The sequence below is a fragment of the Tsukamurella sp. M9C genome (assembly GCF_020169415.1).
Classification (GTDB): domain Bacteria; phylum Actinomycetota; class Actinomycetes; order Mycobacteriales; family Mycobacteriaceae; genus Tsukamurella.
In genome coordinates this window covers 57,672-169,720 of record NZ_JAIULG010000001.1, presented here as the reverse complement: position 1 = coordinate 169,720, position 112,049 = coordinate 57,672, and the positions used below count along the sequence as shown (strand labels likewise).

113 protein-coding genes and 4 tRNA genes (2 of these 117 cut by a window edge) are annotated in these 112,049 nt (G+C 71.1%); 54 read left to right on the top strand and 63 right to left on the bottom strand.

Features of this window, described 5'->3' with window-relative positions; all coding sequences use genetic code 11:
- The 4 genes in view from LB823_RS00825 to LB823_RS00810 are tightly spaced (each overlapping or abutting the next) and all read left to right on the top strand, a layout consistent with a single transcriptional unit that may run on beyond the window.
- Positions 1–694 carry the 3' portion of an MBL fold metallo-hydrolase gene (locus LB823_RS00825; protein ID WP_224644863.1) on the top strand. It extends 86 nt beyond the left edge of the window, so the window shows 694 of its 780 coding nt (coding positions 87–780); the start codon falls outside the window, past its left edge; its stop codon occupies positions 692–694.
- Positions 691–1,416 (top strand): dienelactone hydrolase family protein, encoded by a 726-nt coding sequence (locus tag LB823_RS00820; protein ID WP_224644862.1) that lies wholly within the window; start codon positions 691–693, stop codon positions 1,414–1,416. Before LB823_RS00825 ends, LB823_RS00820 begins: the two co-directional genes overlap by 4 nt.
- Positions 1,413–2,213, top strand: coding sequence for an MBL fold metallo-hydrolase (locus tag LB823_RS00815; protein WP_224644861.1), 801 nt, complete (start codon positions 1,413–1,415; stop codon positions 2,211–2,213). The genes LB823_RS00820 and LB823_RS00815 overlap by 4 nt, the downstream gene beginning before the upstream one ends.
- The gene (locus tag LB823_RS00810) at positions 2,210–2,839 is read left to right on the top strand and encodes a TetR/AcrR family transcriptional regulator (protein WP_224644860.1); all 630 of its coding nucleotides are present in this window, start codon (positions 2,210–2,212) and stop codon (positions 2,837–2,839) included. The genes LB823_RS00815 and LB823_RS00810 overlap by 4 nt, the downstream gene beginning before the upstream one ends.
- Here LB823_RS00810 and LB823_RS00805 read toward each other — a convergent pair.
- Genes LB823_RS00805 through LB823_RS00795 form a run of 3 tightly spaced genes read right to left on the bottom strand, consistent with a single transcriptional unit; the run spans position 2,836 to position 5,616 of the window.
- The gene (locus LB823_RS00805) at positions 2,836–3,579 is read right to left on the bottom strand and encodes a sulfite exporter TauE/SafE family protein (RefSeq protein ID WP_224644859.1); all 744 of its coding nucleotides are present in this window, start codon (positions 3,577–3,579) and stop codon (positions 2,836–2,838) included. The genes LB823_RS00810 and LB823_RS00805 overlap by 4 nt on opposite strands.
- Positions 3,580–3,622: 43 nt before the next feature.
- Positions 3,623–4,642 carry an agmatine/peptidylarginine deiminase gene (locus tag LB823_RS00800; protein ID WP_224644858.1) on the bottom strand — a complete coding sequence of 340 codons (1,020 nt, stop codon included), beginning with the start codon at positions 4,640–4,642 and terminating at the stop codon, positions 3,623–3,625.
- Positions 4,639–5,616, bottom strand: coding sequence for a nitrilase-related carbon-nitrogen hydrolase (locus LB823_RS00795; protein WP_224644857.1), 978 nt, complete (start codon positions 5,614–5,616; stop codon positions 4,639–4,641). The genes LB823_RS00800 and LB823_RS00795 overlap by 4 nt, the downstream gene beginning before the upstream one ends.
- Before the next feature lie 120 nt (positions 5,617–5,736).
- Between LB823_RS00795 and LB823_RS00790 the strand changes: the two genes are divergently transcribed.
- Positions 5,737–6,378, top strand: coding sequence for a TetR/AcrR family transcriptional regulator C-terminal domain-containing protein (locus LB823_RS00790; protein WP_224644856.1), 642 nt, complete (start codon positions 5,737–5,739; stop codon positions 6,376–6,378).
- Here the strand turns inward: LB823_RS00790 and LB823_RS00785 are convergent.
- Entirely contained in the window at positions 6,349–7,875 is a 1,527-nt protein-coding gene (locus LB823_RS00785; RefSeq protein WP_224644855.1) for a PucR family transcriptional regulator, read from the bottom strand. The two genes, LB823_RS00790 and LB823_RS00785, sit on opposite strands and share 30 nt — an antisense overlap.
- A 114-nt stretch (positions 7,876–7,989) precedes the next feature.
- Here LB823_RS00785 and LB823_RS00780 point away from each other — a divergent pair, with 114 nt between their 5' ends.
- The 10 genes from LB823_RS00780 to LB823_RS00735 all read left to right on the top strand — a co-directional run bounded on the left by LB823_RS00780 (position 7,990) and on the right by LB823_RS00735 (position 21,479).
- Positions 7,990–9,417 (top strand): aminobutyraldehyde dehydrogenase, encoded by a 1,428-nt coding sequence (locus LB823_RS00780; RefSeq protein ID WP_224644854.1) that lies wholly within the window; start codon positions 7,990–7,992, stop codon positions 9,415–9,417.
- A gap of 57 nt (positions 9,418–9,474) precedes the next feature.
- Complete coding sequence (locus LB823_RS00775) at positions 9,475–11,463, top strand: primary-amine oxidase (RefSeq protein ID WP_224644853.1); 1,989 nt, start codon at positions 9,475–9,477, stop codon at positions 11,461–11,463.
- Positions 11,460–12,326 carry a universal stress protein gene (locus LB823_RS00770; protein ID WP_224644852.1) on the top strand — a complete coding sequence of 289 codons (867 nt, stop codon included), beginning with the start codon at positions 11,460–11,462 and terminating at the stop codon, positions 12,324–12,326. Before LB823_RS00775 ends, LB823_RS00770 begins: the two co-directional genes overlap by 4 nt.
- Positions 12,327–12,370: 44 nt before the next feature.
- On the top strand, positions 12,371–13,897 hold the full coding sequence (locus LB823_RS00765; RefSeq protein ID WP_224644949.1) for an APC family permease: 1,527 nt from the start codon (positions 12,371–12,373) through the stop codon (positions 13,895–13,897).
- Positions 13,894–15,258: a 4-aminobutyrate--2-oxoglutarate transaminase gene (gabT, locus tag LB823_RS00760; protein ID WP_224644851.1), complete on the top strand. Its 1,365-nt coding sequence runs from the start codon at positions 13,894–13,896 to the stop codon at positions 15,256–15,258. Before LB823_RS00765 ends, gabT begins: the two co-directional genes overlap by 4 nt.
- A gap of 176 nt (positions 15,259–15,434) precedes the next feature.
- Positions 15,435–16,892 carry an NAD-dependent succinate-semialdehyde dehydrogenase gene (locus tag LB823_RS00755; protein WP_224644850.1) on the top strand — a complete coding sequence of 486 codons (1,458 nt, stop codon included), beginning with the start codon at positions 15,435–15,437 and terminating at the stop codon, positions 16,890–16,892.
- 52 nt (positions 16,893–16,944) lie between these two features.
- Positions 16,945–17,502: a YdcF family protein gene (locus tag LB823_RS00750; protein ID WP_224644849.1), complete on the top strand. Its 558-nt coding sequence runs from the start codon at positions 16,945–16,947 to the stop codon at positions 17,500–17,502.
- A gap of 106 nt (positions 17,503–17,608) precedes the next feature.
- Positions 17,609–19,717: a DUF6421 family protein gene (locus tag LB823_RS00745; RefSeq protein ID WP_224644848.1), complete on the top strand. Its 2,109-nt coding sequence runs from the start codon at positions 17,609–17,611 to the stop codon at positions 19,715–19,717.
- Positions 19,714–20,418: an SDR family NAD(P)-dependent oxidoreductase gene (locus tag LB823_RS00740; RefSeq protein WP_224644847.1), complete on the top strand. Its 705-nt coding sequence runs from the start codon at positions 19,714–19,716 to the stop codon at positions 20,416–20,418. Before LB823_RS00745 ends, LB823_RS00740 begins: the two co-directional genes overlap by 4 nt.
- The gene (locus tag LB823_RS00735) at positions 20,415–21,479 is read left to right on the top strand and encodes a low specificity L-threonine aldolase (protein WP_224644846.1); all 1,065 of its coding nucleotides are present in this window, start codon (positions 20,415–20,417) and stop codon (positions 21,477–21,479) included. The genes LB823_RS00740 and LB823_RS00735 overlap by 4 nt, the downstream gene beginning before the upstream one ends.
- Here LB823_RS00735 and LB823_RS00730 read toward each other — a convergent pair.
- From LB823_RS00730 to LB823_RS00720, 3 genes are read right to left on the bottom strand one after another with little or no spacing between them, the layout of a single operon-like run.
- On the bottom strand, positions 21,457–21,816 hold the full coding sequence (locus tag LB823_RS00730; RefSeq protein WP_224644845.1) for a hypothetical protein: 360 nt from the start codon (positions 21,814–21,816) through the stop codon (positions 21,457–21,459). The genes LB823_RS00735 and LB823_RS00730 overlap by 23 nt on opposite strands.
- A complete protein-coding gene (locus tag LB823_RS00725) occupies positions 21,813–22,226 on the bottom strand; it encodes a hypothetical protein (RefSeq protein WP_224644844.1) in 414 nt (137 codons plus the stop codon). The genes LB823_RS00730 and LB823_RS00725 overlap by 4 nt, the downstream gene beginning before the upstream one ends.
- 20 nt (positions 22,227–22,246) lie before the next feature.
- Positions 22,247–23,800 (bottom strand): sugar transferase, encoded by a 1,554-nt coding sequence (locus tag LB823_RS00720; protein ID WP_224644843.1) that lies wholly within the window; start codon positions 23,798–23,800, stop codon positions 22,247–22,249.
- A 442-nt stretch (positions 23,801–24,242) separates the two neighbouring features.
- Between LB823_RS00720 and LB823_RS00715 the strand changes: the two genes are divergently transcribed.
- The 4 genes from LB823_RS00715 to LB823_RS00700 are packed head-to-tail and all read left to right on the top strand — an operon-like array spanning position 24,243 to position 27,939.
- The gene (locus LB823_RS00715) at positions 24,243–25,490 is read left to right on the top strand and encodes a class I SAM-dependent methyltransferase (protein ID WP_224644842.1); all 1,248 of its coding nucleotides are present in this window, start codon (positions 24,243–24,245) and stop codon (positions 25,488–25,490) included.
- A 3-nt stretch (positions 25,491–25,493) separates the two neighbouring features.
- Positions 25,494–26,276: a glucose-1-phosphate cytidylyltransferase gene (locus LB823_RS00710; protein WP_224644841.1), complete on the top strand. Its 783-nt coding sequence runs from the start codon at positions 25,494–25,496 to the stop codon at positions 26,274–26,276.
- Positions 26,273–26,926 (top strand): PIG-L deacetylase family protein, encoded by a 654-nt coding sequence (locus tag LB823_RS00705; protein ID WP_224644840.1) that lies wholly within the window; start codon positions 26,273–26,275, stop codon positions 26,924–26,926. The genes LB823_RS00710 and LB823_RS00705 overlap by 4 nt, the downstream gene beginning before the upstream one ends.
- Positions 26,923–27,939 (top strand): NAD(P)-dependent oxidoreductase, encoded by a 1,017-nt coding sequence (locus LB823_RS00700; protein ID WP_224644839.1) that lies wholly within the window; start codon positions 26,923–26,925, stop codon positions 27,937–27,939. Before LB823_RS00705 ends, LB823_RS00700 begins: the two co-directional genes overlap by 4 nt.
- 5 nt (positions 27,940–27,944) lie before the next feature.
- Here the strand turns inward: LB823_RS00700 and rfbC are convergent, their stop codons facing one another.
- On the bottom strand, positions 27,945–28,499 hold the full coding sequence (rfbC, locus tag LB823_RS00695) for a dTDP-4-dehydrorhamnose 3,5-epimerase (protein ID WP_224644838.1): 555 nt from the start codon (positions 28,497–28,499) through the stop codon (positions 27,945–27,947).
- A gap of 14 nt (positions 28,500–28,513) precedes the next feature.
- On the opposite strand from rfbC, the gene LB823_RS00690 reads away from it, so the two are divergent.
- A complete protein-coding gene (locus LB823_RS00690; protein ID WP_224644837.1) occupies positions 28,514–29,617 on the top strand; it encodes a methyltransferase domain-containing protein in 1,104 nt (367 codons plus the stop codon).
- Positions 29,614–30,957 carry a glutamate-1-semialdehyde 2,1-aminomutase gene (locus LB823_RS00685; RefSeq protein ID WP_224644836.1) on the top strand — a complete coding sequence of 448 codons (1,344 nt, stop codon included), beginning with the start codon at positions 29,614–29,616 and terminating at the stop codon, positions 30,955–30,957. The genes LB823_RS00690 and LB823_RS00685 overlap by 4 nt, the downstream gene beginning before the upstream one ends.
- A 4-nt stretch (positions 30,958–30,961) precedes the next feature.
- Here LB823_RS00685 and LB823_RS00680 read toward each other — a convergent pair whose 3' ends face one another.
- Positions 30,962–31,522 carry a hypothetical protein gene (locus LB823_RS00680; protein WP_224644835.1) on the bottom strand — a complete coding sequence of 187 codons (561 nt, stop codon included), beginning with the start codon at positions 31,520–31,522 and terminating at the stop codon, positions 30,962–30,964.
- Between the two features lie 11 nt (positions 31,523–31,533).
- Between LB823_RS00680 and LB823_RS00675 the strand changes: the two genes are divergently transcribed.
- Positions 31,534–32,631, top strand: coding sequence for a glycosyltransferase family 4 protein (locus LB823_RS00675; RefSeq protein WP_374201257.1), 1,098 nt, complete (start codon positions 31,534–31,536; stop codon positions 32,629–32,631).
- 25 nt (positions 32,632–32,656) lie between these two features.
- On the opposite strand, the gene LB823_RS00670 is transcribed toward LB823_RS00675, so the two are convergent.
- A complete protein-coding gene (locus LB823_RS00670; RefSeq protein WP_224644833.1) occupies positions 32,657–33,856 on the bottom strand; it encodes a glycoside hydrolase family 5 protein in 1,200 nt (399 codons plus the stop codon).
- A 104-nt stretch (positions 33,857–33,960) separates the two neighbouring features.
- On the opposite strand from LB823_RS00670, the gene LB823_RS00665 reads away from it, so the two are divergent.
- Positions 33,961–34,695, top strand: a complete 735-nt coding sequence (locus LB823_RS00665) for a WecB/TagA/CpsF family glycosyltransferase (protein ID WP_224644832.1) — start codon at positions 33,961–33,963, stop codon at positions 34,693–34,695.
- Between the two features lie 24 nt (positions 34,696–34,719).
- Here LB823_RS00665 and LB823_RS00660 read toward each other — a convergent pair whose 3' ends face one another.
- The 4 genes from LB823_RS00660 to LB823_RS00645 form a co-directional block, all read right to left on the bottom strand.
- Complete coding sequence (locus LB823_RS00660; RefSeq protein WP_224644831.1) at positions 34,720–35,373, bottom strand: class I SAM-dependent methyltransferase; 654 nt, start codon at positions 35,371–35,373, stop codon at positions 34,720–34,722.
- Entirely contained in the window at positions 35,354–36,448 is a 1,095-nt protein-coding gene (locus LB823_RS00655; RefSeq protein ID WP_224644948.1) for a glycosyltransferase family 4 protein, read from the bottom strand. Before LB823_RS00655 ends, LB823_RS00660 begins: the two co-directional genes overlap by 20 nt.
- 8 nt (positions 36,449–36,456) lie before the next feature.
- Positions 36,457–38,442, bottom strand: coding sequence for a glycosyltransferase (locus LB823_RS00650; protein WP_224644830.1), 1,986 nt, complete (start codon positions 38,440–38,442; stop codon positions 36,457–36,459).
- A gap of 140 nt (positions 38,443–38,582) precedes the next feature.
- Complete coding sequence (locus LB823_RS00645; RefSeq protein WP_224644829.1) at positions 38,583–39,521, bottom strand: glycosyltransferase family 4 protein; 939 nt, start codon at positions 39,519–39,521, stop codon at positions 38,583–38,585.
- A gap of 263 nt (positions 39,522–39,784) precedes the next feature.
- On the opposite strand from LB823_RS00645, the gene LB823_RS00640 reads away from it, so the two are divergent.
- The 3 genes from LB823_RS00640 to LB823_RS00630 all read left to right on the top strand — a co-directional run bounded on the left by LB823_RS00640 (position 39,785) and on the right by LB823_RS00630 (position 43,655).
- Positions 39,785–41,182 carry an oligosaccharide flippase family protein gene (locus LB823_RS00640; protein ID WP_224644828.1) on the top strand — a complete coding sequence of 466 codons (1,398 nt, stop codon included), beginning with the start codon at positions 39,785–39,787 and terminating at the stop codon, positions 41,180–41,182.
- Between the two features lie 92 nt (positions 41,183–41,274).
- Entirely contained in the window at positions 41,275–42,234 is a 960-nt protein-coding gene (locus tag LB823_RS00635; RefSeq protein WP_224644827.1) for a hypothetical protein, read from the top strand.
- Positions 42,234–43,655, top strand: a complete 1,422-nt coding sequence (locus tag LB823_RS00630; protein ID WP_224644826.1) for an O-antigen ligase — start codon at positions 42,234–42,236, stop codon at positions 43,653–43,655. The genes LB823_RS00635 and LB823_RS00630 overlap by 1 nt, the downstream gene beginning before the upstream one ends.
- A gap of 46 nt (positions 43,656–43,701) precedes the next feature.
- Here the strand turns inward: LB823_RS00630 and LB823_RS00625 are convergent, their stop codons facing one another.
- On the bottom strand, positions 43,702–44,352 hold the full coding sequence (locus LB823_RS00625) for a GNAT family N-acetyltransferase (protein WP_224644825.1): 651 nt from the start codon (positions 44,350–44,352) through the stop codon (positions 43,702–43,704).
- Between the two features lie 120 nt (positions 44,353–44,472).
- Between LB823_RS00625 and LB823_RS00620 the strand changes: the two genes are divergently transcribed.
- Complete coding sequence (locus tag LB823_RS00620; protein WP_224644824.1) at positions 44,473–45,561, top strand: diguanylate cyclase; 1,089 nt, start codon at positions 44,473–44,475, stop codon at positions 45,559–45,561.
- A 35-nt stretch (positions 45,562–45,596) separates the two neighbouring features.
- On the opposite strand, the gene LB823_RS00615 is transcribed toward LB823_RS00620, so the two are convergent.
- The 3 genes from LB823_RS00615 to LB823_RS00605 all read right to left on the bottom strand — a co-directional run bounded on the left by LB823_RS00615 (position 45,597) and on the right by LB823_RS00605 (position 48,037).
- Entirely contained in the window at positions 45,597–46,577 is a 981-nt protein-coding gene (locus tag LB823_RS00615; protein WP_224644823.1) for a nitronate monooxygenase family protein, read from the bottom strand.
- A 146-nt stretch (positions 46,578–46,723) separates the two neighbouring features.
- Positions 46,724–47,635 (bottom strand): metal-dependent hydrolase, encoded by a 912-nt coding sequence (locus LB823_RS00610; RefSeq protein ID WP_224644822.1) that lies wholly within the window; start codon positions 47,633–47,635, stop codon positions 46,724–46,726.
- Positions 47,636–47,731: 96 nt separating this feature from the next.
- On the bottom strand, positions 47,732–48,037 hold the full coding sequence (locus LB823_RS00605; RefSeq protein ID WP_224644821.1) for a hypothetical protein: 306 nt from the start codon (positions 48,035–48,037) through the stop codon (positions 47,732–47,734).
- Positions 48,038–48,440: 403 nt separating this feature from the next.
- Here LB823_RS00605 and LB823_RS00600 point away from each other — a divergent pair, with 403 nt between their 5' ends.
- Together LB823_RS00600 and LB823_RS00595 are read left to right on the top strand one after the other, a co-directional pair.
- Entirely contained in the window at positions 48,441–49,667 is a 1,227-nt protein-coding gene (locus LB823_RS00600) for a hypothetical protein (RefSeq protein WP_224644820.1), read from the top strand.
- A gap of 83 nt (positions 49,668–49,750) precedes the next feature.
- Complete coding sequence (locus LB823_RS00595) at positions 49,751–50,740, top strand: alpha/beta hydrolase (protein ID WP_224644819.1); 990 nt, start codon at positions 49,751–49,753, stop codon at positions 50,738–50,740.
- A 10-nt stretch (positions 50,741–50,750) separates the two neighbouring features.
- On the opposite strand, the gene LB823_RS00590 is transcribed toward LB823_RS00595, so the two are convergent.
- Positions 50,751–52,046 carry an alcohol dehydrogenase catalytic domain-containing protein gene (locus LB823_RS00590; protein ID WP_224644818.1) on the bottom strand — a complete coding sequence of 432 codons (1,296 nt, stop codon included), beginning with the start codon at positions 52,044–52,046 and terminating at the stop codon, positions 50,751–50,753.
- A complete protein-coding gene (locus LB823_RS00585; protein WP_224644817.1) occupies positions 52,043–52,519 on the bottom strand; it encodes a DUF2867 domain-containing protein in 477 nt (158 codons plus the stop codon). Before LB823_RS00585 ends, LB823_RS00590 begins: the two co-directional genes overlap by 4 nt.
- A 118-nt stretch (positions 52,520–52,637) precedes the next feature.
- On the opposite strand from LB823_RS00585, the gene LB823_RS00580 reads away from it, so the two are divergent.
- Positions 52,638–53,258 carry a TetR/AcrR family transcriptional regulator gene (locus tag LB823_RS00580; RefSeq protein WP_224644816.1) on the top strand — a complete coding sequence of 207 codons (621 nt, stop codon included), beginning with the start codon at positions 52,638–52,640 and terminating at the stop codon, positions 53,256–53,258.
- Between the two features lie 19 nt (positions 53,259–53,277).
- Here LB823_RS00580 and LB823_RS00575 read toward each other — a convergent pair whose 3' ends face one another.
- From LB823_RS00575 to LB823_RS00560, 4 genes are all read right to left on the bottom strand, one after another.
- Positions 53,278–53,820 (bottom strand): MaoC family dehydratase N-terminal domain-containing protein, encoded by a 543-nt coding sequence (locus tag LB823_RS00575; protein ID WP_224644815.1) that lies wholly within the window; start codon positions 53,818–53,820, stop codon positions 53,278–53,280.
- On the bottom strand, positions 53,817–54,383 hold the full coding sequence (locus tag LB823_RS00570) for a TetR/AcrR family transcriptional regulator (protein ID WP_224644814.1): 567 nt from the start codon (positions 54,381–54,383) through the stop codon (positions 53,817–53,819). The genes LB823_RS00575 and LB823_RS00570 overlap by 4 nt, the downstream gene beginning before the upstream one ends.
- Before the next feature lie 132 nt (positions 54,384–54,515).
- Positions 54,516–54,962: a DUF4253 domain-containing protein gene (locus LB823_RS00565; RefSeq protein WP_224644813.1), complete on the bottom strand. Its 447-nt coding sequence runs from the start codon at positions 54,960–54,962 to the stop codon at positions 54,516–54,518.
- Positions 54,963–55,116: 154 nt separating this feature from the next.
- Positions 55,117–55,202 (bottom strand) — tRNA-Leu (locus LB823_RS00560).
- Positions 55,203–55,414: 212 nt separating this feature from the next.
- On the opposite strand from LB823_RS00560, the gene LB823_RS00555 reads away from it, so the two are divergent.
- The 7 genes from LB823_RS00555 to pknB all read left to right on the top strand — a co-directional run bounded on the left by LB823_RS00555 (position 55,415) and on the right by pknB (position 65,066).
- Complete coding sequence (locus LB823_RS00555; protein WP_224644812.1) at positions 55,415–56,680, top strand: DUF3662 and FHA domain-containing protein; 1,266 nt, start codon at positions 55,415–55,417, stop codon at positions 56,678–56,680.
- Between the two features lie 97 nt (positions 56,681–56,777).
- Positions 56,778–57,242, top strand: a complete 465-nt coding sequence (locus LB823_RS00550; protein ID WP_224644811.1) for an FHA domain-containing protein — start codon at positions 56,778–56,780, stop codon at positions 57,240–57,242.
- Positions 57,239–58,684, top strand: a complete 1,446-nt coding sequence (locus tag LB823_RS00545) for a PP2C family serine/threonine-protein phosphatase (protein WP_224644810.1) — start codon at positions 57,239–57,241, stop codon at positions 58,682–58,684. The genes LB823_RS00550 and LB823_RS00545 overlap by 4 nt, the downstream gene beginning before the upstream one ends.
- Complete coding sequence (locus LB823_RS00540) at positions 58,681–60,102, top strand: FtsW/RodA/SpoVE family cell cycle protein (RefSeq protein ID WP_224644809.1); 1,422 nt, start codon at positions 58,681–58,683, stop codon at positions 60,100–60,102. Before LB823_RS00545 ends, LB823_RS00540 begins: the two co-directional genes overlap by 4 nt.
- Complete coding sequence (locus tag LB823_RS00535; protein WP_224644808.1) at positions 60,099–61,613, top strand: penicillin-binding protein 2; 1,515 nt, start codon at positions 60,099–60,101, stop codon at positions 61,611–61,613. Before LB823_RS00540 ends, LB823_RS00535 begins: the two co-directional genes overlap by 4 nt.
- On the top strand, positions 61,613–63,055 hold the full coding sequence (locus tag LB823_RS00530; protein ID WP_224644807.1) for a serine/threonine-protein kinase: 1,443 nt from the start codon (positions 61,613–61,615) through the stop codon (positions 63,053–63,055). The genes LB823_RS00535 and LB823_RS00530 overlap by 1 nt, the downstream gene beginning before the upstream one ends.
- A gap of 19 nt (positions 63,056–63,074) precedes the next feature.
- Positions 63,075–65,066: a Stk1 family PASTA domain-containing Ser/Thr kinase gene (gene pknB, locus LB823_RS00525; RefSeq protein WP_224644806.1), complete on the top strand. Its 1,992-nt coding sequence runs from the start codon at positions 63,075–63,077 to the stop codon at positions 65,064–65,066.
- Between the two features lie 45 nt (positions 65,067–65,111).
- On the opposite strand, the gene LB823_RS00520 is transcribed toward pknB, so the two are convergent.
- Complete coding sequence (locus LB823_RS00520; RefSeq protein ID WP_224644805.1) at positions 65,112–65,753, bottom strand: aminodeoxychorismate/anthranilate synthase component II; 642 nt, start codon at positions 65,751–65,753, stop codon at positions 65,112–65,114.
- A gap of 81 nt (positions 65,754–65,834) precedes the next feature.
- Between LB823_RS00520 and crgA the strand changes: the two genes are divergently transcribed.
- Positions 65,835–66,128: a cell division protein CrgA gene (gene crgA, locus LB823_RS00515; RefSeq protein ID WP_224644804.1), complete on the top strand. Its 294-nt coding sequence runs from the start codon at positions 65,835–65,837 to the stop codon at positions 66,126–66,128.
- 54 nt (positions 66,129–66,182) lie between these two features.
- The gene (locus LB823_RS00510) at positions 66,183–66,587 is read left to right on the top strand and encodes a PH domain-containing protein (protein ID WP_224644803.1); all 405 of its coding nucleotides are present in this window, start codon (positions 66,183–66,185) and stop codon (positions 66,585–66,587) included.
- Between the two features lie 76 nt (positions 66,588–66,663).
- Here the strand turns inward: LB823_RS00510 and LB823_RS00505 are convergent, their stop codons facing one another.
- Both LB823_RS00505 and LB823_RS00500 read right to left on the bottom strand, forming a co-directional pair.
- Positions 66,664–67,152, bottom strand: coding sequence for a C40 family peptidase (locus LB823_RS00505; RefSeq protein WP_224644802.1), 489 nt, complete (start codon positions 67,150–67,152; stop codon positions 66,664–66,666).
- A gap of 368 nt (positions 67,153–67,520) precedes the next feature.
- Positions 67,521–68,054 carry a peptidylprolyl isomerase gene (locus LB823_RS00500; protein WP_224644801.1) on the bottom strand — a complete coding sequence of 178 codons (534 nt, stop codon included), beginning with the start codon at positions 68,052–68,054 and terminating at the stop codon, positions 67,521–67,523.
- Positions 68,055–68,156: 102 nt separating this feature from the next.
- Here LB823_RS00500 and LB823_RS00495 point away from each other — a divergent pair, with 102 nt between their 5' ends.
- Positions 68,157–68,681 carry a hypothetical protein gene (locus tag LB823_RS00495; protein WP_224644800.1) on the top strand — a complete coding sequence of 175 codons (525 nt, stop codon included), beginning with the start codon at positions 68,157–68,159 and terminating at the stop codon, positions 68,679–68,681.
- Between the two features lie 4 nt (positions 68,682–68,685).
- Here LB823_RS00495 and LB823_RS00490 read toward each other — a convergent pair whose 3' ends face one another.
- The 9 genes from LB823_RS00490 to LB823_RS00450 all read right to left on the bottom strand — a co-directional run bounded on the left by LB823_RS00490 (position 68,686) and on the right by LB823_RS00450 (position 76,954).
- Entirely contained in the window at positions 68,686–68,859 is a 174-nt protein-coding gene (locus LB823_RS00490) for a hypothetical protein (protein ID WP_158645192.1), read from the bottom strand.
- A gap of 41 nt (positions 68,860–68,900) precedes the next feature.
- A complete protein-coding gene (locus LB823_RS00485) occupies positions 68,901–69,659 on the bottom strand; it encodes a CbtA family protein (protein WP_224644799.1) in 759 nt (252 codons plus the stop codon).
- A 10-nt stretch (positions 69,660–69,669) separates the two neighbouring features.
- Positions 69,670–69,882, bottom strand: a complete 213-nt coding sequence (locus tag LB823_RS00480) for a CbtB-domain containing protein (protein WP_126195642.1) — start codon at positions 69,880–69,882, stop codon at positions 69,670–69,672.
- Positions 69,883–70,049: 167 nt separating this feature from the next.
- The gene (locus tag LB823_RS00475; protein WP_224644798.1) at positions 70,050–71,042 is read right to left on the bottom strand and encodes a CNNM domain-containing protein; all 993 of its coding nucleotides are present in this window, start codon (positions 71,040–71,042) and stop codon (positions 70,050–70,052) included.
- On the bottom strand, positions 71,035–72,390 hold the full coding sequence (locus LB823_RS00470) for a hemolysin family protein (protein WP_224644797.1): 1,356 nt from the start codon (positions 72,388–72,390) through the stop codon (positions 71,035–71,037). Before LB823_RS00470 ends, LB823_RS00475 begins: the two co-directional genes overlap by 8 nt.
- Before the next feature lie 293 nt (positions 72,391–72,683).
- Positions 72,684–73,145, bottom strand: a complete 462-nt coding sequence (locus LB823_RS00465) for a DUF6262 family protein (protein WP_065212754.1) — start codon at positions 73,143–73,145, stop codon at positions 72,684–72,686.
- Complete coding sequence (locus LB823_RS00460) at positions 73,142–75,142, bottom strand: tyrosine-type recombinase/integrase (protein WP_224644796.1); 2,001 nt, start codon at positions 75,140–75,142, stop codon at positions 73,142–73,144. The genes LB823_RS00465 and LB823_RS00460 overlap by 4 nt, the downstream gene beginning before the upstream one ends.
- A complete protein-coding gene (locus tag LB823_RS00455) occupies positions 75,129–76,253 on the bottom strand; it encodes a tyrosine-type recombinase/integrase (protein WP_043078158.1) in 1,125 nt (374 codons plus the stop codon). Before LB823_RS00455 ends, LB823_RS00460 begins: the two co-directional genes overlap by 14 nt.
- A complete protein-coding gene (locus tag LB823_RS00450; protein WP_224644795.1) occupies positions 76,250–76,954 on the bottom strand; it encodes a hypothetical protein in 705 nt (234 codons plus the stop codon). Before LB823_RS00450 ends, LB823_RS00455 begins: the two co-directional genes overlap by 4 nt.
- Before the next feature lie 277 nt (positions 76,955–77,231).
- On the opposite strand from LB823_RS00450, the gene LB823_RS00445 reads away from it, so the two are divergent.
- A complete protein-coding gene (locus LB823_RS00445; RefSeq protein ID WP_224644794.1) occupies positions 77,232–78,332 on the top strand; it encodes an ImmA/IrrE family metallo-endopeptidase in 1,101 nt (366 codons plus the stop codon).
- Positions 78,333–78,428: 96 nt separating this feature from the next.
- Positions 78,429–78,719 (top strand): hypothetical protein, encoded by a 291-nt coding sequence (locus LB823_RS00440; protein WP_043078246.1) that lies wholly within the window; start codon positions 78,429–78,431, stop codon positions 78,717–78,719.
- A gap of 9 nt (positions 78,720–78,728) precedes the next feature.
- Here the strand turns inward: LB823_RS00440 and LB823_RS00435 are convergent, their stop codons facing one another.
- Positions 78,729–79,139: a hypothetical protein gene (locus LB823_RS00435; protein ID WP_052511025.1), complete on the bottom strand. Its 411-nt coding sequence runs from the start codon at positions 79,137–79,139 to the stop codon at positions 78,729–78,731.
- A 77-nt stretch (positions 79,140–79,216) separates the two neighbouring features.
- Between LB823_RS00435 and LB823_RS00430 the strand changes: the two genes are divergently transcribed.
- Positions 79,217–79,561, top strand: a complete 345-nt coding sequence (locus LB823_RS00430; protein ID WP_224644793.1) for a hypothetical protein — start codon at positions 79,217–79,219, stop codon at positions 79,559–79,561.
- Between the two features lie 29 nt (positions 79,562–79,590).
- Here the strand turns inward: LB823_RS00430 and LB823_RS00425 are convergent, their stop codons facing one another.
- From LB823_RS00425 to LB823_RS00410, 4 genes are all read right to left on the bottom strand, one after another.
- Complete coding sequence (locus LB823_RS00425; protein ID WP_224644792.1) at positions 79,591–79,974, bottom strand: hypothetical protein; 384 nt, start codon at positions 79,972–79,974, stop codon at positions 79,591–79,593.
- 62 nt (positions 79,975–80,036) lie between these two features.
- The gene (locus LB823_RS00420) at positions 80,037–80,654 is read right to left on the bottom strand and encodes a cadmium resistance transporter (RefSeq protein WP_224644791.1); all 618 of its coding nucleotides are present in this window, start codon (positions 80,652–80,654) and stop codon (positions 80,037–80,039) included.
- Positions 80,651–81,382: an adenylate/guanylate cyclase domain-containing protein gene (locus LB823_RS00415; protein ID WP_224644790.1), complete on the bottom strand. Its 732-nt coding sequence runs from the start codon at positions 81,380–81,382 to the stop codon at positions 80,651–80,653. The genes LB823_RS00420 and LB823_RS00415 overlap by 4 nt, the downstream gene beginning before the upstream one ends.
- Positions 81,379–81,969 carry a class I SAM-dependent methyltransferase gene (locus LB823_RS00410; protein ID WP_224644789.1) on the bottom strand — a complete coding sequence of 197 codons (591 nt, stop codon included), beginning with the start codon at positions 81,967–81,969 and terminating at the stop codon, positions 81,379–81,381. Before LB823_RS00410 ends, LB823_RS00415 begins: the two co-directional genes overlap by 4 nt.
- Before the next feature lie 104 nt (positions 81,970–82,073).
- Between LB823_RS00410 and LB823_RS00405 the strand changes: the two genes are divergently transcribed.
- The 4 genes from LB823_RS00405 to LB823_RS00390 all read left to right on the top strand — a co-directional run bounded on the left by LB823_RS00405 (position 82,074) and on the right by LB823_RS00390 (position 86,052).
- Positions 82,074–82,493, top strand: coding sequence for a helix-turn-helix transcriptional regulator (locus tag LB823_RS00405; protein ID WP_224644788.1), 420 nt, complete (start codon positions 82,074–82,076; stop codon positions 82,491–82,493).
- Positions 82,490–84,487, top strand: a complete 1,998-nt coding sequence (locus LB823_RS00400; protein WP_224644787.1) for a cation-translocating P-type ATPase — start codon at positions 82,490–82,492, stop codon at positions 84,485–84,487. Before LB823_RS00405 ends, LB823_RS00400 begins: the two co-directional genes overlap by 4 nt.
- 417 nt (positions 84,488–84,904) lie before the next feature.
- Positions 84,905–85,582: a hypothetical protein gene (locus LB823_RS00395; protein WP_224644786.1), complete on the top strand. Its 678-nt coding sequence runs from the start codon at positions 84,905–84,907 to the stop codon at positions 85,580–85,582.
- 116 nt (positions 85,583–85,698) lie between these two features.
- Entirely contained in the window at positions 85,699–86,052 is a 354-nt protein-coding gene (locus LB823_RS00390; RefSeq protein WP_068565106.1) for a hypothetical protein, read from the top strand.
- Positions 86,053–86,112: 60 nt separating this feature from the next.
- On the opposite strand, the gene LB823_RS00385 is transcribed toward LB823_RS00390, so the two are convergent.
- The 7 genes from LB823_RS00385 to LB823_RS00355 form a co-directional block, all read right to left on the bottom strand.
- Positions 86,113–86,526, bottom strand: coding sequence for a GNAT family N-acetyltransferase (locus tag LB823_RS00385; RefSeq protein ID WP_224644785.1), 414 nt, complete (start codon positions 86,524–86,526; stop codon positions 86,113–86,115).
- A 110-nt stretch (positions 86,527–86,636) separates the two neighbouring features.
- Positions 86,637–88,058 (bottom strand): FAD-dependent oxidoreductase, encoded by a 1,422-nt coding sequence (locus tag LB823_RS00380; RefSeq protein ID WP_068526158.1) that lies wholly within the window; start codon positions 88,056–88,058, stop codon positions 86,637–86,639.
- Between the two features lie 104 nt (positions 88,059–88,162).
- Entirely contained in the window at positions 88,163–88,828 is a 666-nt protein-coding gene (locus tag LB823_RS00375; RefSeq protein WP_224644784.1) for a three-helix bundle dimerization domain-containing protein, read from the bottom strand.
- 43 nt (positions 88,829–88,871) lie between these two features.
- The gene (locus tag LB823_RS00370; protein WP_068526160.1) at positions 88,872–89,315 is read right to left on the bottom strand and encodes a low molecular weight phosphatase family protein; all 444 of its coding nucleotides are present in this window, start codon (positions 89,313–89,315) and stop codon (positions 88,872–88,874) included.
- Positions 89,315–90,430, bottom strand: a complete 1,116-nt coding sequence (arsB, locus tag LB823_RS00365) for an ACR3 family arsenite efflux transporter (RefSeq protein ID WP_068526161.1) — start codon at positions 90,428–90,430, stop codon at positions 89,315–89,317. The genes LB823_RS00370 and arsB overlap by 1 nt, the downstream gene beginning before the upstream one ends.
- The gene (locus LB823_RS00360; protein WP_068526162.1) at positions 90,427–90,801 is read right to left on the bottom strand and encodes a metalloregulator ArsR/SmtB family transcription factor; all 375 of its coding nucleotides are present in this window, start codon (positions 90,799–90,801) and stop codon (positions 90,427–90,429) included. The genes arsB and LB823_RS00360 overlap by 4 nt, the downstream gene beginning before the upstream one ends.
- 46 nt (positions 90,802–90,847) lie before the next feature.
- On the bottom strand, positions 90,848–91,237 hold the full coding sequence (locus LB823_RS00355; RefSeq protein WP_068526163.1) for a heavy metal-responsive transcriptional regulator: 390 nt from the start codon (positions 91,235–91,237) through the stop codon (positions 90,848–90,850).
- Positions 91,238–91,302: 65 nt separating this feature from the next.
- Between LB823_RS00355 and merA the strand changes: the two genes are divergently transcribed.
- Genes merA through LB823_RS00340 form a run of 3 tightly spaced genes read left to right on the top strand, consistent with a single transcriptional unit; the run spans position 91,303 to position 93,880 of the window.
- Positions 91,303–92,727, top strand: coding sequence for a mercury(II) reductase (gene merA, locus LB823_RS00350; RefSeq protein ID WP_068526164.1), 1,425 nt, complete (start codon positions 91,303–91,305; stop codon positions 92,725–92,727).
- Between the two features lie 38 nt (positions 92,728–92,765).
- On the top strand, positions 92,766–93,428 hold the full coding sequence (gene merB / locus LB823_RS00345) for an organomercurial lyase MerB (protein ID WP_255602707.1): 663 nt from the start codon (positions 92,766–92,768) through the stop codon (positions 93,426–93,428).
- Positions 93,425–93,880 carry a hypothetical protein gene (locus LB823_RS00340; RefSeq protein WP_224644782.1) on the top strand — a complete coding sequence of 152 codons (456 nt, stop codon included), beginning with the start codon at positions 93,425–93,427 and terminating at the stop codon, positions 93,878–93,880. The genes merB and LB823_RS00340 overlap by 4 nt, the downstream gene beginning before the upstream one ends.
- Positions 93,881–94,048: 168 nt before the next feature.
- Here the strand turns inward: LB823_RS00340 and LB823_RS00335 are convergent, their stop codons facing one another.
- Positions 94,049–94,510, bottom strand: a complete 462-nt coding sequence (locus tag LB823_RS00335) for an ArsI/CadI family heavy metal resistance metalloenzyme (protein ID WP_068526166.1) — start codon at positions 94,508–94,510, stop codon at positions 94,049–94,051.
- 95 nt (positions 94,511–94,605) lie between these two features.
- Between LB823_RS00335 and LB823_RS00330 the strand changes: the two genes are divergently transcribed.
- From LB823_RS00330 to LB823_RS00320, 3 genes are all read left to right on the top strand, one after another.
- Positions 94,606–94,959, top strand: a complete 354-nt coding sequence (locus LB823_RS00330) for an Rv2640c family ArsR-like transcriptional regulator (protein WP_068526167.1) — start codon at positions 94,606–94,608, stop codon at positions 94,957–94,959.
- 304 nt (positions 94,960–95,263) lie between these two features.
- Entirely contained in the window at positions 95,264–95,635 is a 372-nt protein-coding gene (locus tag LB823_RS00325) for a hypothetical protein (RefSeq protein ID WP_068526168.1), read from the top strand.
- Positions 95,632–96,255, top strand: a complete 624-nt coding sequence (locus tag LB823_RS00320; protein ID WP_068570220.1) for a hypothetical protein — start codon at positions 95,632–95,634, stop codon at positions 96,253–96,255. The genes LB823_RS00325 and LB823_RS00320 overlap by 4 nt, the downstream gene beginning before the upstream one ends.
- On the opposite strand, the gene LB823_RS00315 is transcribed toward LB823_RS00320, so the two are convergent.
- From LB823_RS00315 to gyrB, 7 genes are all read right to left on the bottom strand, one after another.
- On the bottom strand, positions 96,230–97,450 hold the full coding sequence (locus tag LB823_RS00315; protein WP_224644781.1) for a hypothetical protein: 1,221 nt from the start codon (positions 97,448–97,450) through the stop codon (positions 96,230–96,232). The genes LB823_RS00320 and LB823_RS00315 overlap by 26 nt on opposite strands.
- A gap of 308 nt (positions 97,451–97,758) precedes the next feature.
- A tRNA-Ala gene (locus LB823_RS00310) sits at positions 97,759–97,831 on the bottom strand.
- Between the two features lie 115 nt (positions 97,832–97,946).
- Positions 97,947–98,008, bottom strand: a tRNA-Ala gene (locus tag LB823_RS00305).
- Positions 98,009–98,027: 19 nt separating this feature from the next.
- Positions 98,028–98,104: transfer RNA gene (locus LB823_RS00300), tRNA-Ile, on the bottom strand.
- 53 nt (positions 98,105–98,157) lie between these two features.
- A complete protein-coding gene (locus LB823_RS23935; RefSeq protein ID WP_224644780.1) occupies positions 98,158–98,871 on the bottom strand; it encodes a DUF3566 domain-containing protein in 714 nt (237 codons plus the stop codon).
- 27 nt (positions 98,872–98,898) lie between these two features.
- A complete protein-coding gene (gene gyrA, locus LB823_RS00290) occupies positions 98,899–101,400 on the bottom strand; it encodes a DNA gyrase subunit A (protein WP_224644779.1) in 2,502 nt (833 codons plus the stop codon).
- 65 nt (positions 101,401–101,465) lie between these two features.
- The gene (gene gyrB / locus LB823_RS00285) at positions 101,466–103,532 is read right to left on the bottom strand and encodes a DNA topoisomerase (ATP-hydrolyzing) subunit B (RefSeq protein WP_374201259.1); all 2,067 of its coding nucleotides are present in this window, start codon (positions 103,530–103,532) and stop codon (positions 101,466–101,468) included.
- A 275-nt stretch (positions 103,533–103,807) separates the two neighbouring features.
- On the opposite strand from gyrB, the gene LB823_RS00280 reads away from it, so the two are divergent.
- Positions 103,808–104,263, top strand: coding sequence for a hypothetical protein (locus tag LB823_RS00280; RefSeq protein WP_224644777.1), 456 nt, complete (start codon positions 103,808–103,810; stop codon positions 104,261–104,263).
- Here the strand turns inward: LB823_RS00280 and LB823_RS00275 are convergent.
- From LB823_RS00275 to dnaN, 7 genes are all read right to left on the bottom strand, one after another.
- The gene (locus tag LB823_RS00275; RefSeq protein ID WP_224644776.1) at positions 104,260–104,802 is read right to left on the bottom strand and encodes a DUF721 family protein; all 543 of its coding nucleotides are present in this window, start codon (positions 104,800–104,802) and stop codon (positions 104,260–104,262) included. The two genes, LB823_RS00280 and LB823_RS00275, sit on opposite strands and share 4 nt — an antisense overlap.
- A 69-nt stretch (positions 104,803–104,871) precedes the next feature.
- Positions 104,872–105,684, bottom strand: coding sequence for a hypothetical protein (locus LB823_RS00270; RefSeq protein WP_224644775.1), 813 nt, complete (start codon positions 105,682–105,684; stop codon positions 104,872–104,874).
- A 363-nt stretch (positions 105,685–106,047) separates the two neighbouring features.
- Positions 106,048–107,811, bottom strand: coding sequence for an MFS transporter (locus tag LB823_RS00265; protein WP_224644774.1), 1,764 nt, complete (start codon positions 107,809–107,811; stop codon positions 106,048–106,050).
- A 1-nt stretch (position 107,812) separates the two neighbouring features.
- The gene (locus LB823_RS00260; protein WP_224644773.1) at positions 107,813–109,132 is read right to left on the bottom strand and encodes a glycosyltransferase; all 1,320 of its coding nucleotides are present in this window, start codon (positions 109,130–109,132) and stop codon (positions 107,813–107,815) included.
- A gap of 90 nt (positions 109,133–109,222) precedes the next feature.
- Positions 109,223–110,425, bottom strand: a complete 1,203-nt coding sequence (gene recF / locus LB823_RS00255; protein ID WP_224644772.1) for a DNA replication/repair protein RecF — start codon at positions 110,423–110,425, stop codon at positions 109,223–109,225.
- Positions 110,426–110,443: 18 nt separating this feature from the next.
- Complete coding sequence (gene gnd / locus LB823_RS00250) at positions 110,444–111,328, bottom strand: phosphogluconate dehydrogenase (NAD(+)-dependent, decarboxylating) (RefSeq protein ID WP_224644771.1); 885 nt, start codon at positions 111,326–111,328, stop codon at positions 110,444–110,446.
- 37 nt (positions 111,329–111,365) lie between these two features.
- Positions 111,366–112,049 carry the 3' portion of a DNA polymerase III subunit beta gene (gene dnaN / locus LB823_RS00245; protein ID WP_224644770.1) on the bottom strand. The gene runs 480 nt beyond the window's last position, so only the last 684 of its 1,164 coding nucleotides appear in the window; its start codon lies beyond the right edge, outside the window; its stop codon occupies positions 111,366–111,368.

Sequence of the window (112,049 nt, the reverse complement as noted above, 5' to 3'; positions counted from 1 at the left end):
TGACCGCGTGCTCGCCGTCGACGCCGGCTTCCCGGCCTCGGTCTTCGAGGATCCGACGCTGATCGGCTTCGAGCGCTTCTTCCTGCGGCTGCCGCACCGCCCCGAAGCGTCTCTGCTGCACCGCCTGGAGTCGATCGGGCTGCGGCGCGAGGACCTCACCGACATCGTGCTCACGCACCTGCACAGCGAGCACGCCGCCGGGATCGTGGACTTCCCCGACGCCGCCGTGCACGTCGCCGCGACGGAGCTCGAGACCTCCCGGTCCGGCTCGCTGCGCGCGCGGATCTCGTACCGCTCCCGGTTCTTCGCGCACGGCCCGCGGTGGCGCCCGCACGCAGGGACGGGCGAGTGGCTCGGCGTCGGCGGCTGCTCGTGGATCACCGACGACGTGGTCCTCGTCCCGCTCCCCGGGCACACCGTCGGGCACTGCGGCGTGGCGGTGCGCCACGGCGACGCCTGGCTCCTGCACACGGGCGACGCCGGCTACGGCGACCCCCGCACCGGCGCGCCCGCCGCGTTCCCGCTCGCCCAGTACGAGAGGATCTCCATGGCCGCACCGGACCTCCAGGCGACCACCCGGGAGACGTTGCGGCTCCTCGCCGCCCGCGACGACGTCCACACCGTCTCGTCGCACCGATACCCGCCCCGCCTCCCGCTCGCCGTCGCGGAGGCCACCGAACGGAGTCCCCGATGACCGTCACCATCGAGCGCGTCACGATCGACGCCGAACCCGCACCCTTCGAGGCGCTCCTCGCGCGACCGTCCGCGCCGGGCGGCCCGCGCCCCTCCGTGCTCCTCGTGCACGACATCACGGGCGCGGAACCCGACATCGAGCGGAACCTCCGCATCGTGGCCGACGCGGGCTACCTCGCGATGGCACCGCTGCTGTTCACCGCGGGGCCGAATCGCCTGGGTTGCATCGTCTCCACGATGCGCTCGCTCGGCACGGGCAAGGGACCCGCGTTCGCGGTGCTGGAGACCGCTCGCGGCGCCCTGGCCGCCTACCCGCTGTCGACCGGCGAGGTCGCGATCACCGGCTTCTGCATGGGCGGCGGCTTCGCCCTGCTCGAGGGCGACGACCGGTACGTCGCGGCGGCCCCGTTCTACGGGAGTCTGACCACCTTTCGGGCCGTCACGGCGGACACCTGCCCCGTGGTCGGATCCTTCGGCGCCCGGGACCCGTTCCTCCCGTTCGGCGAGCGGCGCCTGCGGCGCGTCCTCGACCGGCACGGCGTCCCGTCCGACCTCAAGACCTATCCCGGCGTGGGCCACAGCTTCGCCAACCGGATCGACTCGGCGCCCGACGCGGTGCTTCGGGTCATGGGCCTCGGGTACGACGAGGCCGCCTCGGCCGACGCCTGGTCCCGCGTCTTCGCGTTCTTCGCGGCGCGTTTCGCGGACGGGGGCGCCGCGTGATCGACCGGGTGCACCACCTCAACTGCGGCACGCTCCGGCCCGTCGGCGCCCCGCCCATGGTCTGCCACGTCCTGCTCCTCGAGACCGACGCGGGGCTCGTCCTCGTCGACGCCGGAATCGGGCTGGCCGACATCGCGGCGCCCGCGGCCAGGCTGGGCGGCGGCCTCGCGCGGGTGATCAGGCCCGACTTCGCCGCCGCCGAGACCGCCGCCGCCCAGGTGGAGGCGCTCGGTTTCGTCCGCGCCGACGTCACGCACATCGTCGCCACGCACCTCGACTCCGATCACACGGGCGGGATCGACGACTTCCCCGGCGCGACCGTCCACGCCACCGCGACGGAGCTGCGGTCGGCGCGCGGGGCCCGCGGCCTTCCGGCCGCCGTGCGGTACCGGCCCTGGCGGCATTCGCCCGAACCCGCTGTGGCGGCGTACGACGACTTCCGCGAGGACTGGTTCGGTTTCGCGGCGGCGCGGCTGACGCCGTTGGGCGACGACGCGCTCCTGGTACCGCTGCCCGGCCACACGCCGGGCCACGCGGGGATCGCGGTGCGATCCGGCGACGGCTGGATCCTGCACTGCGGCGACGCCTTCTACCACCGCGCAGCCGTTCTCGGCGGGCCCGTGCCCGCCGCGCTGCGCGCCGGCCAGTTCGTCTCCGCCACCCGACGACGGGAGGCCCGGGCCACCCGGGACCGGCTCGCGGAGACCTTCGGCGACGGTGCCGGATCCGTCCGACTGCTGTGCGCGCACGATCCGGTGATGTACGACGCGGCGGCGCGAGGCAGTATCGAGGGGTGAACAGGAGCAGGCCCGCCACGCAGTGGGGCGACCGCGACCAGCGCCGGATCGACATCCTCCGCGCCGGCGAGGAGCTCCTGCGCAGCGGCGGATACGCCGCCCTCCGCATGCGGGACGTCGCGGACGGCGCCGGGATCTCGCTCGGCACCGTCTACACCTATTTCGCGACCAAGGAGAACCTCTTCATCGGGGTCTTCGCCGAGCACGTGCTGCGGATGACGGAGCGGCTGCGCCCTCGGCTCGAGGAGGCGTCCGACTTCGTCGAGGTGTTCACGGCGGCGGCGAACGAGTACCGCGACGGCTATCCCGTCTTCGGCAGGCAGTTCGACGCGCTCGCGCTGGTCGAGACCGCGGACGCGTTGCAGCCCGCCGTGGAGCAGGGCCTCCGGGACGCGACGGCCGGCCTCATCGGCGCGCTGGGCGAGGCCCTCGTCCGTGCGGGGTACGAGGGCGACCTGCGCCCTGCGATGGCCGTGCTGTGGTCGGAGGTCACCGGCCTCGCGAACCACTACACGACGGAGCGCCGGGAGTTCCTGGACGTGGGCTGGGACGAGGCCGTGGCGTTCGCCGCCCGGACCCTCGGCCGCGGACTCGGCATCGTCGCCCCCGCTGAGGGCCGCACCTAGAACCACACGCGGGCGAGCCAGGCCGCGAGGCCGAGGCCGCAGATCGCGACCGCGACGCGCAGCTTCCCGGCGTCGATCCGCGCCACGACGGGCGGGCCGCACCAGCCGCCGGCGAAGCCGCCGATCGCCATCGCGATCGCCGCGGGCCAGTGCACGGGCCCGAACACCGCGAAGCCGAGGGCCGCCGCGAGGTTCGCGAGGCCGAGGGCGTAGCTCTTGAGCATCGCTGCGCGCCACAGGGGTTCGGACGTGGCCAGCAGCGTGAGCGCCAGGATCATCACGCCGGCGCCCGCGCCGAAGTAGCCGCCGTACACGGCGACCAGGAAGACGCCGACCGGGTAGAACCGCGCGAGCCGCTGCACCGCGGGGCGCTCGTGGAGGTGCGGCTGCAGCAGGATCGCGATCGCCGCGATCGCGATGAGCGCCGGCACCACCCGCTCGAAGGTGCTCCCCGGCGCGAGGAGGAGCAGCGCGGATCCGGCGGTCCCGCCCGCGATCGCGAGCACGGCCAGCGTGCGCATCTGCGCGCGGTCCTTGGCGAGCTCCGAGGCCGACGAGGCGATCGATCCGCCGCCCACCGCCACCATCGCGACGGTGTTGGTCACGTTGGCCGCGACCGGGGAGAGGCCGAACGCGAGCAGCGCGGGGTAGGAGACGATCGAGGCGAGCCCGGTGATGTAGCCGATGAGCCCGGCCCCGAACCCGGCGACCACCAGCGCGGCCACCGTCAGCGCCGTCATCGGCTCCCCATCGTCCGCACTGTACTGCGCGAACGGCGTCGGTTCAGACCGCGGGCTGCTGCTGCGTAATGCAGTGGATGCCGCCGCCGCGTGCGAACAGGGGCCGCGCATCGACGGTGACGATCTCGCGGCCGGGGTAGGCGGCCGCCAGGACCTCCACCGCCACGGCGTCGTTCGGGTCGTCGAACGAACAGGCCACCACCGCGCCGTTGACCACGACGTGGTTGATGTAGCTGTAGTCGACGAAGCCATCGTCGTCGCGGAGCACCGTCGGGGCGGGGACCGAGAGCACCTCCCAGGCCCGGCCCGCGGCGTCGGTCGACCCCGCGAACGTCTCCCGCAGGGCGGCGCACCGCGCGTGGTCGGGGTGCGACGGGTCGCGCTGGTCGTGCAGCAGGACGGTGCCCGGCGACGGGATGGTCGCGACGATGTCGACGTGGCCGCGGGTGCCGAAGGTGTCGGAGTCGCGGGCGAGCCCGAAGGGCAGCCAGACGGCGTGCGTGGCGCCGATCGTGCGCACCATCTCGGTCTCGACCTGCGCCTTCGTCAGGCCCGGATTGCGGCCCGGATCCAGTTGGACGGTCTCGGTCAGCAGGACGGTCCCGGCACCGTCGACGTTGAGGCCCCCGCCCTCGTTCACCAGCTCCGACCCGAGGTACTCGGCGCCGGCGAGGTCGGCGACGAACCTCCCGATCCGGCTGTCCCGGTCCCAGGTCGCCCAGGACTGGCCGCCCCAGCCGTTGAAGATCCAGTCGACGGCGCCGAGCCGGCCGGCCTCGTCGACGACGAAGGTCGGGCCGATGTCGCGCATCCAGGCGTCGTTGAGCGGCGCCTCGACCACGTCGACGCGGCTCGACAGGTACCGGGCCGCGGCCGCGCGCTCGGCGGGATCGACCACGACGGTGACGGGCTGGAAGTCGACGACCGCGTTCGCGACCGCGGCCCACGTGGTGCGGGCGGAATGCTGCTCCTCGGCGGTGTCGCCGAGCGAGTAGCCGGCCGAGGGGTAGGCCATCCAGGTGCGGACCTGGGGCGCCGTCTCCGACGGCATGCGCCACGTCACTTCGCACCTCCCAGCGGGCCGTTCGCCTCGACGGGCTCGACGAGCGGGCCGTAGGTGTCGGGCCGGCGCGTGGCGAGGAAGGGGAACAGGGTCAGCCAGTCGCGCCGCTGGTCCAGGTCGAGGTCGGCCACGAGTACGGCCGAGGCGTCGCGGGGCGCCTCGACGAGGATGCGGCCGTACGGGTCGGAGATGAAGGAGCTGCCGTAGAACGTGATCGCGCCCTCGTTCCCCCACCGGTTGGGCACCACCATGAAGGTGCCGCTCGATATGCCGTTGCCGACGATCACCTGCCGCCACAGCGGGGCGGTGTCGAACGCGGGGTGATCGGGCTCGGAACCGATCGCCGTGGGGTAGGCGATGACCTCGGCGCCGCCCAGGGAGTACGCCCGCGCGACCTCCGGGAACCACTCGTCCCAGCAGGTGGGGAGGCCGAAGCGGGCGCCGCCGAGCTCGGCGGGCGCGTGCACGGGGTACGGGTCGGCACCGTCGGCCTGCGCCGGGCCGCGGAGGAAGTAGGTGTCCTCGTAGTAGCCGGCGGTGACCGGGATGTGCAGCTTGCGGGTGCGGGCCAGCAGCTCGCCGGACGGGGAGACCATGATCGCGGTGTTGTAGCCGAGCGGCTCCGCGTCGGGGTGGCGCTCGTAGAGCGAGGCGTGCACCACCACGCCGTGCTGCTTCGCCGCGGCGGCGGCGAGGGCGAAGGTGGGCCCGGTCAGCAGGTCCTCGGCGAGGGCGCTGGGCTGCGCGCCGCCGCGCTCGAACGCGGGGTAGCGCAGCAGGGTGATCTCGGAGAGGAAGACGACCTTCGCCCCCGCCCCGGCCGCCTGCCCGATGGCATCGGTGAGCTCGGCCGCCAGCAGCGCGGCGTCGTCGTGCCAGCGGTGCTGCACGAGCGCGACGCGCAGCGGCTCCCGCTCGGGGGCGTCCACGCGGGCGGGCGACGCCGGGATCCCCGGCGCGACGATGAGCTCCATCTCGGTTCCTCCAGAATTTATCGATAGGCTTTCGATAAACGATAGCCCCGGGTGACCGCTGCCACAAGAGGCAAATCGAAAGCCTGTCGATTAATCGTCCCGTCGGGTAGGTTCGTGCAGGTGAGCAGACGCGTCGGCCGGCCGAGCACCCCGCAACTCGACCGGGCCTCGATCGGCGCGGCGGCCCTGGAGCTCGTCGACCGGGAGGGTGCGCTGAGCATGCCGGCGCTGGCCCGCCGGCTCGGCGTCCAGGTCTCGTCGATCTACCACCACGTCGACGGCCGCGCCGGCGTCATCGGCCTGGTCCGCGACCTCGTGACCGCCGACATCGACGCCGCCTGCTTCGCCGTGGAGCCCTGGGACCGCGCCCTCGACACGTGGGCCCGCACCTACCGCAACGCCTTCGCCGCGCACCCCGCCGCGGTCCGCCTGCTCGCCACCGAGACCATCGGGGGGCGGCAGAACCTCGCGATGTACGCGGCCGCGACCACCGGCCTGCTCCGCGCCGGATTCCCGGTCGAGCAGGTCATGGGCATCGTCGTCGGCGTCGAGAACTTCCTGCTGGGAGCGGCGCTCGACGTCTCGGCGCCCGAGGTCCCCATCGCGCTGGACGACGACGAGGCCGCGACCGACGACCTGCGCCGGGCCCTCGCCGCGGCACCGTCGGGCCCGGAGCGCTCGCTGCAGGCCTTCGACCTCGGGCTCGCGGCGCTGATCGAGGGCCTGCGGGCGCTACTCGTCGCCGAGCAACAGCGCCAGTAGCAGCTCGGCGCGCACCCGCGCCGACTTGAGGTCCACCCCGAGCAGCTCCTCCGCCCGCTCCACCCGCGCCCGCGCCGTGTGCCGGTGCACCCCCAGCGCCGCGGCCGTCCCCTCCCACTGGCCGTGGTGCTCGAGGTACGCCCGGAGCGCCTGGGCGAGGCCGTCGTGCGCGCGCAGCGGGTCCAGCAGCGCGCGGTCGAGCCGCGCGAGGGCATCGCGGGTGCCGGGGTCCGTGAACAGGGTCCGCCCGGCCAGCGCCGCGGCGTCGACGGTGCCGCCCCCCGGCCGCGCCGCGCGGGCCGCGAGTTCCGCCGCCGCGACCGCCTCGGCCACCGCGCCCGGCGCGTGCGGCGCCCCGAGCCCGAGCTGCAGCCGGCCGCGCTCGCCCGGCGCGAGGCCCGCGACCAGGGCGTCGGCGAAGGCGGGCCCGTCGTCGCCGCCGAGGAGCGCCACCACGCCGCCCGGGCCGGCCGCCTCGGAGACGAACACCGGGCGGCCCGCGTCGTGCAGCGCCGCCCGGACCGCGGCGATCACCGCCTCCGGGTCGGCACCCCCGCGGATCATCAGCGCGCGGACCCCGGACGGATCCGCCGCCTCCGCGACCAAGGGCGCGGCCTCGTCGAGGTCCCCACCCGCGGACAGGACCAGGCGCAGGGCCGCGGCGTTCATCCGCCACTGCGCGAGCCGCAGCCGCAGCGGTCGCTCGAAGTCCAGCGCGAGCAGGGAGTTGGCGTGGCCGATGAGCACGTGGTCCGTCGCCGAGGGTTCGCGCGGCAGCACCACCCCGAGGTGGCCGTGGCCGCGGTCGCCCACGCGGATGGGCTGGGTGACGATGGTGCCGTGCCGGGCGGCCGGGTCGGTCGACGGCGCCGTCACGGGCCCGGCCGCGGACGCCGCGACGTGCGCGCGCGCCTGCTCACCCACCTCGCGCGCGACCGCCGGATCGAGCTCGGCCGGATGCGCCTGGACGACCCGGCCGCCGCGGTCCAGGAGGAGGGCCGCGCCCCCGGATCCCACCGACAGCTCGCGCAGCGTCGCCGAGGGCCCGCCCGCGACCGCCGCGCGGGTCATGCGCTGCTGGGCCCGGCCCGCCGCCGCCTGCGCCGCGTTCGCGCGTCGCGCGATCTCGTCGATCACGGTGCGCGCGACGGCCACGAAGGGCGTCGGCAGGGGCACGTCCACGAGTGCGAGCCCGAACTCGTCGGCCGCGTCGACCAGGGCTGACGGTGCGCTGGCGCGAGAGACGCCCACGCCGAAGCCCAGCCCGGAGACGCCGCGGTCGGTCAGGCGCCGCACGTACTCCCGACAACCCTCGTCGCCGGGCGGGATGCCGATGCCCGTGGTCAGGAGCATCTCGCCGCCGGTGAGCCACGGGGTGGGGTCCGCGAGCTCGGTGGTGATGACGAAGGTGATCGGGACGTCCGTCGCCGCCGCGCCCGCCCGCAGCCCGAGGCCGAGGTCGCGCTGCCCCAGCAGCCAGCGCACCGTGACCGCCATGCCGCTCCAATCCGTCGAGTCGACGTCGTTGATTTCGCCATTCTGGCAGATGCGCGGCCCAGTGACCCAGCGCACAGTGAGAGGACTTCCCCGTCCCCCACCGAAAGGGCCGCGATGTCCGACCGCCTCCAGAACTTCATCGACGGAGCGTTCGTCGACTCGACGTCGTCCGCGTCGATCGACATCGTCGACCCGGCGACCGAGACCGTGGTCGCGGTCTCGCCGGTCTCGACCGACGAGGAGGTGGCCGCCGCGGTCGCCGCGGCCGAGCGCGCGTTCCTCACCTGGGGCCGCACCACGCCGAGCGCCCGCCAGGCGGCGCTGCTGAAGCTCGCGGACGCCATCGAGGAGCACGCCGACGAGATCGTCGCCGCCCAGGTCCGCAACACCGGCCAGCTCGCGGCCATGGTGAAGTCCGAGGAGGTCCTGGTCTGCGCCGACCAGGTGCGCTTCTTCGCCGGCGCCGCCCGCCTGCTCGAGGGCCGCGCGGCCGGCGAGTACATGGAGGGCTTCACCTCGTACGTGCGGCGCGAGCCGATCGGCGTCGTCGGCCAGGTGACGCCGTGGAACTACCCGTTCATGATGGCGATCTGGAAGATCGCGCCCGCCCTCGCCGCGGGGAACACCCTGGTGCTCAAGCCCTCCGACACCACGCCCGAGTCGACGCTGGTGCTGGCGCGGATCGCGCAGGACATCCTTCCCGACGGCGTCCTCAACGTCGTGCTCGGCGACGGTGCCGTCGGCGCCCGGCTGGTCGGCGACCCCGCGCTCGGGCTGGTCGCGATCACCGGCTCCGTCCGCGCCGGCATCGCCGTGGCCACCGCCGCCGCGACGGACCTCAAGCGCGCCCACCTGGAACTCGGTGGCAAGGCGCCCGCCGTGGTCTTCGGCGACGCCGACGTCGCCCGCTCCGCCGAGGGCATCGCGCAGGCCGCGTTCTTCAACGCCGGCCAGGACTGCACCGCCGCGACCCGCGCGCTGGTGCACGAGTCCGTGTACGACGCCTTCGTCGCGGCCCTGGTCGCCCAGGCGCAGACCCTGCGGCCCGGCGCCCCCGACGATCCGGACGCCTTCTACGGCGCCCTCAACAACGTGCACCACTTCGGCCGCGTCATGGAGAAGCTGGCGGCGCTGCCCGCGCACGCGACGGTGGCGACCGGCGGGAAGCGCGCGGGTGAGACGGGCTTCTACGTCGAGCCGACGGTGATCACGGGCGTGCGACAGGACGACCCGATCGTGCAGGAGGAGACCTTCGGCCCGATCATCACGGTGCAGCCCTTCGCGACCGAGGACGAGGCCGTCGCGCTCGCGAACGGCGTGCAGTACGGCCTCGCGTCCAGCGTGTGGACCACCGATCACGCCACCGCGAACCGGATGAGCATCCGGATCGACGCGGGCGCGGTGTGGATCAACTGCCACATCCCGCTCGTCTCGGAGATGCCGCACGGCGGATTCAAGCACTCGGGTTACGGCAAAGACCTCTCGGCGTACGGCCTGGAGGACTACACCCGAATCAAGCACGTCATGAGCAGCAACGACTGACCCCGACCGCACCGCCGATCACCGCCCGCCGAAGCCGCCGAGAAAGGCACCCCCGCGATGCAGAACGCCTCCCCCGCCGCCCACCCGCTCGATCCCCTCTCCGCCGACGAGATCCGCGCCGTCACGGCGCTGCTCGCCCGCGAGCACGGCGTGAACGCCGACTGGCGCTACGCCTCGATCGAGATGTTCGAGCCGAGCAAGGCCGAGATCACTGCCTTCGACACCGACGGGACGCCCGCTGAGCGCGTCGCCGTCGCGGTGCTCTTCGACCGCACCGCGAACCGCACCTACAAGGCCCGCGTCTCGCTGACCTCCGACACCGTGACGTCGTTCGACCACATCCCGGACGTGCAGGCGAACGTCACCGTCGACGAGTGGGACGAGGCCGATCAGGCCCTGCGCGCGCACCCCGACGTCATCGCGGCACTGGCCGCGCGGGGGCACACCGACATGTCGCTGGTCTTCATGGACACCTGGACCTACGGCGCGGTGCTGATCCCGGAGGAGTTCGCGGGGCGCCGGATCGGCTGGTCCGACACCTGGGTCCGGGCGTCCGACGGTGCCAACCCCTACGCCGGTCCCGTCAACGGCTTCCACTGCGTGATCGACCTGAACACCATGGAGCTGCTCCGCATCGAGGACACCTTCCGCGTGGACACCCCGGAGATCATGGGCGAGTACGTGCCGCGGATGCTGCCCAAGGAGCTCCGCGAGGCGAGCACCCGCCCCGAGCGCAAGCCCCTCGAGATCACCCAGCCCGAGGGCCCCGGCTTCACCCTCGAGGGCAACAAGCTGACCTGGCAGAACTGGTCGCTGCGGGTGGGCTTCAACTACCGCGAGGGCATGACCCTGCACGCGATCACCTACAACGACAACGGGAACGTGCGCAAGATCGCGCACCGGCTCTCCTTCGCCGAGATGATGGTCCCCTACCGCGACCACTGCGAGGACCACTACCGCCGCACCGCCTTCGACATCGGCGAGTGGGGCCTCGGCTTCATGACCACCTCGCTCGCGCTCGGCTGCGACTGCCTCGGCGAGATCCGGTACCTGGACGCCACGCTCCACGACAGCAAGGGCGAGCCCTACGACATCGCCAACGCGATCTGCATCCACGAGGAGGACAACGCCGTCCTCTGGAAGCACGTGGACCACCACGCCGGCGCCGAGGTCCGTCGCATGCGCCGCCTCACGGTGTCCTTCCACGTCACCGTCGCGAACTACGAGTACCTCACCTACTGGCGGTTCTACGAGGACGGCAACATCGAGTGCGAGGTGCGGGCCACCGGCATCATGGTGGTCAGCCACTTCCCCGAGGGCGGCTCGCACCCGCACGGCACCCTCGTCGATCAGCGCACCTACGCGCCCTTCCACCAGCACTTCATCGTCGCGCGCATGGACCTCGACGTGGACGGCGAGAACAACACCGTCTACCAGTCCGAGACGCGGATGGTGCCCACGGGGCCGGACAACCCGTACGGCCTGTCGCTGCAGCAGGTGAACACGCCGCTGCGCACCGAGTCCGAGGGCAAGCAGGACCCGCACTACCCGACGCAGCGGTCGTGGAAGGTGGTCAACGACAACGTGAAGACGGGCCTCGGCACGTCCCCGTCGTACAAGCTGGTGGCCTCCGCGAACGTCCCCGCGATGTTCGACCCGGCGTCCCCCATCCTCGACCGCTGCCGCGCCATCGAGCACACCCTGTGGGTCACCCCGAACGACCGCGAGGAGCGCTGGCCCGCCGGCGAATTCGTGAATCAGGGCGGCGGCGGCATGGGCCTGCCTGCGTGGACCGCGGCCGACCGGTCGATCGAGAACACCGACGTGGTGCTCTGGTACACGTTCGGCATCCACCACATCACCCGGCCCGAGGACTGGCCGATCATGCCGGCCGACACGGTGAGCTTCTGGCTCAAGCCCTTCGGCTTCTTCGACCGCAACCCGTCGATCGACGTGGCGCCCACCCCGGCGAAGTCCTCGTCCTGCTGTTCCACCGAATCCGACGGTGCCGCCGCCGGATCGGCCTGCTGTGAGGGAGAGAAATGAAGGTCTACGTCGCTTACCTCGCGACCGACGGCGGCCGCGATGCGATCGCGCTCGGCGTGCAGCTCGCCCGCTCTCTGAACGCGGAACTCGCGCTCGGCATGGTGGTCCCGCCCGATCAGGCCGGTGCGTACGTCTCCGGCGACCTCGTGGACCAGGTCCTCACGGATCAGGCCGATGCCTGGCTGACGCAGGCGCGCGAGCTCGTGCCGGGCGACGTCGAGGCGTCCACCCACATCGGCGTGTACGACTCGATCGCGGAGGGCATCATCGCCGAGGCGCAGCGCCTCGACGCCGCGATCGTCGTCGTCGGCGCGACGGGCGGCGGCCTGCTGGGCCGGCATTCGCTCGGTCCCGTGGTGAACGACCTCATCCACTCCTCTCCGGTCGCCGTCGCGCTGGCCCCGCGCGGGCAGCGGCACAGCAAGGCCGAGCGGGTGCGGTCGGTGACCTGCGCCGTGGGCGCACGGCCGGGCGCGGAGGAGCTCCTCGACGCCGCCATCGCGGGCGCCGAGCGCGCGGGCGTGCCCCTGCGGCTCGTCTCGCTCATCGCGGTCGACCTCATGCCCGGCGTGCACCAGGCCGACCAGGAGGCCCTCGAGAAGGCCCGCGCGCACTCGGTCACCGTGCTCGACGAGGCCCGGAACCGCCTGCCCGCCACCGCCGACGTGGAGTCGGTCGTCGTCCTCGGCGACACCGTCGAGGACGCCGTCAACAGCCTCGACTGGCATGCCGGCGACCTGATCATGGTGGGCTCGAGCCGCCTCGCCGCGCCGAAGCGCCTGTTCCTCGGCTCCACCGCCGCGAAGATGCTCCGCGTCCTCGACGTGCCGATGGTCGTCGTCCCCCGGGCCGGCCTCGCGTGACCACCGCCGGAACGGGCCGCGAGGACCCCGGAGACGCGGGCCCGGTGCGGCCCGCGGGCGGGACGGAGATCGTCGACAAGGGCCTGGCGCAGGGCAGCATCGGCACCCTCGCGGGCGCGATCCTCGGGATCTCGACGGTGGCGCCCGGCTACACGCTCACCGCGAGCATCGGCCTGATCGTCGCGTCGGTGGGGCTGAAGATGCCCGCGATCTTCATCGCCGGCTTCATCCCGATGTTCCTCACCGCGTACGCCTACCGCGAGCTCAACTCGCGCGTGCCCGACTGCGGCGCGTCGTTCACCTGGTCCACCAAGGCCTTCGGGCCCTACATCGGCTGGATGTGCGGGTGGGGCATGGTGCTCGCCACGATCATCGTGCTCTCGAACCTGGCCGCCATCGCCGTGGACTACTTCTACCTGTTCCTGGCGCAGGTCACCGGGAAGGAGTCGCTCGCCGACCTCGCCGCGAACAAGCCGGTGAACATCGCGACCACCCTGCTGTTCCTGGTGATCGCGACGGTCATCGCGGGCCGCGGCATCACGACCAGCGCCAAGGTGCAGTACGCGCTCGTCGGCTTCCAGATGGTGGTGCTGGTGGCGTTCGCGGTCACCGCGATCGTGCGGTCCGGCGGCGTCCCGACGGGGCTGTCCTTCTCCCTCGACTGGTTCAACCCGTTCACCGGCATCACGATCGCCGCCTTCGTCGTCGGCCTCACCGGCTCGATCTTCGCCTTCTGGGGCTGGGACACGTGCCTGACGCTCGGCGAGGAGTCGAAGGACCCGAAGACGGTGCCCGGCCGCGCCGGCCTGCTCGCCGTGGTCTCGATCCTCATCACCTACCTGCTGGTGGCGGTCGCCGTGATGATGTACGCGGGCGTCGGGACGGAGGGCGTCGGGCTGGGCAATCCGGACAACTCCGAGAACGTCTTCCGCCCGTTGGCGAGCCCGGTGCTCGGCGAGTTCGGCGGCCTGATGCTCTTCCTCGCGATCTTCGCCTCGTCGATCGCCAGCCTGCAGACCACCTTCCTGCCCGCCGCGCGGACCATGCTCGCGATGGGCGCCTACGGCGCGTTCCCCAAGAAGCTCGCCGCGATCCACCCCCGGTACCTGGTGCCGACCTACGCGACCGTGGTCTCGGGCGTCATCACGGGCGTCTTCTACGCCGTGGTGAAGCTGCTCTCCGATCGCGCCCTGCTGGACACGATCGCCGCGCTCGGCATCATGATCTGCTGGTACTACGGGATCACCGCCTTCGCGTGCGTGTGGTTCTTCCGCCGCGAGCTCTTCACCGGCCCGCACAACATCGTCTACAAGTTCCTGTTCCCGCTGATCGGCGGGACGATCCTCGCGGTCGTCTTCGTGATCTCAGTGCAGGAGAGCCTGAATCCCGAGAACGGCAGCGGCTCCTCGCTGTTCGGCATCGGGCTCGTCTTCTACATCGGGTTCGGCCTGCTCCTGCTGGGCGCCGTCCTCATGCTGATCCGGCGGGCCACCCACCCCGCCTTCTTCCGCGGCGAGACCCTCCGCCGCACCATCGCCCCCGTCGACGTCGACAAGGAGACCCTCCCATGACCGCAACGACCCCCTCGATCACCTACCGGCTGCCCCAGGTCCGCAACCTCGTGACCGCCCTCCCGGGACCGGAGTCGGCCCGCCTCGCCGAGCGCCGACGGTCCGCCGTCGCCGGCGGTGTCGGCTCCTCGGTGCCCGTGTACGCCGCGGACGCCGACGGTGGCGTCATCGTGGACGTGGACGGCAACTCGCTCATCGACCTGGGCTCCGGCATCGCCGTGACCAGCGTCGGCGCCTCCGACCCGCGGGTGGCGGAAGCCGTTGCGGCGCAGGCGCGGCACTTCACCCACACCTGCTTCATGGTGACCCCCTACGAGGGCTACGTCGCGGTGGCCGAGCGGCTCAACGCGCTCACGCCGGGCGACCACGACAAGCGCACCGTGCTGTTCAACTCCGGAGCCGAGGCCGTGGAGAACGCGATCAAGGTCGCGCGCCTGACCACCGGCCGCGACGCCGTTGTCGCCTTCGACCACGCCTACCACGGGCGCACCAACCTGACGATGGCGCTGACGGCGAAGACCATGCCGTACAAGAAGGACTTCGGGCCCTTCGCGCCCGAGGTGTACCGGATGCCGATGTCCTACCCGTACCGCGACGCGGCCGCCGGCCTCGACGCCGACGGCAAGGCCGCAGCGGCACGCGCCATCACGCAGATCGAGAAGCAGATCGGCGGCGACGCGGTGGCCGCGATCATCATCGAGCCGATTCAGGGCGAGGGCGGCTTCATCGTGCCCGCCCCCGGCTTCCTCCCCGCCCTCGCCGCGTGGGCGAAGGAGAACGGCGTGGTCTTCATCGCCGACGAGGTGCAGACCGGCTTCGCCCGCACCGGCGCCTGGTTCGCGTGCGAGGACGAGGGCGTGGTGCCGGACATCATCACCATGGCCAAGGGCATCGCGGGCGGCATGCCGCTCTCCGCGATCACCGGCAGCGCCGACCTGCTCGACGCCGTGCATGCGGGCGGCCTCGGCGGCACCTACGGCGGCAATCCCGTCGCGTGCGCCGCGGCGCTCGCAGCGCTGGACACGATGGAGGATCTCCAGCTGCCGGCGCGCGCCCGCGCCATCGGCGAGACGGCCGTGCGCCGGCTGCGGGCCCTGGCCGACGAGGTCGGCGTGATCGGCGACGTTCGCGGCCGCGGCGCGATGATCGCGATCGAACTGGTCCACCCCGGAACCTCTGAGCCCGATGCCGAGCTGACCAAGGCCATCGCGGCCAAGGCCCTCGCCGCCGGCGTCGTAATCCTCACCTGCGGTACCTACGGCAACGTCGTGCGTCTGCTGCCCCCGCTGGTGATCGGCGACGAGCTGCTCGACGACGCCCTCACCGTGCTGGAGACGGCGATCCGCGAGGCCTCCGCCTAGCGGCGCCGCGGGGGCGCTCGCCCGCCGCAGAGCCGCCCCCTCCAGTTGCGGCGCTCTCGGATTCTGTCCGTTCCGGACACGCTGTCCGTACCGGACAGAATTCGAGAGCCGTCCGCGCGCATCCCGTACCCGCTCCTCGTCACACCCGCCTGCCCCACTGCCTCGAAAGGCCCCTCGTGAACGTCCCCGACCTGATCAACTCCGTCCCGACCGGCCTGTGGCTGAACGGCCGCGCGACCCCGAGCGAGTCCGGCCGCACCTTCGACGTGATCAACCCCGCGACCGGCGAGGTCCTCGCGTCGGTCGCGAACGCGACGCCCGCCGACGCCACGGCCGCGCTGGACGCGGCGAGCGCGGTCGCCGACGAGTGGGCCGCCACCGCGCCCCGCGTGCGCGCCGAGATCCTGCGCGCCGCGTTCGAGGCCGTGACCGCCCGTGCCGACGACTTCGCGCTGCTCATGACGCTGGAGATGGGCAAGATCCTGCCCGAGAGCCGCGGCGAGGTGGCCTACGGCGCCGAGTTCCTGCGCTGGTTCTCCGAGGAGGCCGTGCGCATCGGCGGCCGCACCGCGACCGCGCCCGCCGGCACCGGCGAGATCGCCGTCGTCAAGGAACCCGTCGGGCCGTGCCTGGCGATCACGCCGTGGAACTTCCCCCTGGCCATGGGCACCCGCAAGATCGGGCCCGCCCTGGCCGCCGGCTGCAGTGTGATCGTCAAGCCGGCCGAGGACACCCCGCTCACCATGCTGCTGCTCGCGCAGATCTTCGCCGACGTGGGCCTGCCGCCCGGCGTCCTGTCGGTGCTGCCCACGCTGGACGCTCCCACCGTCGTGGGCGGACTCATGGCGGACCCGCGGCTGCGGAAGGTCTCGTTCACGGGCTCCACCGGCGTCGGGAAGATCCTCCTCGCCCAGGCGGCGAACAACGTGCTGCGCACCTCGATGGAGCTGGGCGGCAGCGCCCCCTTCGTGGTGTTCGACGACGCCGATCTCGACAAGGCCGTCGACGGCGCCATGCTCGCCAAGATGCGCAACGGCGGCGAGGCCTGCACCGCAGCCAACCGCATCCTGGTGCAGAACGGCATCCGCGAGGCCTTCACCACCAAGCTCACCGAGCGCGTCGCGGCGATGCGGGTCGGTCCGGGCTGGGACGCCGAGTCCGCCATCGGCCCGATCATCAACGCCAAGCAGCGCGGCTCCATCGCCGCGCTCGTCGACGAGGCCGTCGCCGCCGGCGCCACCGTCCGCACGGGCGGCAAGCCCGTCGACGGTGCCGGGTTCTTCTACGAGCCCACCGTCATCGACGGCCTGCCCGACGACGCCCGCATCCGCCGCGACGAGATCTTCGGCCCCGTCGCCGCGATCGTCGGCTTCGACACCGAGGAGCAGGGCGTGGCGATGGCCAACGACACCGAGTACGGCCTCGCCGCGTACTTCTTCACGGAGAACGTCGGGCGGGCGCAGCGCGTCGCGCGGCGGCTGCAGGCCGGCATGGTCGGCGTCAACCGCGGCGTCATCTCCGATCCGGCGGCCCCGTTCGGCGGGATCAAACAGTCCGGCCTCGGCTCCGAGGGCGGCAGCGAGGGCATCGAGGAGTACCTGAACACCAAGTACATCGCGCTCCCGCCCGTGTGACGGGGCCCGCACGCGTGCGGGTGCCGCTCCCGCGCGCCGGTAGGGTGGCGACGTGCGTCGATTGCAACAACTCCTGTGGGGCACGACGCTCGTCGTGGTCCTGGCGCTCGCCGCGGTCGGGGGCGCCGGGTACCTGCTGTTCGGCGGCGACCAGCAGGATCCCCTCCGCAAGGTCGACGCGATCATCGTGCTCGGCGGCGAGCACGACGGCCGTGAGGAGTACGGCATCCGGCTCGCCCAGGAGGGCTGGTCGAAGAACGTCGTGCTCTCGAACCCCTACGACCACGACCGCACGATGCGGGAGTTGTGCGGTACCCGCGTGGGCGACATCAGCGTGACCTGCGAGGTACCGGTGCCGAGCACCACCCGCGGCGAGGCGATCTTCACCGAGCGGCTCGCGAAGCAGAACGGCTGGACCTCCGTGATCGTGATCAGCTGGGGCTATCACCTGACCCGGTCGCGCTACATCTACGGCAACTGCTTCTCCGGCGACACCGTCATGCGGGCGGTTCCCCGCGAGTACGACTACGGCCCCGCCGACTGGGAGCTGATCTACCTCTACCAGTTCGTGGGCACGGCGAAGGCCATGGTCCAGGGCGGCTGCGGCTAGGGCCTTCGCGCCGGTTCCACTTCCTCCGAGAGCGCTCGGGCGTTAAGGTTGCGTCAAGATCGTGCGTAAGAGGTGAAAGGCCGGTACGGATATGTCAGACGATGCGGTGTTCCCTCGCGTGCAGGTGGAGCAGGCCCGCAGCTGTGCGTGGGCCACGTCGCTCGACCGGGCGCGCGAGATGGTTCCCCCGAACCCGGCCGACGCGAGCCTGGCCGAAGCGGTCGACACGCTCCGTCGCCGCGGCATGACGGTGACCGACGCCCTCGCCCCGCACATCGGGTCCGACGAGCTCGCCGCGGCCGATGTCTACGTGATTCCGCACCTCGCGCGGCCGGGCGTCGAGCGCGTCACGGGTGACCTACCGCCCGTGTACGCCTCCGACGAGCTCGACGCGATCGAGCAGTACGTCCGGGACGGCGGCGGGCTCGTGGTGCTCGCCGAGTGCGACACCGCGACCTCGGGCAACAACCTCGACGAGCTGCTCGGCCGGTTCGGGGTGCACGTGGAGTCGGTGGTCGTGCAGGAGGCCGCGGGCGAGCGCAGGCACGGCGGCAACGCCACCTGGGTCCGCTCGGACATCGCGCCCGAGCTGGGCGGCCAGGGCATCGCCGCCGCCGTCGACGGCGCGTGCTTCTACCGCACCGGCGTCCTCGACCTCACGGCCGCGCCCGGCGCCACCGTGCTGGCCCGCACCAGCGACACGGCCTCCCCCGCGGGCCGGCCGCTGGCCGCCGCGCTGCAGGTCGACCGCGGCCGGGTCGTCGTCTTCGCGGACTCGGACCTCGTCGGCGACGACTCGATCGACGACCTCGACCAGCGCACCCTCTGGGCCAACGCGGTCACCTGGGCCGCCGGCGCCCACGAGGACGTGCCCGCCACCACCGACTCCGGCGCCGCGAGCACCCCCGACTGGGCCGCGCTCAAGGCCGCCGTGGAGGAGCTGCGCGGCCTCCAGGACGCGTCCGGCGCCGTCCCGGACCCCGCCGATCACGGCCGCGCCGGCGACCTGGTCGACGAGATCGTGACGCGGATCGCGGCGCTGGCCCCCCGCTTCCCCCACGACGCCGAGTACCTCGCCGCGCTGCCCTTCGACTTCCGGCGGTGGATCGAGGGTGGTTTCGAGCGCCCCGAGTTCGACGAGTCCCTCGCGGCGTTCCGCCCGGACCGGAACCGGGTGGACGGCGCCGAGCACCTCGTCGTCTTCCCCATGTACACGCAGAACGGCAACGCGGGCAAGGTCTTCGAGGCGGTGCTGCTGCGCATCGTCTGGCCGCAGTGGCTGGCCGAGACCGAGCGCGTCTTCGACAACCGCCAGTTCCTGGCCGTGGCCTTCGAGGACTTCACCCCCGGGTACGACACCCACTCCGCGGTGCTCTTCCCCGAAACCGTGACCGTCGCGCAGACCCCGGAGTTCCACTGGGGCGCCATCTTCTGCGACCGCGAGGCGGCCCGGTTCCGCCGGGTGACGAGCGCGGCCGCCGAGATCCTCTCGCTGCGCCTGCCGCCCGACGGCGAGCGGCTCGTCGCCTCGCAGTCCCTCGCCCAGTCGACGTTCGCGCTGTGGGACCTGATCCACGACCGCACGCACAGCCGGGGCGACCTGCCCTTCGATCCGTTCATGATCAAGCAGCGGATGCCGTACTGGCAGTACTCGCTCGAGGAGCTGCGCTGCGACCTGACCACCTTCCGCGAGGCCTACCGCCTCCAGCAGGAGGGCCACCCGTACGGGCTGCCGGTGCAGCTGGCGATCCTCTGCGACCGCCTCTTCCGCTTCCCCATCACCGGGGACCGCGTACGCAACTACGACGGCCTCGGCGGGCAGCTCCTGTTCGCCTACCTGCACCGGCACGGCGCGCTGCGCTGGCGCGACAACCGCCTCTCCTTCGACTGGAAGGAGCTGCCGCTCCAGGTGATCCGGCTGACCGAGGAGATCGAGGAGCTCTACCGCACCGGCATCGACCGGTCGAAGGTGGGCCAGTGGCTCGCGAGCTACGAGTTCGTCTCCTCCTACGTCGCGCCCGGCCCCGGTTCGACCTGGGCGAAGGGCCCGTCGGCCCTGCCGCTCGACGGTCCGCCGAAGGCCCTGGTGGACCTCGTCCTCCCCGACGAGTTCCCCCTCAACATGTTCTACGAGGCGCTGCGGCGCAAGATGGGTCCCGTGATCGAGAGCGCGAAGGGCATCACGGCGGCGACGGCGACGGAGGTACCGGCATGAGCGGGGTGACGGGGCGCACCGTCGTGGTGACGGGCGCGAACGGGGCACTGGGCCAGGAGGTGGTGCGGCGGCTCGTCGCCGCCGGGGCGAAGCCCGCAGTGATCACGCGCGGCGCGCCGGCGGAGTCGATCGCGAACCTCGACGGCGTCAGCGCCTACCGCGCGGACCTGTCCGACCGGGAGGCCACCGCGGAGGCGGTCCGGCGCATCGTCGCCGAGCACGACGGCGCCGACGGCCTGCTGCACCTCGTGGGCGGCTGGCGCGGCGGCACGCCGATCGACGAGGCCGACCCCGCCGACTGGGACTTCCTCGAGGCGGGCCTGATCCGCAGCCTGCAGAACGTCTCGCAGCCGCTGTTCCCGGCGCTCGCCGCGAGCGAGGACGCGCGCGTCGCCGTGATCTCGTCGGTCTCGGTCGCGAAGCCGACGGCGAAGAACGCGATGTACGCCTCCGCCAAGGCCGCGGCCGAGGCGTGGACCCTCGCGCTCGCCGACGGCTTCACCGGCACCGGTGCCGCCGCGACGGTCGTACGCGTGATGGCGCTGCTCACGCCGCAGATGAAGGCAGACGCCCCCGAACGGAAGTTCCCGCGCTACACGCCCATCGGCGACGTGGCCGACCGCCTCGTCGCACTGTGGGACGCCCCCGCGGCCGAGGTCAACGGCATCGTCGACACCCTGGTACCGGAGGTGACCGCATGACCCGCCTGCACGATCCCGCCAAGCGCGGATTCGCGAGCGACAACTACGCCGGCGTGCTGCCGGAGGTGCTCGAGGCGATCGCCGAGGCCAACCTCGGGCACCAGGGCGCGTACGGCGCCGACGACTACACCGCCGCGCTCGGCGAGCGGATCGCCGAGATCTTCGGCGCCGGGGCGAAGGCCTTCCCCGTCTTCAACGGCACCGGCGCGAACGTCGTCGCCCTGTCGGCGGTCTCCGACCGCTGGTCCGCGGTGGTCTGCGCCGATACCGGCCACATCCACGTCGACGAGGGCGGCGCCCCGGAGAAGCTCGCCGGGCTCAAGCTCTTCGTCGTGCCCACCACCGAGGGCAAGCTGACCCCCGAGGCCATCACCGCCGCCGTGCCCGACCGCGCGGGCGACGTGCACTGGGCGCAGCCGCGGGTGCTCTCGGTGGCGCAGTCCACCGAACTCGGCACGGTCTACAGCCCGGACGAGCTGCGGTCCCTCGCCGCGTACGCCCACGAGCGCGGCTGGCTCCTGCACATCGACGGCTCGCGCCTGGCGAACGCGGCCGCGAGCCTCGGCACGGACCTGCGGGCGATCACCACCGACGTCGGCGCCGACATCGTGAGCGTCGGCGGCACCAAGAGCGGCCTGCTCGGCGCGGAGCTGGTGGTCGTGCTCGACGCGGCCTCCGCGCCCGGGATCGAGTACGTGCGCAAGCTGTCGATGCAGCTGGCCTCGAAGCAGCGCTTCCTGGCCGCGCAGTTCCTCGCGCTGTTCTCGGACGACCGGTACCTGCGGGTCGCCGGGCACGCGAACGCGATGGCGCGGCTCCTCGCCGAGCTCACCGGCGGGATCGACGGGGTGACGATCACCCAGCCGGTGCAGTCCAACGCCGTCTTCGCCGAGCTCCCGCACGCCGCCGCCGAGGCGCTCATGGAGCGGGTGCCGTTCTACTTCTGGGACGAGATCCGCGGCGAGGTCCGCTGGATGTGCGCCTGGGACACCACCGAGGACGACGTCCGCGGCTTCGCCGCCCTCGTCGCCAAGGAGCTCAGCCGAAACGTGGGAATTTGACGTAGGCCAGGCCCATGAGGTCGATCGAGAGGTAGCCGAGGATCGCCGCGGCGACGCCGCCGCCCACCACGAGGGCGGCCCGCCAGGCGTCGCGGCGCGGCGCCTCGGTGAGCCACCAGCCGATCCCCAGGAAGGTGACGATCGGCCCCAGCAGGGCGACGGGGAGGGCGGCGAAACCCGTGTCGCCCACGATGCGCACCAGCCGGGCGGTGCCGCCCAACACGGCCGAGACCGCGATGGTGACGCACAGCATCCGCGTCCAGCGGGGCCCGCGCGCGAGGAGCCGGTAGCCGAGCACCGAACCGGCCGCCCCGGCGAGCGCGACGAGCAGCGTCATCGCCGCGCCCTCCGCACGATCGCCCGGCCCGCGGCTATCCCCAGGGCCGCGACGGCGGGGGCCGCGAACAGGAAGCGCACACCCGCCGACGGGGGCATCGCGAGCAGGGACAGCAGGCCGTAGACGCCCACCGAGCCGAATCCCGCCAGGACCCCGAAGACGAGGAAGGCGAACCAGCGGTCGCCGATCACGTCGCGGAGGGCGAAGAGCGCCCCGGTCAGGAGCGAGAGCACGGCGAGGCCCGCGATCCGGACGTCGAACTCCAGGGCCCGCCACGCCGGCGCGGAGGAGAGCCGGCTCGCGGCGACGGCGGCCAGAGCGCCGCCGAGCGCGACGCACGCCAGCGTGCGGCGGTCGGTGGGCAGCCGCGGGCCGTCGGACACCGTCGGAGGGGGTGGGATCTCCTGCACTCCGACGACGATACGTCCCGTCAGTACGCGCCGTCGGAGGCGAGCACCGTGCGCACGGTCCGCGCGATGATGCCCACGTCCCGGCCGAGCGACCAGTTCTCGACGTAGCCCACGTCGAGCCGGATCGACTCGTCCCAGCTGAGATTCGACCGGCCGTTGACCTGCCAAGCGCCGGTGACGCCGGGCTTGACCAGCATCCGGCGGAGCATGACCGGCGGATACTGCTCGACCTCGTGCGCGAGCGCCGGGCGCGGTCCGACCACCGACATCGACCCGCCGAGCACGTTGAAGAACTGCGGCAGCTCGTCCAGGCTGTACCGGCGGATGAACCGGCCCACCCGGGTGACCCGAGGATCGTTCTTGACCTTGAACAGCGGTCCGGCGCCCATGTTCTCGTCCGCCAGCACGTCGCGCCGGACGTCGGAGTCGACGTGCATGCTGCGGAACTTGATCATGTCGAAGAGCTCGCCGCCCGCGCCGACGCGCTGGGCGCGGTAGAAGACGGGGCCGCGGCTGTCCGCCTTGACCGCGGCGGCGATCACGAGCATCACGGGAGCCGTCACGAGCACGCCGGTGCCGGCGACCGCGAGGTCGAGCAGGCGCTTGCCGAGCCCGTAGGAGCGTGCGGGCTGCGGCGCGGCGACGTGCGTCATCGGGGTGCGCCCGACGGAGCCGGTGACCATGCGGGCGCGGGCGACGTCGGGCAGGCCGGCCGTGACCACGAGTTCGATGCCCTCCGCGGCGAGCTGCCACATCAGCTCGCGGACGTCGTCGGGGCCGAGGGAGTCCGTGGCGGTGAGCACCACGATCCCGGCGCCGGTCTCACGCGCCGACTCGATCACCGTGCGGTCGGTGCCCACGACGGGGATCCGCGTGCCGGAGAGCTCGATCGCGTCGACCACGACGGCGTCGTTCGCGGGGAGGCAGACGCCGACGACCTGCGCGCCCGCGGTGTCGGCCTGGAGCAGGCTCCGGGCGGACGCGGTGGCCGAGGCGAAGCCGCCGACCACGAGCGTGGGCACCGGGGCCACGGCGGCGGCGCTGTGCCGGAACCGGAGACGCACGAGGAGCGCGCCGGCCACGGCGACGGGCGCCGAGGCGACGAACAGCGCGTGCGGGAGCATCCAGGGGAAGAGCAGCTCGATCAGCGCCAGCGGCCCGTAGACGAGCTGAGCCGTGACGAGCACGCGGCGCAGCTCGGGCGAACCGAGCTGGAGGAGGGGCAGGGCCATCGGCCGGGAGCGCCAGAGGCGGAGGAACCAGAACAGGTTCGCTCCGATGACGATGGCCGCCAGTTCGGGGACGCTCTCGCCCTCGGCGTAGCCGACCGTGAGTCCCGCGGCGGAGGCCGCGACGGCGACGGCCGCGTCCGCGGCGACGATCCGACGGCTCAGGCGGGTCCGGTGGGCATCTGCCACCGCGCGGGCCGAAGGAACCCGCGGCACGGCGATCATGGGGGTCGACGAAGCCGAGTGGTCGGGCGCGGCGGTCGAGGTCTTCTCGGGCGTGATGACGGCGACGGGCAAGGGCTCCGCCGGGGCGACAGGTGCCGCTGCCCAGGTGTCGATCGACAAGTCCCGCTCCTCACATTCGTCCGTCGCTGCGGGCCCCGAAACAATGCGCCGTCCCGACTAGGCCAGAATCGACAATCTACATATTGCAGTTGCGAATAGCTAATCCAGTGAGCTTCGTCTCATGTCTTCGTGGTCCCGTGCGCGCATCGCCCCGCCCGGTGGCGTGACGGTGCTCACGGCCACCCCCGGGTCCGGTGCGAATCACTCGCCGAGAACATCGTTCGCCCTGTTCACAAGCCATCCTCACCGCATCCGGGCCTCGGCCCCTCCGCGACGGCACCCCTCGACTCTCCGAGCGCCGCGCGGCGGATCGAATGGCCGCCGGTTGCTACCGTAGACCGTCAGCGTTGCAATCGCAAGATGATTAACCGTTTGCAACCAGAAAAGCTGTGAAGGTCTATGCTCAACGATCGAAGCCCCGCGAAGAGTTACGGAATACATCATGAAATGCCGTCTATGCGGCTCGCCCCGGCTGCGCAGCGTGGTCGATCTGGGCGCCACACCACCTTGTGAAATGTTCCTCACGGCAGCGGAACTGGACGGCCCCGAGCCCACCTACCCCCTGCACCTGCGGATCTGCGAGGAGTGCCTGCTCCTCCAGATCCCCGCGCTGATCCTCCCCGAGGAGACCTTCTCGGAGTACGCGTACTTCTCCTCGTTCTCGGCGAGCTGGGTCGACCACGCGCGCCGATTCGTCGACGACTCGATCCGACGCCTCGAACTCGACGGCGACAGCCTCATCATCGAGGTCGCGAGCAACGACGGATACCTGTTGCAGCACGCGGTCGCCGCCGGCGTGCCCTGCCTCGGCATCGAGCCCTCGGTCAACGTCGGGCAGGCCGCCCGCGACAAGGGCGTCCCGACGGTGACCGCCTTCCTCGGCCCGGAGACCGCCGCGCAGGTCCGCGCCGAGCACGGCCCCGCCGATCTCGTGGTCGCGAACAACGTCTACGCGCACATCCCCGACCTCCTGGGCTTCACCCAGGGCCTGCGGGGCCTGCTCGCGGACGACGGCTGGCTGAGCATCGAGGTGCACCACGCGCTCGCCCTCGTCGCCGAGGGCCAGTTCGACACGATCTACCACGAGCACTTCCAGTACTACACGGTGCTCAGCGCCCAGCGCGCGCTCGCGACCGCGGGCCTCGCGGTCGTCGACGTCGAGACCATCCCCACCCACGGCGGCTCGATCCGCGTCTGGGCGCGCCCCGACGGGGTCGCGCAGGCACCGTCGGACCGGGTGCGCGAGGTGCTGCGGATCGAGGAGGAGGCCGGGCTGCACGCGCTCTCCGGCTACACCGGCATGCAGGCGCAGGCCGACCGGGCCCGGCAGGACCTGCTCCGTTTCCTGCTCGAGTGCCGCGCCGCCGGCAAGCGGGTGGCCGGCTACGGCGCCCCGGGCAAGGGCAACACGCTGCTCAACTACTGCGGCATCCGGCCCGACCTGCTCGAGTACACCGTGGACCGCAATCCCTACAAGCACGGGCGGTTCACCCCCGGCACACGCATCCCCATCCACGAGCCCGAGCGGCTCGACGCCGACCGCCCCGACGTGATCGTCGTGCTGCCGTGGAACCTCGAGACCGAGATCACCGAGCAGCTGCGTCCCCTGATCGACCAGGGCACCGAGGTGGTCTACCCCATGCCCCAGTTGCACACCGCGCGGCCGGCCGCCGCCACCACGGAGGTCTGAGCGATGAAGGTTGTCCTGTTCTGCGGCGGCTACGGCATGCGCATGCGCAACACCGCGGACGACATGGTGCCCAAGCCCATGCAGCTCGTGGGCCCGCGGCCGCTGATCTGGCACGTCATGCGGTACTACGCCCATTTCGGGCACACCGAGTTCGTGCTGTGCCTGGGTTACGGCGCGCAGCACATCAAGAACTACTTCCTCAACTACCGCGAGACCGAGTCGAACGACTTCGTGATCCGTGGCGGCGAGGTGGAGCTGCTCGGCGCCGACATGCGCGAGTGGACGATCACCTTCGTCGACACCGGCCTCGAATCCGCTATCGGCGAACGCCTCCGGCGCGCGCGGCCCTACCTGGACGGCGACGAGTACTTCCTCGCCAACTACGCCGACGTGCTCAGCGACGCCCCGATGAACACCATCATCGACCAAGTCAAGGAGACCGGTTCCGCCGCGTCGATGCTGCTGGTGCCGCCGCAGTCCTCGTTCCACTGCGTGGACGTGGACGGCGAGTCGAAGGTCACCGGCATCACCCCCGTCTCCGAGTTCCCGATCTGGGAGAACGGCGGCTACTTCGTGCTGACCCAGGAGGTGTTCGATCACCTGCCGCCCGGCGGCGACCTGGTGGCGGACTCGTGCACGGCGCTGGCCAAGGAGGGGAAGCTGTTGGGCTACAAGCACCGCGGCTTCTGGAAGCCGGCCGACACCTTCAAGGAGCGGGCCGACCTCGACGCCGGCTACGCCCGCGGCGACCGCCCCTGGATGGTGTGGAAGGACCCGGTCGGATGATCGGGCTCTCCGCCGGCCGGATCTCCGAGATCGCGGTCCTCGGCGCGCACTGCGACGACATCGCGATCGGCATGGGCGGAACCCTGCTCCAGCTCGCGGAGGCCAATCCCGGTCTGCGCGTGCGGGCCTTCGTGGGCAGCGGCGCAGGCACCCCGCGGGAGGCGGAGGAGCGGGCGGCTCTCGCCGCGTTCGCGCCGGAGGCGGAACTGCACATCACGGTGCTGGACCTGCCCGACGGGCGGGCCCCCGCGCACTGGCAGCGGGAGAAATCCCTGCTGGCGCAGTTCAAGCGGTCGGCATCGCCCGACATCGTCTTCGCGCCCCACCGGGGCGACGCGCACCAGGACCACCGCCAGCTCGCGGAGCTGGTGCCGCAGGAGTTCCGGGACCACCTGATCCTCGGCTACGAGATCCTCAAGTGGGAGACCGACACCCCGCGGCCCACCGTCTTCAACCCGCTCTCGGCGTACGCCGCGATGGCGAAGACGCGGCTGCTCACGGAGCACTACCCCTCGCAGGTCGACCACGACTGGTTCGACGACGAGTCCTTCCTCGGCCTGGCGCGGCTGCGCGGCATCCAGTGCCGCTCCACCTACGCCGAGGGCTTCATGCTGGAAAAAGCGATCGTAGATCTCGGAGGAAATCGATGAAGGTCCTGCTCACGGGCAGCCAGGGATACCTGGGAACGGTGATGGCACCGATCCTGCGCGCGGAGGGACACGAGGTCACCGGCCTCGACTCCGGGCTCTTCGCCGACCGCGTCCTCGGGCCGGCGGTGGCCGACCCGCCCACGATCACCACCGACCTGCGCGACGTGACCGTCGACGAGCTGCAGGGCTTCGACGCGGTGATCCACCTCGCGGCCCTGTCCAACGACCCCCTCGGCTCGCTGGCACCGGAGATCACCTACGACATCAACCACGCCGCGTCGAGCCGGCTCGCGCGGCTGGCGAAGGAGGCGGGCGTGTCCCGGTTCCTGTACGCCTCCACGTGTTCCGTCTACGGCGCCGCGGGCGACGGCCTCGTGACCGAGGACGCCCCGCTCAACCCGATCACGCCGTACGCGATCAGCAAGGTGCGGGTCGAGGACGACGCCGCGGCCCTCGCGGACGCCGACTTCACGCCCGTCTTCCTGCGCAACGCCACGGCCTTCGGCTTCTCGCCGCGGCTGCGCGCGGACATCGTGCTCAACAACCTGATGGGCTACGCGGTGCTCACCGGCGAGGTGCTGGTGCTCTCCGACGGGACGCCGTGGCGCCCGCTGGTGCACGCACAGGACATCGCCCGCGCCTTCGCCACCTGCCTCACCGCGCCGAAGGACACGATCTCGGCGCGCGCCTACAACGTCGGCACCGAGCGCAACAACGTGACCGTCGCCGAGATCGCGCAGGCCGTGGTCGACGTGGTCCCCGACGCCGCGGTCCGGATCACCGGCGAGGCGGGCAACGACCCGCGCTCCTACCGGGTCGACTTCTCCCGCGCCCGCGACGAACTCGGCTTCGAGGCGCAGTGGACGGTGGCGGACGGCGCGGCCGAGCTGCACCGGGCCTACACCGAGTACGGGCTCACCGAACGCTCCTTCCACGACGACTTCACCCGGCTCGCCGTGCTCAAGGAGCTGCAGGGCGAGGGCGCGATCGACGCGTCGATGCGCCGGCGATGACCGGCTCAGCCCAGGCGCGCGCGCAGGTCGGCCCACGTGCCGGCCGCGCGGTCCCGCGGCGAGACGATCGACGCGGCCAGCGGCCACTGCAGGGCCAGTTCCGGATCGGCGTGGTGCACCGCGAGATCCTCGGCGGGGTCGTGCGGGCGGTCGATCCGGTAGCAGACGTCCGCCACGTCGGTCAGCGCCTGGAAGCCGTGCAGGAAGCCCGGCGGCACGTACAGCGTGCGGAAGGCCTCGTCGTCCAGGCGGAAGGCCTGCGACCGGCCGAAGGTGGGCGAGTACGGTCGCGCGTCCACCAGGACGTCGTGCACCGCGCCGTGCGCGCAGCGCACCAGCTTGGCCTCTCCCCGGCCGGAGCGGCCGTGCATCCCGCGGAGCACGCCCCGCACCGAGCGGGACTGCGAGTCCTGCACGAATCGCGCTGCGGCGCCCGGCTCCCCGAGGTACTCGTCGAAGATCTCCGCATCGAAGGTGCGGGTGAACAGGCCCCGGTCGTCGGCGTGCGGAGTGGGAACCAGCAGCAGGACGTCGGCCAGGTCGGTCTGCTCGATGCGCATGAGGACATGCTGCCATGAGACACGCCCGTGCGTGCCGCGCGTGCGGCTCTCCCAAGCTCACCCGGGTGCTGGACCTCGGCCGCGTCCCCGCGGCGGACCACTTCCCGGCCGCCGGATCCCCGGTGGACCCCGGCGAATCCGCGCATCCGCTCGCGATGGACCTGTGCGCGGCGTGCGGACTCGCGCAACTCGCCGACGATGACACCGTGACGGACGAGCCGCGCGGCGTGGAGCCGCGCGCCCTGCGCGAGCAGGCCGCCGACGCGGTGGGCCGGGTCGCCGACGCCGGCCTCCTCCCCGGTACGACGGTGCGCGAGTTCGGCAGCCCGCACGGCGGCACCTGGGTGCCGCTGCTCGCGGACCGCGGCTTCCACGAGACCGACGGCCCCGCCGACGTGGTGCTCGACAGCTTCGGGATCATGCACGAGCCGGACCAGCGGGCCGCCTTCGCCGCGCGCGCCGCGGCCGTCGCGCCCGGCGGCGTGCTGCTCCTGCAGTACCAGCCGCTCGGCGGCATCGTCGATCAGCAGCAGTGGACCGCCCTGCGGCACGGCCACTTCGGCTACTACACGCTGACGGCCCTGCTGCGGTTGCTCGCCGCCGCCGGCCTGGAGCCGGTGCGCGCCTTCGAGTTCGACCTGTACGGCGGCACCGTGCTGCTCGCGGTGCGGCACGCCGGCACGGCCGATGTCGTTCCCGGCGCGGGCGCCGCCGACCCCGTCGTGCGCCGGATCCTCGCGACCGAGGCCGAAGCCGGCCTCGGCACCCCCGCGGGCCTGCGCACCCTCAGCGCCGCGCCCGCCGACCAGGCCCGGGCGCTCCGGGAGTGGGCGCAGGGGCACGCCGCAGCGGGCCGCACCGTCGCGGCCTACGGCGCCGCATCGCGGGCCGTGGCCCTGTTCGCGCTCGCCGGGCTCGACGCGGGCCTCGTGACCTGCGTGGCCGACGCGTCACCGTCGAAGCAGGGACGCCGCATGCCCGGCACCGACATCCCGATCGTCGCGCCCGAGCACCTGATCACCCTCGACGGCCCCGTCGTGCTGACGCTGCCCGACCTGTACGACGAGGTGCTCGACGCCTGGCCCGCCCTCCGTGGAAGATTGGTGAACCAACCATGACCGAACCCGGATTCGCCCGTTCCCGCGCGCTGCAGGACCGCCTGCACCACCTGGTGCCCGGCGGCGCGCACACCTACGCCCGCGGCGCCGACCAGTACCCCGAGTTCATGCCGCCCGTGCTGACCCGCGGCCGCGGCGCGCGGGTCTGGGACGCGGACGGCAACGAATACGTCGAGTACGGCATGGGACTGCGCGCCGTGACCCTGGGGCACGCCTACCCGCCCGTCGTGGAGGCCGTGCGCGCCTGCCTCGACGACGGCCTGAGCTTCAGCCGGCCCACGACGACCGAGCTCGACGCCGCCGAGGACTTCCTCGAGCTGGTGCCGACCGCGGACATGGTGAAGTTCGGCAAGAACGGCTCCGACGCCACCACCGCCGCCGTCCGGCTGGCCCGCGCCGTGACCGGCCGCGAGCTGGTGGCGATCTGCGATCAGCCCTTCTTCTCCGTGGATGACTGGTTCATCGGCGTCACGGACATGAACGCCGGAATCCCCGCGGCGGCGCGGGATGCCACCGTGCGCTTCCGCTACAACGACGCCGATTCCCTGCGCACGCTGTTCGCCGAGTACCCGGGCGCCATCGCGGCGGTCTTCCTCGAGGCGGCCACCGCGCTCGCCGAGCCGGAGCCCGGCTTCCTGGAGACCGTCCGGGCCCTGTGCGACGAGCACGGCGCCCTTCTGGTCTTCGACGAGATGATCACCGGCTTCCGCTGGTCGCCGCACGGCGCGCAGTCGGTGTACGGCGTGACGCCCGACCTCTCCTGCTGGGGCAAGGCCATGGGCAACGGCTTCCCGATCGCCGCGCTCGCCGGCAAGCGCGAGTTCATGGAACTGGGCGGCCTGAACACCGACGCCGAGCGCGTCTTCCTGCTGTCCACGACGCACGGTCCGGAGTCGGTCTCGCTCACCGCCTTCCGCGCCGTCGCCCGGGCCTACCGGGAGGGCGATCCGGTGGGCGCGATGGAGCGGGCCGGGCGCCGCCTGGCCGACGGGGTGAACGCCGCCGCCGAGGCCGCGGGCGTCGGCGACGCGGTGCGGGCGATCGGCCGGCCCTCGTGCCTCGTCTTCACCACCCGCGATGCCGACGGCGCACCGTCGCAGGCGTATCGCACGCTGTTCCTGCAGGAGCTGCTGCGCCGCGGTGTGCTCGGGCAGTCCTTCGTGATCTCCGCCGCGCACACCGACGCCGACGTCGATCACACCGTCGACGCCGTCGCGCAGGCGCTCGTGCCCTACCGGAAGGCGTTGGAGGCGGGCACCGTCGACGGGCTGCTGCAGGGCCGTCCCGTGGCGCCCGCGCTGCGGCGGACCGCCGCGCCGCGGCGGCTGCGCGGCGCCTGACCCGTCAGCGCAGGTGGGTGAGCAGGCGGGCGTCGGTCCAGCCGCCCACAGGAGGCGCCCAGCCCTCGTCGACGAAACCGGCCGCGACCAGCCGCTCCACGACGGGGTGACCGGCGGGCACGGTGACCGAGACCCGGCGCAGATGCTCGTCCTCGCTCAGCCGGTGGCGGGCGTAGGCGGCGAGCGGCTCCGCGGCCCGGGGGTCCGGCGGCGTGCCGAGGGGCGTGACGTGCACGTCGATCGTCCCGGTGCCCAGGTCGACCCGGCCGATCGCGCGATCCACCCGCCCGTCCGGATGCGTCACGACGATCCCCGTCAGGCCGCCCGAGAGCAGGGCACGCCGGGCGTCGGCGCGCGGCACGCCGGCGAGAACGGCCGCCGCGAGCGTCTCGTCCGGGCCGGCCGGGGTGATCTCCGAGCCCTCCGCGGCGATCCGGAACTCCTTACCGGGCACGGCATCCGGACGCCGGATCGCGTCGCGGAGGGCGGCGCGGCCGCGCCGCGCGGCGAGGTGCAGCACGGCGAGGGACAGGGGCAGCAGGGAGCGGTTCTCGGGGCTGGTCACGCCGATAGACTATGTCTGTGATCGCACAAACGCACGTGCTCGTCGTCGGCCCCGCCGCGCCCGGGCCGTCCAGCCGCGGCGGCATCGCCACGGTGGTCGGCCACATGGCGGCGCAACCGGACCCGTCGATCGACGTGCGGCTGGTGACCACGTACATCGACGGCACCGTCGGACGGCGGCTGCGGGCGGGGCTGGCCGGCATGGCGCGGGGCGTGCTCGCGGTGCTGCGCGGCCGCGTCGACGTCGTGCACGTGCACCTCTCGCACGGCGGCAGCGTGGTCCGGAAGGCGCCGGTGCTCTGGGCCGCGCGCGTGCGCGGCGTACCCGCCGTGGTGCACGGGCACAGCTTCGACTTCGGCGGCTGGGTCGCGGGGCTGCCCGCCCCCGCCCGTCCGCTCGTGCGGGCCGCGCTGCCCGCCGATCGGTGGCTCGTGCTCGGCACCGGGCTGGCCGAGGAGTACGCGGCCGCGATGGCGCTGCCGCGCGGCGCGGTGGAGGTGCTCTACAACCCCGTGCCCCCGGTCCCGGATCACGGGGACGACGGTGCCCCGGTCGACGGCGTCGTCCGGGCGGTCGCGCTCGGCCGCCTCGGCGTCCGGAAGGGCAGCTACGACCTCGTCGCGGCGGTGGCCGCGCTGCCGCCCGCGGTGCGCGCTCGGCTGCACCTGACCCTCGCGGGCGACGGCGAGGTGGACGAGGTGCGCGCCGCCGTCGCGGCCGCCGACGTCGGCGACGCGGTGACGGTGAGCGGCTGGGTCGACCCCGCGGGGCGCGATGCGCTGCTCGCCACCGCACAGGTCTTCGCGCTGCCGAGCTACGACGAGGGCCTGCCCATGGCCCTCCTGGAGGCGATGGCCGCGGGCCTCGCGCCGCTGACCACCCCCGTCGGCGCCATCCCCGACGCGATCACCGACGGCGTGGACGGCGTCCTGGTACCGCCGGGCGACGTGCCCGCGCTCGCCGGTGCGCTCGCGCGATTGGTCGAGGATCCCGCACTGCGGGAGACGATCTCGACCGGGGCCCGCCGGCGTGCCGGGGATTTCGCGATCGCCCCCTGGCACGCGCGGCTCGCGACGTTGTGGACGGAACTCGCGCGACCGCGTCCGTAACCCGCACCGACCGGTGAGCCGCGGGCTATCCGCGCGAGAGGTGCTCGGGCTTCTCGATGATCGCCGACTGGGACTGCTTGCGGGACAGTCCCGGCGCGGGGAACCAGACGTCCGGGCCCGGGGCGTCGTAGGCCCACAGCGGCCCGTGGAAGGCCGAGGACGTGCCGAAGTAGGTGACCGACAAGCCGTAGGTGTCGGCGAGCGAGTACCAGCGGTCACCGAGCAGGTTCCACTGCTCCGCGTTCGCCGCGGACTGGCCGGGGCCGTACCAGCCGACCTCGCCGACGGAGCAGCTCACCGCGCTGCGCCGGCACCATTCGCCGAAATCCCGCAGCCGGCCGATGAATCCCCGCTCGTAGCCCCGGTCGACCCAGGGCTTGCCCGCGTCGCGGACGTAGTCCTCGTCGAGCTTCGCGGCGTCGAAGACCTCGCCCTCGCTGCTGTTGCGCGCCGGGTACATGTGCTGCGAGTAGACGATGCGCCACAGCGGATCGTCCACCCAGCCGCCGGACGGATCCGTGTAGAGGAAGTCCGTGTACGGCGAGCAGCACAGCCCCTCCACCCAGATCGTCTTCCGATCGCCGTTCTCGCGGAGCGCCCGGACGACCGAATTCACGTGCCGCTGGTAGACGGAGTACGCCGGCTTGTCCGGCGCCTGCAGGTCCCGGCGGGTGGGATGGCTGAACCGCGTGGGCTCGTTGAACAGGTCGTAAGCGATCACCGCGGGATCGTCCCGGAACGCGTCCGAGAAGGTCCGCCACACCCGGTCCGTCTGATCCGTGCTCAGCCCCGCGCCGCAGACGAGCGGCGCCGATGTCGTCTTCGGCTTGCGCCATTCGCACCCGGAGTGCAGCGTGAGCACCACGCGCAGGCCCGCCGCTTTGATCTTGCCCACCTCCGAGCGCACTGCGTTCCAGTACGCCGGGTGGAAGTCCTCCTCGCCCGTGTCCAGATCCGGTTGCAGGAAGTTCCAGTCGACGGGGAGGCGGATCAGGCGGTGGCCGAGCTGCTGCAACCGCACGTAGGTCGAGAGCGGCTCCCCGGTCCCCGTGACCGTCGGGTGGTCGTAGATCGTGACCGCCTGCGTCAGGAGGGTGGCGATGTTGATGCCCCGCAGGCCGTCCGTCGACTGCTCGGGCGCCGCCGACCGCGGCACGGCGACGGTCGCGGCCAGGAGGGCGCAGACGAGGAGGACGACGACGGCGGTACGGCGGATCGCACTCATTCCTTCACCCCCGCAACACCACCCGGCCGGGCGCACAACGTACTGGGCCGTCCGGCCACCATGCAGTCTACTGCAGTCGCAAAGGACGGTGGTAGCCTGCCTTCGTGTCGCAAGAAGTGCGCATCCTCGGCGTCGAATTCGACGATCTCCCGCTCGAGTCCGCGGTGTCCCGCCTGCAGGCGGCCGCGCGTGGACCTGCGGGCAGCACCGTCGTCTTCCCCAACGCCGCGACGCTCAACGTGGCCGCGCGATCGGACGAGTACCGGGACGTCCTCAACGCGTCGACCTTCGTCTTCGGTGACGGCACGGGCGTGCGTTGGGCGGCACGCATGCGCGGAGTCCAGCTGCGCGCCAACCTCAACGGCACCGACGTGATCCCCGCCCTGCTGGAGGCGAGCCCCGGCCTGCGGGTGTACCTGCTGGGCGGGACCGAGGACGTCAACGCCGCCGCCGCGGCCGCCGCCGAGCGGCGCTTTCCCGTCGAGGTCGCGGGTCGGCACCACGGCTACTTCGACCTGTCGGACGGCGCGGAGGTCCTGGCCGCGATCGACGCCGCCGCGCCCGACGTGCTGTTGGTCGGCTTCGGGAACCCGCTGCAGGAGGAGTGGATCGAGCGGAACCGCTCCGCGCTGCGCGTCCCGCTCACCGCCGGCGTGGGCGGTCTCTTCGGCTTCTGGGCGGGCACCCGCACCCGGGCGCCCGGACTGGCCCGGCGGCTGGGCGTCGAATGGGTGGACATCCTGGTGCGGGAGCCCCACAAGGCCGGGCGGTACCTGCTGGGCAACCCCGCGTTCCTGCTCCGCGCGGTGCGTGCCCGCGCGGCCGATCGCCGGCACTGACCGGCCCGGAACCGGGGACACGGCTCACGCGCGGATCGCGACGAGGGACTTCACCAGGCCCGCGAACCGCTCGAACCAGACCTCCGAGTCGGGGAAGTACCGCCGCATCTGTGAGATGCCAACTAGATCGATCTCGTCGACCTGGTCCTGCGCCTCGGCGCGGGTGTGGGTGCGGACGTGGCCGCGGTTCCAGCGCAACGAGATCTGCGTCCGGGCCTCGTAGGGCAGCCACTGCATGCCGGGGAACAGCCAGTGCGGCTCGACCGGGAAGTACCGGTAGGGCGTCTGCACCCAGTGCCGGTCCGCGAGCGCGTGCACGTTGTCGGCCAGGCGCTGCCGCTGGACGTGCCCGCCGACGTGCTCCAGCAGCGAGTTCGAGAAGACCAGGTCGAACCGGTCCGCCGCGATCGCCGCCGGGAGCGTGCAGGCGTCGCCCTGCACGGCCACGATGTCGGGCGACCACGACTGAAGGTCCATCAGGTTCACGGTGGTCACCGAGGCGGGTCGTTCCGGGGCGAGCCGCCACGAGTCGGGGGTGCCGCCCAGGTCGAGCACCCGCATCTCCGCGAAGTCCGGGAACCGCCGCAGCAGCTCGTCCCACCGCCGGGCCCGGGCCCGCCCCGAGAGCGACCGCTCCGAGTCCACCCCGGTCACCGAGTCACGAAGCCAATCCGCCATGTCCGTCTCCTTCGAGCTCACCCGCACCGCGGGTCCGATGAGTGGTCCTGTGCGGGGGCGCGTTCCGCTCCCCCGCCGCACGCGACAACTCCGCGCCGAGCGCGTCCGTCGAGACCGCCGCCGTGTGTGCGCGCAGGTAGTGCGCGTGCGCGGCCCGGCCGCGGCGCTCGGCCTCCGCGGGATCCGCGAGGCGGTCGAAGGCGCGAGCCAGGCCCGCCACGTCGTCCACGCCGATCGGGTCCTCGCCGGACGGCTGGAACTCGGGAAGCGCGCCCTCGGGGGAGACGATCGGCGTCACCCCGAGCTGCATCGCGAGCACCTGGACTCCGCTCTGCGTCGCGCGCCGGTAGTGCACCACCGAGCCCTTGGCCCGGGCCATCGGCTCGAGCACGTCGGCGTACGAGTACGTGCCCCGCCGCCAGCGCACGGCCGGGGGCAGATCCGGGGAGAGGTCACCGTCGCCGATGAGGACCAGCTCGTCGCCGCGCCACCCCGGCCCGGCGACGTGCCGCTCCCACGCCGCGAGAGTGACGCCGAGGTTCTTGTACTCCGAGAGGCGCCCGAACACCACGAAGTCGCGGCGTCCCCCGGCTCCGACGAACGGCGGCACCCGCGCCTCGTCGAGGTCGCTGGCGAGCGGCGCCACCGCGGACGCGCCGATCCGGCAGCCGACGTACTCGCTGAACGCGACCGTTCCCGCCGCTGATTCCGCCCACCGGCCGAAGAGCCGACGCTCCCACGCGGGAAAGACCTCGTCGGCGCCGTGCGGCCGGTCGTCGTGGATGAGGTTCACGCGCGGCGCGCCGCCGGTGAGCAGCATCCACCGCGGGTCGCGCACCAGTTCGGTCACCACCACGTCGGGCGCGAAGGACCGCGCAGCCCGCAGCTCCCGCGCGAAGCCGGGCCACGTCGAGGCGGTGCGGGGCCGCGCGTCGAGCACCCGCTCGTAGGACCGCGCACCGTCGGACTCCGGGTGCTGGTCCGTGGTCACCAGGACCACCTCCCACCCGGCGTCCTGGAGCTGTTCGCAGTACACCCGGGCCAGGGGGCGCATCCAGGGCGAGAGCCAGAGCACGCGCCCCGTCACCGGAGGACTCCGGCGAAGGCGGCCTCGTAGCCGTCGGCCATGGCCTCGATCGAGTAGTTCGCCCGCATCCGCTCGAAGCCCCGATCGCCCAGGGCCGGCCACGCCTCGGGGTGCGCGAGCAAGTCGGTCATCGCGGCGCGCCAACCGTCGACGGTGACGTCCTCGACGAGGCGCCCGGCCTCGCCGTGGGCGAGCATCTCCGGGACCGCGCCGGTACCGGACGCGACCACCGGGACACCCCGGGCCATGGCCTCGAGGATCACCAGCGGGAAGGCCTCGTCGCGACTCGGCACGCACAGCAGGTCCGCGTCGGCGAGCGCGGTGTCGGGGCCCGGGACCCAGCCTCGCCAGTGCACCCGATCCCGTACCGCGGGGGGCGTGAGCGGTTCGAGCCGCTCACGGTCCGGGCCGTCGCCGTAGATCGACAGCTCCCACGGCACGTCGATCCCCGCCAGGGCCTCCACCAGCAGCTGCGGGTTCTTCCACTCGACGATGCGGCTGAGCATCACGAGGTGCGGCGGTCGGCCCGCGGCGCGGACGGGCCGGGAGGGCGGCGCGGAGTCGAGCTCGGTCGCCGAGACGATGCCGTTCGGCGCGGTGAAGACCGGTTTACCCAGGTCCTGGAACTGGGAACCCACATCCCAGTGGCCGGGGGCGAGTCCGACGAAGCCGTCGGCACGGCGCATCGCGCGGGCCAGCGGCGCCGAGAACGTCGTGCCGTTCGGTCCGAACCACGAATGCGCGGCCACCAGCCACCGTCGGTCCTTCGAGCCCGCTCGCCACAGCGACGCGAACCCCGTCTCGGTGTTCGTCGTGGCGCTGATCAGGATCTGCGGACCGTCCACCGGGTCCAGCGCCGGAGCCCACCAGGGCTGGCGGACCACACGCACCGAGTGCGGGATCTCGGCCACGATGGGGCCGAAGCGCTGCATGCAGGCGATGGTCACGGGATAACCGCGACGATCCAGCTCCGCCGCGAGCAGCGCGTGCTGCCGCTCCGCGCCGCCGTACACCAGCCGGTTGGTCGTGATCACGATCGCCGGCTTCGCCGTCCGCCGTGCGGTCGCCTTCGCACGGCGCGTCGACCGCTGCAGTCGGTCGAGCAGAGCAGTGCCCGCCAGGTACGTATCGGCGGCACGAACGCCGCGGTCGTGCTCGAGGTTCAGGGCGATGTTCGCGCGCAGCAGGTCGGTCGAGCGGCGCCCGGCCTTCGCGTCATCGGCGACGGTGCCGTGGCCGGCGTGCTCGACTCCCGCATCGTCGGTCAGCACCAACCGCCAGCCCGCGCGCCGGGCGCGCCACTGCCAGTCGGACTCCTCGCCGTAGAGGAAGAACTCCTCGTCGAACGGCCCGAGCGCCTCCCACGCGTCGCGCTGGATCGCGAGGCAGGCGCCCGTCAGGTAGCCCTCCACCTCGCCGGGCGCCTCCCCGTACAGGTCCGACAACGGAGTCCCCCGCAACCGTGCGGCGTAGCCCGCGTAGGAGGTCAGCGCGCGGACCGTGCCCCGCCGACGGTGCGCGACGTCCCAATCGCGTCCGTCGCTCGCGGAAAGTGCTGAATCCTGAATTCTTGGAGCAGCGGCGGCGACGCCCGGCGAGCGCAACGCCGCTCGCGTCACGGCCAGATCCCCGAGCAGCAGCGCATCGGGATTGAGCAGCAGCAGGTCGGCCTCCGGCGCGAGCGCGGCGAGCCGGTTGACCCCCGCGGCGAAGCCCCTGTTCGTTCCGTCGGTGTACCACTCGACGTCCGGGAACGCGGCGTGGAGCTCGGCGATCCCCGGCCAGTCCGGTCCGGAATTATCCCAGATCAGGGTGCGGATACCCGGGAGGTGCAGTGCCACCGACTCGAGGCACGCCCGCAGATCCACCGGATTCCGGTAGGCGACGACGAGGACGACGAGCGGGTGCTCCCCCGCTTCGGCGGGCGGCGGCGCCGATCCCAGACCGCCGCGCAGGTACGCACGATCCAGTTCGCTCGGCACGAACATCTCCTCACGCGTCATCGGGCGCTATCAGCTTCGTCATACTATACGCAATGACAACGCATGACGTTTCGTCATCGCATCATCGCGGCCACATCGCTCCGCGGGACGAGAGGACGGCCATGGAGGCACCGGGGGGATCACATCGACGACAGCATCCTCGCCAAGTGCCCGGCCATGACGTCGGTCGTGAACCGCTCCCGCGCTCGGGCCGCGGCCGCGCGGCCCATCTCGGTCCGCGCGGCCTCGTCAGTGAGCAACTCCCCGACGGCCGCGGCGAGCGCCTCGGGATCCTCCGGGGGCACGAGCAGGCCGGTCACGCCGTGCTCGACGTAGTCCGCGACGCCGGGATTGTCGGTGACCACGACGGGTCGGCCGCTGGCCATCGCCTCCAGCACCACCGTGAGCCCGGAGCCGGTGACGGTAGGATGGAGCGCAATCGCAACAACGGACGCCCGGGCGTAGAGGTCGCGGATCCGTCCGTCCAACCGCTCGGTGTGCACCGTGACCAGGCCCTCCGGAGCGTCGAAGGGCAGACCGGAGGCCAGCTCGAGATGGGTGTCCGGACGCTGCGCACGCACCTTCGCCAGTGCACGGATCAGCGTCGCGTGGTCCCGGAACCGGTCCTCCCCGGCGCTCACCACGAGCCCCGGAGTACCCGGACCCGGTTGTCGGACGTAGAAATCGGTATCGATTCCCAGGGGGATGAACTGCGTACGGGAAGCGGCAAGCCCCCACTCCCGCTGGAGCACGGGCAGCACGGCCGAGCACTGGGCCCACACCGCACCGGCACGCGGCAGCGCCCGCGCCGCGAGCTCGCCGTGCACACGGCCCGCGTTCGCGCGGGTCGTCAGCCAGCCGATCCCGGCGGCGACCGGCGTCCGGCCGGTGAGCAGCGCCGGGACTCCGGTGCGCTCGTCGTAGGACAGGATCGCGTCGGCGCCGTGCGCGCCCACGCCGAGCACCCGCTCGACGAATTCGTAGCCGTCGGTGCGGTGCCGTACCGAACGGGCGACCCGGTCCTCGATCCTGCCCCGGAGCCCGCACGCGGGTTGCGCCGAAGCGAACGTGACGCGCATGCCGTGGTCCTCGAGTCGATGGAGCCCGTACGGTGACCGATCCGGAACGTCGCCCTCGGCGTGCCGACGAGCCCACTCCGTCGCCGTCAATCCCCCAGCAAGAGGCACCGTCACCCGCACCGAACAGTCCTTTCGATTCGGCGGCTCCCCGGTCCGAGTCCCATGTCTCGACACCGCCCGATGATGAGACTATCGAGTCGCAAACAGATAATCACCGCGGACGGGCATCCCCGCGGCTCATCGCCCGAGCCTTCGGCCTCCAGTTGGCGGCGCGGATCGTCGGCCTCGTCGCCTCGCTCGCGACGATGGCGATCACCACGACCCACCTCGGCCTGATCTCGTACGGCCACCTGACCGCCGCCATCGTCTTCATCGGCCTGTGGACCAGCCTCACCGAACTCGGCATCGGGGCGGTCGTGGTCCGGCGCGTCACCTCCGGTGCCGGTGACCTGCGGCAACTCATCCGCGTCAACGTCGGCCTGTCGCTCGCGTACTGCGTGCCGCTCTCAGCGGCGGCGGTGATCACCGGCGCGCTGATCTACCGCGACACCGCCGAGGTACCGATGATGATCGCGATCATCGCCGGCGGCCTTGCGCTGACCACCCTGGCGTCCTGCTTCCAACCGCTGTTCATGACCAATGTGCGGTTCGGTGCGGTCGCCGTGTCGGACGTCGGCGGGCGCGCGCTCTCCCTCGTGGGCACGATCGTGCTGGTCCGGATCGACGCCGACCTGGTGTGGTTCGCCGCGGTCCAGCTGGTCCCGCCGCTGGTCATGCTGATCATCCAGGGCTTCGTGGCGCACCGCGCCGTCGGCATCCGGCCCGTCTTCTCGGCGCGGCAGAGCTGGGACCTGGTCCGGGAGAGCCTGCCGCAGACCGGCGTGCTGATCATCGCGGCTCTGTACTGGCGGGCCGACGCCTTCCTCCTCAGCGTGCTGAGCACGCCGCAGCAGACCGGCGCCTACGGCCTCGCGTATCAGATCACGTCGAACGCGACCGTGATCTCCGCCGTCTTCCTCGCCTCCTCGCTGTCCACGATGACGAATCTGTTCGCGACCGATAAGGAGCGCTTCGCCGCATTCGTGCAACGCAGCGCGGAGGCCCTGATCTTCGTCGGTGCGCCGATCGCGCTCGTCGGCGGCGTCCTCTCGCCGAGCATCATCGGCCTGCTCAGCACGGCGGAGTTCGTCGAGGTCGGCGGCCGGACGCTGAGCCTGCTGTTCATCGCAGTCTCGGTCACCTTCGTCACGGCCGTCCTCAGTCAGGGCCTGTTCGCGGCGCACGACCAGGTCTTCCTGCTGCGCCTCAACGTGGTGAACCTGATCGGCAACATCGCCCTGAACGTGATCCTGATCCCGTTCTACGGCGCGATCGGGGCCGCCGCCGCGCTCATCATCAGCGAGGTCATCGGCATGGTGGTCGCCGGATGGCGGCTGCGCTCCCGCGCGCCGTTCCGTCCGCCGTGGCAGTACCTGTTCCGGCTCGCGGTGCCGCTGGGCGTGGCGGTGATCGTCGCGATCGTGCTGCGCCATCAGTTCGTCCTGATCCCGCTCCTCGCATCCGCCGGCGCCTATCTCCTCACCAGCGCGATCGCGGGTCCGATCCGACTGTCGGCCCTGATCGGCATGGCCTCGCGCTCGCCCGAGCGGGAGTCGGAGTGATCCAGACCGCAGAAGTACACTCCAGCGAACCTGCGTAGTACAGTCAATGCTCGGAACACTGCAATTGCAACTGCGCTAGGGAGTCCCCGTAAATGAACGTCGCTGGTTTCCTGCGCTGGGCGCTCACCAAACCCGCCATCATCGTGCTGGTGCTGCTGGCCGGCATCACGGGCGGAGTCATCGGGTGGAAGTCGACCACGACCCACTTCGAGACCTCCGCGGCCGTGCTCGTGATCGGGCCTGGTGCGGGTAGCCGCAACGCGATGGACAACCCGTTCACCGGTCTCAACAGCGGTGCCGCCCAGATGGCGCACGTGCTGACGACCGTCGCGCAGTCCGCCGGGGGCCGCGCGGCCCTCGAGAAGAGCGGCTCCTCCCCCGACGTGGTGATGCTCGCGAGCGCCGGCGACGGCAACTCGACGCAGATCTCCCCGCTCATCACTTTCACCGTGAGCGCCCCCGAGGCCTGGCGATCCGAGGCCGGCGCCAACGCCCTCATCGAGTTCTGGCGCACCGAGCTCCGGAAGATGCAGGTCGAGGCCGGCGTCGTCGGCGACTCCTACGCGGACCTGCGGGTTCCCGTCGCGCCGACGCCGGGCGAGGAGGTCGGCGGCAACCCCCTGCGCGCCGCCATGGGCCTGGCCATGGGAGCGGCGCTCGCCACCCTGACCCTCTGCCTCATCGCCGCGGCCGCCTGGGAGGCGTTCCGGGCGCGCCGCCGCAAGGGCTCGGGTGACGCCTCCCGCACCGTCCCGATCCCCGTGCAGACGCAGACGACGCCCGCGACGCCCGAGGAGCTCACCGCCGAGTCGGCCGCGCTGGCCGGGATCGTGCCCGCGGCGCCCGAGTTCGGCGCCGAACCGGACGGCGGCGCACCGTCGCGCACCGTGCCCGCGGCGATCCCGATCCGCCCGCCGGGCGACGCGGCCCGCCGCGCGATGACCCGCTGGCGCGACCGCGTGGAGGAGGTCCCGGAGGAGTCCGAGATCCCGCTCCCGGACCTCGACGACACCGCAGCCGGCGACACCGGCGACCGGGTTCAGAACGCCTGATGGCCACCGTCACCGACCGCGGCGCGCCATCGACGCGGGCCTGGTCGGTGCTGCGGACCCCCGGCCGCTCGACCACGAGCCCTCCCGACCTGCCGTTCGCCCTGTTCGTCGGCACCGCGTGCTTCTTCCTCCTCGGGATGCAGCAGACCTTCACCGTTCCCGGGACCTTCGGACTGAGCGTGGGCCAGACGCTGTTCGCCGGCGCCGGGATCACCTGGGTGTGCCTGAACATCACCGGCTTCTCCGGCCCGGTCCGGGACCGGGTCACCCTGTTCGCGGTGCTCGGCTACGTGACCACGTCGTTCCTCTCCTTCGGGGCCAGCCAGATGCGCGGCGTGCCCTACGTCGCCCAGGTGGCACTCGACCGGTACATCCTCGGCGACCTGTACCTCCTCGGCGCAGTGCTCTTCCTGCTCACGGTGCTGCGCTCGGTCGGCAGCCTGCGGATCGTGATCGGCGGGCTCGTGATCGGCGCCACCCTGTCCGCCTGGTTCGGCCTGGTCAAGGTGGCCACCGGCATCGACCTCGCCGCCTACTTCACGCTGCCGGGCCTCAACTTCCGGGACTACCAGATCGTCACCAACCTGATGCGTGAGGGCGTCGCGCGCCCGCAGGGCAGCGCCGGCCATCCGCTCGAGCTGAGCGCCATCCTCACCGTGATGACCCCGCTCGGGGTGGCGCTCGCGCTCGAGGCCAAGGCCCGCCGCGTGAACACCTACTGGCTGTGGACGGGATGCACGGTGATCCTCGTCGGCGGCGCCCTCGTCACGCTGTCGCGGTCCGCAGTCGTCGGCACGGCGGCGGCCGTCGCCGTCATGTGCTGGCGCTGGCCGATCACCCGCGTCGCAGCCGTCCTCGTCGCCGGCGGGACCGCGATCGGCCTGGGCCTGCTGTTCCAGCTGAAGTTCATCTCCGCGATGTTCGCGGTGTTCGCCGGCGCCTTCGGCGACGACTCGCTCCACTCCCGGGGCCGCGGGCTCGCCTACGCGAGCGAACACTTCTGGGAGCATCCGTGGCTCGGGCAGGGCGTGGGCGCCTACCCGGCGCTCAAGCAACCGGTGCTCGACAACCAGTACGTCTCCCGCCTGATGGAGGCCGGTGTCATCGGCTTCGCGACCTTCGTCGCGGCGCTCGTGGTGGGCCTGCTCCTGGCACTGCGCTCGTCGCGGTCGAAGAACCCGTCCATCGCCGAGCTCAGCGGCGGGATCGCGGGAGCCCTCGCCGCGGTGGCCGTGATCTCACTGATCCTGGACACGGCCGGATTCGTCCAGATCTGGTTCCTCACCTGGATCCTCATCGCCCTGGCCGGGGTGGCGAACAGCCTGCGCAAGGACGACGAGGCGGCGCGCGGCGCCGCGCCCGCACCGGCCGACGCGCCCGCGCGGGGCGACCTGCCCGCGCCGCGCCCCGCCGGCGTCTAGCGCGGGTCCACCGCCCCGTCGTCGCGGCCCGTGCGTTCCCGCCCCGTCAGCGCGGCCCGGCGGCGAGGGCGCGCATCGACGCGCGGACCTCGGGGGTGTTCTCCAGGACGCACATCATGTGGTCGGTCGGCTCCCCGTTGAAGATCCGGAAGTCGCGCCGCGTGCCGATGCGCTCCATCCCGAGCGCGGCGACGAGGTGCGCCGGACGCCCCTTGGTCTCCACACCGGGCGCGACGATGCGCTCGAGCCCGTACTCCGGGGCGAAGACCCGGTCGATCACGTTGGCGAGCCCCCAGGGAACGAGCGTTCCGGGCGAATCGGAGACCCACGCGGACAGCTCCCCGGCCCGGGTGACGGGGTCCACCCCGCAGAGACCGACCTCGCCGACCACGCGCGCCGGCTTTCCCGCGGCGTGCTCGACGATGACCAACGCGTACCGCGTCCGCCGCAGCGATCCGACGGCGGTATCGGCGAACCACTCCACCCACGCCATCGGGGAGTGGCACTCCTCCCAGGTGCGGTCCTGGCGCTTGAACGCCGGCGCCAGCCGGCGTTCGTTGGCCAGCCGGATGGTGCGCCACGACGCGTAGTCGGTGAGCCGCACCCGGCGCAGCTCGAACTCGCGGCCGTCGAAGACACCGCGTGCTCCGGCCCCGGACTTCCTTCTGGCCAGCACCGACGCGATCGGATTTTGCATTGCCGAATCCTATCCCGACACCGCGGCACGTAACGCCCGAACCCGACGTCACCCGCGCCCACCGGAACATCGAGGGACGGCGGAGGAAGCCCCGTGCGCAGCGGATAATCTGAGCGCACCATGACCACCCGCGCGTCGCTCCGCACCACGCTGACCGAGCTCGTCTCCGCGTGGTGGTTCGGCGGCCCCACGTACGACGAGCGGATCACCTACCTCCGCAACCGCTCGCTGCTGGGGCTCATCCGCGCCGCCGTGAGCATCTGCGCGTTCCTGCTCGGGCTGATGTCCATCGGACTCCTGATCAACATCGCGCCGCTCTCGACCCCGGTGCAGGTGCGGCTGGTGGTGTGCGCCTTCGTCGCCGCGTTCTGGGCCGTCCGGTGGCAGGTCGGCCCGCTGCCGGGGGCGCGGGAGGCGGCGGTCTTCGTCGCCACCTCGATCATCGCGATCTACGGCGCGTCCTCGGCGCAGCACGACCCGGTGGGCGTCGCCCTCGGCGTCGCGAGCCTCGCGATGATCGCCACGTTCGGCGCGCTGATCCTCACGACCCGGTGGTTCGTCGTGAGCATGGTGCTGGTCGCGGCGGCGATCGCCGCGACCGCGCCGCCCATCGCCGCCGTGCACGGCATGTTCAACGCCGGGCTCGCCTCGGCGATCCTGGCCGGCGCGACCATCGGCGTGCCCGGGACGATGCAGTTCGGCATGACCTTCTCCTGGCTGGACACCGCCGAGGCCGGCACCGACCCGCTGACCGGCATCCCCAACCGCCGGGGCCTCCGCACGCGCTGGACCACGTGGGCGATGCGACGGTCCCCGTCGGCGGAGCACGTCGGCGTCCTCGTCCTGGACCTCGACCACTTCAAGGAGATCAACGACGGGCGGGGCCACGCCGCCGGCGACGAGGTCCTGGTGCACGTGGCCCGCGTGCTGCGCGTCGAGGGCGCCGCGGACGACGCCGTCATCGCCCGGCTCGGCGGCGACGAGTTCGCGCTGCTCGTGATGGGCCGCAGCACGCAGGAGTGCCTCGACCTGGGCGACCGGATCCGCCGGGCCGTGGCCGGCGACGCCGGCGTGACCACCAGCATCGGGGTCGCCGTGGACGAGCATCCCGACGTCGACGCCTCCCTGCTCACGGCGCTGCTCGAGGACGCCGACCGGGGGATGTACGAGGCGAAGCGGACCCGGGACGCGGTGGTCCTGGCCTCCTGACCCGACGGTGCGGCACCGTCGGGCCCGGCGGTCCGTCAGTCGCGGACGAGGCCCGGCAGGCGCCGGGTCATGATCTCCTCGGCGTCGGCGACGACCTTGTCGACGACGGCGGCGACGGTGTCAACCTCCTCGACGAGGCCCTGCGTCTGGCCGGCCCACCACATCCCGTCCTCCATGCGGCCCTCGGTGAGGACGTTGGCGCGGCCCCGCGCGCCGGAGGCGAGCTCGGCGACGTCGTCGAAGCTCGCGCCGGGACGCTCGCCGATCTCGACGATCTGCTCGGAGATCGTGTTCCGCACGACGCGGGCGGTGTTGTGGAAGTTGCGGAAGACGAGCACGGTGTCGCGCTCGGAGTTGGCGACGATCTGATCCTTGACGTTCTGGTGGATCGGCGCCTCGACGGTCGCCATGAAGCGGGTGCCCATGTTCACCGCGTCGGCGCCGAGGGCGAGCGCCGCGGCGAGTCCGCTGCCGGTCGCGATACCGCCCGAGGCGATGACGGGGATGCTCAGCGCGCGCACCGCGGCGGGGATCAGGATGAGGCCGGGCACGTCGTCCTCGCCCGGGTGACCGGCGCATTCGAAGCCGTCGATGCTGATCACGTCGACGCCCTTGCGCTCCGCGGAGAGGGCGTGGCGCACGCTGGTGGCCTTGTGGATGACCTTGACGCCGGCGGCCTGGAAGTCGGGCAGGTGCGGCGCGGGGCTCGACCCCGCGGTCTCGACGATCTTGATGCCGGATTCGACGATCACCGCGCGGTACTCGTCGTAGGGGACGGGGTTGATCGTGGGCAGGATCGTCAGGTTCACGCCGAAGGGCTTGTCCGTGAGGTCCTGGGTGCGCTTGATCTCCGCGGCCAGGGCCTCGGGACTCGGCTGGGTCAGCGCGGTGAGGAAGCCCAGCGCGCCGGCGTTGGCGACGGCCGAGATGAGCGGGGCGGTGCCCAGGCCCGTCATGCCGCCGCAGACCACCGGGTGGTCGATGCCGAACATCTCCGTGATGCGTGTGCTGATCATGCTCGGTCGTGGTCCTCTCGATGGGGGCGGTGAACCCTCACAGTCTGGACGAAACGGGCGGCGCGCGCCATGGTACGGCGTCCCCCTCGCGCGCGGGTCCGACGGTGCGCGGGCACAACGGATCCGACGGTGTCGTCGGGCGCGGCTCAGGACTCGGCGGCGCGGGCGGCCGGCGACGTGGCGAGGTACGCGACGGCCTGCGCGGTCGACCCGATGGACGCGGGATCGAAGCTCGGCTTGAAGTAGACGAGCGTGAACTTGATGACGCTGCGGATCTTGGGCAGCAGGCCCTTGTGCGAGGCCTTGAGGTACTCCCACCACAGGCGCGGGTAGGAGTAGCTGAAGTGCGGGTCCTTGCGCAGCATGTAGCCCGACGAGCGGTGCAGGGTGAGCCCCAGGAAGAAGACGATGGTGAGCATCGCCCGCACGCGGTGCAGGTAGCCGGGGTCGAAATAGTTCGCCACGTCGTGTGCGACGGACCGGTGCTCGACCTCCTCGGCGCCGTGCCAGCGACAGATGTCGGCCATCACGGGGTTCACGTCGTACTCGTCCCAGGTGTTGTTCAGCGCGAACACCCCGAGGATGGCGGTGTAGTGCTCGATCCCGGCGATGAGCCAGAGCCGCTGCACCATGTCGTTGTACTGCGCGCGGTCCGACCGGTAGCGGCGCGGGGCGAGGATCTTGCGGAAGGTGTACTCCATCTGCCGCGCGAGCGGCTCGGTCTCGATGCCGCAGCGCCCGAGGTACTCCGACAGGGCCCGATCGTGGGACTCGGCGTGCATCGCCTCCTGGCCGATGAAGCCGCGCATGGTGCGGGCGAGGTTCTCGTCCTTCACGTACGGCAGCGCCTCGGTGTAGACCTCGCAGAACCACCGCTCGCCCTCGGGGAGGATCACGTGCAGGATGCTGCTGACGATGTCGCTGGCCACCGGCTGCCCGGGGATCCATTCCAGCGGGACGTCGTCCCAGTCGAATTCGACGTTGCGGGCGTGGATCTCCACGCCGACCGGTTCGACCGACGCCGCGTTCTTGCCGGCCTTGTTGCTGAGGGACACCATGCTCGACTCCAGCCTGTCGGAGAGATTCGTACAACGATGTAGGAACTGATCCGAAGTCTGGTGCGCCCTCAGTGATATGTCAAGCGTCGATTTCTATCACTTCGTCGGGGGCCCCGCGGTGAGGTCCGCCGAGTCGGCGAAGAGCAGGTCGCCGGCGGTCGTGAGGACGGCCCACCGTCGGGCGGGCTCGGCGATGCGCTCCCCGTCGTACTCGGTGGCGACGGGGGTGAAGTCGCCGAAGTCGTCGACGATGCGGCCCGCGGACTCGCGGTCCGAGCCGGCGAACGCGACGACCTCCGTGCCGACCTCGAGCGCGGGATCGACGGTCGCCGCGGTGCTCGCGGCCGCGTCCGTCGTGGCCTCGGGGTCGGGGGTGACGGTCTCGGTCTTCGACCTGCGCATGGCGTTCGTGCCTTCCCTGGGGGCTGCTCGGCCCGGGTGCGGAACCCGGGTCCGACGGTCCGCGGTGCTCCCCGCCGGCTGCTCGACGGAATATCGATCGTGCAGCTATCAGTCGCTGATGGCGATCTTGTGCGCGATCTTCGAGGAGAAGATAAGCACACTCCACGCGTTGGTGGAACCTCGTACACCAGCGGTCACGCGAAATCCCCCGAAATTCGTCCGAATTCGGACACCACCGCCCACCGGCGTTCCGCCCACGCTGCGATTGCGCAGGTCAGGGCGCCGGCACCTTGCGTTCGCGACGGGACCGTGATTGCCTGGCCCCAGCGCCGCATGCCGGCGCCGCGGTTCCTGTCCCGTCCGGGGAGCGCCACCACTCCCGTCAGGGCGGCCACGAGGCCGCATGTTCCGACGCATCCCCCTCCGCCCGCGCCGTCCACATCCCGTCGTGGGGCTGTGGCTCGTCTTCTTCGTCAACGGCGCCGTGCTGTCCAGCTGGGCGCCGCGGATCCCCGAGGTCAAGGACCGGCTCGCCCTCTCCGACGCCGCGCTCGGTGCCGCGCTGTTCGGCGTCGCCGCGGGCTCCCTGCCCGCGCTGCTCCTGACCGACCGGCTCCTGCGCCGCGTCGACGGCCGCCTCGTCTGCCTGGCCTCCGGGGCCGCCTTCGCCACGGGGCTCCCGGCGATCGCCGCGACGACGGGGCCGGTCGGCCTGGGCCTGGTGCTCGCTGCGCTCGGCGCGGCGTCCGGCGTCCTCGACGTCGCGATGAACACCGCCGGCATCGAGTACCAGCGGCGACGCGCGGGCGTGCCCGTCATCGCGCGCCTGCACGGGGGCTACAGCCTCGGCGTGCTGTGCGGCGCGGCGGGCGGCGCCGCGGCCGCGGCCGCCGGGGTCACCGTGGCCGGGCAGTTCACCGCCGTCGCCGGCGTCCTCCTCGTACTGCTCGCCGCCGCCGGCCGGCACGTCCCGCGGTCCGCCGCGCGCGGCACCGTCGGGACGGCCAGCGTCGGGACGGGCAACGTCGGGACGGACACCGGCGGTCCCGGCGCAGCGCCGCGCACGCCCCTGGTGCGGGCGATCACGCCGGCCGTCGCGGCGGTGGCGGTCGCGGGGCTGCTGCTCGAGGGCATGCTCGCGGACTGGTCGGCGCTGCTCGTCGCGCGGGATCACGGCGCGGGGAACGCCATCGGGGCGACGGTCGTCGTCGCGTTCAGCCTGGCCATGTTCGTCTCCCGCTCGGCGGGCGACCGGATCGTCCCGCTGCTCGGGGCGCGGCGCTGTCTCCTGCTCGCGGCGCTCGGCGGGAGCGCGGGCACCGCCGTCGGGCTGGTCGCTCCGGGGTGGATCGCGACGTACGCCGGCGTGGTGGTCGTCGGCCTGTTCCTCGGGCCGGTGTTCCCGCTCGCGATCGACGCCGCGGCGGCGCGGTCGCCGGGCTCCGCGGCGCGCGCCACGGCCGCGGTGAGCGCCGTCGGCTACCTCGCCCACCTGGGCGGGCCGCCCCTCGTCGGGGTCCTCGCGCGGCCCCTCGGGCTGCCCGGGGCCGTCGCTCTGCTGGGGGCCGCCGCGGGCGCGGCGCTCGCCGCCGGGGCCTTCCGCCCCGCCCGTCCCGCCGACTCCCCGTGAGCGGCGCCGGAATGCGCGATGATCGACGGGGCTGTCCGGCTTGTGCGCACGCAACCGGGCCCGCGTGGACGACGGAGGCGACGATGAAGGCTCGATGGATGCTCCTGCCCGTGCTGGGCGCTGCGGGCACCGCCGCGGGATCGGCCGCGGATCGCATCCGCGCCCTGCGCGGCGTGGCGCCCGGGCTGCGGCACCCCGCCGCCGCGATGATCCCCTCGATCGGGCCCGTCTCGCTCAAGGCGGTCCGGGCGGCGCGCGGACCGTCGGGCATGCCGACGCGGGGCGGCGTCACCGTCACGCGGCACGACGTCGACAGTGGGCAGGATGTGTACGTCTACACGCCCGCGGCGCCGAACGGCGGTGCGCTGCTGTGGATCCACGGCGGCGGCACGATCATCGGCGCGCCCGAGATCGACCACCAGCGGTGCGTGCGGATGGCGCGGGACACCGGCGCGATCGTGGTGAGCACGCGGTACCGGCTGGCGCCCGAGCACCCGTTCCCCGCCGGGCACGACGACTGCTTCGCGGCGCTGCGGTGGCTGCACGACGGTGCCGCCGAGCGCGGGATCGATGCCGCACGGATCGGCGTCGGCGGGGCCAGCGCGGGCGGCGGACTCGCGGCGGGTGTGGTGCAGCGCGCCGTCGACGAGGGCCTGCCCGTCGCCTTCCAGCTGCTGGTCTACCCGATGCTCGACGACCGCACCCCGACTCGCCCGGCCGATCGCCGCGGCGCGCTCGTGTGGACGCGGCGCTCCAACGCCTTCGCCTGGGACGCCTATCTCGGCGCCGGGCACGCCGAACGGGAGGTGCCCGCCTACGCCGCGCCGGCGCGCCGCACCGACCTCGCCGGCCTGCCACCCGCGTGGATCGGCGTCGGCGACCTGGACCTCTTCCACGACGAGGACGTCGACTACGCGCGCCGGCTGGAGGCCGCCGGGGTTCCCGTCGAACTCCTCGTGGAGCCGGGGATGTACCACGCCGCGGACATCCTGGCCGCCCGCGCGACGTCGATGCGGGCCTTCACCCGCGCCGCGATCGGCTCCGCCGGAACGCATCTCGCGCCGCGCGGGTAGGCCCTTCGCGCTACTCGTGCACGACGGTCTTCGTCGCCTCGCCGTGGACGTGCTCGGCGACGATGCGATCCGCCCGGTCCAGGGGCCCGGTGTGCGTGATGACGTCCTGCGGGCGCAGAGCGCCGGTGCGCAGCAGCTCGAGGACCGCGGGGATGTGGGCCCGCGCGTGCGAGCGGCCCAGCTCGTAGCGGACGTTGCGGCCGTACATCAGCGCGGTCGGGATCGGACTCGACCGGCTCAGGCTCGACAGGGAGACGCAGGTGCCGTCGGGCGCGGTGCGCCGGATCGCGAGCCCGGCGCCCCGGCGGTCGCCGGTGCTGTCCACCACCAGGTCCGCCGGCGGGAGCGAGCGCACCGCGGAGGGTTCGTGGGCGAGCAGGCCCAGGCCGGCGGCGTGCCGGCGGACGTGCGCGCGGCGATCGATGAGGTGCACCCGGCGGGCGCCGAGCGCGAGGGCGGTGAGGCCGGCGTACAGCGCGACGCTGGCGCTGATCGGCGGCCGCCGCCCGATCTCGCTGAGGATCAGGACGTCGGCGTCGGGATCGCGGGCGAGCAGGCCCGGCAGGTGCGGCGCGACACCGCGGTAGCAGTCGACGACGTTGTCCGCCACGGAGGCCGCGGCGACCGGGTCGACACCGTCGGGCAGCGGGACCAGCATGCCGTCCGCGAACGGGACCGTCAGCAGGTCCGAGAGCGCGCCGCCCCAGTGGCCGCCGACGACGCCGAAGCCGTACATCGAGATCGGCGGGACGCGAAGGCAGTTCGCCGTGAGGCCCGCCGCGCAGGACCGGCAGGCGCCGCAGCTGATCTGGAAGGGCACGACGACGCGGTCGCCGGGCCGCACCGTCGTGACGCCCTCGCCGACGTCGACGACCTCCGCGACGCATTCGTGGCCGAAGTGGAAGGGCAGCGGGAAGGGCGTGCTCCCCAGCGCCATCGCCCGATCGAGGTCGCAGCTGGCGACCGCGATGGGACGGACGACCGCAGCGCCGGGCCCGGGCGGGGGTGGCGCCGGGACGTCGCGCCACCGCATGCGCCCGCCGGGCGAGGCGACGAGGGCCCGCATCGTCGGTCCTCCGCCCCGACGGTGCCGGATTCGGTCCGCAGCGGCGGACCGCAACCTCGTGAGGCGTTCCGCGGCACCGCGTTCCAGTGCCACGCGCGCGGCGGGGATCGCGGTCCCGGCGGTCGCGACCCCGGCGAGATGGCGCGCCGCGCCGCGCGGACGGTGCCGCGGGCCGGCGGGATAGAGGTAGGCGTGCGCCGCCGCGGCGGGGACCGCGGCCGACGGGGCCCGCTCGCTCACGCCCGTCCCCCGCGCCGCGCGGCACGCGCCAACAGGCGGGGGATGGTGACCAGGTGGAACGGGAGCACGACGGCCCAGACGAGTCGCGCCGCCGGTTTCGCGAACTCGACCGTCGTGGACCACGAGACCAGCTCGCCGTCGACCTGCACCACGTTCCGCGCGGCGATCAGGCCCGAGTCCTGCTCCAAGACCAGGAGGTCGCCCTCGTCGGCGCGGATGCGCCAGCCGAGGACGTGCCCGGGTCCGGTCCGCGGGCGCGACCGGAGCCGCAGGACGGTGCGCCAGCCGAGGAGCAGCACCGTCGGCATCGGGGCGGGGGCGTCCTCGAAGACGGAGCGCGCCCACTGCTGCGCCGTGCGATCGTCGCCGGGGCGTCGCGCGACGGCGAACGTGTAGGTCGCATCGGCGCCGGCGACCCCGGCCGACCGGGTTCGCGCGGGCGGTTCCGCGCGTCGTGCCACCGTGTCTGCCATCGCGCACTTCCTTCGTCGCGGCGAGCCGGATACCGGAGTCTCGATACGTCTCGTAACATACTGACGCGACGGTATGTGGTCAAGGTCACCGTCGGGGCGAGAGCTGGGAGGCGGGCGCGTGGACGGTAAGGCATCGGAGCCGGCCGCGTCGAGGCCGGAACGGCGGACGCAGGCGCAGCGACGGGAGGCGACCCGCGCCGCCCTGATCGACGCCGCCCTCGACGTCTTCGCGCGGAGCGGCTTCCACGCGGCCTCGCTCGACGAGATCGCCGCCGCGGCCGGGATGTCCAAGGGCGCGCTCTATTACAACTTCGCGTCGAAGGAGGAGCTGTTCCTGGCGCTGCTGGAGGACCGGTTCCAGCGCATCCTCGACACCGTCCGCGCGAACGCCGACGGTGCGCAATCGGCGGCGCACCTCTTCGTCTCCGCGATCGAGGACATCCCCGGCTGGCTGCCGCTCTACCTCGAGTTCCTCGCCTACGCCGCGCGCACGCCGCGCGTCGCCGAGGAGTACGCGCGACGGTTCCTCCGCGACTCCCGGCGACAGGTGGCCGAGACCCTCGAGCAGTTCTCCGCCGACCTCGCCGTCGACCTCCCGCGCCCCGCCGCCGAGCTCGCGGTGACCGTCGACGCGATCATGCTCGGTTTCACCATCGGCCGGCACTTCGACCCGGACACCCTCCCGGACGCCGTGCTCGACGACGCCCTGCTCCGCACCGTCCTCGGCCGGATCGGTTAGCCGGGACGGGCCCCTGCCCTCACTCCCGCGTCGCGGTGTAGGCGTCGCTGTCGGACGGCCCCGTTCCGGTGAGCATGATCAGGTCCGCCACCGCGTCGAGATCGACCTCGGGTGCCGCCGATCCCGAGTGCGCGAGCGTGATCACCGCGGCGAGGTGCGGCGATCCGTCGGCGTACGCGGTCACGTCGATGACGAGGATGTCGACGCCCGCCTTGACGACGTGCGACGTCAGGCGCGCCCCGAAGCCGACGCGCTGCCCGATCCGCAGCGGCCGGACCACCGTGAACTGTTGCGCCGCGTGCACGATCCGGGAGAGGTTGCAGTTCGGGATCGCGCGACTGACCAGCGCGGACGCGGCGTCGAACATCGGCGCGGCGAGGAGGGCGACGGGAACCGGGGTGTCGGCGGGCAGTACTCCCCGGGCGCCGAAGGGGACGTGGGGGTCGCGCACGGCCCGGGCGAACCCCCGGACCGCCTCCGCCCCGATCTCGTAGGCGTCGTCGAACCGGAGATCCCACTCCTCCGGGCGCGGGCCGTCCGGGAGACTCGCCGGGGCGGTCATGAGCCGCTCCGCACGGAGTCGTCGATCCGGTCGGAGAGCCGCACGCGGCTGAGCCTTCCCACCAGGTAGCTCTCGATCGTCTCCGCACACGGGGCGTGCGAGCGCGACGGCCTCGTCGACGCCGCGCCGACGACGGCCTCGCCGATCGCGATCCGCCAGATCCCACGCACCGTCTCCGCCGCGTCCTCCTCGTCGAAACCGAGGGCGCGCACGCCGTCGGCCAGGTCCCGAAGGTGGACCCGAGTGAACTCCTCCACCCCGATGTACCCGTCCAGGATCCCCGCGAGCGCCCAGGGCCGGGCCTCGAGGAAGCGCACCACCGCCACCGACGACTGCACGGCCCGGTCGAAGGGATCGTCCGACGGGTGCTCGCGCCGGTGGTCGGCCACGCCGCCGTGCCGGTTGAACAGGAAGTCGAGGAGCTCGTCCTTCGAGTCGAAGTAGTAGTAGATCCCCATGGGGCTCGCGCCGAGCCGGGCCGCGAGCCGGCGCATGGAGAAGTTCGCGTAGCCGTCGTGCGTGAGGATCTCGATCGCCGTCGCGACGATCTTGTCCCGGCTCATGCGGGGTGGTCTACCTTGGCGTGCCGTCGTGTCCATACGGTGGGCGCCTCCTGATCGGAAACATGGTCACCGATCATTCGGAGCCGATGTCCCCGCGGATGGGAGCGACCGACGGATCGGCGACCCGCATCGTCAGTCCCACCAGAACGACCAGCGATCCGAGCGGTCCAGGGCCCGGCCGTAGTCCTCGAGCGTGAAGCCCTCGAAGTTGTCCACGCAGAACGCGAAGTGCTCCGCCGCGAGAACCGTCCGTCGCTCCGCGCCCGTCGGGCGTCGCGCGACCTGGAGAACCATGGTGTCGACCCCGAGGGACACCAGCGACGCGCCGAAGCGGTCCTCCCACGACCGCAGGACGGCGGTGACATCCCCGCCCGTGAGCTGCGCGTTCGTCGCGCCCCACCAGCCGAGTGCCGCGGGCACGTCGGCCGGCCGCGCGACCGGGACCAGGAGAAGGCTGCCGCGCTCGGCGACGGTGAGCCGATCCGGCGTCGGGTCCGGCCCCCGGCGCCCGGACATCGCGCGGAATCGCCGCCCGTGCGGTTCGGGGCGCGCCGGCGGCGCGCCGGTCGAAAGAGGCATTCGCCGATCGTGCCGACTCGTGCCTGCCGCGGGCTGAAGGGACGCTTGCCCGGCGATCGCACGCGGCATTCTCGGACCGGCGGCACCGTCGACCGACTGTCGCGCAACGAAAGAACCCCGGGCCACGTACTCGTGACCCGGGGTTCTTCTCGTGTGGTGGGCGAAGGGGGACTTGAACCCCCACGTCCCGAAGGACACTGGCACCTGAAGCCAGCGCGTCTGCCATTCCGCCACTCGCCCGAGCGACCGGAGAAGATTAACACGAGGCGACGCGGCCCGCGAAATCGGACCGCGACCTGGCCCTCCGACCTTGCCGGGCCGTGCACATTCGTGCTACCAAAGGGACAGTTGGGACCAATGGGGTTACGCTGACTTCGCCGTGCCCCGATCGCGGCTATCATCATTGGTCAGTACATGCATCACGACACGCTGAGGAAGGGGGAAGTCGTTCCATGGGAATCCTGCAGCGGTTCGAGCGGAAGCTCGAGGGCGCGGTGGGCGACGGCTTCGCCCGCGTCTTCGGCGGCAAGGTGGTCCCCCAGGAAGTGGAGGCCGCTCTCCAACGCGAGGCTGAGGATCAGCTGCAAACCCTCGGAGACGGGGCGTACCTGGTACCCAACAAGTACGTCATCGCCGTCTCCCCCACCGATCAGGAGACCTTCGAGGCGGACCGCGAGCTCGCGATCCGTGCCTTCTCGAAGCACCTCGACGAATACATCCATGACAACGGCTGGCAGACTTATGGTGACGTGGTCGTGCACTTCGAGCAGTCACCAGGCCTGCACACGGGCCAGTTCCGGGCCCGCGGCACTGTGGATCCGGATGCAGTCCCCCAGAACCTTGTACCCCAGCGACCACCTGCAGAATCAGGAGCCGATTCGATGAGCAACAATCCCGGATACGACCAGGGACGGCACGGCGGCCAGTACGACCAGGGCGGCTACCAGCAGCAGCAACAGCCGGGGTACGACCAGAACTACGGCCAGCAGCAGCCCGGGTACGACCAGAACTACGGCCAGCAGAACTACCAGCAGCCGGCCTACGACCAGAACTACGGCCAGCAGGGCTACGACCAGCAGCAGGGTTACGACCAGGCCGGTTATCAGCAGCAGCAGCCGGCCTACGACCAGAACTACGGCCAGCAGAACTACCAGCAGCCCGGCTACGACCAGGGCTACCAGCAGCAGCCCGCGTACGACCAGAACTACGCGCAGCCGCAGCAGCCGGGGTACGACCAGGGCTACCAGCAGCAGCCCGGCTACGACCAGAACTACGGCCAGCAGAACTACCAGCAGCCCGGCTACGACCAGGGCTACCAGCAGCAGCCCGCGTACGACCAGGGCTACGGCCAGCAGGGGTACGACCAGGGCGGCTACCAGCAGCCCGGCTACGACCAGGGCTACCAGCAGCCGCAGGGCGGCTACGCCCAGCCGCAGGCGGTCACCCTGTACCTGGAGGACGGCTCCAACCGCACCTTCGCGCTGCGCGAGGGCACCAATGTGATCGGCCGCGGCCAGGACGCCCAGTTCCGTCTCCCGGACACGGGCGTCTCGCGCCGGCACGTGGAGATCCGTTGGGACGGCTACGCCGCCGTCCTCAACGACCTCGGCTCCACCAACGGCACCTCGGTCAACGACGTGCCCGTCTCCAACTGGGAGCTCGCCGACGGCGACCGCATCCGCGTCGGCCACTCCGACATCGTGGTCCGCTTCCAGTAGATTTCACCTCGGGGCGGCGAAAGCAGACCCGTATGACAGCGCCCGCACGGCGGGCGCTGGACGAGTGTGCGTCGGATACGACCAGGAGGGAGACACCGTGCAGGGACTCGTGTTGCAGCTGACCCGGGCGGGTTTCCTCCTGTTGCTGTGGCTGTGCATCTGGCTGGTCATCAGCGCGCTGCGGTCCGACGCACGGCTGGCGTCGGGCCTGCGGCCCCGCCAGAAGGAGGCCAAGGCGCCCCGTCGGGCCCTGTTCTCCCGCACCAGCAAGGTCGCGAAGTACCTCGTGGTCACCCACGGCCCGCTCGCGAACACGCGGATCACCCTCGGTCAGCAGCCCGTGCTCATCGGCCGCGCCGACGACTCCACCCTGGTGCTCAACGACGACTACGCGTCGACCAGGCACGCGCGGCTCTCGCGCGACGGTGACGACTGGTACGTCGAGGACCTCGGCTCCACCAACGGCACCTACCTGGCCCGCAACAAGGTCACCACTCCCACCCGCGTCCCGCTGGGCACCCCGGTGCGCGTGGGCAAGACAGTGATCGAGTTGCGCCCGTGAGCCTCGTCCTTCGATACGCCGCCCGCTCCGACCGGGGCCTCGTCCGCAGCAACAACGAGGACTCCGTGTACGCGGGTGCCCGCATCCTGGCGCTGGCCGACGGCATGGGCGGCCACGCGGCGGGCGAGGTCGCCTCGCAGCTCATGATCAACGCGCTCGCGCCCCTCGACGACGACGAGCCCGGCGGCGACCTGCTGGACACCCTCGAGGAGGCGATGGTCGCCGGCAACGAGACCATCGCCGAGCAGGTGGCCGAGGACCCCGAGCTCGACGGCATGGGCACCACCCTCACCGCGATCCTCTTCGCCGGCTCCAAGCTGGGCCTGATCCACGTCGGCGACTCCCGCGGCTACCTGCGGCGCGACGGCGAGCTCATCCGTATCACCAAGGACGACACCTTCGTCCAGACCCTCGTCGACGAGGGGCGGATCACCGCGGAGCAGGCCCACACCCACCCGCAGCGCTCGCTGATCATGAAGGCGCTGACCGGGCACGAGGTGGAGCCCACGCTCACCCTGCGCGAGGCCAAGGCCGGCGACGTCTACCTGCTCTGCTCCGACGGCCTGTCCGACGTGGTCTCCGACGAGACCATCGGCGAGACCCTGGCCCTGGCCACCGACGACGTCAGCGCCGCCGCCGACCGGCTCATCGAGCTGGCGCTCAAGTCCGGCGGCCCCGACAACGTGACCGTCGTGGTCGCCCGCGTCGAGGACTCGAGTTTCGGGCAGAGCCGCCCCATCGTCGGCGGCGCCGCGAACGACGACGACGAGGACTACGTCCCGCCGGCCAACACCGCCGCCGGCCGCGCCGCCGCGCTGCGCCCGCCGAAGAAGGCGCCCCGCCGCGTCGTGGCGACGGACGTCGAGGAGGAACCGGAGACCGGCTCGCGCCGCAAGTGGATCGCCCTCGGCGTGCTGCTCGTGCTGCTCGTCGGCGGCGCCATCGGCCTCATCGTCACCCGCTCGGTGGTCAACTCCAGCTACTTCGTCGCGGCCACCGACAAGGGCACCATCGCCATCTCGCACGGCGTGAAGGTCTCGATCTTCGGCCGCGCGCTGAACTCGCAGCAGGAGGTCGTCTGCATCGCGGAGACCGCCGGCGAGGGCCGCGCCGCGCAGGGCTGCACGCCGCTCACCGTCGACGACCTGACGCCGCGCGGCCGCGCCAACCTGGCCGGCCTGCCCTACGCGAGCTCGCTCGACGACGCCCGCGAGCAGGCCCGGAACCTCACCGACCGCGACAACCTGATGGAAAGGTGCGCGATCACCACGGAGATCGAGGCGCCGGCGCCCGTGACCCCGCAGGACCCGAACGTCCCGGCACCGTCGACCACCGTGGCGCCGCCGGCCGGCGAGACGCTCGCGCCGCCCCCGGCGCCCGTCACCAAGGTCGTCACGCAGACGTCGACGCCCGAGCGGCCCTGCCGCGGAGGCCCCTCGTGACGTCGGGCGTCAGCACTCCCGGTGCGGGCATCGCGCTCGACCCGAACCGAAAGTCCCGGACCTACGAGCTGGTCCTCCTCGGCGCCGCCACGGTGGTGACGGGGACCTCGCTCGCGCTGGTGGAGTGGGCGCAGGAGCAGCGGGTCACCCTGGACCTGGCGAAGTACGTGGTCGCCTTCATCGTGCTGTACGGCGCGGCGCACTACGCCGTGCGCCGGTTCGCGCCGTACGCCGACCCGATCATCCTGCCCGTGGTGGCCATGCTCAACGGCCTCGGCCTGGTGCTGATCCACCGCCTGGACCTGGGCAACGCGCACGCCGAGAACGGCCGCGTCTCGCAGACGCAGGAGGCGAACCAGCAGATCCTGTGGACCCTGCTGGGCCTCGCGGTGCTGGTCGCGGTGCTGGCGCTGCTGCGCGATCACCGGACGCTGTCGAAGTACGCGTACACGATCGGCCTCGCGGGCGTCGTCTTCCTGGCGCTGCCGGCGCTGCTGCCGTCGAGCCTGTCGGAGATCAACGGCTCGAAGAACTGGATCAAGACGCCGCTGTTCAACATCCAGCCGAGCGAGATCAGCAAGATCCTGCTCATCATCTTCACCGCGGCCTTCCTGGTGTCCAAGCGCGACCTGTTCACCTCCGCGGGCCGCCGCGTCCTCGGCATCGACCTGCCGCGCGCCCGCGACCTGGCGCCGCTGCTGCTGGTGTGGGTCGTCGCGCTCGGGGTGCTCGGCTACGCCAACGACCTCGGCACGCCGCTGCTCATCTTCTTCACCGTCCTCGCGATGGTGTACATCGCCACCGAGCGGATCGGCTGGATCGTCGTGGGCCTGAGCCTCGCGGTGATCGGCGCCGTGGCCGCCTACCAGCTCTTCCCGCACCTGCGCGTGCGCGTCGAGGTGTGGCGCGATCCGTTCGCCGCCTACGAGACCATCGGCTACCAGCCCGCGCAGGCCCTGTTCTCCCTGGCCACGGGCGGCCTGGCCGGCACGGGCCTCGGCTCCGGGCGGCCCACGATGGTGCCCTTCGCGTCGACGGACTTCATCATGGCCGCCGTGGGCGAGGAGCTGGGCCTCATCGGCCTCGCCGCCGTCCTCATGCTGTTCCTGGTGCTGATCTTCCGCGGCTTCCGCGCGAGCCTGACGGTGCGCGACAGCTTCGGCAAGCTCCTGGCCGCCGGCCTGGCGTCGACGATGGCGATCCAGCTCTTCGTCGTCGTCGGCGGCGTCACCAAGCTGATCCCGCTGACCGGCCTGACCACGCCGTTCATGAGCTACGGCGGCTCGTCGCTGCTCACGAACTACGCCCTCATCGCGCTGCTGCTGCGCATCTCCAACGCGGCCCGCGAGCCCAAGGTCGCCCGCAAGCCCGGCGCGCCGGTCCCCGACCGGCCGACCGAGATCGTGAAGCGCGTATGAACGCACCGATCCGCCGCATCTCCCTCGTCGTGGTCCTGCTCGTGGTCGCGTTGCTCGCCAACGCCACCTGGGTGCAGGTCTTCCGCGCCGACGACCTCCGCGCCGACAGCCGCAACGAGCGCGTGCTCCTCGACGAGTACGCGCGCCAACGCGGCTCGATCCTGGCCGGCGGGCAGGTCATGGCCCAGTCGATCAAGACCGACGACCGGTACAAGTACCTGCGCACCTACCCGGAGGACATGGCGCGCGCGTACGCGCCGCTCACCGGCTACTACTCGATGATCTACAGCTCCAGCGGGCTCGAGCACGCCGAGGAGTCGGTGCTCAACGGCAGCGACGACCGGCTCTTCGGGCGCCGCGTCGTGGACCTGCTATCCGGGCGCGACCCGAGCGGCGGCAACGTGATCACCACGATCAACCCGACGATGCAGCGCATCGCGTACGAGAAGCTGACCACGGCGTGCGGCTCGAACGGCCCGTGCCACGGCGCGGCCGTCGCGATCGAGCCGTCGACCGGCAAGATCCTCGCGATGGTCTCGACCCCCAGCTACGACCCGAATCCGCTGTCGTCGCACGACACGAGCGCGGTCAGCAAGACCTGGGAGCAGCTCAAGGACGACCCGGACAAGCCGATGGACAACCGGGCGACCGGCTGGACCTACCCGCCGGGATCGACCTTCAAGGTGATCACCACGGCCGCCGCGCTGGCGCAGGGCAAGGGCGTCGACCTGAACACCCGGCTCACCGCCGACAAGCAGATCACTCTGCCGGGCGGCGGCGGCACGACACTGCAGAACTACGCGGGGATGACGTGTCCTGAATCCTCGGGCGGTACCGTCAGCCTGTTGCAGGCGTTCCAGTACTCGTGCAACACGGCGTTCGTGGATCTGGCCACGACGAAGATCCAGGACGGAGGCGAGGCGATCAAGGCGATGGCGAACAACTTCGGCGTCAACTCGACGCCCGACCCCATCCCGCTGCGGGTCGCGCAGTCGGTGACCGGTCCGCTGTCCGACGGTGCCCAGACGGGCCAGTCGGCCATCGGCCAACTCGACGTGGCGATGACCCCGCTGCAGAACGCGGTGATCGCGGCGACGCTGGCCAACGGCGGCGTCCGCATGCAGCCCTACCTGGTGGACTCCTTCCAGGCGCCCGACCTGAGCACGTTCGGCGGCACGTCGCCGAAGCGGCTGGGCCAGGCGATCTCGCCGCAGGTCGCGGCGCAGATGCGAGAGCTGATGATCGCGTCGGAGCAGCACACGAAGGGCTCGGGCGGCCGGGTCCAGATCGCCTCGAAGACCGGTACGGCGGAACACTCTCAGGGCCAGCGCGGCGGCGAGGCACCGCACGCCTGGTACATCGGGTACGGCCCGGTGAACGATCCGAAGGTAGCGGTGGCGGTCATCATTGAGAACGGTGGAAATCAAGGCGAGGCGGCGACCGGTGGGTCGCTCGCCGCGCCGATCGGACGAGCGGTGATAGGCGCCGCGGTGAACGGGCAGGGGAACTGATGAGTCTGCAGACCGGATCGGTGATCGCCGACCGCTACGAACTCCTCCGGCTCATCGCCACCGGTGGCATGGGTCAGGTCTGGGAGGCGATGGACACACGGCTCGACCGCCGCGTCGCCGTCAAGGTCCTCAAAGCCGAGTTCTCCGAGGACCAGGAGTTCCTCGCCCGCTTCCGCAACGAGGCCCGCACCACCGCCGCCCTCAACCACCCCGGCATCGCCGGCGTCTACGACTACGGCGAAACCGCCGACCAGGCCGGCGGCGCACCCCTGGCCTACCTCGTCATGGAGCTCGTCAACGGCGAACCCCTCAACGCCGTCCTCAGCCGCCTCGGGCACCTCAGCCAGGCCCAAGCCCTGGACCTGCTCGAGCAGACCGGCCGCGCCCTCCAGGTCGCACACACCGCCGGCCTCGTGCACCGCGACGTCAAACCCGGCAACATCCTCATCACCCCCACCGGGCAGGTGAAGATCACCGACTTCGGCATCGCCAAGGCCGTCGACGCCGCCCCCGTCACCAAGACCGGCATGGTCATGGGCACCGCCCAGTACATCTCCCCCGAGCAGGCCTCCGGCGAGGACGCCACCGCCGCCTCCGACGTCTACTCCCTCGGCGTCGTCGGCTACGAATGCCTCGCGGGCAAGCGCCCCTTCTCGGGCGACGGTGCCATCACCGTCGCGATGAAGCACATCCGGGACCAGCCGGAGCCGCTGCCCAGCGACCTCCCGGCGCCGGTGCGCGAGCTGATCACGCTGACCCTGGGCAAGGACCCGCGGCAGCGCTACGCGAACGGCGGCGAGTTCGCCGACGCCGTCGCCGCGGTCAAGGCCGGGCAGCGCCCGCCCATGCCGCGCGGCTGGACCGGCGCCGCCCCGGCGGCGGCCGCCGCCGCGACCGGGGTCCCGGAGACCGCCGCCACGGCCATCGTGCCGCCGGCCTCGCGCCCCGGTCCGCAGCCCGTCTCCCGCAACTCCACCCCGACGCCGCGGGCCGCGGCGCCCGCCACCTACTCGGACGGCGGCGGCTGGACCAAGGCCCAGAAGACGATCCTCGGGGTCTCGGTGGCGCTGCTGCTGCTGGCCGCGGCGATCATCGGCGGCTACTTCATCACCCGGGACACCGGCAACGAGACGCCGCTGCCGCCGACGAGCGTGACCGACACGGGCACCGTCGCACCCCCGCCGACGGGGACCTCGACGCCGGCCCGCCCGGTGCCGCCCCGGACGACGACGGAGGCGCCGCGGACGGTGACCGAGACGTCGACGGTGCAGCCGACGACCACGCCCCCGCCGCCCAAGCCGACGACGACTCCGCCGCCGCCGACCACGACGACCCCGCCGCCGACCACGACCACGGACCCGCCGGTCACCGGAGGCGAGCCGACCACGAAGCCGCCGTGCACCGGCATCTTCGGGATCCCTCTCCCCTGCCCCAACAACTGACGGATAACGGACGAAGCAGATGACTACCCCGCCGCGTCGCATCAACGACCGCTACGACCTGGGCGAGACGCTCGGGTTCGGTGGCATGTCCGAGGTGCACCTGGCCCGGGACACGCGTCTGTCGCGCGACGTCGCGATCAAGATCCTCCGCGCCGACCTGGCCCGTGACCCGAGCTTCTACGAGCGGTTCCGGCGGGAGGCGCAGAACGCGGCGTCGCTGAACCATCCGACGATCGTCCAGGTCTACGACACCGGCGAGGCGCAGACCAGCGGCGGGCCGCTGCCGTACATCGTGATGGAGTACGTCGACGGGGAGACCCTGCGTGACGTGCTGCGCCGCGACGGGACCATCGCCCCGCAAGCGGCGATGACGTGGATGGCCGACGTCTGCGCGGCGCTCGACTTCAGCCACCGCAACGGCATCGTGCACCGCGACATGAAGCCCGCCAACGTGATGCTCACCCGCGCGGGCGAGATCAAGGTGATGGACTTCGGCATCGCGCGGGCGATGAGCGATCCGTCCGCCGGGATGACGCAGACTGCCGCGGTGATCGGCACGGCGCAGTACCTCTCGCCGGAGCAGGCGCGCGGCGACTCGGTGGACGCCCGCTCCGACGTCTACGCCGCCGGCTGCGTGATCTTCGAGCTCCTGACCGGGCAGCCGCCGTTCACCGGTGATTCCCCGGTCTCCGTGGCCTACCAGCACGTCCGCGAGGATCCGCCGACCCCGTCCGCGATCCTGGACACGATTCCGCCCGAGCTGGACTCGATCACGCTCAAGGCGCTGTCGAAGAACCCCGCCAACCGGTACCAGACGGCCGGCGAGATGCGGCAGGACCTGATTCGCGTGCTCGCGGGCCGCAAGCCCGAGGCGCCGATGGTGCTCTCCGACGAGGAACGCGACGCGCTGCTCACCGAGCCGGCGAAGCCCCGTCGCCGGGCCGCCGCGGCCCCCGTCGCCGCTGCGGCCGCCGCCGGGACAGCGGGCGCGAACGGCGCCGAGCCCTCGGACGACGGTCCGCCCACGGAGATCGTGGAGACGACCCCGGCGGACGCGCCCGTGCGGCGCCGGCGCGCGGCGCCCGCGACGACCGGCAGCCGGTCGAAGCTGCTCATGCTGCTCTCGGCGGCCGTGATCGCGCTCGTGCTCATCGGCGGCACCACCTGGTACCTGCTCAACAGCCGCGGCGGCGAGCAGAACGCCACTGTGACCTCCCAGATCGGCGCGCCGGCCGCGGATGCCCAGGTCGCGCTGCAGAAGCTCGGCTTCACCGTCGAGGTGCAGCGCATGCCCGACAACACCGTGCCCGCCGAGCACGTGATCTCGACGCTGCCCGGGCCGAACGCGAGCGTCGCCAAGGGCTCGACGGTGGTCCTACAGGTCTCCACCGGCCCCAAGATGGCCGCGGTGCCCGATGTCGCGAACAAGCCCGAGAAGGAGGCCCGCGACATCCTCGAGAAGGCGGGCTTCACCGTGGCCAAGGACGTCAAGAACGACCCGTCGCCGACGGTGGCCAAGGGCAACGTCATCTCCACCAACCCGGCGATCGGCGCGAACACGCCGCAGAACACGCCGATCCAGCTCACCGTCAGCTCCGGCAAGGAGCAGGTGCGCGTGCCGGACGTGACGAGCACGCAGGTCTCGCAGGCGGAGGCGAACCTCAAGGGCCTGGGATTCCAAGTGGAGATCCAGCGCGTCGACAACCCGGCCCCGGCCGGCACCGTCGTGCGGCAGAACCCCACCGGCGGGCAGAACGCGGACAAGGGCAGCACGGTGACGCTCCAGGTCGCCCGGGCGAAGCCGATCACCATGCCGAACGTGATCAATCAGGACCAGAACGCGGCCCGCGCCGCACTCATCCAGGCCGGCTTCTCGTCGGAGAACATCTCGGTCGTGGTCGACGCCCCGTCGGGCCTGTTCGACCGCGGTCGGGTCTGGCGCACCGATCCCGATGTCGGCGCCCAGGTGGACTCGTCGGCGACGATCGTCCTGCACGTCCGCCGGTCCTGAGGCGAGGCCGGGACCACCGGCACCTCGCCCGACGGTCCGCGGCGCTCACCCGAGCGCCGCGGCGACCTCCTGCTCGAGCTCGGCGACCCGCGCCTCGGGGATCGTCAGGCCGCACACGACCAGCCAGTTCGCCAGCATGCGGTGGCCGCCCTGCGTGAGCACGGACTCGGGGTGGAACTGCACGCCGTGGATCGGCAGCTCGCGGTGCTGGAAGCCCATCACCACGCCGGAATCGGTGCGGCCGGTGATCTCGAGCTCGGCGGGGATCGTGGGCTCGAGCACCGTCAGCGAGTGGTAGCGGGTCGCGGTGAAGGGGTCGGGCAGACCGGCGAGCACGCCGTGGCCGTTGTGGTGCACCAGCGAGGTCTTGCCGTGCAGCAGCTCGGGCGCCCGGTCGACCGTCGCGCCGAAGACGGCCCCGATCGCCTGGTGCCCGAGGCACACGCCCAGCAGCGGGGAGCCGGCCGCCCGCGCGGCCTCGACCATGGGCATCGTCTGCCCCCCGCGCTGCGGGGTGCCGGGGCCGGGGCTGAGCAGCACGCCGTCGTACTGCGCGGCCGCCGCGGCCGGATCGTCCAGTCGCGGATCGTCGTTGCGCCACACGTCCGCCTCCACGCCCAGCTGGCCGAGGTACTGGACCAGGTTGAACACGAAGCTGTCATAGTTGTCGACGACGAGGATCCGCACGCCGTCCACCCTAGCGGGGTGGGGTGCCGCCGGTACATCCGATAACCTGGCAGGTGAAACGCACCCTGGTAGAAGGAAGCCATGCCGAAGTCGAAGGTCCGGAAGAAGACCGATTACACGATCAACACCGCCACGGATTCGCGCACGCCGGTCAAGGTGAGCGCTCCGTCGGGCCGGTGGTTCGTGGTCGCGTTCCTGGCGCTCATGCTCGCCGGGCTGGCCTGGCTGCTCGTCTACTACGTCGGTGCGGACCCCAACGGCCTGGGCGCGCCCGGCAAGCCGCTGGAGTGGATGGCGAACCTCGAGGCGTGGAACTTCGCCATCGGTTTCGGCCTCATGATCGCCGGTCTGTTGATGACGATGTGGTGGAAGTAGCCCTGACCAGCGAAATCACAACGATGTCATTCATCCCCAGCTGTGGATAAACCTGTGGATAACTGGAGCGCCCCGCGCGGTGTGGGCGTCGTCCTCCTCGTCGCGGGCGTCCTGCTCGGCGCCGCGGCCGTCGGCTTCCAGGCCATCAAGGACCCCGTCGGCATGGTGCTCGTGGGCATCGGCGTGCTCGCCCTGATCTACCTCGGGGCGTCCGTGCTGGTCCTCCGCCCGCGCCTGTCCGCCGACGGTGCCGGCGTCGTCTACCGCGGCGCCTTCGGCCGCAAGGTCTTCCCGTGGGACGGCCTGGAGATCAAGCGCACGACCACGCGGCACTGGGGCCGCGAGTCGGTGCTGCTGGAACTCACGCGCGGCGACGACCTGCTCTTCCTCGGCCGCTGGGAGCTGGGCGAGGCGCCCACCCTCGTCGCGCAGCAGCTCGAGGCCCTGCGGCCCGCGTGAAAGATCGACGCCTCTCAGCGCGACACGCCGCAGTCATGCCCGCGACACCGCTGAGAGACGGAGATCTTTCACCTGATCAGTAGCGACGTGCGGTGACGAAGCCGCGGATGCCGGCGACGCGCACGGGCATGCCGGAGGTCACCGCCTCGACCACCTGGCCGTTGCCGATGTACAGCGCGGCGTGGCCGCCGCCGTTGGTGATCACCACGTCGCCGGGGCGCAGCTGCGCCTGCGAGACGGGAGTGCCGGCGCTCATCAGCGAGTAGCTGCTGCGCGGCACGCTGACGCCGGCCTGGTTCATGGCCCAGGTGACGAGACCGGAGCAGTCGAAGGAGCTGGGGCCGGCGGCGCCGTAGACGTAGGGCATGCCCACGCGGGTGAGCGCGGCCTGCACGACCGACGAGCGGTCGGGTCCAGCGATCTGCCCGGCCTGTGCGACGGGTGCCTGCGGGGCGGGCGCGGGGGCGGCCTGCGCCACGGCGGGTGCGGCGACGATTCCGATCACGGCGGCTGCGGCTCCGAGGGCCGCGCGCATCGTGCCGCGGCGGGTGCTGCGGACGGTCATGGTCTTCGTACTGTCGCTGGTCACTTTCGTCGAACTCCCGACTCCGTGGAGCGGCGTGTCGGTCACGCCTCGGTCTCCACAAGATCACGGCAAGGTTACGAAGACCGGACGACGGGTGTCCATCTCAGAGCGGGCGTTGTGCCGTGAAGATGCTCACCCACCTGCGTCGATCGAGATCCGGCTCACACGAATCCTTGAGATATCCGGAATTCCGTGCAGAATCTGATCCACACTGATGGAGGAGTTAGGCGAAGTAAATTCACTGCGCCGGGCCCACCGAGCCCGCCCGGCGACGGCCCGAGACGGCCCCGAAGACACGAAAGCCCGGCCGGATCACCCGGCCGGGCACACGCGTGGGGAGGGGACGACTACTCCTCGACGGTGATGGAGTTGATGGTGACCTCCTTGACCGGGCGGTCCGCGCGGTCGGTCTGCGTGCCGCCGATGGCGTCGACCACCTTGCGGCTGGCCTCGTCCTCGACCTCGCCGAAGATCGTGTGCCGGTTGTTGAGGTGCGGCGTCTTGCCGACGGTGATGAAGAACTGCGAGCCGTTGGTCGCCGGGCGGCCGATGTTGGCCATGGCCAGGATGTACGGGTGGTCGAAGCGCAGCTCCGGGTGGAACTCGTCGACGAAGTCGTAGCCCGGGCCGCCGGTGCCGGTGCCGGTCGGGTCGCCGCCCTGGATCATGAAGCCGTCGATCACGCGGTGGAAGACGGAGCCGTCGTAGAACGGGCCCGAGTCGCCGCCGGAGGCGTTGGTGGTCGTGTATTCCTTCGTTCCCTGGGCGAGTCCGAGGAAGTTCGCCACGGTCACGGGAGCGTGATTGCCGAACAGCGCGATACGGATGTCACCTTCAGAGGTGTGCAGGGTCACGTGGGCGGTAGCGTTGGAGTTGGTCACACCGCCATTCTGCCATTTTCTGCAAGTGCGAACCCCAGGAGATCGGATAAGAATCGGCGGTGGAAAGACGCACTCCCGTCCGTTGAAAGGATCACGCCACCGATGGCCACCACCCCCTTGCTCGACGACGCCCTCGCCGCCGACGCCGCCCCGGCACCGTCGGCCCCCTCGAACGTGCAGCGCCTCGTCTCCGGCCTCGGCCAGAGCATCGTCGGCCCCGCCAACATCCTGCGCGCGCTCTCGGGCCTCGGCCTGTCGCTCGCCGGCAAGCTGATCGCCGGCGTCTACGGGCTGGTCCGGTCGTGGATCGCCCCCGCCGAGGTCGATCCCGAGCTGGCGATCACCCTGTCCGACGGTGCGCCGTCCCGCTCGGCCCGGCGCACGCCGCTGCTGATCGGCGCGGTCCTCGCGCTCGTCCTGGCCGTGGGCGGGATCGCCTTCAAGCTGCTGCGCACCCCGTCGGCGCCGCCCGTCGCCGCCGAGCCGCCCCGCGTGCGCCCGGCCAGTGGCGCCACCGGAGACAGCGCCCCAGCCCCCGTCGAGGAGCTGGAGCGGGTGGAGGAGGCCGAGGAGGACGTGGCCGTCGAGTCGCCGTCCGAGGAGGATCCCCGCAAGAAGGGCGAGTAGCCGCCTAGCCGCGCCAGCCCGCGGGCTGGTGCGCCTGGATGGCGAGCAGCGCCCAGGCCAGCGCGATCACGAAGAACAGGCCGTCGAGGCCGCCGCTACCCCCGCGGTAGTGGATGGTGGCGGAGACGATGATCGAGATCAGCGCGGCCACCCAGCACAGAGCGCAGCGGCGGTTCATACCCCCAGGGTATGCCGCCGCTGCGTCGTTCTGCGAGGAGGCTAGGCCGAGACGGCCGTGCGCGTCGCGTCGCCCTTCCGCACCGTGAGCCGCTGCAGGAGCTCCGCGCCGACGAGCCCGATCGCGCCCCACAGGATGGCCTGCGCGAGGAACGAGTACGTGCGGAACCAGTACAAGTCGTCGGGGTCGAAGCCCTCCGGCGTCGCGACGGTCGCCGGCAGCACCAGGCAGGCGAGCACGAGGCCCACGATCACGACGGCCCCGCCGGCGAGCGCGGCGCCGTACGCCCCGAGCCGGGGCACGGCGGCGAGCCCGATGACCCACGCGGCCGCCACGAGCGCGAGGCAGATCGCGACCATGAGCAGGTACGCGCCGGTGCGCTCGCGGATCGTCTCGGGATCGCCCACAACGGGCGGGTTCGGCGGGTACTTCAGGTACGGCAGGGCGTAGATCCCGGCGAACAGCGAGCCGGCCACGGCCAGCGCGACGGCCCGCGGCGTCCACTGCGCGAGCTTTGGCGCCGCGACGCAGTAGGCCACTGCGAACAGGGCGCCCATCGCGATGCCGAACAGGATCAGGCCGGCGCCGAGCCCGACGTTCTGCTGGACGGCGCGGGTGAACAGCTCCGGCTCCTCCATCGCCATTCCCGGGTGGGAGGCGTGCTCCGCGGCGTTGCGGGCCTCCTCGAAATCGATGGCGCGGCCGATGATCGGCTCCACCATGATCCGCCCGAAGACGAACGCGAGCAGTCCTCCGATCGCCCCGGCGAGTGCGCCGCGGGCGATGACGTGCTTCTCCATGTCTCCCCGATCAGTGGCAGGGGAAGCCCAGGAAGTGCCGGGCGTCGTGGAAGAACTCGTGGACGTGCATGTCGTTGCCGAACACCGAGACGGCGCCCTGGTCGATGCCGATGAAGTAGTACGCCAGCACGGCCAGGATCAGGGTGGCGGAGAGCCACACCGCCCGGCGGGAGACGTGCAGGGAGAGGTCACCGGCGTGGGCGGTGGTGGATGCGTTCGCCATGGGCGGCGCTCCTTCGTCCGGGGTTTCGCGCCCGGGTAGACGGGGTTCGACGGTGCCCGGTCGCCCGGGCGTGCCGGCGCGGGTCTGGCTTCACAGTGGCGCGACCGCTCCCGAGGGGATTCCGCATCCGGCCCGCGAAGTGTAACCCCGCGGGCCGGAGACCGCGATCACACGGGCATCAACCTGCCGAGCAGGTCGGAGAGGGTGAGCACCGCCCGCGCACCGTCGCGCTCCACCACGGCGAGGTGCGCCCGCGACTCCCGCATCGTGGCGAGGGCCGCGTACGCCGGCTCGGCGGCGTCGAGGATCGGGACCGGCCGCATGAGATCCGCGGCGGTCGCGGTCCCGTCGGCCCGCAGGCAGTCGCGCACGTGCACCACGCCGAGGTGCGCGCCGCCCGTCACCAGCTGCCGGAGGTGGCCCGTCCGGTCGGCGGCCTCCCGGACCTGTGCGGGCGTCGCCGAACCGGGCACGGACGACGGCGCGGCGTCCCACCGCGCGATGTCGCCGACGGTCAGCGCCTCGAGCTCGAGCGCGCTGGTCAGCCGGCCGGAGTGCTGCTCGTCGAGCGCGCCGACGGTGACCGAGTGCTCGACGAGGTGGCGCAGCGCCGCCGGGTCCTGGCCGGACTCGACCTCGTTCACGGGCGTCACGCCGACGCGCCGCAGGCATCGGTTGGCCGCCTCGTTGAGCACCAGGAGCAGCGGGCGGAACACCGTCATGAAGGCCCGCATCGGCAGGGCCAGCAGGATCGCCGACCGCTCCGGGTGCGCGATGGCCCACGACTTCGGCGCCATCTCGCCGACCACGAGGTGCAGGAAGGTCACGATCAGCAGGGCCAGCACGAAGCCGCCCACGTCGGCGATCCATCCCGGCATACCGGTGGCCGCGAGGAGCGGCGTCAGCCACCCGTCGACGGCCGGCTTGGTGATCGCGCCCAGCGCCAGCGTGCACACGGTGATGCCCAGCTGCGAGCCCGCGAGCAGCAGCGAGAGCTCCGAGGAGCTGCGCAGCGCGGCCCGCGCGGAAGCGCTGTGCGCCGCCTCGTCCTCGAGCCGGTGTCGGCGCGCGGCGATGAGCGAGAACTCGACAGCCACGAAGAAGGCGCTGGCCGCGATCAACAGGACCGTGATCGCCACGATCGTCCAGGGGCTACTCATCGTCGTCCTCCGTCCGGTCGATCGCGGGCAGGCTCAGGTGCACGGCCGCCGGCACCCGTCGTTCGACGGTGCGCACCTCGGCCCGGAGCGCGGGCCGGGCGGTTCCGGGCACCGCCGCAGGATCGGGCAGCAGGGGCAGGTCGGTGACGTCGCCCGGCCGGGGCAGCGCCCCGAGGCGCGCGGTGACGGCGCCACCGAGGGTCTCGGCGTCGCCGGGTTCGAGGTCGACGCCGAGCAGGCGCTCGACCTCGTCGAGGTGCATGTCGCCGCGCAGCAGCCAGCCGTCGCCGTCGGGCACGGCGGGCGCCGGGTCGGTGCCGTCATGCTCGTCGTCGATCTCGCCGACCAGTTCCTCCGCGATGTCCTCGACCGTCACGACGCCGTCGAAGCCGCCGTACTCGTCGATGACGAGGGCCATCTCCTGGCCCGCATCCCGCAGTCGCGCGACGACGGCGGGCAGCGGCATGGAGCCCGGCACGATCACGGCCGGGCGACAGCGGGTGCGCGCGGTCCCTGAGCTGTTGCCGAGCAGGTCGTGGAGCGTGATGACGCCGATCAGGTCGTCGGCCGTGGCGCCGACCACGGGGTAGCGGGTGTGGCCGTCCGACATGCGCTGCAGGACGGCGGCCGCGGGCTCGTCGGCGGCGACCAGATCGACGCGGGCGCGCGGGATCATCGCGTGCTCGGCGGTGTGGCCGGGGAAGTCGAGGATCCGGTCGAGCAGGGTCGACAGCTCCCGGGGCAGTTCGCCCGCGTCCCGCGACGCGGCGACGATGTGCTCGAGGTCCCGGGGCGTCGCCGAGTGCTCGACGTCGTGCACGGGCTCGATCTTCACGGCGCGCAGCAGCAGGTTCGAGGCCTGGTCGAAGAACCGGATCAGCCAGCCGAACGCGCGGAGGTACAGCGTCGTCGAGAGCGCCAGGCGGCGGGCGACGGGTTCCGGCCGGGCGATGGCGAGGTTCTTCGGGAACAGCTCGCCGAAGACCATCTGCGCGACGGTCGAGAGGCCGACGGCGAGGACCGCGCCGATCGCGATGCCCACGCCCGCGGGCACGCCCACCCCGCCGAGCAGCGTCCCGACGCCCTGCCCGATCAGAGGCTCGGCCACGTAACCGACGAGCAGGCCGGTCACCGTGATGCCGAGCTGCGCGCCGGACAGCATGAAGGAGGTGCGGCGCGTGACCTGCAGGGCGCGGGCCGCGGCCTCGTCGCCCGCCTCCGCGCGCGCCTTGAGCCGGGAGCGGTCCACCGCCATGTACGCGAACTCCTGGGCCACGAAGTAGCCGGTGAACGCGGTGATCACGAGCACGACGACGACGCCGGCCAGGATCGTGAGGAGGGTGATCACGCGGCGGCCCCTCGGTGGGGCGCGGGTTCAGCGGATCGGGGTCTTCGGCGTTTGCGCGAGGCGCGTCTCATCGATTCTCTCTGTATCGGGCCTGCCGATTCGCAGGTCACTGAGTAAAGAGTAGGTCAAGATCGCCGATCCGGCATCGGAGCAGGTCAGGCACCGTCGGAAACGACGAAAGGCGGCTCCCGGAAGACCGGAAACCGCCTGTGATCGCGCGAAGTGTTTGTGGAGCCTAGGAGATTCGATATCTATAGGAGCCTCCTGACTGTCCGCGACGTGGCTGACGGGGGTCATCGTGGCTGTTGTGGCCCTGTGGTGGTCGGGTTATCTGCAGGTTCTCCTCGACGGGCTTCTTGCGTGGCCGGTGGCCGGGTTCCCAGGTCGAGGAGTCGGCTGCGGAGCGCCTCGTTCTCGGTGCGTAGTTGCTCGAGCAGTTCGGTCAACTGACGGTTGCGGTCGATCGCGGTGGCGAGTTTGGTGCGGAGGGATTCCGCGCTGGCGGCGGTGGAGCGTTCGGTTCCAGTGGGGGCGGTGCCGCGTTTCGCGTCGATTTCCTGTCGGAGCTGGGGGTGCTTGTAGAGGAAGCTGGTTGAGACGTCGGCGGCTCGGGCGACGGCGACGAAGGTGACGGGGTGTCCGGTGTTGTGCAGCCGGGTGATGGCTCGGCGTGCGCGGGCGGTCGCGCTGGTTGTGCGGGCGGCGGCGGCCGCGGTGAGGCGGGCTGTGCGGTGATCGCGGTCGCCTTCGCTCACCTGGGTTCCTGCGCGTCTGGTCTGATTTCGTCGATGAGCTTGGTGACCTTGTCGAGCATGCTCTTGTTCAGTTCCGCTGCCTGGCTGTCGCCGTTTTCCTGTGCTTGGGCGGCGAGTTGTTTGAGCTGGTCGCGGTGGGTGATGTGCGCGCCGAGGAAGGTGCGGCCGCCGGGGTCGTGGAAGGAGCAGTCGATGCAGGGGTTCGGGCGGAATTCGCAGCGTTGCGTCGCGGGGAGCGTGCAGAACCCGTTCGGCAGTGCGGTGGTGAAGCGGGCTCGCAGTCGCTCGACGGTGGCGTCAGCGCCGTTGTCGGGGTTGGTGTCCCAGAATTGCCGGGCTTTCCGGGCGAGGGTGTCGTCGGTGATGCGGGCGTAGGTTGCGGTCATGGTGTCGCTGTGGTGGCCGAGGAAGTCGCGGACTTCCGGTTGGGTCCATCCGTTGTTGAGCAGGTTCATCCCGATGGTGTGGCGGAAGCGGTGGACGTCGCCTCCGGAGATCTTCTCGCCGGTGGTGATGGAGGTGGTGATGTCGTGCTCGCGGAAGAGTGCGGCGAGGCGGTGCCGTAGGCCGCTGGTGGACCAGGGCTGGGTGCGGCCGGCGGCGGCGCTGGATCGGGCGCCGGGGAAGAGGTGTTCGGCGTCGGGCCCGTAGGTGTCGCGGACGCGGGTCTGCTGGTCGCGGATAATCGTAGCGAGACTGTCGGGGACGGGAAACCGGCGCCAGGCACTGGTTTTGGTCATCCAGTATTCGATCCAGTACCCCTGGTCGCTGTGTTGGAGGCAGTCGATCGGGAGGCTGACGAGTTCGGAGATGCGGCACCCGGCCCATCGTGTGGTGGCGATCATCGCCCGGAGAGTGGGATCGGTGTCCGGGTTGTCGACGATCAGGGTATCGATGCGTTCGATGACGTCGGGTGGGAAGGGCCTCGGCCGGCGGGTCTTGCGGTGGACGTTCTCGCCGCGGCGCAGGAAGACCGCTGATCCCAGGTCGTTGACGAGTCCGCAGTCGCGCAGTGTTTCCAGCAGGTAGGCGGCGGTGTTCGCGAGTTGGGGGTTCGCCTTGGTGTCGGGGCGGCGGGTCCATTCGAGGTAGTCGAGGAACACCGTTCTGGTGACCACCGATGGTTCGGGGACGGTTCCGTCGAGGGTGAGGAACTGGGCGAGTTGGCGGGTGGCGCGCAGCCACTGGGTGAGTGTTCCCCAGGACATGCTGGAGGTGGACAGCTGTTGGCGGGCGAGGCGTTTGACGGCGTCCTTGAGCCAGGGCACCGGGACGGTGGCCCAGTCGACGGCGGTTCGTGTCGCCCCGGCCTGGGTGGTGTCGAGGACGAACTCGAATCCGTCGCGCCATCGCCAGTGGTCCGCCGCCCACGGGTCGGGGTCGGTGGCCCCGTGCAGGAGCCGGAAGAACCTGCGGATGTAGGGCGCGCAGAGGGAGTCGAAGTTGGTGTAGGGCCAGTATTGCCGGCACAGCAGCAGCCAGTCGTCGACGGGGCGTTCGGTCAGGGAGCTCGTGATCCGCCCGTCGGCGACGTCGATGAGAACGATCAGGACGCGGCGCAGTCCGGTGTTGGGGGTCCAGTCGCCGCGGCCGATCTTGGTGGCGGCGACGAACCGGATTTCGTCAGCAGCAGCCGCTGGGATGCGGCGGAAGTCGACCGCCTGGGTGGTGGCAGGCCGGCCGCGCGTCGCGCCGACAGGCAGGGCGCTGATGGCGGCCCAGGCGTCGAAGTCGGCGGGCTGTCCGGCACGGAACCACTGGAAGTAGTGGGCGTAGCACAGCCCCGAGGTGGCGCCGGCGCGTCCGCCGGGGCCGCCGAGCCAGTACCGTTCGCCGTTGCACTCGATGACGGCGCAGGGGTCGGTGGCGGCGCGGCGGCGGTCGCCGGCGACATCGACGACCGGCCACGTCGGCGCGCACCAGGGCCCGTCCGGCACCTGCAGAGCGGAGATATCGTTGCGCCCCGACCGGGCGCGCTCGCCGTTACCGCGTGCCATCGCCGTCTCCCTTCACGCGGTGCTGCTGCGGTTCACGCCAGACCAGATGCTCGGTGTGACGGAGCTTTTCGGCGAGGTCGTCGCTGGCGAGGTGGATGTACACGTCGGCGCTCGCTGAGTGGGATTGGCCGAGGCGGGCGGCGATCTCGGCGGAGGTCCATCCGGCCTTGGCCAGGGCGGTGGCGTGGGTGTGGCGGAGCATGTGCGGGTTGAGATCGTCGATCCCGGCGGCGGCGCCGATCCGTTCGATGAGCTGGTAAGCGTTGGAGTAGGTCATCGGACCACCGACGGGTGGGCGGGAGAGGTTGACGAACACGTAATCGCTGTCGACGTGGGCGACCTCACCGAGAAGGTACGCGGCATACAGGTCGAAGAACCGCCGCGGCGCGTCGACGATGAACTGGGTCTTCTGCTTCGACAGGGCGCCGTTGGCGTTGTCGTCGCGCCGGCAGATCACCACCTGTCGGCGCATCGGGTTCAGGTCGCCGTGACGCAGGCCGAGCGCTTGGCCGACCCGCAGGCCCAGGTCGTACTGCGCCGACAGCAGCAGCCGGTCACGGGTGGTCGACGCCGCGGCGAGCAGCTTGGCGAAGTCGGTTTCGAAGTCGATCACCTGTACCGTCTCGGCCGGCTGCCGGTCGGGCCGGGCCAGGCGGGAGACCTCGCGGGGACGGCGCTGCTCGAGGTGGGCGAGGAAGCTGTGCGCTCGCCGCGGCAACTTCGACGGATTGCGGGTCAGCACCAAATTCTGCGGTCCCCGGCCCTCGACGCGGTGGAACTCGTAGAACTCACGTACCGCGGCACTGACCGCTTTCACGGTGCCGGGTGCACGGCCCCCGCACCGTGACGGCAGCGGCGGCAGTCCTGCGGTGAGGACGGCGACGAAATCGCACAGCTGATGGAAATCCAGCTCATCCCATGAGATTCCCCGGGCAGCGAGCCAGCGGTAGAACTGACTCAAGTGCCGTGCGTACGAGCGGACGGTGTTCTGGGAACGTCCGATCGCCCGCTGCCAGTGCAGGAACTGCTCGATCTCGGGCACCGGCAGGCCCTGGTCGTCGACGACCGTCCACGACCGGACCCCGTGAACAGTGACCGCGGCGGCCCTCATCGCTGGTCCTCGATGACGTCGTCGCGGCGCGGCCGGCGGGTCTTGATGTCGGTGCGCCGCCGATCCTGCTCATCGCGTACGAGATCCTCGGTGCCGACGAGGTCGTCGGCGGGTAGCCGCCCGGGCAGCCACCGTACGTCCCGTTTGCGCCAGGAGGCGTACCGCTCCTGCACCCGATCCATCGGCACCTCGAACCGTTCCCAGTGCACGCCAGGGGCGCTGACCCAGATCCGCCGCACGTGCGAATCGGTGGCCGCGTCGTAGTCCCAGGTCAGTTCGCAGTGCGTGGGATCGCCCACCAGCTGCAGGGTCTGTGAATCCTGCTTGATGAACGCCTTGCGCCGGGTGTTGGTGCCCTCCATCTCCTTGTGATGGATCGCCAGGTAGGTGCGGCCGTGACTGCTCACCTCCGACCACTGGTAGGGCCGTTTGACCAGGTGTCCGGGCGGATGCATCCCCTGGGTGCTCAGCCAGACGTTGGTGCCGGCGGAGACGAACGCCGCGACGTGGCTGCCCCGCAGCAGCGGTTGCAGCACCGTCCGCAGGTGCGCCGGCTGCTCCGCCATGAGCGTGTTCCAGTGATCGACTGCGGCCAGCAGCAGCGCGCCGACGCCGATCGTCACCGGACGCAGGATACGCTGCGCCTCCTTCCGGGACACCGTTCCCTGCAGCGGGTTGAGGTCGTCCATGAGTGTCGTCACGATCTGTCTCCTCTCGATGTAATTACTTGCGTGGAATTTTGCCTAACGTGGTACAGTTCTCAGGTAGACAACACGCCGTGACCTGCAGAATTGTCCACACCGGCTCGGCTCGATCTCGCGCACGAGATGGGCGTCACACCAGTCACTTGCGTCTCAGGTGCAGATAACCGGGCCGGTAGGAAAATCGCAGTTCACACGGTGTTTCTGCACGGATTTGCGGTGCTGCCGCGATAGCGTGGAGCGCAGGGACCGATCGAGGGATATGGAGGCGATCTGGGTGACGGCACTCTTCTCGCAGGCCGAGGCGAACCCGGTGATGGTTGCGCTGACGCGACTGGCGCACGGCTGGTCGAAGAAGCGGCTCGCGGAGGAGGCCGGGGTCTCCGGATCGCACGTCACCCGGGTCGAGGCCGGTGCGCTGCCCTTGGCGGGTAAGGCGCTCGACGACTACGCGCGGGCATTGCAATGCCCAGTGGATGCTCTGTGCGTCGCGTTCGAGCGCTCCCCTGCGCAGGGCACGCACTTCCGCGCCAACGCCACTACTGCGGAGTGGAAGCGCGACCGCGTCTGGGCGCGCGCCAACCTGGTCGCGATGCGGCTCGGTCGGGTCGTGGCCCACACCGACCTCGATCCGGCGCTGGCGCTGCCGGATCTCGACCCCGGGGACTACGCCGCCGAGCTCGGCGAGATCACCGTCGCGCAGGTTCTACGCCGGCTCTGGCGGATCGCCGGGCCCATCCGATCAATGGTCGAACTGCTGGAAGGGGCCGGGGTCTTCGTCGTCGTCGAGGACTTCCACGACCGCGAGATCGACGCGGTCACCCTGCGCGCCACCGCGCATCACCCGCACCTGGTGTACGTCAACTCTGCCCTGCCGCCGGACCGGATGCGCATGACCCTCGCGCACGAACTCGGGCACCTGGTGATGGATGCGATGACCCTGGTCAGCCCAGCCGAAACCGAACGACGGGCGGATGTTTTCGCTGCCGAGTTCCTCGCGCCGGTCGATGACATCGGCCCGGCGCTGGACCGGGTCTCGACCCGGACCGTCCACGAGCTCGACGAGCTGCGCCTGGACTGGGGGGTGAGCGAGTCCTCGCTCGTCGTCCGTGCCCGTGAGCGTGGCGTGCTCTCCGACCGGCAGTACCGGGCGATGTTCCGCCTGCTCAACGAGACCGGCCGGATGTACGGCGCCCGGCCCGGTGTCCCTGCAGAGACCCCCGAGCTCGCCCGCGATGTCCTCGCCCAACTCGCCACCGACGGATACAGCACCACCGAGCTCGACGCCCTGACACTGCTGAGCCCCGACCGCCGCACCAGCCTGTTCGGTGCACCCGAAGGTGCTACCGCCGGCAGCCGGCACCTGACCGTCGTCTAACACAGCGGGCCGCCGGGGATGTCGCGATGGGGCTGGAACCGCAAGGACGCGGTCAAAGACCACCACTGGCGAGTCCCACGCGGTTCGAACAAGGCGGTGCAGGCCAAAGAGCAGGACGACGCCGCAGGCGGCCGCCACAACCGCGTCATCCGCACTGCACCCGACGCTCTCGGGCGGGTGGTCCTCCGGTGCCAGTACCGGCGGCTCTACGCGGAGCTGCGGTGGACCGATGCGACGAAGAAACACGCCGAGTACCTCGGCGAGATGACCTGGCACAGCCGCGCCGACAACCTCGCCGCCGCCTGGCGCGCAGCACACGCCCGCGGTCTCACGGCCAAGGTCCTCGCCGAAGAGTCCGCCGAAACCGGTATCAACCAACCGCTCTGATGCCGCGCCCTACTGCATCCAGTGGGCGCTGTCCTCGGATGCCCGTGCCAGGACGACATCCAGGCGGCGGGGATCACGCGGGCCGCGGGTGAGGTAGGTGATCGCCGTCTGGTCGTCGAGGTCCGCTGACGGCGCGCACATCCAGCCGGCCGCCGTCCACGGCTCGGCGGCGCGCCGCAGGGTCTGCCAGATGGTCAGCAGCCACTCATCCACCCGGCGGCCGTCGGGGAACTGCCACGCAGGGAATACCGGGGTGCCGCCGGCCAGCGGCGCACAGATCACCTGCTCCGCCGCGACCATCCGCGCCAGGTCATCGCCGTCCAGACCGAGGTACCCGGTGACACCTTCGGCGTCGTAGAAGGGCCCGACCAGCTCATCGAGTATCGCTCCCACATCGGTGCCGGTAGTCGTCTCGTCCACGCAAGGCGATGATCCGCGCGGCCCGGTGCACTTGTCCACCCGGATAAACGTCGCGCCCAGCGTGGATGCTGACGACCATGACGGAAAGTAGCGACGAGGTGCGGTTCGTGTCCGGCAATGAGCGGCTGGCGCGGATTCTCGCCGACCCGGACCGGCGGGCCCGGGTGGACGCCATCACCGCCGAGATGGACCTGATCGATCAGCGGTACCGCACGGCCGCACACCTACTCGACGAAGCAGTGGCCACGACAGCCGCAGAAGTCGGCGCCGGCACGACCGCCGAGGTCCTCACCGCACTCCAGCGTCACCTCACCGCCGCCGGCGTCCGCGAGGTCGGCATCACGCTCACATTCGACGATCACGACGCGACGGTGCCGTGGACCCGGATCGCCGAACACCTCCTGCGCGACACCGACGACTGACCGCCGTGCACCGGACCCGCACCGATCTTCTAGTTGGGTGCGGACTCGTCGGGGACGAATCCGCTCGCCGCGGCGTCGGCGGCACACAGGGTCCGGACCCAGGTCCCGCGGCGTGTGAGGCCGCCGGCACGGCCGCATTGCTCGCAGGTCAGCTCCGAGCGTCGTTCCGCCGCCCGGATCAGCTCGTCGAAGCCCGGCCGGGGCCGGTCCGCTTCGAACTCCACGTAGTACCGCAGCCCACCGAACTTCTCCTTGACCTGCGCCAGCTGGTAGCCGGGGTCGATCGCCGCAAGCTCCCGGTCGAGATCGACGATCAGCCGGTACCAGCCTGGCCCGACATCCAGGGACCCGTACCACCCGGGAAGGAACCGTGCGCGGATACCCGCCAGGTCGTCCTCACTCACCTCGTCCATGCAGACCAGCCTGCCAGCACGCGGACACCGCGGTATGGGAGCGCCCGGCACCACCAACCTGCTTACAGGCCGAAGGCGCCGCCCGAGACCAGGATGACGACACCGAGGATGATCAGCACCAGGGGGAAGAGCACGCTTTCCCATCGTTCGAGGATCTCGGCGATGCGGCGGCGGGTGGCAACGAACCGGGCGATGTAGACCAGTGCCCCAACCAGGATCAGGAAGACCACGCAGTAGGCGGCGATCGCGGTGCGGCTGATGCTGACGAAGACGGGCACGTACACGCCGATGTTGTCGCCGCCGTTGGCGAAGGTCACGCCCGCCACGCCCAGGACGCCGACCGCGTTCCCCGCACCCTTCCCCGCCGCGGAGTCATCGCCGTCGCCGTCGTTGTCGCGGTATTCGCGCCAGCTCGACCACGCTGCCCGCAGCCCCAGGACCAGGGGGACGAGCCCGAAGTACGGAATCGCCGCGACGGGGAGGAATGCGCCGGCCCCGAGGGCGATCAGCACCGCGACGGCGAGAATGCCGGCGAATCCGAGGTACTGCCCGGCGGTGATCTTGGCCGTCAGGTGCCGCTGGCCCGCGCCGCGGGCGAAGAACAGGGAGATCACGATGATGTCGTCGATGTTGGTGGCCACGAACAGGCCCACCGCTTGCAGCACGGTCGAGATCATCACCGGCCACCCCGCCGTGACGGGGTGGCTGTGGTGGTCGCTCGGTCGAATCGGCCGGCGCAGTCGGCTGAGCAGAACCACCATCGGCCGGCGTCGGTGTGCCGGTGTGCGGGGGCGGTCGCCGGGTCGATGCGGGCCCCGCAGATCGGGTCGTGCGGGTGTCGGGTCTGCGTGAAGGTGATGCTGTGCAGGTCGATCGGGGCGCTGATGTTGCGCAGGCTTCGCGGGCCGAGGGCGGCGGTGGGCACACCGGCGCGGGTGGCGGCGGGCAGGAGCGGGTCGGTGATGACGGCGTGGCCGGCGCCGGCGAGGGCGGTGATGCGGGCGGCGATGTTGACCGCGTGCCCGAACAAGTCGCCGTCGCGGCGCACCGCGGTGCCGTGGTGGATTCCGGCGCGGAGGGCGAGGAATCCGTCCTCGTCGGCGGCGTGCTCGGCGAGGGTGGTGATCGTGGCCAGCATCGCATCGGTGGTCTCGGCGGTGAGCATCACCGCATCGCCGATGGTTTTCACCAGCCGGGCCTGCGGGTGCAGGGCTCGCCGGGCCTGCTCGGCCAATCGGATCGCGAGCTCGGCGGCCTCCTGGTCGCCGCACATCTCGGTGAGCACGCTGTAGCCGGCGAGGTCGACGAACGCCACCGCGACCTCCACCTGTTCGAGGCCGTCCAGCTCGGGCCGCGCACCGTGATGATGCCCGTGACGGGGCCCGCCGTCGGGCTCTGGCGTGGTCATCGGCCTGCGGTGCGGGTCGCGCGGAAGCGGGTCAGTGCCGCGTTCTCCCGGACGGTGAGGTCCCGCAGCGGCAGGCCCGCGAGGTGCGGGCGCAGCTGGCCGCGGTCGATGAACCGGTGCGGAGCGCCTTCGAGCCGGTGCAGGATCCGCGCCGGCGCGGTGCCGAGCAGGTCGTAGCCGACCAGGGTTCCGCCGGGATGCAGCACCCGGACGGCTTCGCGCAGCGCCTGCTCCCAGTCGACGACGTGGTGCAACATGATGAACGAGACGACGGTGTCGAACTCCCCGTCGCCGAAGGGCAACGCGGTGGCGTCGGCCACCTGCGCCACGGCCCGGTCACCGAAGCGCTGCAACCGATCCTGCGCGGCGTCGACCATCACCGGGTCGAAGTCGGTGACGGTGAGCTGCACCCGATCCGCCGGGGTGCACGCCGCGAGCAGCTGCGCGGCCATCGCGCCCCCGCCGCCGCCGATCTCCAGCACCCGCCCGGTGGGACGCACGCCCTGCAAGGCCCACGGCAGCACCCATCGCCGCGTCGCTGCCTCCCACGGCGTGCTGCGGCAGAACAGAGACTCGATCGTCGACATTGACGGCATACCCAGCAGCTCCCAACACCCGCTCAGGCCACCGGTCGGCAGCCTGTTCCTCGCGGGAACTCGATTACACCACAGAATGCCGCTATCATCGCCGTATGACGATGAATGAGTGTTCGGTGGCGACCGGCGCACAGCTCGATCCCGCGGTCGCGTTGTTCCACAGCCTCTCCGACGGGACCCGGTTGGCGATCGCGACCCGGCTGGCCCACGGTGGTGAGGCGCGGGTGGCGGATCTGATGGCCGAGCTGGGTCTGGCGCAGTCGACGGTGTCGGCGCACGTGGCGTGCCTGCGGGACTGCGGGCTGGTGCAGGGCCGCCCGGAGGGCCGGCAGGTCTTCTACAGCCTCGCCCGCCCGGAGCTGATGGACCTGCTCGCGGCGGCGGAGACGCTGCTCGCGGCGACCGGCAACGCGGTGGCGCTGTGCCCGAACTACGGCACCGACAGCGCCTCCTGCTGCGGCCCGGACGCTGTCACGCCCGAGGAAGCTTCGGCGGCGAAGGTGGTGCGGGGATGAGCGACGCGTGCGGGTGCGGGCACGACGAGCCCGCCGGCGAGGACGAGCAGGCCCCTGAGCATTGGTGGCAGTTGCGGGAGCTGCAGGCCGCCGCGGCAGCGGCGGTGTTCCTGCTCGCCGCGTACATCGTCGGGTGGAGCGGCGGACCGCAGCGCGTGTCGCTGGTGCTGGAGTGGATCGCGCTGCTGATCGGCGGGTGGACCTTCGTCCCGTCCACGCTGCGGCGCCTGGCCAAGGGCAAGATCGGCGTCGGGACGCTGATGACGATCGCCGCCGTCGGCGCGGTGATCCTCGGCGAGGTCGGCGAAGCCGCGATGCTCGCCGTGCTGTTCTCCATCAGCGAGGGCCTCGAGGAGTACGCGGTCTCGCGGACCCGCCGCGGCCTGCGGGCGCTGCTCAACCTCGTCCCCGACACCGCGACCGTCCTGCGCGATGGCGCCCCGACCACCGTCTCCCCAGCCGAGCTGGCGGTCGGGGACCGGATGCTGGTCAAGCCCGGTGAGCGGATCGCCACCGACGGCCGGATCACCGACGGCCGGACCGCCCTGGACGTTTCGGCGATCACCGGCGAATCCGTGCCCGTCGAAGCCGGACCCGGCGACGAAGTGTTCGCCGGGTCGATCAACGGCACCGGCGCCCTCACCGTGGAGGTCACCACCACCGCGGAGAACAACTCGCTGGCCAAGATCGTGCAGATCGTCGAAGCCGAGCAGTCCCGCAAGGGCGACGCGCAGCGCCTGGCCGACACCATCGCCAAGCCCCTGGTGCCGGCGATCATGATCTTCGCCGCCGCGATCGCGATCCTCGGGTCCCTGCTCGGCGACCCCGCAACGTGGATCGAGCGGGCCCTGGTCGTGCTCGTCGCCGCCTCCCCGTGCGCGCTGGCGATCTCCGTCCCCGTCACCGTCGTCGCCGCGATCGGCGCCGCCAGCAAGATCGGCGTCCTGGTCAAGGGCGGCGCCGCCCTCGAAGCCCTCGGCCGCGTCCGCACCGTCGCCCTCGACAAGACCGGCACCCTGACCGCGAACCGCCCCGCCGTCGTCGACATCGCCACCACCACCACCGGAACCGGCGTCGAGTCGAATGCCCTCGGCTCGGGTGTCCGGTCGCCGGAACAGGACCGGGTGCTCGCCATCGCCGCGGCGCTCGAAGCACACAGCGAACACCCCCTGGCGCGGGCGATCCTCACCGCCAACGGTGACCACACCGTCGCGGCGGCAGAGGTGCAGGCCGTGCCCGGGGCCGGGCTGACCGGTCTCGTCGACGGGCGCCCCGCCCGGCTCGGCCGGCCCGGCTGGATCGACCCGGGCCCACTCGCAGCGCGGGTCGCGGCCATGCAAGCCAGCGGCGCCACCGCGGTCCTCGTCGAAGACGACGGACAGGTCATCGGGGCGGTCGCGGTCCGCGACGAGCTGCGTCCCGAAGCGGCCGAGGTCATCGACCACTTGCACAGCGGCGGCGCCACCGTCGCGATGCTCACCGGCGACAACTCCGCCACCGCCACCGCCCTGGCGCAGATCGCCGGTATCGACGACGTGCACGCCGACCTGCGGCCCGAGGACAAGGCCCGCATCATCGGCGAGCTCCGCAAGGACCGGTTCACCGCGATGGTCGGCGACGGCGTCAACGACGCCCCCGCCCTCGCCACCGCGGACCTCGGTATCGCCATGGGCGCCATGGGCTCGGACGTCGCGATCGAAACCGCCGACGTCGCGCTCATGGGCGAGGACCTGCGGACGCTGCCGCAGGCCCTCGATCACGCCCGCCGAGCCCGAACGATCATGCTGCAGAACGTGGCCCTGTCCCTCGCTCTGATCGCGATCCTCATCCCCCTCGCACTGTTCGGCGTCCTCGGCCTCGCCGCCGTCGTCGCCGTCCACGAACTCGCCGAGATCGTCGTCATCGCCAACGGCGTCCGCGCCGGCCGCGTCACCGCGCTCCCGCCTGCGCCCCAAGAAGCGCGCTCGGAGCCGGTGGTTCAGCAAGCGGCGTAACCCCACAGCGGACACGGGTCGTGCCTCGGAGCGCGTTACCGAGGCACGACCCGCACGGTCCGCGGTGTACGGCCTCTGCTCGCGGATTTCGCTCCGGGCGGTGACCTGCACGGCGTCCCTTGGGAATCCGGGGGACGCCGAGGTTGTGCAGGCCGTCGTGCTCGGCTCTGGCGCCTGCGCTAGACATGCGTAGACTCCGGTCTGTTCGTTTGGGTTCGAGGGGATGCGCCTGGTATTTCGCGCGCGCATTTCGCACACCGCTCCTGCGAAGCAGTGCGCCACCGTCGAGCAACCTCCTACGTAGTTACTGGCACGCTCGTACCAATGTCCCGGAGATCAGATCGCAACCGCACCCCCCGCCCGAAGCCCACGTCTTCCCCGCTCGATCACACGCCGCTGATCACGGCGCTGCGGCAGGTGGAGATCGCCGTCGACGGATTCAACCGCGAGGCCGCACGGATCGAGGCCGAGTACGGCATCGCGATCTATCCGGAGCGGGTGGGCAACATGCACACCGATCTGGCTCGCTACATCGAGGTCGCGATCGGCATCGTCGCACGCAAGCTGCCGGTCGCCGTGTACGGGGCGGATAGCCGGCGCTGGACAGGCCCCCAGTCCCCGCGGCAGGTGTTCGCCCTGTACGAGGCGGCCGGCGACAACACAGCCGACTACCTGACGCAGATGGCTCTCAACGCCGAGCGGATCAAGGCCAAGAAGGACGACCTCGACCGCAGCCTCAAGCAGAAGTGCCTGCGGCCGAAGACGAACGGGAAACCGTGTCAGATGCGGCCGCTGTACCAGGCCGGGGTCGGCCACCAAGAAGGCTTCGGCTGCTGGCGTCACGCCACCGACGAGGAGAAGCTCGAGCTCGAAAGGTCGCGAATCATCATTGAGGTCAAGACCGGTTGCCCCGGGTGCAAGGCCGGTCCCGGTGAGGCGTGCCTGATCCCCACCGAGGACGGCCTCACCCCCGCCCAGGCAGGCCTGACGATGGTCGACGGCGAGTGGCCCCGGGTGCGGGTCCTCGGCGGCGTCGAAATCCACGTCCCACGGATCGAACTGATCCATCCCCGCGTCCTCGAACCCGCCGGGTAAGTCACTGGTGGCGGCACCGCGAAACCAGGTCCGAAGACTGCTCACCCGGTAGCGGCCTAAATGAACACCACCTAGCGTTCGGGGCAGCGAGCCCTACGACGAGACGAGGAGTTCCCATGGCTAACGAGCCGAATGTCCAGCAACCGCAGGACGCCAACGATCCACCGTCGGAGACGGTGGTTGAGCTCGCGGACGGTATGCGCGGCCGGTGGGTGGTGGCATCCCAGGGATCTACGCACGTATGGGATCTGGACACGTTGACCTACACGCGCCGTCCCGGCCCCGCCAGCCCCTCGGGGGCGTTCGACTACGACGGCATCGCGCACCGGATCACGAGGGTGACCCGCTGGCCGCGTGTCGGTGATCAGTCGCTGGTCTGGTTCGACGATCCCGCGAGTCCCTTCGACACCGAGCAGTTCCGCCGCTCGTCGGTGATCGTGTCGATCACCCGCGCCCCAGAGGGGACGTAGAACGAAACCGGGCGACGGTTCCGAAGTCGGGGACGCCGGGTAAGTCCAGGTCGGCGGTAGTCAGCGTCGGCGTTCGATGCGAACCACGTCCCGCCAACGGCCGTCGCGTTGGCCGATGCGTTCGCGGGTGCCGACGGTGCGGAACCCGGCGCCCCGGTGCAGCGCCAGGCTGGCGTGGTTCTCGGGGAAGATTCCGGTCTGGATGGTCCACACCCCGGCAGCGTCGGCGGACTGGATGAGGGCCTGCAACAGCGCGGCTCCGATGCCCTGCCCGGCGTGGCCGGAGTCGACGTAGACGCTGTGCTCGATGACGCCGGCGTAGACGCAGCGCCCCGAGACGGGCGCCGCTGCAACCCACCCGGCGACCTGCCCACCTGGGGCGAGGGCGACGACGCGGTGCTCAGGTAGGTGTCGTTGGTCGAAGTCCGTCCAGCCGGGTGCGGCGGTTTCGAAGGTGGCGTTGCCGGTGTCCATGCCGGCTTGGTAAATCGCGAGGACCTGTGGCCCATGCTCGGGCCGCATCGCAACGATCGCCGGGTCCGCCGCTCGTGCGGCGGACCCGGTTGAGTCGTGGGGGCTGGTGGTCACCTGTTCAGGCTAAGGACGCTGCGCTGATGGTGCAGCTGGTGCTCGCGGACCCAGTTCTGGGCGGCGACCTGCACGGCGTCCCACGGGGACCCGAGGGGCGGGGTGTAGGACAGGTCGAGCTCGGAGAGGGCGTCGACGCTCATGCCGTGGTGCAGGGCGGTGGCGTAGGTGTCGACGCGCTTGGAGATCTCGGCCGTGCGGTGCCCGATGAGCTGGGCACCGAGTAGTGCGCCGGTGTTCTGGTCGCCGGTGATCCGGATGCTGATGGGGGTGGCACCCGGGTAGTAGGCCTTGTGATCGTCCGGTGTGGAGGTCGTCGACACCGGCACCCAGCCGCGGTCGGCGGCAAGGGCTTCGGTCTCTTTGAGGCCGGTGCGGGCGGCGACGAGGTCGAAGATCTTCACGACCTGGGTGCCGAGGGAGCCGGTGTAGCGGGCGGTGCCGCCGAGGGCGTTCTCGCCGGCGACGCGGCCCTGCTTGTGCGCGGTGGTGCCGAGCGGGAGCCAGGTGATGCCGAGCTGGCGGTGGTGGGTGTGCACGGCGTCGCCGGCGGCGAAGACGTCGGACAGATTGGTGCGCATCTGCTCGTCGACGGCGATCGTGTTCTTGATGCCGAGCTGCGCGCCCGCTGCGGCAGCGAGGTCGGTGTCGGGGCGCACGCCCACGACGACGAGCACGAGATCGGCGGTGAGGTGATCGCTCTGGCCGTCACTGCTGGTGGTGACGGTCAGGGCGCCGGTGTCGGTGCGGTCGACCGCGGTGACCAGGGTGTGGGTGCGGACGTCGACCCGGTTGCGGACCAGTTCATCGTGGACGAGGGCGCCGAGTTCGGGTTCGACAGTGGGGAGCACCTCAGGGAGGGCTTCGATCTGGGTGACGGTGATGCCGCGGGCAGTGAGACCTTCGGCCATTTCCAGGCCGATGTAGCCGGCGCCGATGATGATCGCGGTCTTCGGGTCCTTCGTGGTGAGGGTGTTCATCACGGCGAAGGTGTCGCCCATCGAGTGCAGCAGGTGCACGCCGTCGGCGGGGCCGAGGTGGTCGAGGCCGGTGATCGGCGGCCGCACGGACACAGCGCCGGTGCCGATGACGAGGACGTCGTAGTCGAGGTCCCGGGCGGCGCCGTCCGGGCCGGTGACGGTCAGGCGGTGTCCGGCCGGATCGATCGCGGTAGCTCTGGTGTCGGTGTGCACGGTCATGCCGGTGGCGGCGAGGTCGGCGGCGGTGCGGTGGGCGAGGTTGCTCCAGTGGGTGACCTCGCCGGAGACGTAGTACGGGATGCCGCAGATGGAGAAGTTCGGGTAGGCGTCGGCGACGACCACGGTGACCTCGCTGGTGGGGTCGAGTTCGCGGGCCCGCAGGGCGGCGGAGATCCCGGCGTCCGATCCGCCGATGGCGATGATCTTGCGTGCAGACATGGGGTGTCGGTTCCCTTCCAAGAACAGGCAAATGAGGGTGAGCAGGCACAGCGGCACTGACGGCGGTGAGCGGGGCCGTCGAGCACGTCGATCAAAGGGGTGGGTCAGGTGATCGTGGGATGGAGCTCGGCGAGGAGGTCTTTGACGCGGCGGTCGAGGTCGTCACGGATCAGGCGGACGGTCTCGATGGGGTGGTTGTCGGGGTCGGCGACCTGCCAGTCCAGGTACCGCTTGCCCGGGTAGACCGGGCAGGCGTCGCCGCAGCCCATGGAGATCACCACGTCCGCGGCCGCGACCACGTCGTCGGTGAGAGGCTTGGGAAACTCAGCGGCCAGGTCGAGCCCGACCTCGGTCATGGCCTGCTCGACGATCGGGTTGATCACCGCAGCAGGCAGCGACCCGGCGGAGCGTACGTGCACCGCCCCGGCCGCGTGGTGTGTCAGGAGCGCGGCAGCCATCTGCGAGCGGCCCGCGTTGTGGACGCAGATGAACAGCACCTCGGGCACGGTCTTGGTGCTCGCACCGGTCGACTGCGCCAGGGCGGCGAGACGCTCGGCGGCGAACCGGCCGGCGAGAGTCACCAGGTGAGTGTGGATGCGGGCGGTGCGCCGCAGCGCGGTGTAGGACTCGAAGACGACCCGTTCGACGGTCTGCTCGGAGACGATCCCGCGGTACTGGGCGGCGAGCCGCTCCGCGGTCCGCGCCAGCAGGGCCTGGGACATCAGCAGTTCCGGTGTTCCGGCCGACTCGGTCGTGGCGTTGGCGTTCATCCGACTTTCTCCCGCTTCTCGGGCTTCCCGGCCTGCTCGGTCGCTACCGGGTGGTGAGTTCGGCTGCCAGCGCGGTGACGCGGGCGGCGATGTCGTCGCGCACGAGGCGCATCCGCTCGATCCCGTCGATGCCCCGCTCCGACGGCTCGTCGGTATCCCAGTTGACCAACGCGACACCGTCCGGGGTGTCGACGACGGCTTCCCGGCCGAGAGTGACCACCAGGTCCACCCGGGCGAGCAGCGCCGGGTCGATCGGTTTCGGGGTCTCGCCGGTGATGTCGACACCGACCTCAGCCAGCGACTCGGCGGACAGGCCGTTGACCACGGAGCCGGGCTTGGTGCCGGCCGAGTGCACCTCGACGGCATCGCCGACGGTCTTGCGCATCAGGCCGGCGGCCATCTGGGACTTGCCGCCGTTCTTCACGCACACGAACAACACGCTCGGCGTGGCCGATTCGGTGTCGGCGGTGATCGTATTGTCGGACATCAGTTCACACTCCTGGACGGATCCGCGGTCGCGGCGGTGGAGGACGGGGTCAGCGGGAAGCGCTTGCGCAGGGCCAGCGAGACATAGACCAGGCCGACCAGGACGGGGACCTCGATGAGCGGCCCGACGACGCCCGCGAGGGCTTGGCCGGAGGTGGCGCCGTAGGTGGCGATCGCGACGGCGATGGCGAGCTCGAAGTTGTTGCCGGCGGCGGTAAACGCGAGCGTGGTGGTGCGCTCGTAGCCGAGTCCCATGACGGCGCCGAGCAGGTACCCGCCGCCCCACATCACGGCGAAGTACACCAGCAGCGGCAGGGCGATACGGGCGACGTCCCACGGGCGGGAGGTGATCTGCTCGCCCTGCAGGGCGAACAGGATGACGATGGTGAACAGCAGCCCGTAGAGGGCACATGGTCCGATCCGGGGGAGGAACTTCGTTTCGTACCAGTCGCGGCCCTTGGTCTTCTCTCCGATTCGGCGGGAGAGGTAGCCGGCGAGGAGCGGGATGCCGAGGAAGATCAGCACGGATTTGGCGATCTGCCAGGGCGAGGTGCTGATGGTGGTCTGTTCGAGGCCGAGCCAGCCGGGCAGGATCGAGAGGTAGAACCAGCCGAGGACGGCGAACATGATCACCTGGAACACCGAGTTCAGCGCCACGAGGACGGCTGCGGCTTCGCGGTCGCCGCAGGCGAGGTCGTTCCAGATGATCACCATGGCGATGCACCGGGCGAGGCCGACGATGATTAGGCCGGTGCGGTACTCGGGCAGGTCGGGCAGGAAGATCCAGGCGAGTGCGAACATCAGCGCCGGGCCCAGGATCCAGTTCAGGAAGAGGGAGCCGAGCAGGAGCTTGCGGTCGCCGGTGACGGTGTCGAGGCGGTCGTAGCGGACCTTCGCCAGCACCGGGTACATCATGATCAACAGGCCCAGGGCGATCGGCAGCGAGACACCGTCGACCTGGATCTTCTCCAGCGCGGTGTTCAGCCCGGGGATCATCCGGCCGAGCAGCAGGCCGGCGACCATGGCGACACCGATCCACACCGGCAGGAACCGGTCGAGGGTGGAGAGCTTGCCGACGACCGGCTGATGCTCAGTCGTCGGGGCGGGGCTGGTCACGAAAGAACCTCCAACGAGATGGCGGGGTCACCGGACTGCAGGATCCCGGCGAGCGAGGACAGGACTTCGGGGATGACGCGGTAGTACACCCACGAGGCGCGGCGCTCGGACTCGAGCAGGCCTGCGGTCTTGAGGACCTTGAGGTGGTGCGAGATCGTCGGTTGCGAGACGTCCACCGCCGGCGAGATGTCACACACGCAAGCCTCGCCTCCCTCGTGGCTGGCGATCAGGCTGAACAGGCGCAGCCGGACCGGGTCGGCCAGGGCCTTGAACACCGCCGCGAGGTCGACGGACTGCCCCTCCGACAGAGGCTCACGGACCAGCGGTGAGCACCGCACGGTCACATCGGTCAACGGAATCGAATTCGACACACATCAATATTGACAGATATCGATGTTGGACACAAGCGTGTCTGGGTTATAGGTAGCGACAGATATCTTCGCTAGCGCACGACTTCGGATCGGTGTGTTCGGCAGCTTGGCGTAGGTGGGTGATGTTGTCGCGCAGTGCGATCAGTTCCGCGATCTGTTGATCGAGGTGGTGGATCGACCTGTCTAGCTGGTCGCGTACGTGATCACATGGGGCTTGGCCGGTGCCGCGTATGTCGATGATTCTTTTGACTTGCGCGAGAGTGAGTGCCGCCGCCTGCCCCCTCTTGATGAATTGCACGATGCCGATGGCGTCGGGGGTGTAGTTGCGGTATCCACCGGCGGTACGTCCCGGTTCAGGGAGGAGCCCCGCTTCCTCGTAGTACCGCAGCGTCGATGGCGTGGCGCCAGATTTGCGGGCGAGTTCTCCGATCCGCATCGGGTCCTCCCTGTCCGGATTCTGGGCTTGACCTTCAAGGGTACTGGAGGGTTGATGATGGTGACATGAGTGAAGAGTTTGATCTTGCGATCGTTGGTTCGGGTGCTGCAGCGATGGCGGCGGCGATCCGCGCAACAGCCATGGGCAAGTCCGTGGTGATGATCGAGCGAGGCACTTTCGGCGGCACCTGTGTGAATACCGGTTGCGTGCCGTCGAAGGCGTTGATCGCCGCGGCGCAGGCACAGCACACGGTCTCTGATGCTGGCCGGTTCCCGGGGGTCGGTGCGACCGCCGTGCCGGTAGATATGGCCGCCCTGGCGGCGGGGACACGGCGCTTGGCAGAGTCGATGCGGTCAGAGAAGTACGTTGCCGTTGCGGACTCGTACGGCTGGCGCCGCGTCCAGGGTGCGGCCGCGTTCGCGGGAACGCGGGCAGCGCCATCGCTGGTGGTCACAGCTCCCGATGGGACTACCGAGACGATAATTGCTCGACGGTACTTGGTGGCAACAGGGGCCCAACCGTCGATTCCGTCGATTCCCGGACTCAATCTGGTCGACTACCTGACGTCGACGACCGCGATGGAGTTGACCGCAGTCCCGGAATCACTCCTAGTGATCGGCGGCGGGTTCATCGCGCTCGAGCAGGCGCAACTCTTCGCGCGACTGGGGGCGAAGGTAACCGTTTTGGTGCGGTCCAGGATCGCTTCGGCCGAAGATGCTGACGTCGCAGATGCTCTCCTGGAAGCGCTCGCTGACGAGCACATCGAGGTAGTGCAGCTCGCGACCGCGACCTCGGTCGACACCGAGGCGGGTGAGGTCGTCGTGACCGCCTCCAGCCCTGGTGGACAAGGCGACTTCCGTGCGGCGAAGCTGCTCGTCGCGACGGGCAGAACCCCGAATACTAGAGGTTTGAATCTGGAGACGGTTGGAGTCGACACGAGCACCAGCGGCGCGATCCTCGTGTCGAATCAGCTCAGAACATCAAACCCGCGTGTGTGGGCAGCGGGCGATGTGACCGGCCATCCCGAGTTCGTCTATGTCGCAGCCGCGCAAGGCACAACGGTCGCCGACAACATGTTCGGACAGACCCCGCGGTCGTTGGACTACACGCACCTGCCGCGCGTGATGTTCACCAGTCCGGCAATCGGGAGCGTCGGTATGACCGAGACGCAGGCCCTCGCAAGCGGAATCCGGTACACGAGCTCGCTTCTTCCGCTCACTCACGTACCCCGGGCCCAAGTTGACCGAGATACCCGAGGCTTCATCAAGCTCATCGCAGACTCCGATAGTCATCGAGTCCTCGGAATTTCGGCGGTCGCGAATAGTGCCGGCGAGATCGCCGCCGCTGGGGTCTACATCCTCGAAGCAAGGATGACCGTCGAGCAGGTCGCCCGGACATGGGCGCCCTACCTGACCATGGCCGAGGGCATCAAAATCGCCGCACAATCCTTCAGCACCGACATCGCCCAGCTCTCCTGCTGCGCTTCCTAATTCCTGATTCCACCGATCCGCAAGCGAAGTCCCAGACAATGACCAATCCACTCGATCGACTCATCACCCCCGAGGGGTCCGGCCTCGATCCGGCAGTCCTGGTTCCCCTACTCAGGCTCCTCTCCAAGGGAAACCCCGTCAGCGTAGAGGACTTAGCAGCTGCGGCCGGACTGTCGGAACCCGATGTACGGGAACGACTCCAATCCGTTGCCGACACCGAATACGACGATCGCGACCAAATAGTCGGGCAAGGACTGACCCTCCGTCCGACCCCGCATCGGTTCACCGTCGCAGGTCACGAACTGTTCACGTGGTGCGCACTCGACACCCTGATCTTCCCCACACTCCTAAACCAGTCAGCCACCATCGAGTCGACCTCACCCGCGAGCGGTCAAACGATCAGAATCTCTGTCACGGCAGACACCGTGACCAGCATCGAACCCGACACCGCAGTGCTATCGCTCGTCGACCCCGATGACCTCAGCTCGCTTCGAACGTCGTTCTGCAACCAAGTGCACTTCTTCGCCTCCCCACACGATGCCCAAACGTGGACGCGCGAAAATCCCGGCAACCAACTCCTCGACATCACCCACGCGCACGCCCTCGGGAAAGCTCTCGCTGAACAAGCGCTCATCAGCCCGGACACAGCCCGACAGGCCGGATGCTGCTCGCCGGATCAGCACGAAGGAACCGCCCAATGACCAACACAGTGAAATCGCCCCTCGCACGCAGGACAAGAGAGATCGGCCGATGGGGCACCGCCGCCCGGACAGTGATCGGTGCCGCTTTCGTGGGAGCCGGGATCATCATCGGACCTTCCACAATCGACTTCATCATCGCGGTCGCACTGGTCCCTGCCGCGATCACCCTCGCGGTTGTACTTCGGGGTCGTGATTCGGCACCACTGCGGGTCACAGGCGCGTGGGCCATGGCCACTAACACGCTGGTCTTCTTCGCGTTCTTCGCGCTCACCCCGCCGGCGGCAGCAACGTTCTACGGGCTTTCCATGCTGCTCGCCGCTAGCCGCGGGCTCGCAGCCTGCGAAGTGATGGCGGCATCGAACGTGATCCTCAACCGAAACGACCAAGTCGGTTGCCCTGTCTTTACCCCGATCGACCGCATCGAGGGATTCCACCCACGCGACTGCGCCTAACCGCAGATGCCTCTCCTCCAGCGCAGCCTCCGCCCAGGGGGACGCCGACCGCGAGAACCAGCCGGTACAGCGCAGTGCGGCCCGCTACTGCGTTTCGCGCCAGCGCTCTCTGGTAACCGCGTCGATGGCCGCCACCCGAAGCGGTGACGGCCATCGATCGAGGGCGGACTAGCAGCAGTTCGCCGCCGCAGGGGTGCAGCACGCGGCCGGCGTCGCTTCGGAGTCCTCGGCTGTCGTCGCCGGAGTGTGTCCGCCGTCGAAGGTCTCGGCGTCAGCGAGGACGGTGTAGACCTCCCAACGCTCGGCGTCGGGGGCGGTGACCCAGACCTTGTCCTGGGTGGCGAAGCAACAGGTGGCGCCGATCTCCTCCTCGGTGAACAGCTGCTCCTCGGTGAGGCGGGCGATCTCAGCGTGCACCTTGTCGCTGGAGTCCACCTCGACGCCGAGATGGTTGATGCTGCCGCCCTGGCCGGGGTTCTCCAGCAGGACCAGCTTGAGCGCCGGGTCGGCGACGGCGAAGTTGGCGTAACCGGGCTTGACCTTCGCCGGGCCCGTGCCGAACAGCTTGGTGTAGAACGCGATCGACTGATCGAGGTCATCGACATTGAGGGCGAGCTGGACGCGGGACATGAGAACCTCCGAGGCTTCGACATACATCTAACTGTTGCTCGTTCAGTTCTAGACCACGCTTTGACATATGTCAACGAGTAGGTAGATTGAAGCGTATGCCCAAGACGCTCCCCGTCGTCGACATCAGCGCCCCGATCTGCTGTGCTCCGCTGGCCGCCGGCGTGATGGACGAGGCCGCGGCACTCGAGCTCGCCCTGCGCCTCAAGGCCCTCGCCGACCCGGCCCGGATCCAGCTGATCTCGATCCTCATGGCCGCACGTCCAGGCGAAATCAGCACCGGCGACCTCGCCGACACGGTGGGCCTGTCGTCGGCGACCGTCAGTCACCACCTGAGCCAGCTCAAGAAGGCCGGCCTCGTCAGCTCCGAGCGGCGCGGGATCAACGTCTTCTACCGGGCCGAACCTGACTCCCTTGAAGCGCTCCGGGCCGTCCTGGCCACGTGCTGCTAGCGCGAACGCGCCTCTCGCGCGCAGGTAGTGGCTGCACGACACCGTCGCGAGGCTCCCCGGCACAGCACCAGCACGATCGCCTGCGGCAGGATCGACACGCGTGGACCACATCGAGCAGCAGCTAGAGCAACAGCTCCGCGAACGCGGCATCCCCCTCACTGCGGCTGAGTTCCTCCGCGCCGTCCTCGAAGCCCTCGACGACGGCGCTTCCGTGCCTTAGCGGGACAGCGGTCGGCACGAGGAACATGCGCTGTAATCCGCAGTACCAGTGACTGTTCGGTCCTTGACTGCTAAAATCAGCAGTATGCTTCCCACGGGTCCCCGGACGATCGACAGCTTCCGCCGGATCACCATCCCAGCGAAGGTGGCGAAGGCGTCCGGAGTGCGGCAGCCTTCGTGGGTCCGGATCGGTGTCGTCGCCGACCAGAGGATCGTCGAGATCATTCCCACTCGCGGCCCGCGCGGGACGAAGCCGTCCGTACGAGGTAACCCGGATCGTCCGCGGCGGCTGCGGACGTCGCGACAGATCGCGCTGCCGGCGGCGGTCCTCGACTCGGTCGGTCTGGACATTGGGAGCGTCGTGGCGTTCCTGGCCCTGGAGGACCGCATTCATCTGTTCGCCGCGTCGCGGGTCATCGCGCCGGAGCCCGCGCCCGTGGGAGAGGAAGACCAGTGACGGCGCGGCGACGTACCCGGTCAATCCACGCAGAGGCGGGTCAGCTCCCCCTGTTCGACGTCCCTGCCGTCGCGCCGGCGGATCTGGTCGACCCGGCCGTGGTCGCAGCTGCGGAGCTCGTCCTCGATCGCTCAGTGTCGGTGTTGCCACGGACCGAACTGTCGGGGCTTCGCGGGTATCCGGTGGTCCGATGGTCGCCGAGCATCGCCGAACGGATGTCGGCCGGGGCGGGACCGATGCTCGACGCGCAGGTCCTCGAGCTGTGGGAGATGTGCCCGGCGGAAGGCGCTGGCGCGCCGCCAGCGGCACCGTTGAGCATCGTCGGGTTCGTCGCCACCGGGCAGTGGAAGAGGGCCCTGTACGTCGCCAGCGAACTTCGCGGGTTCGGGGAAACCGTGGTGCTGACCGAGCGGCGCCCCACGGCGCTGAGCTTGACGGCGGCGGACCTCGCCGACGTGAGTGTCGTGCATACCTCTCACGCCGGCGAGGAACTGCTGGTGCGGGGATCGAAGGTCGCCGATCCGCCGCGGATCGTCGCGGTGCGGTACTGGGAGGAGCGGCTCTTCGCTCACGCCCTCGCGACAGGGGTGTCGATCACGCCGCAGCCGGCTCCGGCGTAGCGCCGATCCACGCGGACAGGGCTCGTTTACGTTTCCAGTCCCCGCCGGTGAGCTGCTCGATCTCGATGTTGCTCTCGTGGGCGGCCTCGCACATCGCCGTCCACGCCTGCGGGCCGTTGTGCGCGGCGATAGCGGTGGCCAATCCGCGACCGAGCATCGCGACCGCGGAGACCGAATGGGAGAACGCTGCTGCCTTCGGGATGTCGGCGGTGCGGATCCAGGTCAGGTCCCGCCCACCGCAGAGTGCGCAGTCGCAGCACCACGCGGCGTGGGACTCGTCCTTGAGGTAGTGCCGCTCGAACGCGGTCAGCGACGTGTACGCCAGCAGCTCCGGGAGGATGAACGACACCGACCCGCTGCTGCCGCCCCCGCCGATGTCGGGGTAGATGTGCCGGTACGTCGTCGACGAACCCAGCGCCGCGCCCGCGGCGCCGTACGCCAGCGCCCCCAATCCCGCCGTGTCACTGCGCAGTAGCAGCACCGGGACATCTGCCGTGAGGACGTGCACCAGCCCGGTCACGACGTTCGTCCGGTCGAACGGGTCGTCGGTGTCCTCGACCATCAACGCCACGGGGATGCCGTGCGCGTTGATCTCAGACCGGAGCGAATCGGCGGCGTGCGAGAGCCACCAGCTCGCGATCGGCAGCGCCGCGATCACCTGTCCACCGAAGCGGGCCGCCGTCTTCAAGGTGGTCCGCAGCCCGGCGGTGTCGCCCTTGGCCACATAGCCGGAATCGGTCAATGCCCACGTCAGGCCCGCGCTACGTTGCACGGTGATCCAGTCGCGGGTCGGCTCCGCCGTCGCCATCTTCCGCTGCCGGCCGCTGTAGAGGTTCGCGTCGAGCAGCAAGGCTGCGTCGGGGCACTTCTTGCGGGTCTGATCCGCCGCGGTCCTCGCAACCGCGGAGCGGTGGGTCCGGGACTGCCACGGCACGGTGAAAACCGCGCCGACACCCTCCGCCGCGATCAGAGCGCGAGTCGGGTCGATCAAGGTCGTCGGGACCTGAACGAACAGGTCCGTCGACATTCCCTCAAGCCGGTGCTGCCCGACCTGAATGGGCCGGGCCTCACCTGTCCGTTCAGTGCTGGTGGAATCGGTAGTGCGATCAGAGTCGCAACTGTCGTTGGTCAACGGTGCCTCCTCAAGGCGTTGTGGATGAGCCACCACGCCGAGGTCCGCATCGCTCGCCCACACCTACCGTTCCGGTGTTTGGCGAACCCGCGCACACCGTCTACCATCGGAGTCGTCATCCAAAGACATTCGCAACGGTCACGGTATCGAGGGCTCGCGCCCTCGGAGCGGTGATTCAGTTGTTCAGCGGAGCCCGGTTCGTCTGCAAACGAGCCGGGCTTCAGCTGTCTCTATTCTAGAGCCTGAACATGACAGGTCTCGGGACGTCGTCACCTCTACGTCACCTATGGCCCTACCGACGCGAGGAGCCCCCAGGCCGGTGGCCTTGGGGGCTCCTCGCTGATGACATCGTCAGCAATTCAACATATCTGTGGAGGCTAGGGGATTCGAACCCCTGACCCTCGCCTTGCAAAGGCGATGCTCTACCAACTGAGCTAAGCCCCCGTGTGTGGTTGTGCACCCATTGCTGGGCACCGTCCCCACCGCCAAACTACGACCTCGTGGTGGACATGTCCACCACAGCATCCCTGCTGGTCAACCCCTCACCGAGCCTGTCAGCTGGAGATAAGATTCGAACTCCTGACATCCGCCTTGCAAAGGCGGCGCTCTACCAACTGAGCTAAGGCCCCGGGACGGGGTGTGGTGGGCCTAGGAGGACTTGAACCTCCGACCTCTTCGTTATCAGCGAAGCGCTCTAACCGCCTGAGCTATAGGCCCGTGAACCGAGGTGGAACATTACCAGCGCACCTCGGGTTCTACAAAACTGCTGGTCAATCCCTATCGGAGAGGGTCACCTCGACGCCGCCCACGAGGTCGGCGCAGAGGTTGTAGATGAACGCGCCGACGGTGGCGAGCGCGGTCAGCAGGATCACATTCGCGAGGCCGGCGAGGCCCGCGTAGGTGAACACGTTGCCCGCCGTCAGCAGGCTGACACCCGCCTGCTCGTTGGTCAGCGTCTGGAAGCTGTCGTTGATCTTGCTCCAGACGCCCATGCCGCTGAGCACGATGTACAGCACGCCGACGGCGATCATCCACACGAAGAACAGCACCACGGAGACCACGCCGCTGAGCTTGAAGGTGGTCCACGGGTCGATGCTGCGCAGCTGCATGCCCGCCCGCACCGGCCCGCTCGCGGCCTGTGTCTTCACGCCCGCGGCCCGGGCGGGAGCGCCGCCCACGGTGTGCAGGTTCGACGATGCCGTCTCCTCCGCCGGGGCCGGAGCGGCCGGCGCCGTGGGCGCCTCGGTCGCCGCGGCGGCCGACTGCGCGGGGACCGGCACCGTCGGCGCGGAGGCCGGCGCGACCTGATGGATCTTGTCCAGGTCCGGCAGGTTCTTCGGCAGCTCGTCGCGCTCCACGCCCTCGGTGGGCGCATCGATCACGCGGCCGACATCGGTGTCGCGTCGCGGGATCCGGACGGGCTGCCGGCCCGCCTCCGGTCCGGACTCCGGCGGCTGGCCGGATCCGGTTCCAGGGGTACTCACATGCGCTCCTTCGTGCTCCGCGGCGGCTTATGCCTCGCCGTCCGCCTGCTCGGGTTCGTCGCTCTCGTCGGCGTTGCGGGCGATGGCCAAAAGACTAGTGCCTTCGGCCAGGTTCATCAGCCGGACGCCCTTGGTCTGCCGGCCCGCCTTGCGGACCTGCCGCGCCGCCGTGCGGATCACTCCGCCGCCGGACGTGATGGCGTACAGCTCGGTCTCGTCGTCGACGATGAGTGCACCCACCAGTTCGCCGCGCTTCGGGTCGAACTGAATCGTCAGCACGCCCTTGCCGCCACGCCCCTGAGGAGTGTAGTCAGCGATCGACGTCCGCTTGGCGTAACCGCCCGACGTGGCGACGAGCAGGTACGTGTCCTCGCGAACCACGTTGAGCGCCAACAGCTGATCGTCGTCGTTGAACCGCATCCCCTGCACACCGGAGGTTGCCCGGCCCATGGGGCGGAGCACCTCGTCGGTCGCCTTGAAGCGGATCGACTGGGCCTTCTTGCTCACCAGCAGCAGGTCCTCCGACTCGGAGGCCAGCACCGCGCCCACCAGCTCGTCCTCGTCGCGCAGGTTGATGGCGACGATGCCGCCGCTGCGGTTCGAGTCGAAGTCCTCGAGCTTGGACTTCTTCACGAGGCCGTTCTTGGTGGCCAGGATCAGGTAGGGCGCGTCGTCGTAGGCCTTGATCTGGATGACCTGGGCGATGCGCTCCTCCGGCTGGAAGGCCAGGAGGTTGGCAACGTGCTGGCCGCGGGCGGTGCGGCTCTGCTCGGGCAGCTCGTAGGCCTTCGCGCGGTACACGCGGCCCTTCGTGGTGAAGAACAGGATCCAGTCGTGGGTGGAGCACACGAAGAAGTGCGCCACGATGTCGTCCTGCTTGAGGTCGGCGCCCTTGACGCCCTTGCCGCCGCGCTTCTGGCTGCGGTACAGGTCCGTCTTGGTGCGCTTGGCGTACCCGGTCTCGGTGATCGTGACGACCACGTCCTCGCGGGCGATGAGGTCCTCGTCGGTCACGTCGCCGTCGGCGGCGATGATCTTGGTGCGGCGGTCGTCGCCGAACTTCTCGACGATCTCGCCGAGCTCGTCGCGGACGATGGCCCGCTGGCGCTCCGGCTTCTCGAGGATGTCCTTGAGGTCGGCGATCTCGAGCTCGATCTCGGCCAACTGGTCGATGATCTTCTGCCGCTCGAGGGCCGCCAGGCGGCGCAGCTGCATGTCGAGGATCGCGTTGGCCTGCAGCTCGTCGACGTCGAGCAGGTCGATCAGGCCGGCGCGCGCGATCTCGGTGGTCTCGGACCGCCGGATGAGGGCGATGACCTCGTCGAGGGCGTCGAGTGCCTTGACCAGGCCGCGCAGGATGTGGGCCCGCTCCTCGGCCTTGCGCAGCCGGAACCGGGTGCGCCGCACGATGACGTCCAACTGGTGCGTCACGTAGTAGCGGATCATCTGGTCCAGGCGCAGCGTGCGCGGCACGCCGTCGACGATGGACAGCATGTTCGCGCCGAAGCTGGTCTGCAGCTGGCTGTGCTTGTAGAGGTTGTTCAGCACCACCTTGGCGACGGCGTCGCGCTTGAGCCGCACCACGATCCGCATGCCGACGCGATCCGAGGACTGGTCCTCGATCTTGCTGATGCCGGCGATCTTGCCGTCGCGCACCTGCTCGGCGATCGACAGCACGAGGTTGTCGGGGTTCACCTGGTAGGGAAGCTCGGTGATGACGAGTTCCGTTGCGCCCTTGGAGTCCTCCTCCACGGCGACGACGCCGCGCATGCGGATCGAGCCGCGGCCGGTGGAGTAGGCGTCCTTGATGCCCTGGCTGCCCACGATGAGGCCGTGCGTCGGGAAGTCCGGTCCCTTGATCCGCTCCATGCACGCCTCAAGGGTGGCCTCGGAGTCGGCCTCGAAGTTGTCCAGGCACCAGAAGATCGCGTCCGCGAGCTCGCGCAGGTTGTGCGGCGGGATGTTGGTCGCCATGCCGACGGCGATGCCACCGGAGCCGTTCATCAGCAGGTTCGGCACGCGCGACGGGAGCACGGTCGGCTCCTGCGTCTTGCCGTCGTAGTTCGGCGTGAAATCGACTGTCTCCTCGTCGATGTCGCGCAGCATCTCCATCGCCAGCGGCGTGAGTCGCGCCTCGGTGTAACGCATGGCGGCCGCGGGATCGTTGCCCGGCGAGCCGAAGTTGCCCTGCCCGTCGATCATCGGATACCGCATCGACCAGGGCTGGGCGAGGCGCACGAGGGCGTCGTAGATCGACGAATCGCCGTGCGGGTGATAGTTGCCCATCGTCTCGGCGACGGGCTTGGCGGACTTCACGTAGCCGCGGTCGGGCCGGTAGCCGGCGTCGTAGGCCGCGTAGAGGATGCGGCGCTGCACCGGCTTCATGCCGTCGCGCACCTCGGGGAGGGCGCGGCCCACGATCACGCTCATGGCGTAGTCGATGTAGCTGCGCTGCATCTCCTGCTGGATGTCGACCGGTTCGATCCGGTCGTGGCCGCCGGTCTCGGCGGGCGGAGTGGTGTCAGTCATTTCAGTCCTTCGAGTTCATCGGTTCGACGGTGCGCGGCGCGCCCGGCATGCGGGCGCGCCGGCGATCACACGTCGAGGAACCGCACGTCCTTGGCGTTGCGCGCGATGAACGAGCGGCGGGCCACCACGTCCTCGCCCATGAGGATCGAGAACAGCTCGTCGGCGGCGGCGGCATCGTCGAGCGTGACCTGCTTGAGCACGCGCACGGCCGGGTCCATCGTGGTCTCCCACAGTTCCTTGGCGTTCATCTCGCCGAGGCCCTTGTAGCGCTGGATGCCGTCATCCTTGTTGATCTTCTTGCCGTTCTGCAGGCCGTCGGCCAGCAGGACGTCGCGCTCGTTGTCGCTGTAGGCGAACTGCGGCTCGGCGCCCTTCTGCCACTTGAGCTTGTAGAGCGGCGGCTGCGCGAGGTAGACGTGTCCGTGCTCCACCAGGGGCCGCATGAACCGGAACAGCAGCGTCAGCAGCAGCGTCGCGATGTGCTGGCCGTCGACGTCGGCGTCGGCCATCAGGACGATCTTCTTGTAGCGCAGCTTGGCGATGTCGAACTCGTCGTGGATGCCGGTGCCGAAGGCCGTGATGATCGACTGGACCTCGGTGTTCTTGAGCACCCGGTCGATCCGCGCCTTCTCGACGTTGATGATCTTGCCGCGGATGGGCAGGATCGCCTGGTACATCGAGTCGCGGCCGCTCTTGGCGGAGCCGCCGGCGGAGTCGCCCTCCACGATGTAGACCTCGCACTTGTCGGGGTCGTTGCTGCGGCAGTCGGCCAGCTTGCCGGGGAGGCCGCCGATGTCGGTGGCGCTCTTGCGGCGCACCAGCTCCCGCGCCTTGCGGGCCGCGAGTCGGGCCTGCGCCGAGGCGGCGGCCTTCTGCACGATCGTCTTCGCGTCGGCGGGGTTCGAGTCGAACCAGAACTGCAGCTGCTCGCGGCAGACCTTCTGCACGAAGCCCTTGACCTCGGAGTTGCCCAGCTTGGTCTTGGTCTGGCCCTCGAACTGGGGCTCGGCGACCTTCACCGAGATGACGGCCGCGAGGCCCTCGCGGATGTCGTCGCCCGAGAGCTCGCCGTCCTTCTCCTTGACCAGCTTCTTGTCCTTGGCGTAGGCCTTGACGACGCCGGTCAGCGCGGTGCGGAAGCCCTCCTCGTGGGTGCCGCCCTCGTGCGTGTTGATGGTGTTGGCGAAGGTGTGCACCGACTCGGAGTAGCCGGAGTTCCACTGCATCGCGATCTCGATCTCGTGGCCCTTCTCCTTGCCCTCGAAGGAGATGATCGAGCTGTGGATCGGGGACTTCGACGTGCGCGCGTTGATGTGCTTGACGTAGTCGACGAGGCCGTCCGGGTAGTGGAAGATGCGCTCGCGCTTCTTCGGCGCGACCTCGGCGAGCGCCGCGGCGACGACCTCCTCGTGCGCCGACGGGGCCTCTTCGGAGATGTCCTCGTCGGGCACCTCGACGGCGACGGGACGCTCGTCGGTGAGGGTGATCGTGAGGCCCTTGTTGAGGAAGGCCATCTCCTGCAGGCGGCGCGAGACCGTCTCGAAGTCGTAGTGCGTCGTCTCCGTGAAGACCTTCGGGTCGGCCCAGAACCGCACCGTCGTACCCGTCCGCGTGGTGGGCTCGCCCTTGATCAGGTCCTCGGCGACGGAGTCGCGCTTCTTCTCGTCCCAGTGGAAGTTGTTCTGCCAGTGGTAGCCGTCGACGTCGATCTCGACCTCGACCCGGCTGGACAGCGCGTTGACCACGGAGATGCCGACGCCGTGCAGGCCGCCGGAGACGGCGTACGCATCGGAGTCGAACTTGCCGCCCGCGTGCAGCGAGGTGAGTACCAGCTGCACGGTCGGGACGCCCTTGGCGTGCATCGCGACGGGGATGCCGCGGCCGTCGTCGACCACCTCGACGCCACCGTCGGCGCGGAGCGTCACGTCGACTCGGGTCGCGTGGCCTGCCATGGCCTCGTCGACGGAGTTGTCGACGACCTCCCAGATCATGTGGTGCAGGCCGCGGGGTCCGGTGGTGCCGATGTACATGCCGGGGCGCTTGCGCACCGCCTCCAGGCCCTCGAGCTGCTTGATGGATTCCGCGCCGTACGAGCCCTTGGGCTTGTCCGCGTTGTTGTCAGCCGCCACGATGTGTTGGCGCTCCTTCGTCGAAACCACCGGGCGAACGGCCGTGAACTTCCACGGGCCGCAGCCGCCACGATGGCGATCGGACAGCACCCCGAGGAGACGAGGCACTCTTGCCCTTCTAGTCTACTCCTCTTCACGACGATGAATGCGTTTGCCACGCCCTCATCGCGTCGCAGACGCGATCAACCTCGTTTCGGTCCGCTCACTCCGAAATGCGATCCGACGCGCACACGGCGACGCTGGGGCGTGAACCGGCAATCGATCGTAGAGTCGGAGGCATGGATCACGCCGAGATCGATGACTACCTCGACCGCTACGCCGAGACGCTCACGCGATTCGACGCGACGGCCGCCGCGAGCCTGTGGGCCGAGCCCGGAATGATCGTCGACGACCGCTTCTCCGGAGTCCTCGATGACCGGGCGGCGATGGCCCGCGGCCTGGAGCATTCCTACCCCCTGTACCGCGCACTGGGACTCGCCTCCGTGGGCCACGAACTGCTGTCCGCGACCCCGCTCACCGGCGCGATCACGCTGGTCCACGTCCGCTGGCTCTTCCTCGACGCCGACGGAGCGCTGCTCACCGACAGCACCGCCTACTACGTCCTGCGCCGGGACGAGGACGGCCCGCACGCGTGCGTCTGCATCCAAGTCGACGACGCCTCGAAGCTGCAGGCCCTCGCCGCCGACCGCGGCATCGACCTCGCGCAGTTCCTCCCGGAACCGCCCTCCGCCTAGCCGTAGGTGTCGCGCGGTCCGCGGCCCGACACGTGCAGTGGCCCCTTGCGCCAGCTGGGTGCGCTGGGCCCGGTGATGTTCAGCGAGGTGACCACGCCCTGCCCGACGGCCGCGTTGATCTTCGCCAGCAGTTGGGACTGCATGAGCCGCAACTGCGTGGCCCAGGCGGTGGACTCGGCGCTCACGTAAAGCACCTTCTCCCGCAAACTGACGGCCCGGGCGTGCGCGGCGACGTCGGCGCCGACCACGGTCTCCCAGCAGCCGAGCACGGTCCCCTCGTTGACCTTCTTGTCCCAGCCCCGGGCCTTGGCGATGCCGCCGACGAGGGCGCCGAAGGGCTGCGGATCCCGGTTGTCGGGCGAGGGCCCGCTCCATCGCTTGGAGCCGCGGCGCAGCCGCCGCACCCCGCCGGTCATCGGCTCGGAGCGGCCCTGGCCCACGGACTTGCCCGCCGCCTTCGCCGCCGCGCGAGCCTCCTCGAGGGCGCGCCGCGCAATATCGGAGCCGTGCAGCGGCCCGTCACTGTTCTGCTCAGCCATGACACCTCCCTCGCCGGAGCCTGTGGTCACCAGGCTACTCACTCGCACCGACACGTTTCCCGGTGACGATCAGGCCCCGTCGAAGACGTCGGTCCCGGCGAGTCGGTCGAGCACGCGCCGGCCGCGCTCCTCGTCCCACTCCTCCCGGTCCGACGGTGTCGCCGCCCCGTCGGCGAGAAGGGCGTACCCGAGTCCGGGGCGGCCGGGCCCGGCGCCCGTGTGGCCGCCCACGACGTACCCGCGCATCAGCGCGAGCCCGACGGTCGCGAGCTCCCGGTACCCGATGACGCTCGTGTACCCGAAGAGCTCGAACAGCCGGCGGTAGTTCTCCTCGAGCCGGGCCAGCACGGCCTCCTCCGCTCCATCGACCGCCGCCACCACGCGGTCACGGTGCGGCCCGGCCGGCAGCGACGGAACGACCAGTGCCAGAGTCAGGTACAGCCGCCAGCGCCGGTCCTCCTCGCGATCGGCGAGCAGGTCGTCATCGGCCGAAGCGGTCACGCCGCGCAGGAGCGCGGCGCGACGGTTTTCCACCGTCCGCAGGGCCCGCGGGTCGTCCCCGACGGCACCGCGAACGACGGTCGTGGCCCGCGCCCCGCGGGTCGAGACGATCGGCAGGGCCTGCTCGGCGAGAGCGGCGAGGACGTCGGCGAGGAAGTCCTCCCGTTGCGGCCAGCACCGATATGCGGCGGTGCGCGAGACGTCGGCGTCGCGGACCGCGTCCTCCAGCCGCACGTGTTCGAGGCCGCTCCCGAGCCCGTCGATCAGCACGCGGTCCACCGCGCTCTCCAGGACCCGGCGCCGCGTCTCGTTCAGGGCGAGCCGCTGTCGCCTCGGGGTTGTCCCCGATTTTGGTACTCGGGGTTCCAAACTGTCGCTCACAGACCTATGGTACTCGGTGTACCAACTTGGTACACGGAGTACCAAAGGAGAGGGACATGACGCAGCAGACACTCGACCGCGGGGCCGCGACACCGTCGACCGGAACCCGCCGCACCGTCGTCGCCTACGGGCTCGGCGCGCTCGCCACCGCCGCGGGCCTCGGCTACGCGCTCGCCGACCACCTCGCACTCGGTGGGCTGGACCGACACCTCCACGCGCTGTACGACCCCGTCGGCAAGTACGGCGAGGCCGCGCCGCTCTACGGCTACCTGTACGTCGTCGGCGCGCTCGGCCTGCTGTGTTGGTGGGCCAACCTGCGCCTGGTCCGCCGCGGCAGCGGGACCGCGCGCCGCTGGGGATGGGTCACCCTCGCCGCGGCGGTGCTCCCGGTCCTCGTGCCCCTGGTGCTGCGGGAGTACGGACGGCCGGTGATCCCGCTGTCGCTCGCGGTCGGTTACCCGACGGCGTGGCTGTGCGGACTGGCGGGACTCCTCGCGGGAGGTTCGCGGAAGGCAGCATGATCGGTGCCGTCACGGCCTCGCCGGCCCGGGCGACGAGCTCCTGCACGCTGACCCGCTCACCCTCCGCGGTCCGACGGTGCCGCGACGGCGGCCGGGTGCGCAGGAAGGCAGCGACCACGATGCACGCCACCACGCCCACCCCGGCGGCGACGAGGTTCGCCGACTGCATGGCGGAGACGAAGGCCTGCTGCACGGTGTGCCCGAGCACGGGTTGCAGCTCGGGCGCCGCCGCGCCGACCGCGCGGATGCCGCCGATCACCGAGGACTCGGCCTCGGCCCTGGCGTCCGGCGTCAGGGGCAGCCGCGCGACGTCCTCCGCCACCTTTGCGGAGTACAAGTGCGCGACCACCGATCCCAGGATGGCGACGCCCAGCGCGCCGCCCACCTCGCGGGTGGTGTCGTTGACCGCGGAGCCGGCGCCGGCCTCGCCCGACGGCACGGACGTCATCACCGAGGTGGTCGCGGGCCCCTGCAGCAGGCCCAGGCCGACGGCGATCACCGACATCGCGGGCAGGATCTGCGTGAGGTAGTCGGCGGATTCGGTGAGTCGTGAGGTCAGCACGAAGCCGACGGCCATGATCGCGAGCCCCAGCGAGATCGTGAACCGCATCCGCCGCTCGGTGTTCGCCAGCGCCGCGAGCGGCGTGACCGCGACGGCCGCGAGCGCGAACGGGATCACCCGCACCGCGGTCTCCAGCGGCCCGTAGCCCAGCACCGCCTGGAAGTACATGATCGTGATGAAGACGAAGCCGAGGAGGCAGAAGAAGCCGGCGCAGATCGCGAAGGAGCCCATCGCGAAGCCGCGCGAGCGGAACAGCGTCACGTCGAGCACCGGATTGCGGTGCCGTCGCTCGTAGAACACGAACGACACCAGGAACACCGCGGCGCCGATCAGCGCCCCGACGACGGGCGCGCTGCCCCAGCCGAAGTTCGGCGCCTCGATCAGGGCCCACACGAGCAGCGTGATCCCCGAGATCGACAGCAGCACACCGAGGAGGTCGAAGGACGGCCGCTCCGAGCCGAAGGACTCGGGGACGAGCGCGAGGCAACCCACGATCGCGACGATCGAGATGGGCACGTTGATCCAGAACACCGACGACCAGGCGAAGTGCTCGACGAGGTAGCCGCCCACCACGGGGCCGATCGCGATCGACGCGCCGGCCGCCGCGGACCACACGGCGATGGCCTTGGTCCGTTCCTCCTTCTCCGGGAACAGGTCCGAGATGATCGCCAGGGTGGCGGGGAAGATCAGCGCCGCGGCGGCGCCGAGCGCGGCCCGGGCCGTGATGAGCTCCGCCAGGGACGTGGACCGGGTCGCCAGAACCGAGATCGCGACGAAGCACAGCAGGCCGGCGATGAGCACCTTCCGCCGGCCGAGGCGGTCGCCGAGGTAGCCCGTCGCGAGCAGCAGCCCCGCGAAGACCAGCGTGTACGAGTCGACGATCCACTGCAGCGCGCTCATGCCGCCGCCGAACTCCTCGCTCAGGGTGGGGAGGGCGATGGTGACGATGCTGTTGTCCATGCCGGTCATCAGCACGGCGATGCACAGGGTGCCGAGCGAGATCCAGCGCGTCGCGCCGGACCGTCCGCCGGCGGAGACGGTCATGTCAGCGATCGGCGGCCGCGGCGCGGGCACCGTCGACCTCGGCCAGGAAGGCGTCGAAGGCGGCCAGGAACTCGTCCCGCCCGCCCAGGTCCGCGGCGGCGGCCGTGCCGGTGCGACGGGCACCGTCGACGATGCACTCGTCGCGCACCAGGCGCAGAACGCCCTCGGCGATGGTCCTGGCGGTCATCCGGCGGCGCGGCAGGATCGCACCGGCCTCGACGGCCTCGATGCGGCGGCCCCAGAAGTGCTGGTCGAAGGCCTGGCTGCAGACCAGCGACGGCCGGCCCGACGCCGCCGCGATGGCCGTCGTGCCGGCCCCGCCGTGGTGCACGAGCGCGGCGCAGCGCGGGAAGACGGTGTCGTGGTCCACGTCGGGCACGATCAGCAGGTCGGGGGTGTTCACCACCTCGTCGCGGGTCCGCGCCGACCAGCCCGGCACGGCCAGCACGCGCAGGCCGTCCTCCGCCAGGATCTCCGCGAGGCCGCCGACGACGCCGTCGAAGTCGACGACGGGCATGCTGCCGAATCCCACGTAGACGACGGGGCGGTCGTCCTGCGCGAGCCAGGCCTCGATCATCGCGTCGCGCTCGGTGCGATCCGCCGGCCGGCCCTCGATGCGGATGAACCCGATGCGGGGGTGCCGCGCGTCCTCGCGCGACCGCGGGGGCACCAGCGCCCGGCCGAAGGCCTCGACGCGCAGGATGTCGCGGCCCGCGAGCACCGAGCGCGGATCGATGATGCGCCGCGGGTACTCGACCCGCTTCGCCAGCTCGACGGTCTTGCTGAAGATGCTCAGGGCCCAGCCCAGATTGAAGACCCGGTAGGTCAGCGGCAGGAGCAGCGGGATCCGCGCGGTCACGTCCTGCAGGCGCGGGCCCAGCAGCGGATTGGGGACCGTGCTGTGCACGTCGCCGGGGAAGTACTCCACCATGACGAGCGGCACACCCTCGCGGTGCGTGACCAGCGCGGCGCGCTCTTCGATGATCCTGGTGCTGATGACGCAGTCCACGTCCCGGCAGAGTTCGGCAAGGCGCTCGTCGAACTCGTCCGCGTGCGAGTCCGCGAGCTTGCCGACCTCCCGCAGCTGCGTCGTCGTGCTCGCGCCGAAGAACTTCTCCTGGCCCTGCGGCGACTGCAGGAACTCCTTGAGGTTCAGCGTCGTCAGGATGTGCGGCTCGAAGCCGTGCGAGACCACGTACGCCTGGGATTCGACCGTGCAGCCGACCCGGACGTCGTCGCCGCGGTCGGCGAGGACGCGGGCCACCGCCAGAAGCGGGCTGATGTCGCCGCGCGAGCCCATGCATGCGATCGCGATGCGCACCGCTCTCCCCTTCCGACGACGTCGCTGACACGCCGTTATCAATAATCATTCCCATTTGGGCCGAACAGTGGCACTGTACGCGGCAGGGGTCTACACCGCAGAAGACGGCCCCGGAGCGCCGGATTCCGCCTCGGCCAGCCGGGAGACGCGGGCGTCGGCCGGCCCGTCGACGGTGACCTGGAAGGTGGCGGCCCGCAGCGCGGGCGGCAGGTCCTCCGGGACCGCGGCGGTGACGATCACCTGTTCCGTGTCGGCGGCCACCTCGGCCAGAGCGGTGCGCCGCTTCGCGTCGAGCTCGGCGAAGACGTCGTCGAGCAGGAGCACCGGCTCGGAACCGCCGGCGCGCAGCAGCTCCAGCGAGGCGAGCCGCAGCGCCAGCGCGTACGACCAGGACTCGCCGTGGGAGGCGAAGCCCTTCGCCGGCTCGTTCCCGAGCCGTAGGTCGAGGTCGTCGCGGTGCGGTCCGACGAGGCACACGCCGCGCTCGATCTCGCGCTGCCGGGCCGCGGCGAGGCCGTCGAGCATCAGCCGCTCCAGCTCGGCCACGGACGCGGCGGACGGGTCACCGTCGAAGTCCTCGAACAGCGAGCTCGTGTACGCGACGGTGGCGGCCCGCGAGTGCGGCGCCAGCGAGGCGTACGCCACGGTGAGGTGCGGCGCCAGCGACGCCACCACCTCCAGCCGGGCCGCGAGCACCTCGGCACCGAACCGGGCCAGCTGCGCGTCCCAGACGTCGAGCGTCGACAGCATGGAGTCGGCGTCGGGGCCGCCGCGCCGGGCCGCCGCGTACGCCGTCTTGAGGAGGGCGTTGCGCTGCTTGAGAACCCGCTCGTAGTCGGCCTTCTCCGCGGCGATGCGGGGCGTGCGGAGGATCGCGAGATCGTCGAGGAAGCGGCGGCGGCCGCCGGGCTCGCCGCGCACCAGGGCCAGGTCCTCCGGCGCGAAGAGCACGGATTGCAGGATCCCCAGCAGCTCGCGGGGCCGGCGGCAGGGCGCGGTGTTGATCCGCGCCTTGTTGGCCCGGCCGGCGACGATGTCGATCTCCGCGGTGAGCTCACGACCCGCGTTGTGCACCGTCGCCGCGACGGACGCGCTGTCCGCGCCGACGCGGATGAGCGGCTGGTCCGTGGCGACGCGGTGCGAGCCCAGCGTCGCGAGGTAGTTCAGGGCCTCGACGAGGTTGGTCTTACCGAAGCCGTTGCGGCCCACGAAGACGCTGACGCCCGGCTCCAGGTCGACGGTGACGTCGTCCCAGGACCGGAAGTCGTGCAGGGTGAGCCGGCGGACGTACAAAGGAGCAGTCGGCCCCGGTCAGTCCGCGCGCCGCACGGCGTGCCCGCCGAACTGGTTGCGCAGTGCGGACACCGCCTTCATGGTGTCCGAATCGTCCTGCCGCGACTGGAATCGCGCGAACAGGGCGGCGGCGATGACGGGCGCGGGCACCGAGTGGCGGATGGCCTCCTCGACGGTCCACCGGCCCTCGCCGGAATCCTCGGTGTAGCCGGTGATCTCCTGCAGGCCCGGGTCCTCCTCGAGGGCCTTGACCAACAGGTCGAGCAGCCAGGACCGCACGACGGTGCCCTTGCTCCAGGCCCGGAGCGTGCCGGCAACGTTCTCGATGAGCGGCTCCGCCTCGAGCAGGTCGTAGCCCTCGCCGTAGGCCTGCATCAGGCCGTACTCGATGCCGTTGTGGATCATCTTGGCGTAGTGACCCGCGCCGACGGGGCCGCTGTGCGCGAAGCCGTCCTCGCGCACGCCCTCCGGCCGCAGCGCGTCGAAGATCGGCAGGGCGCGCTCGACGTCGGCCTGCGAGCCGCCGACCATCAGGCCGTAGCCGTTCTCCAGCCCCCAGACACCGCCGGAGACGCCGCAGTCGAGGTAGCCGATCCCCTTGGTGGAGAGCAGTTCCGCGTTGACCTGGTCGTCGGTGTAGCGGGAGTTGCCGCCGTCGATCACCAGGTCGCCGGGCTCGAGGATGTCTGCCAGCTTGCGCACCGTCTCGCGGGTGATGTCGCCGGCGGGCACCATCACCCAGAGGGTGCGGGGCGCGGCGAGGGACTCCGCGAGCGCCTCCAGCGAGGGCACGTCGGTGACCTCCGGGCGAGGGTCGTAGCCGATCACCTCGTGGCCGGCGTTGCGGATGCGCTGGCGCATGTTCGCGCCCATCTTGCCCAGACCGATCAGACCCAACTGCATGTTCGCGGCACCCTTCCGTGCGGAGACGACGGTTCGATCAGCCGGGCAGGCGCACCGGCATGAGCAGGTACGTGTACGGGCTCTGGGGCGCGGGGAACGCGCCGGAGTCGTCCGGCTGGTAGCCATTCTCCTCCGCGGGGCGCAGCACCGCAGGCCGACTGGGCGTGGTGAAGCCGAAGGTCACCGACTCGGTGTGGATCGCGGCCAGGCCGTCCAGCAGGTATCCCGGGTTGAAGGCGATGGTGAGCGCCTCGCCCTGGAAGTCGGCGGGCAGTTCCTCCTCGGCCTTGCCGGCGTCGTCGCCGCCGGCCGAGAGGCGCAGCGAGCCGTCGGCGAACTCCATCCGGACCTGCGCGCCGCGGTCGGCGACGAGGGCCACGCGCTTGATGGCCTCGAGCAGCGGCGCGATCTCCATCGTGGCGAGGGCGGTGTGCGACGCGGGCAGCAGCTGCCGGAACTTCGGGAAGTCCGCGTCCAGCAGCCGGGTGGTGGTGCGACGGTCCGCGCCGACCACGCCGAGCAGGCCGTCGGCGCCCACGGCCGAGCCGGCGCCCAGCGCGATGCCGACCTCCGGGTCGACGGCGAAGGTCTTCGCGGCCTCGGAGAGGGTCTTCGCCGGCACCAGGACCGCGGCCTTGACGTCGGACGAGGCGGGCTGCCAGTCGAACTCGCGGACCGCGAGCCGGAACCGGTCGGTGGCCGCGAGCACGACGCGCTCGCC

Excerpts from the sequence above, each read along its gene's own strand:
- LB823_RS00820 (WP_224644862.1), top strand. The coding sequence starts at position 691 with ATGACCGTCACCATCGAGCGCGTCACGATCGACGCCGAACCCGCACCC.
- LB823_RS00805 (WP_224644859.1), bottom strand. The coding sequence starts at position 3,579 with ATGACGGCGCTGACGGTGGCCGCGCTGGTGGTCGCCGGGTTCGGGGCC.
- LB823_RS00795 (WP_224644857.1), bottom strand. The coding sequence starts at position 5,616 with ATGGAGCTCATCGTCGCGCCGGGGATCCCGGCGTCGCCCGCCCGCGTG.
- LB823_RS00785 (WP_224644855.1), bottom strand. The coding sequence starts at position 7,875 with ATGGCGGTCACGGTGCGCTGGCTGCTGGGGCAGCGCGACCTCGGCCTC.
- LB823_RS00780 (WP_224644854.1), top strand. The coding sequence starts at position 7,990 with ATGTCCGACCGCCTCCAGAACTTCATCGACGGAGCGTTCGTCGACTCG.
- LB823_RS00775 (WP_224644853.1), top strand. The coding sequence starts at position 9,475 with ATGCAGAACGCCTCCCCCGCCGCCCACCCGCTCGATCCCCTCTCCGCC.
- LB823_RS00770 (WP_224644852.1), top strand. The coding sequence starts at position 11,460 with ATGAAGGTCTACGTCGCTTACCTCGCGACCGACGGCGGCCGCGATGCG.
- gabT (WP_224644851.1), top strand. The coding sequence starts at position 13,894 with ATGACCGCAACGACCCCCTCGATCACCTACCGGCTGCCCCAGGTCCGC.
- LB823_RS00740 (WP_224644847.1), top strand. The coding sequence starts at position 19,714 with ATGAGCGGGGTGACGGGGCGCACCGTCGTGGTGACGGGCGCGAACGGG.
- LB823_RS00735 (WP_224644846.1), top strand. The coding sequence starts at position 20,415 with ATGACCCGCCTGCACGATCCCGCCAAGCGCGGATTCGCGAGCGACAAC.
- LB823_RS00730 (WP_224644845.1), bottom strand. The coding sequence starts at position 21,816 with ATGACGCTGCTCGTCGCGCTCGCCGGGGCGGCCGGTTCGGTGCTCGGC.
- LB823_RS00715 (WP_224644842.1), top strand. The coding sequence starts at position 24,243 with ATGAAATGCCGTCTATGCGGCTCGCCCCGGCTGCGCAGCGTGGTCGAT.
- LB823_RS00710 (WP_224644841.1), top strand. The coding sequence starts at position 25,494 with ATGAAGGTTGTCCTGTTCTGCGGCGGCTACGGCATGCGCATGCGCAAC.
- LB823_RS00705 (WP_224644840.1), top strand. The coding sequence starts at position 26,273 with ATGATCGGGCTCTCCGCCGGCCGGATCTCCGAGATCGCGGTCCTCGGC.
- LB823_RS00700 (WP_224644839.1), top strand. The coding sequence starts at position 26,923 with ATGAAGGTCCTGCTCACGGGCAGCCAGGGATACCTGGGAACGGTGATG.
- rfbC (WP_224644838.1), bottom strand. The coding sequence starts at position 28,499 with ATGCGCATCGAGCAGACCGACCTGGCCGACGTCCTGCTGCTGGTTCCC.
- LB823_RS00690 (WP_224644837.1), top strand. The coding sequence starts at position 28,514 with ATGAGACACGCCCGTGCGTGCCGCGCGTGCGGCTCTCCCAAGCTCACC.
- LB823_RS00685 (WP_224644836.1), top strand. The coding sequence starts at position 29,614 with ATGACCGAACCCGGATTCGCCCGTTCCCGCGCGCTGCAGGACCGCCTG.
- LB823_RS00675 (WP_374201257.1), top strand. The coding sequence starts at position 31,534 with ATGTCTGTGATCGCACAAACGCACGTGCTCGTCGTCGGCCCCGCCGCG.
- LB823_RS00670 (WP_224644833.1), bottom strand. The coding sequence starts at position 33,856 with ATGAGTGCGATCCGCCGTACCGCCGTCGTCGTCCTCCTCGTCTGCGCC.
- LB823_RS00660 (WP_224644831.1), bottom strand. The coding sequence starts at position 35,373 with ATGGCGGATTGGCTTCGTGACTCGGTGACCGGGGTGGACTCGGAGCGG.
- LB823_RS00645 (WP_224644829.1), bottom strand. The coding sequence starts at position 39,521 with ATGCGCGTCACGTTCGCTTCGGCGCAACCCGCGTGCGGGCTCCGGGGC.
- LB823_RS00635 (WP_224644827.1), top strand. The coding sequence starts at position 41,275 with ATGAACGTCGCTGGTTTCCTGCGCTGGGCGCTCACCAAACCCGCCATC.
- LB823_RS00630 (WP_224644826.1), top strand. The coding sequence starts at position 42,234 with ATGGCCACCGTCACCGACCGCGGCGCGCCATCGACGCGGGCCTGGTCG.
- LB823_RS00625 (WP_224644825.1), bottom strand. The coding sequence starts at position 44,352 with ATGCAAAATCCGATCGCGTCGGTGCTGGCCAGAAGGAAGTCCGGGGCC.
- LB823_RS00620 (WP_224644824.1), top strand. The coding sequence starts at position 44,473 with ATGACCACCCGCGCGTCGCTCCGCACCACGCTGACCGAGCTCGTCTCC.
- LB823_RS00615 (WP_224644823.1), bottom strand. The coding sequence starts at position 46,577 with ATGATCAGCACACGCATCACGGAGATGTTCGGCATCGACCACCCGGTG.
- LB823_RS00610 (WP_224644822.1), bottom strand. The coding sequence starts at position 47,635 with ATGGTGTCCCTCAGCAACAAGGCCGGCAAGAACGCGGCGTCGGTCGAA.
- LB823_RS00605 (WP_224644821.1), bottom strand. The coding sequence starts at position 48,037 with ATGCGCAGGTCGAAGACCGAGACCGTCACCCCCGACCCCGAGGCCACG.
- LB823_RS00600 (WP_224644820.1), top strand. The coding sequence starts at position 48,441 with ATGTTCCGACGCATCCCCCTCCGCCCGCGCCGTCCACATCCCGTCGTG.
- LB823_RS00595 (WP_224644819.1), top strand. The coding sequence starts at position 49,751 with ATGAAGGCTCGATGGATGCTCCTGCCCGTGCTGGGCGCTGCGGGCACC.
- LB823_RS00585 (WP_224644817.1), bottom strand. The coding sequence starts at position 52,519 with ATGGCAGACACGGTGGCACGACGCGCGGAACCGCCCGCGCGAACCCGG.
- LB823_RS00575 (WP_224644815.1), bottom strand. The coding sequence starts at position 53,820 with ATGACCGCCCCGGCGAGTCTCCCGGACGGCCCGCGCCCGGAGGAGTGG.
- LB823_RS00570 (WP_224644814.1), bottom strand. The coding sequence starts at position 54,383 with ATGAGCCGGGACAAGATCGTCGCGACGGCGATCGAGATCCTCACGCAC.
- LB823_RS00565 (WP_224644813.1), bottom strand. The coding sequence starts at position 54,962 with ATGCCTCTTTCGACCGGCGCGCCGCCGGCGCGCCCCGAACCGCACGGG.
- LB823_RS00555 (WP_224644812.1), top strand. The coding sequence starts at position 55,415 with ATGGGAATCCTGCAGCGGTTCGAGCGGAAGCTCGAGGGCGCGGTGGGC.
- LB823_RS00535 (WP_224644808.1), top strand. The coding sequence starts at position 60,099 with ATGAACGCACCGATCCGCCGCATCTCCCTCGTCGTGGTCCTGCTCGTG.
- LB823_RS00530 (WP_224644807.1), top strand. The coding sequence starts at position 61,613 with ATGAGTCTGCAGACCGGATCGGTGATCGCCGACCGCTACGAACTCCTC.
- pknB (WP_224644806.1), top strand. The coding sequence starts at position 63,075 with ATGACTACCCCGCCGCGTCGCATCAACGACCGCTACGACCTGGGCGAG.
- crgA (WP_224644804.1), top strand. The coding sequence starts at position 65,835 with ATGCCGAAGTCGAAGGTCCGGAAGAAGACCGATTACACGATCAACACC.
- LB823_RS00505 (WP_224644802.1), bottom strand. The coding sequence starts at position 67,152 with ATGACCGTCCGCAGCACCCGCCGCGGCACGATGCGCGCGGCCCTCGGA.
- LB823_RS00495 (WP_224644800.1), top strand. The coding sequence starts at position 68,157 with ATGGCCACCACCCCCTTGCTCGACGACGCCCTCGCCGCCGACGCCGCC.
- LB823_RS00490 (WP_158645192.1), bottom strand. The coding sequence starts at position 68,859 with ATGAACCGCCGCTGCGCTCTGTGCTGGGTGGCCGCGCTGATCTCGATC.
- LB823_RS00485 (WP_224644799.1), bottom strand. The coding sequence starts at position 69,659 with ATGGAGAAGCACGTCATCGCCCGCGGCGCACTCGCCGGGGCGATCGGA.
- LB823_RS00480 (WP_126195642.1), bottom strand. The coding sequence starts at position 69,882 with ATGGCGAACGCATCCACCACCGCCCACGCCGGTGACCTCTCCCTGCAC.
- LB823_RS00475 (WP_224644798.1), bottom strand. The coding sequence starts at position 71,042 with ATGAGTAGCCCCTGGACGATCGTGGCGATCACGGTCCTGTTGATCGCG.
- LB823_RS00460 (WP_224644796.1), bottom strand. The coding sequence starts at position 75,142 with ATGGCACGCGGTAACGGCGAGCGCGCCCGGTCGGGGCGCAACGATATC.
- LB823_RS00455 (WP_043078158.1), bottom strand. The coding sequence starts at position 76,253 with ATGAGGGCCGCCGCGGTCACTGTTCACGGGGTCCGGTCGTGGACGGTC.
- LB823_RS00430 (WP_224644793.1), top strand. The coding sequence starts at position 79,217 with ATGACGGAAAGTAGCGACGAGGTGCGGTTCGTGTCCGGCAATGAGCGG.
- LB823_RS00425 (WP_224644792.1), bottom strand. The coding sequence starts at position 79,974 with ATGGACGAGGTGAGTGAGGACGACCTGGCGGGTATCCGCGCACGGTTC.
- LB823_RS00415 (WP_224644790.1), bottom strand. The coding sequence starts at position 81,382 with ATGACCACGCCAGAGCCCGACGGCGGGCCCCGTCACGGGCATCATCAC.
- LB823_RS00410 (WP_224644789.1), bottom strand. The coding sequence starts at position 81,969 with ATGTCGACGATCGAGTCTCTGTTCTGCCGCAGCACGCCGTGGGAGGCA.
- LB823_RS00405 (WP_224644788.1), top strand. The coding sequence starts at position 82,074 with ATGACGATGAATGAGTGTTCGGTGGCGACCGGCGCACAGCTCGATCCC.
- LB823_RS00400 (WP_224644787.1), top strand. The coding sequence starts at position 82,490 with ATGAGCGACGCGTGCGGGTGCGGGCACGACGAGCCCGCCGGCGAGGAC.
- LB823_RS00390 (WP_068565106.1), top strand. The coding sequence starts at position 85,699 with ATGGCTAACGAGCCGAATGTCCAGCAACCGCAGGACGCCAACGATCCA.
- LB823_RS00385 (WP_224644785.1), bottom strand. The coding sequence starts at position 86,526 with ATGGACACCGGCAACGCCACCTTCGAAACCGCCGCACCCGGCTGGACG.
- LB823_RS00380 (WP_068526158.1), bottom strand. The coding sequence starts at position 88,058 with ATGTCTGCACGCAAGATCATCGCCATCGGCGGATCGGACGCCGGGATC.
- LB823_RS00375 (WP_224644784.1), bottom strand. The coding sequence starts at position 88,828 with ATGAACGCCAACGCCACGACCGAGTCGGCCGGAACACCGGAACTGCTG.
- LB823_RS00370 (WP_068526160.1), bottom strand. The coding sequence starts at position 89,315 with ATGTCCGACAATACGATCACCGCCGACACCGAATCGGCCACGCCGAGC.
- LB823_RS00355 (WP_068526163.1), bottom strand. The coding sequence starts at position 91,237 with ATGCGGATCGGAGAACTCGCCCGCAAATCTGGCGCCACGCCATCGACG.
- merA (WP_068526164.1), top strand. The coding sequence starts at position 91,303 with ATGAGTGAAGAGTTTGATCTTGCGATCGTTGGTTCGGGTGCTGCAGCG.
- merB (WP_255602707.1), top strand. The coding sequence starts at position 92,766 with ATGACCAATCCACTCGATCGACTCATCACCCCCGAGGGGTCCGGCCTC.
- LB823_RS00340 (WP_224644782.1), top strand. The coding sequence starts at position 93,425 with ATGACCAACACAGTGAAATCGCCCCTCGCACGCAGGACAAGAGAGATC.
- LB823_RS00335 (WP_068526166.1), bottom strand. The coding sequence starts at position 94,510 with ATGTCCCGCGTCCAGCTCGCCCTCAATGTCGATGACCTCGATCAGTCG.
- LB823_RS00330 (WP_068526167.1), top strand. The coding sequence starts at position 94,606 with ATGCCCAAGACGCTCCCCGTCGTCGACATCAGCGCCCCGATCTGCTGT.
- LB823_RS00325 (WP_068526168.1), top strand. The coding sequence starts at position 95,264 with ATGCTTCCCACGGGTCCCCGGACGATCGACAGCTTCCGCCGGATCACC.
- gyrA (WP_224644779.1), bottom strand. The coding sequence starts at position 101,400 with ATGACTGACACCACTCCGCCCGCCGAGACCGGCGGCCACGACCGGATC.
- LB823_RS00280 (WP_224644777.1), top strand. The coding sequence starts at position 103,808 with ATGGATCACGCCGAGATCGATGACTACCTCGACCGCTACGCCGAGACG.
- LB823_RS00275 (WP_224644776.1), bottom strand. The coding sequence starts at position 104,802 with ATGGCTGAGCAGAACAGTGACGGGCCGCTGCACGGCTCCGATATTGCG.
- LB823_RS00265 (WP_224644774.1), bottom strand. The coding sequence starts at position 107,811 with ATGACCGTCTCCGCCGGCGGACGGTCCGGCGCGACGCGCTGGATCTCG.
- gnd (WP_224644771.1), bottom strand. The coding sequence starts at position 111,328 with ATGCAGTTGGGTCTGATCGGTCTGGGCAAGATGGGCGCGAACATGCGC.